Genomic DNA, 115,343 nt, shown 5'->3' on the forward strand with positions numbered 1-115,343 from the left:
TTAATAGTATCAAAAATATGTTTCGGATTTTCCTTTTCTATTTTTCTGATGACTTGTTCTCCTTCCTTTTCCAACCTACGTAAATTTCTTTTTGTTTTGGAGGTCCATGGGCTTAATGCGATATTAATTAAATGTCCAATCAGCCGACCACCAGCCATATTTGCAATTTCACTTACACTTATTCCGATCATTGTTGCTAAGCCACTGGAACCGACACTAACACCTTCACCTGACAAAATATCTGTTCCAAATTGTTGAATCGTTAATTTCCGCTGTTCCTTTTTTATCCTTTCCTTGATATCACGGGATACGATTCGTGGGAGTTCTTTATCGTATTGATCAATAAAATCAAAAAGAAGATCTTTTAATTTTTCTTCATGATCATTACCGTTTCTTAAATGTTTTTTCAGTTTTTTATGCTCCTTCAGTGAACGCAAATGATGAACTTGTTCAAAATCAAGGGATGCTAATATGTATTCGTTAAAAAAGGATGAAAATAAATGTTGTTCATCTGCAATGGCTTCCATGTGTTTTTTTGATTGACGAATATTTAAAAAAATTTGTTCCGGTGTGATTGAGTCGACATTTTTAAGCAAATCGACCGGATAAGCTGCCGATAATTGTAAATAATGGGGAATATTGAAATTGTATGTAAGATCGATATATCGGATAATTTTCTCTTTCGATGAATGACTGTTAAATTCAATCGATTTCGTTAATGAATACAATCCCTTTCTTGTTAAATGGCTCTCTCCATAGCGTTCCATCATTAGTTGTAGCCACAACTGTTTATCATTCGGATGAATATGTAGTTTCTCCAAATTCCCCTGAATGTTTTCGGTGAAATGGTGGGCAATTTCCGTCCTATTCCATCGAATCGAATTTTCAAGATTCACCCGTTCGATTACATTCAACAAGTCTTTTTCCGAAACCCACTTTTCCTTCAATGTATTAGATTGTTTAAAATAAAAGTAAATATCAAATAAGCTGTTAATTTCTTCTCTCACAGATGGCACAATGATTCCTTTATTGACATAAGCTATTCCAGACGGCTCAGAAAGGAATTTCAAAAGGTGACGATTATTTATAAAAAAAGAATCAGGTATAACGATCCGATCATAAAGCAAAGCATAAAAATTAATTAATGCTTTGAATGTTTGTAAAGTGATTTTTTGTTCATAAACATCATCTGCAAAAATAAAGTACACGTCCGCCAAACTGCCCTGTGAAAATCTCCTCAATAAAGCACACCGTCCTTTTATAACTTGCTATCGGTATACCAAAAAGCAGAAAATTAAACGGTGGTGAAAAGCATTAATCAATTAAACTATTCGACACGATTTTCCAAAAATCCTGTTTATTTTTATTATTAGTAGAATGTAAATAAGTTTGGAGAAACCTGAACAATCCGCATTACCTCGGTCATTTTTTTATTGGTAGAATGTAAATGCTTGGAGATTAACAGCGTTCTTCTTCCCTCAGTTTTTTGAGCTTGTCGATGAGTTGGTTGAGGAGGTCTTGTACTGTGAGATTTTGGTTCGTGTATGCTTCGCGGTAGGAAGATAACAATACTTCTTTGAAACAATCGGTTTTATTTTGTTTTGACATTTTCTCCAACCCCTTCCCCTTAAAAGGTATTCCCAATCAATGAAAACATCTATTTTCGAAAATTTTGAAAAATGGTTTCACAAAATCATATGTATTTCCAGTGGATTTGGAGCCATACAAATGTATTTTTATGAAAAATGGGAGTGAACATAGAACGTACTTGTTCAAAAAGACTACTCGGTGCAGAAAACGCTTGAAAGGAGTACAGATGAGCCGAGCATTTTATGAATGATATGATTGATTCAAAATTACAAATCAACATAGGTGAGGTAAGAGCGTGTATGAAATGATTGTTGAAAAAACAGGTCCATGCAATACTTAGTATCGGCAAAACGAGTTTGCCGAGTTGGAAAATGTGGCGGAGCATAGTGTCCGTGCAATACTTGGTACCGGCAAAACTTAAAAAACGCGTAAAAAAAAAGCGCACGCATGCCTTAGTAAAAAAATCTGTGCGGATCAACGTAAAAAAGGATAGGTCTACAGAAACAACAAAAGGGGGCCAGTCAATGTAAAACTGACCAACACTTATAAATAATCTTATTTTGAAAACTCCTTAGCTGGATAAACCCATGGGAAACATTGTGTAAAATGTGGGCCAAGTTCAAAAACGTGCAAGTTACGCAGAACGAAAAACCTATGGATCCTTCATATAAGAGGAAAATCGATTTGAACCATTTATGGGGATTCCCACAAAAGGAAAATCCCCATACTTTTTACATTTCTCAAGGAAATCTAGTTATATCCAATTCTTGCGTGTTTTTTGCCGTTTCTTCGGCACGAATCTAGTTATACCCGTTCGGATTATTGACTTGCCATCTCCATGTATCAAGGCACATTTCTTCCAATCCTTTTTCCGCCTTCCAACCGAGTTGTTCCCTCGCCTTCGTCGGATCAGCATATACGATTGCCACATCCCCTGGCCGCCGATCGACAATTCGGTACGGTACTTTTTTCCCGGAAGCTTTTTCAAACGCAGCAACCATTTCTAAAACACTATACCCTTTTCCGGTTCCAAGGTTAAAGGCATCGATGCCGGTTGTTTTCATTACTTGATCGAGGGCTTTTATATGACCCTTCGCTAAATCTACCACATGAATATAGTCCCTAACACCCGTTCCGTCTGGAGTCGGATAGTCATTTCCGAATACGCGGAGTTCCTTCAATTTACCAACCGCTACTTGGCTAATATACGGCATGAGATTGTTCGGAATCCCATTTGGATCTTCCCCAATTAGTCCACTCGAATGGGCACCGATCGGATTAAAATAACGTAATAGTGCAATACTCCAACGGGCATCTGAAACATATAAATCTCGTAAAATTTGTTCGATCATCAATTTCGTTTGACCATAAGGGTTCGTCGCACTCAATGGAAAATCTTCAGAAATTGGTACCTTCTCCGGCATTCCGTAAACGGTGGCAGAAGAGCTGAACACCATTCGTTTAACATCATATGTTTTCATAACTTCACAAAGAACAAGGGTTCCGGTAATATTGTTCTCATAATATTGTAATGGCATTTCCACCGATTCCCCAACAGCCTTTAATCCTGCGAAATGAATAACCGCATCAATGGGATGGGTGGAAAAGATCTGTTCTAGACTGTTACGATTACGAATATCTACTTGATAAAAGGGGAAATCTCTCCCCGTAATTTTCTTTACCCGTTTAATCGCTTCTTCTTTACTGTTCCCGAGGTTATCGACGACGACAATATCGAAGCCAGCGTTGAGTAATTCTACTGCTGTATGACTGCCAATATAACCTGCACCGCCGGTTACTAAAATAGCCAATTTTCAATCATCCTTTACTTGTGAAATTTCCATCACTTTTTTTCAAATTTGTATAATGTCTTTGAAAAAAGTCATTTAATTCTCCTTTTAACAAAGGGCTCCACCATATTTTATTTTCGCGATACCATGCAATCGTTTGTTTGATTCCTTGTTCAAAACTCGTGTTCGGTCTCCATCCTAAGGATTTGATTTTTGACGAATCCATCACATATTTTCGGTCATGGCCGGGACGATCCTTAACGTATTCAATGGAGCTTTCCGTTTTTCCGAGTTCCTGCAATATGGTTCGGACAACATCGATATTTCTTTTCTCGTTATTTGCGGAAACGTTATAAATTTCACCGGGTATTCCTTTATGTAAAACGATGACAACAGCTCTCGACGCGTCCTTTACATATAACCAATCGCGAATGTTTTTCCCATCACCATAAATCGGCACTTTTTCATCATTTAATAAACGAATAATTGTTAAAGGAATCAGTTTTTCTGGAAATTGGTAAGGACCATAATTATTAGAAAACCGGACGATGTTCATCGGAAGTCCATACGTTTTATAGTAAGCTTGAACAATTAGATCAGCGGAGGCTTTACTAGCACTGTATGTATTATTCGGTTGAACTGGCGATATTTCGGAAAATTTCTCCGTCGAATCATATGCCAAATCCCCATATACTTCATCGGTGGAAATATGGACGAATTTTTTTACTCCAATTTCCTTCGATGCCTCTAACAAATTTTGCGTTCCTAACACATTAGTTTTGATGAATGTTTCCGAATTGATAATCGCTCGGTCCACATGGGTCTCCGCTGCAAAATGGATTACGTAGTCGAATTTCTCCCTTTGAAAAAGTTCAGTGATTGCGTCAAAATTTGTAATGTCCATTTGTATGAAAGTATAGTTCCGATCGTTTTCTAGATGCCGGTGCTTCTGTAATTCACCTGCATATGTTAGCAAATCTAAATTAAAGATATGGTAGTCCGGATTCGTGCGGATGAAATTATGAATAAAGTTACCGCCAATAAAACCTGCACCACCAGTAACTAAAATTTTTTCCTGTTTCAATCTTTTCACCGTTTTCATTTCCTTTTCTATTTTACTATCTCTTACAAAATAAAAAAGGAGAACAGGTAGGTCTCCTAGTTTATTTACTTTAACAATTTCAATTTCTCTTTTATCCTTTTTAATACAAAATTGTTAATAATGTTATATAAATATTGGAATTCCTTTGTTTTATAAAACAAGCCAAGAAAGATCAAATTTGGCACGATAAGACAAATAAACAATTGAATAAGGAAATTTACCAAGTTAACTTCCCTAAATGGAATTGTTATAATAAAAGTTATAAAAAGAGTCATAATAGTCACGAATGTATAAAACAGATACTTTCCAAAGTAGGATCTAACAGATGATTTTAACCCATATTTATACAAAACATAGGGTTCAATCCAAAAGACAGTTGTTAATGAGCTAATCGTCGTTCCGAGAAAAACTCCCACCATTCCAAATTTCTGTACTAATAACAAGGAAGCGGTAAGATTAATAATTGATTCGAAAATCGGTTTATGTCGGTCATACCAAAATACTCCTAACGCATCCCTAAAAGTAAGAACCCCTTTTCTCATACCAGTTAAATAAAAATTTAGAATAATGATCAATACTATATAAGTATTTAATACATATTCTTGTCCGACCCATAATTCAATAAATGGATTAATTAAAATAACTAAACAAATTGTAATAAAAGAAAAAACCCAGAAATTAAGTAACAAGGTTACCTGGAAGATAAATTTCTTCTTTTCATTAGTTTCTGTAACTCCCAAATTCCCAACACTTGCAATAATGGATGAAAATATTTGTGATGTTATAATGTTCAGTGCATTTAAAATCAATTGGTAATTCGAATATAAACCAACTTGTATGAGCCCAACAAATTTAGAAATAATGAGGTTGTCAGTTGTGGTTACAACCACTCCTCCAAGTTTGTGGGCAATCATTGCACGTACATTTTTTTTAATTTCTGTTAGGGTATTTTTATCGATCTTTTGTACATGTTTATCTTTTAAATACGGATATAATTCGTCAGCTTTTTTGGAAACTAAAATATTTTCCACAAACGTTGCAACAATTTGTGATATGAGAAATAAAATAAAATTATGTGTTAAATACAGAACAATGATTTGAACAATATTTAAAATAATAAAGAAAGAATACCGATAAATCGTTGCTATATAACGCTTTTGATCTGAAATGATTAATGTGCGTTTATATGAATAAAAATAGGAAATAGCTGTATTCACAACAAAAAGTAAAAAAAGAAAATGGATATGTGGAATATCCGGAATCGATTTAATAAAAAATCCTAAAAAAGGGGTTAAACCAATCCCTAAAAATAATATAATGATTCCAATACTTATATATGCCTTTTGGAAAAGCTTCATTAAGGCTTTTATTTTTTTTTCGTCCTTTTCTGCCAGAGGTTTATATAAACTATAAGCAATTGCAGGGCCAATTCCCAGTTCTACTAAAGACAATATACTTAATATATTGGTAAAAAGACCGTTAAGTCCTAAATATTCAGTACCTAGTATTTCAATAAAAACCATTCTAGCAAAAAAGCTGACCAGCAACCCAATAATTTGCCCTGATAAAGCAAAAAAAAGATTAATAATTGAACTTCTTGTACGCATGATAAGGTTCCTTTAATATATATTGGAATATTAATTAGATTTAATCAAAATATCATTTTTAAATGTGAATAAACTTACAATTATTCTACAAAGAAAAGGAAAGAGTTAATTAGATTATGACATTTTTAATTTATTTAACTTATAAATCAATAATACTTTATTGTAATTTAATTTCCAGCTACGTAAACCGTTGTTAAAATTAAATTTTAATATATGATTTTTATACTTTCCATAATAATTAATTATCTCCTTTCTATTATATCCTTTATTAATAGCCAGTAATAATCTATATGTAACAAGAGCAGATAAACGATAGTTAATTAAAGCTTTCTTTAATTTGCGATTTTTATCAGCTTCAAGTTTTTGACACATTCTTTTTACTGACTCAAAGTCTTTATCTAATTTATCCAATGAAAATGATGATAAATTTGACTCATTATCCTCTTGGACATAGTTTGTTAGATGTTCGTTAACAAAACAAACCTTATTGGTTTTTGATAAAACTTCACTAAAGAATTCTATATCTTCTCCCCATGATATATTCATCGGAAAACGTAAATTATTCAAAATAATAAAATCCCTGTTAATTAGCCAACTAGTTGTATGAATTTTAATCTTTCCTAAAACATATTCGATTAAAATATCACCTTCTTTAAAAATTGTTTTAGTTGGAAATTTACCTTTAGGTGTTACATTTAAATAACTACAATAACATACGTCAGCTTTTTTTTCTTTAATTTTCAAATACATTTTTTCCAAAAAAGTAGCTTCATAGAAATCATCTGAATCTAAAAAACTAACATAATCTCCCTTAGCTTCTTTTATTCCTCTATTTCTAGCACTAGAAACTCCTTTATTCTCCTGAAAAATATACTTAAACCTTGCATCAATTCTTGTGTATTTTTGAATTACGTCTGCAGTTCGATCAACACTACCATCATCGACAATAATTACCTCAAAATTACGAAAAGTTTGATTCAACAAAGAATTTAGTGCAATATGGATTTTATTTTCACGATTATACGCTGGAATAATTACTGAAATTACTGGTTTCATTATTCATCTCCAATAATGTTTTTTTTAATCCCTAAATAAATTGTATAAATATATTAATTCAGTGGATCTACGTCAAGTTTCTGGACACAAAAAGATTAAGTTTTTTACACAACAACCATTCATGGATTGTTCCACGCCCAAGTAGGTTGTCAAAGTGAAAAGAGTCTTTGACATCCTACTTGGACATGGAGAAATAAACCCATGGATGTTGTGCCAAAAAATGTGAAGGGGGAAATGTTCTGTACCCCCAAGTTTTACGCTGCTATTCGGAACATTTTTTCATATTCATCAGGTGTCAAATAACCGATGCTTCCATGAATTCGTTTGCGATTATACCAACCTTCGATAAATTGAAATAACGCAATTCTCGCTGCCTCAAAGCTTTCGTATTTGGTTAGATAAACTTCTTCTTTTTTCAATATGGCGTGAAATGATTCAATACAAGCATTGTCATATGGACATCCTTTTCGACTAAACGACGAAATCATTTCATGTTTTTTTAGAAGTTCTTGAAACGCTTCACTTGTATATTGTGTTCCTAAATCGGTATGCACGATGAGCCCCGCATCCGGTTTTTGATCTTGAATGGCATTCTGAAGTGCTTCCAGCACAATTTCTGTTGTCATTTTGCGAGAGAATTTATATCCGACTACTTTTTTGGTATGTAAATCAAGAACGGACGCTAGATAACACCAGCCATCACGAAGGGTGTGAATATACGTAATATCAGCTACCCATTTTTCATTAATCGTTGTGGTAGTGAAATTTTGATTTAATACATTTTCTCGTTCTTCTACTGGCTTTCGTGTTGGTGTTGGGCGAAACTTTTTTATAATACAAGATTTGATGCCTGCTCGTTTCATCAGACGTTGAACTCGATTGATACTGCCTGTATAGCCTTCTTTTTTAAGTATTTCAAAGATTTTAGGGGCTCCATAACGACCCTTACTTTCTTTATGGATTGCTCGAATTCGTTCAAGTAGTTGTTCGTTGGCGACATGATAGCGATTCGGCTTCTTATGAAACGATTGATAATACGTACTTTTAGGCATCTTTAAAACACGACACATCGTTTGGATTGGATGATGTTCGCTTTCTTCTATGATTAAGTCAATCAGTTCTTGCTCATCTATTTTCTCGCGAATATGGTCATAGCCTTTTTTAGAATTTCGATCTCCTGTTTTAGTCGAAGATTTTCCCTTTGAATGGCTTCTACATCAGCCAAAGTTAACTCTTGTTCGCCTTCTATTGGAGAGAGTTGCTTAATCCATTTATAAATCGTTACTTCAGAAACACCATATTCGCTAGAGAGTTGACTGACCGGAGTGCCTGAGCGATAAAGCTCAACCACTGTTTGTTTAAATTCTTGATTATAACGTTTTTGACTCATAATTCGGACACGACCTTTCGTTAGTTCAATTTTAATGACTTAACCAAGTTGTGTCCATATATCTATACTACATCCAGGAAAAGAAAAACTGTTATTAAATATGAAAATTCCATTAGATTATTTTTGAATTTCTAAATTAAATTCTGATTTTTTTCTATAACTTCCTTTAAATATAACGGCTAAATCAACCTTTTTATCTGATATATTTTTTATTATCATTAAAGCTAACATGAGAGGTATCCAAAAACCATATGACCTTCCTGATTCAATCATGGAATTTATAAAAGCTATTGTTATAAAAGAAACTGCTATGGGATTTTTTTTTGATTTCAAGATAATAGTAATAAATATTAATAACATTAGCACAGCACCAATTATTCCTGACGATACAAGTAAATCAATGTATAAATTATGGGCACCATAATTATTACCAGTCTTCTCCCAATAGTATGTATATCCATTTCCAAAAAAAATGTTATTCCTTGACATCAAAATAGCTTGTTCCCATAAAAAATCACGATGATTTAAATCATAGGAAGAAAAATTAAATAATCTAGCTTTAATTTTTTGAGGCAAAATGTGATATATCATTAATACTATAGTACAAATTAATAATATTAATGTTATAATTTTAATCATATTATTTTTTTTCAAATAAAGCTTAATATAATATAAAATAATAAATAACATCCCCAAAAAGAGTGCTAAAAATCCACCTCTTGACATACTGTAAAAAATTGGATACATCGAAATAAAGACATACATTATATGTTTAATTTTATTTATATTCTTACTTAAGATTATCTTATTTATTCCTATTAGTACAGCAGGGATCACAAAATATGGTATTCCATTGGCATTAATGATTGAATTTAAATATTTAATCTCGGTTCTATAAATAGCGCTCATCTGAGTAAGATTTGGATTTGAAACCAGAATGAAAATGGAAAACACTATGCCCCCTAAATATATAGAATTAATAATCACTCTTAAATCTTTTATTGATAATTTAATGGTCGATAAAATTAAAGCTATAATTAAAGGTAATGTTATCGAAGCATATGATGTGAAGCTCATAAATGACATATTATTTAACAAAACGAGTGAATAATATGTGATAGAAATGATTATAATTACTGAAATTACATTAATTTCTAACCTTTCATCAAATAATAATATAGAAAAAAATAATAGTATTATTAATAAGGGCTTATACATATTTGTTAAAACATCGGGAAACACATATACACTGGTAAGAGATAGAAAAAAAAACAAACCTATTAACTTTGCTTTAAAGGAGGATCTTTTTGTTATTTCAAATTTTTCAATACAATTATTTTTCATTTTATCCATTCCTCTTATATATAATATACCATCGTTTAGGAAATAAAAGATAAGATTTTATCTGCTTTTAGTTCTTTAATTAATAAAATATGGTTTATCTTAAAATACTCTTTATTCTGATACAGTAAATCTTTTTGATGTAATAAATTTTATGTGATACTCAAAATTAGTACTCTTATAATTACATCCCATATTTCTCTCTACAGTAGAAAAGTATACTCTCCTTCGTGTATAGTACAGATAATAAGGCAAAACAACCAATATTCTAAATGAACATATATTTCGAATTAATATCAATAATTCTGTATACATTCATTATGAAAGATTCAATCCCACTAATATGGGATGAAATTCCATAATGAAGTACTCTAATTGTTTTTTCCATTTTTCTTTCTACTACAAAGTCTCGATTATTGGAAGTTAATATTCTTAGCATAGAAATCTTCCAACCACTTAGCCGTTTCATTAACATCATACCCACCGGTTTTTATTTCTTCAAACGTATTTTTTCGTTCATAAACGTTCATATATTTTAAAACTTTTTCAGCCCATTCTTTAGCTGAAAGATTTAGTGGTAGTTTCTCTACTAAATTAGTTATTTTCACTTCATCTGTAATAGTATCTGATATTATACAAGGAAGTCCTGCTGCTTGGGCTTCAACTAGTGTAACTGGTAATCCTTCATATAAAGAAGGAAATACAAATACATCCGTTGCTTGCAAAAGTTCTGGAATATCTGATCTAACGCCAGTAAAAATCACGTAATCTGATAATCCTAATTCATTAACCTTTTTTTCAATTATTGGACGTAATTCACCATCACCTACTAACATTAAAACAGTATTTTGATTTTTATCATGCACTTTTTTAAATATATCAATTAAAAGAGAATGATTTTTAGGAATATTAAATCTTCCAACATGGCCAATGACAAACTTATTTTCTATTTTAAACTCTTTTCTTTTTATGTTTCTAATACTTTCATTAAAAACATATTGTTTTGTGTCAATTGCATTTTTTAATATGTAAAAATTATTTTTCTTGCAAGCTCTTTTACCATATAACCATTCACCTGCATCTTTCGAACAAGCAAACAAATAATCTGCAATATATCGAATTGGATATTGCAAGATATTTTTTACAATTGCTGAAAGTCCAGATCCTGAAGATGTACTATGACTGTGTGCAATCGTTATTACCCCATATTTCTTTGCAATTTTTAAGTAAATTGATGCTGTACTTCTAACATGGCCATGAATGATTTTGTATTCTGGATGCATTTTAAAAAATTGGTTCCAGCTTTTCTTATAGTTCAAATGATTTTTCCCTGTATATCTAGGAACTCGAAAAATCCTACCCCCAAGTTCATAAATCTCTTTATCATATGCACAATGTTCCTCTGTATGAACGACAAAATCAAATTGGATTTTTGAACGATCAATGTGTCTGTACATATTCATTATCATTGTCTCTGCTCCTCCCCTATTCATTTGAGCAAAGACATGCAAGATTCTTATGGGTTCCTTCATTACAAATTCCCCTTATACCATTCTATCGCAGCTTCAATCCCTCTTTCAAAATCCCACTCAGGTTCATACCCTAACATTTCTCTCGCTTTACTAATGTCAGCATTGCTATGTTTTATATCCCCTTTTCGAGGCGGTCCAAAAATCGGCTCTATATTTTTTCCTAAAGCCTTTACTAAATGATTATATATATCAATCAAAAATTCACGACCACCATATGCAATATTATATACTTGTCCCGCTGCTTCACTACTTGCCTGACAAGCTTTTAGATTGGCTTCAATCACATTTTCTATATATGTAAAGTCACGGCTTTGTTTCCCGTCTCCATGAATTGTGGGTTGCTCATCTTTGAGAAGTTGTTTAATAAATTTCGGAATGACAGCCGCATAAGCACCATTCGGATCTTGTCTTCTGCCAAAAACATTAAAATAACGCAACCCATATGTTTCAAGACCGTAAAGCTTATAATATAATTTGCCGTATTCTTCATTCACTTTTTTTGTTAAGGCATAAGGCGACAACACATTTCCTTCCCTTCCTTCCTTTTTCGGAAGAGTTGGCTCGTCTCCATATACAGATGAACTAGAAGCATAAACAAATTTCTTTACACCATTTTGTCTGGCGGCTTCCATCATGTTCAAGGTTCCTTTGATATTGATTTCTTCATATAATAACGGCATTTCAATACTTCTCGGAACACTCCCCCAAGCTGCCTCGTGCAGTACAAAATCCACTCCTACAGTTACTTTCTTACAAGTTTCTAAATCTCGGATATCTCCTTCAATAAATTCATAGTTCGGATGATTTATAAACTCCTCGACATTTTCCCTTTTTCCTGTTGAGAAATTATCGAGACCTCGAACTTTATATCCTAAATTAAGAATCGCTTCCACCAAATTGGATCCAATAAACCCGGCAGATCCTGTTACCAAAAATGTTGTCTCTTTTGGAAACTCAATGTTGTCATAACCCATAACTTATAACCTCCAATATAGAAAACCAGCATTCATCGCTTCTTGCCGATTAAATATGCCTTTGACATCAATTAAAACATCCTTATTCATATCTACAACCATTTCGTTTTCTATTGTAGCTGCTACTTCTTTTGCAATTTCTGAATCGGTCAGTTGCTTTTTAAACATGTCTTTTATTTCTTTAAAAGTAATAGTTTTAAATTCTTCATGGGAGACAGCAAAAATTACAGCATCCACTTCTTTCACTTCTTCTCTTTCAGAAAGATGGATTCGATATTCTTTCCATAAATCTTCTTTATCAGCTACTGGATCTACAACTTTCACTTCAATACCGTATTCCTCTAATTCACGAATGATATCAACGACTTTCGTATTTCGAACATCAGGACAATTTTCTTTGAAAGTAATCCCGAAAATTGCGATTTTGGCACCATTGATTTGTTTATTTGCCTTAATCATTTGCTTTACAGTATTTTCTGCAACATATTTACCCATATCATCATTAATTTTTCTGCCTGCCAAAATGATTTGCGAATGGTAACCCATTTGTTCGGCTTTATAGGTAAGGTAATAAGGATCTACACCGATACAATGCCCACCTACAAGACCAGGGGTGAATTTTAGAAAGTTCCATTTTGTCCCTGCAGCCTCAAGCACTGCTTTTGTATCAATTCCCATTTGATTAAAAATAATCGATAATTCATTCATAAAAGCAATATTAATATCCCTTTGTGAATTTTCAATGACTTTTGCTGCTTCTGCCACTTTGATACTTTCAGCTCGATGCACACCTGCTTCAACGACAAGTTCATATACTTTCGCAACAATATCTAATGTTTCTTCATCCATACCTGATACAACTTTGACGATTGTTTCTAATCGATGTACTTTATCACCAGGATTTATTCGTTCAGGAGAATATCCTACTTTAAAATCAATGCCACATTTCAACCCAGATTCTTTTTCTAGAATGGGAATACAAATTTCCTCAGTAACACCAGGATAAACCGTCGATTCATATACAACAATGGAACCTTTCGTTAAATTTCTTCCAACTGTACGGGAAGCCGCTTCTACGGGACTTAAATCAGGAGTATGATCAGATTTTACTGGAGTCGGAACAGCAACGATATGAAATTTTGCTTCACGAAGTCGTGTTTCATCTGAAGTGAAATCTACCGTTGTTTCTTGAATTGCCTTATCTCCTACTTCGTTCGTCGGATCGATGCCCTTTTTATAAAGCGCAATTTTTTGTTCATTCACGTCAAAACCAATGACATCTACCTTTTTTGCAAATGCTACAGCAATTGGCATGCCTACATAACCTAATCCAACCAAAGAGAGTTTTTCTTGTCTTTTTAATAGTTTTTCATATAAATTCATTTTCATTTTCTCCTTCCTGGTGTGTGTCGAGTTTATTTATTTGATTTAAATAAGCTTGAATAACAAAATTCCTATCAAATTCTTTTTCAACTTTTTTCCTCGAGTATTTCCCCATTCTCTCTTTTTCATCTATATGCAGTTTCATAAACTTTTCAATTTGATTGATTAAGCTATTAGAATTTTTCACTGTGAATGTAAAACCATTTTTATTAATATCAATAACCTCTTTACAACCAGGGATATCAGAAGCAATTAATGGTCTACCCATTGCTGCACCTTCTAAAAGAACATTCGATAATCCCTCATTGAAAGACGGCTGAATAACACAGTGTGCTTCTTCAATAAATGGTTTTACATCTTCTTGATATCCTAAATAATTTACATATCCTTTTTCCTGATATTCTTGAATCAATTTATTATAGTGAGGCTGAGTTTTTTCAACAAATCCAATAATATTAAACCTAGTATTCGGATATTTTTTACGAATAGTTTTCGCCGCTTCTAAATATTGATCGATTCCTTTATCCTTCATAATCCGCCCAATAAAAAGAAATGTTATTGGTTCCTTTTTTGGGTATTCCTTATATTGAAATTCTTCTAAATTCACACCCGAACCAGGTATCAATTCATAATTGTTTTTTACAATCTTTTTATCTACTAGAAATTTCATGTCTTCCTTATTTTGGAAGAAAACACATGATGATTTTTTCAAACTTATTCTATATAAAAATAAAAGGAGTCTTTTTAATAGTTTTCCTTTATTAAATCCACTTCCTAAACCTGTAATATTATTAATATAAGGAATATTTAACATTCTACATGCGAGTCCACCATAAATATTTGGTTTTATTGTATAAGCTAAAACCGCATTTGGTCGTAATTTCTTAAGAATTTTAAAGTATCCTAAAAACAATCTACTATCTTTTAATGGATTTACACCTCGTCTATCCAATTCCAAATGAATAAACTCGCATCCCATTTTTTTTAGCTCTTCTACCTTTTTACCATAAGGTAAAACTAAATAAACTTTATATTTCTTTTCAATTAATCTTTGAATTATTTCTTTTCGAAAATTATAAGTATAGGCGTGATCATTTGAAAGTACCACTAGTTTCTTCAATTTTATTCCTCCGCGTTAGCCCTATATATTCATGAGTATAATTCTACTAACTTACAAGATTATCCATTTTAACTATTGAAAACTGTATTATCTGTGTTACAGTTCTTTGTAATTTTCATATCTCAGTGTTTGTTTTATATGTTTGGCTTTTCACAGAATATTAAGTATCTCATTAATAAATGTTGGCGTTATTATCGATACTAGTTCTTCCATCATAATAATTTTTATCCTTTCACAATCATTTTGTTATCTTGCACCATTTCCTGTAAAAACAATCTTTATCGTTTTTAGAATGATTTTTAAATCTAGTAATATATTCATGTTACGTATGTATTGTAAATCTAATTCCAACTTTTCCTTTGGTGTAATGTCATAACCACCATTTACTTGAGCCCAACCGGTAACTCCCGGTTTGACCTGCAATCGATTGATAAATCCCGGAATTTCTTTATTAAACTGGGCCGTAAACATCGGTCTTTCAGGTCTTGGACCGATTAAGCTCATCTCTCCAATTAATACATTCCAAAGTTGAGGAATTTCATCAATCCTTGTTTTTCTAATAAATTTCCCTATTTTTGTAACCCTTGGGTCATCTTTATCTGCCCATTTAGCCCCATTTTTTTCTGCGTCTACCACCATCGATCTTAATTTTATAACTTGAAAAGACCTTCCACGTAATCCTAATCTTTCTTGTTTATAAAACACTGGGCCGGGAGATTCGAATTTAATTAAAATCGCTACTATTAATAATATAGGAGATGATAATATTAATCCAATAATTGCAAAAATGATATCAAACAATCTTTTTATATGTAAGTAGATTCTTTTCTCCTTTACCCGATTATCTTCAATTGGAATGTCATTAAAGAACATTGTATCGGTATATTGATCGATATACACTTCTTCTTTTATACCATTCCCCAATTTTCTCACCTCATATTGTTAAAAATAAAATTGTATGAAAAAGTGTAGGTGAAAATTAAAAACCTACTTAAAATCATTCATCTTAACTAGAATAATAAAATTAAAATTTTAAACGTTATACATTGCCTAATTTGATCTTTTCATTTAATGATTTTCATCTACTCATCTTATTATTTCGATTTTTGGATGTACGAAAGTAATAAAATACTCTTTTCACAGCAATAGATCATGTTACACGAAAAAAAGACGCCTACTTTTTTTAACAAAAAATAGGCATCCTAATCAATCACTAGATATTGACCCATATGTTTTGTCAAGCAAAACGAAACTTGTTAAATTTGAATTTTCTCCTCTTCCACCAATTTTTTGAGAAAGTCAAGGACCTGCGGTTTTAGCTCTTCGTCTTTCAGTGCGAATTCGATCGTCGTTTTGACGAAGCCGATTTTTTCACCGACATCGTAGCGATCCCCTTCGAACTCATAGGCGAACACCCGTTGGATTTGATTCAATTTTTGAATCGCGTCGGTCAGTTGAATTTCTCCACCTGCTCCAATTTCTTGTTGATCTAAGAAATGGAAGATTTCCGGTGTTAAAATATAGCGACCGATAATCGCTAAATTGGAAGGTGCCGTACCCGGTGCCGGTTTTTCCACGAAGTTTTTCACTTGATACCGTCGGCCTTCTTGCGTTAACGGATCGATAATTCCGTACCGATGGGTTTCCTTTTCCGGCACACGTTGTACACCGATGATCGATGAAAAGGTTTCTTCGTATTGATTGATTAACTGTCTCAAACACGGTGTATCACTTTGGACGATATCATCCCCGAGTAAAACCGCAAAAGGTTCATCCCCGATAAAATTCCGTGCACACCATACAGCATGACCGAGTCCTTTCGGTTCCTTTTGCCGGATGTAATGGATGTTGGCAAGGTTTGATGAATACCGAACCTTTTCTAATAATTCCATTTTTCCCTTTTCAGCCAAGTTTTGTTCCAGTTCTGGAGCATTATCAAAATGATCTTCAATCGCCCGTTTCCCTTTCCCGGTGACGATGATGATGTCTTCGATCCCCGATGCAACCGCTTCTTCCACAATATATTGAATCGTCGGCTTGTCCACGATCGGAAGCATTTCTTTCGGCATCGCCTTTGTCGCTGGGAGAAACCGGGTACCGAGCCCTGCTGCCGGGATAATCGCTTTTCTTACTTTTTTCATATCCTCAATCCTCCATATTGATTTTAAAGAAATCATTCATTCAGCTTTTACATTTCTTTCGTTTCCCCGTTGAAAGCGTTCGTCTTACAGTAATAAAATCATAAACCATTTTTGCAACGGTTCACATTCCCCAATATCATTTTAACCTTAGGCATGGGTGGAAAATCAATATATAACGAATACTTGAACGGGTTGCTCAAAACAAGTAAATAGGAAAATAGTCCCATTTCTATAGGCATATAGACCTATTGATTTTTAAAAAAAATTTCCAATGAAAAAACACGTCTTACATGCTCTTTCATTAGAAATCTTTCTATTGATTTTTGAAACAATTAAAATGAAACTTCTCTGTGTATCCATATAATGTAAATAAGGGTAGAAAAAACCCACATGCTAAACATTTTTTGGGCATCTAACCCACCCTCACACCACCCCATCGACAATACATGTCTAAGGCTAGGGGTTGCCCCGCCCACAGGATGGCCGAGTGCCTCCTTTGATAACGGTGAGGAGACATTACCGTTTTCAATATCGTATCGAAGAATTTTTCCTCTCCAGCTATAGCTTTATCCACAACAGGACGTTAGTCGGAAAATTTTGAAATCTAGGAATCTTGGTAACCGGTCGATCAAAAGATTCCGAGGATTCGTCTCCGTTGTACCTGCTTCGGTCGTTTCCGATAAACCGCTTGTCCATTCACGATGAATTCTGCATTTTCTTGAAAGAGATAGACTGTATCGAGACCATAATTTTTTTCAACGAAATCGAAGGCCTCATCCATTTTAAACGACCGGGTCGATGTGTTATGGGCATCGCTTGCGATCACATGAACGAGATTCGCTTCGATCAATTGTTGGGAAAATTTTTGAATTTTTTTTCCAAAGGCTCCGGTTATACTGGCTGCCGTTAATTGGGCGAGTACCCCTTTTTCAACAAATTGAAATAATTTTTCCGGTTGTTCGATCATTTGACGGTTCCGCTCCGGATGGGCGATGATTGGAATAAAGCCATTTATTTGCATATCATAAAACAATCGTTCCGCATATACAGGTACATGGTTGCTTGGAAATTCGATTAAAGCATATTGGGAATCATTGATCGTTGCAATCGTTCCTTTCTCGTATTCTTCTAACCATTCACCAAAAATTCGTACTTCTTGACCTAAAAGCACTTCAAGTGGAATTCTTTCCAAATGAAGTGCTTCATTAAGTTCGGATAGTTTCGAAATGATTTCCTTTTTCGGATTTTCATAAGCCGATGTCAAATGATGTGGGGTAGCGACTATTTTTTTTATCCCCATTTGAACAGCTTCCTTCGCCATTTCCAAACTATTTACAATCGTTTGCGCACCGTCATCTACACCAGGTAAAATATGACAATGAAGATCAATCATGTCGCCACCTCCTATTTTAAAACAAAATATAACAGACAATTACAAATATAATCAATTATTTTGCAAAACTCAAGCAATAATCTACAATATTTTCATATATTTTTAATGACTATAATAATAATAATGACTTTTTTTGCTCTCCGGCTTATTATTCAAAATTACCCCGAGCAGTTTCCCTTTCACCGATGATAACAATTCCTTCGCTTTAATCGCTTCTTCCCGGTCTGTTTTTCCACTTGATACGACTAAAATGACCCCTTCAGTTAAATTTGCGACCACTTGTCCATCCGTTACAGCAAGCACCGGCGGGGTATCGAATAAAATCAAATCATACATGTCATATGCTTCCTTTAATAAGTATTCCATCGACACAGATGCTAATAATTCCGCCGGATTTGGGGGAATCGGACCACTTGTCAATACGAAAAGATCGTTAACGTCTGTCTGTCGAACCGCATCTTGAAGATCCACTTGTTTCGTTAACACATTCGTTAATCCGATTGTGTTCGGAAGTTGGAAAAAATAATGGGTCGTCGGTCTCCGCATATCCGCATCAATTAACAATACCTTTTTCCCTTGCTGGGCAAAGGTAACAGCTAAATTCGCAATCGTCGTCGATTTTCCTTCCATCGGTCCCGTTGAGGTAACCGCAATGGTACGAATTTCCGAATCGACAGAAGAAAATTGAATATTCGTCCGAATCGTCCGGAATTGTTCAGAAATCGGGGATTTCGGCGAAATTTTAGTAATTAATTTCCGGTCTTCATGGGTTCGTATTTTTTTCGCCATTATTTTTGTCCCCTCCTCTTCGCCCGGGAAACGGTTGATGTATTTATGTAATCTTCCGGGTTAAAATGTGACACGACTCCTAATACTGGTAAGTCTAAATAACGTTCAATATCTTGTTCCGTTTTGATCGTATTATCCAAATATTCCAATAGGAAAGCTAGACCTACGCCAATCATCAACCCAATCACAATGGCGATGGCAATATTTAAAACCGGCTTCGGCTTGACCGGGGTTAATAGATCAGTCACTTCCGCTTGGGACAGAATACTTACATTATCAACCTTCATAATTTTGGCTATTTCATTTTGGAACACTTCTGCAATTTTATTAGCAATCAAAGCTGCCTTGTTCGGATCTGGATCTTCTATGGATAAATTGATAATTTGCGAGTTTTGTTCACTTTCAACTGAAATTTTTTCCTTTAGTTCGTTTGTCGTCATTTCCAGATCCAGTTCATCCGCTACAATATCTAAAATCCGTGGACTCGTAATAATCACATTATACGTATTAATTAATTGTAAATTCGTTTGGATCTCGCTCGTATTATACGTCTCCGTCTCCGTCCGGTTGACGAGCAACTGGGTGGATACTTGATAAACGGGCGTAATGATAAAGTAGCTCACGACTGCGCTCACGGTTGCTGCTGCAAAGGTTAAAATGAAAATGAGGTGCATCCGTTTCCGAACCGTTTCATATAACTCTTTCAAACTAATTGTCTCTTCCATAAAATCCTCCTACAAATCTTTCCAAAATCCGCTATATAATGCGAATTTTTCTGACAAATTTTATACATTTCAACTATGAACATACATAGTATATCATAAATCACGTCATTGGAAGATTCATATTTTCATTTTATTCGCGAATTTTGTTTGTTTTTGAAAATGGTGGTAAAATTGTCTTAAGATGATTTGACAATCACTAATCAACATAACGTGATTTTTTCCATTCAAATTCCATTATAGAAAAAATCACCAATTTTTCAACATGAAATTTTGACAATGTTCATTATGGTGTAAATTCTAGAAAATTTTATTTAAATACCAGGACTAATCTTTTTCCATAATTTAACGATTATTTTTTATTTTTTTATTGCTATTTCATCCACATTCTTTTAATAATAGAATATAGAAGTTTTATCCATTTGAAAAAAATAATGGTAATGGAGGAACAATATGATTCAGCGGATACTCACGCTTTTTTCTATCCTATTATTTGTGATTATTTTAATAATTGGTGGACTGCATTGGAAGGCGAAATTAAATGATGCGGTGAGCAAGCCGGGAGAACATATTGTACTGGACGATCAACAAGATTCGAACACTTCCAATGAGCCTGACAGTGATGAAGAACAATCGGATGATTCAGAGAAACAAACTGGTCTAACTTTGGAACAATTAAAAAATTATACAGCAAAGCTTCCGGAAGATCTCGCCAATATTTTCAAACAAGCATTTTACGATGAACGGGTTATCCAGATGGTAATCGCCGGTTCTCCCTCTTTAGGTGCGGAAGAAGATGGATGGAGTGTACAGGTAAAAGAGCATATGGAACAAACATATGGAAATGACCTCGTTCATGTTAACATCGTTGAATTTGACGGAACATCGACGGAGTTTATAAATAGTGAAGAAGCAAATGAAATTATCAATGCGGAGCCTGATCTCCTTTTATTTGAAGGTTTTACGTTAGAAGATAATTCCGGAGTGGTTCCAGTGGAAGTGTCTCAGGTAAATTTACGGGCGTTCTTAGGAAGTTTGATCGAGGCGAATCCGAGTATCGGCATCATCATTCAGCCGCCAAATCCGATTTATGCGGCGATCAACTACCCGGTTCAAGTGGCGGAATTGAAAAACTTTGCTGAGCAAGAAGGATTGCACTATTTCGACCACTGGGCGTATTGGCCGGATGGGGATGACCCGGGGGTTTTAGATTATTTAAATGAAGAAGGACTTCCAAATGAAAAGGGACATAAACTTTGGGCGGAGGCAATCCTCAACTATTTAATAAACAAATAAAATGAGTGGATTGTTCCATCGAACATCATAATCGTTCTCTGCTTTTATAACTGTGAGTGTGTCTTTCTACGTCTGATTTAATGGGATTAATTTCAAGAAATGTATGTTTTTACACTGCTAAAATTGCTAAACTATTCTTAAAATGTCGTGTTCATCCTTGAGGGATTCCATAAACTGAGATCTATAGTATAAAACATTTGCACGCTTTTCTACGTTTTCCTTAATTTGCTAAAATGGAGAAGACGTGCATTTTTTACTTAAAAATTGCCAACGAGCGTCCCGGCGTCCTAGTAGCCGAATATGTCGAATTTCTTGAACAATTCTAATTTCTTAATCGATCCGATTTGGTAATTTACACGTAATAGACACTGTTCGAATTTGTCAACAAACCGGAGCATTTTTGTAATAAGCTTAAAAAAAGGGGCTCTGCAATTTTTGGTGTTGGTGAATAAACCAGCACCAATTTTTTTGCACAAAAAAAGTGAGACACATGACAAAATCCTGGTAAAATGTAATCGCCAAACCACATTTAAAGGAGTAATGTCACATGTCTCATAATTATTTTATACGCAATTTGTTAAATATAAAAGATAAAAATATTATTTTTGAAGAGAATTTTTGTGTGGAGGAGAAGATAAATGGAGTTAAATCCAAAGTTTTCCATGGCATATTAACTTATCAGCCAAAGGCTTGTTATGTTTGTGGACATGTCTTTGATCATCAAATTATAAAACATGGTTTTAAAACCTCTATTATTAAAATGCCCAGTGTATCTGGGTTTAACGCATATTTGAAGCTCAAAAAACAGCGATACTATTGTAAACATTGTGAGTCCACTTTTACTTTAACAACTGACGTTGTAGCTAAAAACTGCTTTATCTCCAATAATACGAAGGCTGCGATTGCCCTTCATGCGAGAGAAAAAATCTCTGAGAAAGATATTGCCCAAACTCATAATGTATCTCACTCTACGGTCAATCGAATCATTAATAGCTTTTATAACTACTTTAAGCCCAATTTTTACTATCTCCCAAAACACTTGTGTTTTGATGAGTTTAAATCGGTGAAATCTGCTGCGGGGGCGATGTCTTTTATATTCTGTGATTCGAAAACGGGAAAAATTGTGGATATCGTTGAAGATCGACGATTACATGTTTTAAGAGAGTACTTTCTCCAGTATTCAAAAAAAGCTAGAGATTCAGTTAAAACCGTTGTCATTGATATATATAGTCCTTATATATCATTGATTAAAGATGTGTTTCCGAATGCTCGAATTATTATCGATAAATTCCACATTCATCAGTTGTTTAGCAGGGCTCTAAACAAAACTCGTATCAAAGTCATGAATCGACATAAAAAGAATTACAACCAATTGAAAAAATACTGGAGGCTCATCCTAAAAGATGAATCTAAAGTTGATTATATTCACTTCCGTTATCATCGTTCCTTTAAGAAACAAATTCGTGAAAAGGATATCATCCACTATCTGATTGATCTAGATCTTTATTGCAAAATAAAAGTGCAGAGCTTTGCAAAGAAAAAATGCAGAGAACTGCACTTTATTAATAAATAAAAAAAGACTTGCCAGCCACCCCAAGTCCCTCTACTGTAATTGGTGTCGAATCAATTCATAGTGGAGGTTTAGAAAGGATGCTAGCAATGTCTGAAATTAATTGTATCAAATTCTTAAGAAACAACAAAGGTCTTTCTATTTCTGAAATACAGCGTACACTAAAAATTAATTGGAGAACTGCTAAAAAATATGCAGACGAGGATCAAATACCTGAACAAAAAAGCCCACAGAAAAAAGGTATGATGTATGAAGAAAAATGGGGTGAAATCGTTTCAGCTTGGCTATTTGAAGACTCTAAGTTAAAAAAGAAATCGAGAAGGACAAAAAAGAAAATTTTTCATGACTTAGTAGAATTGGGCTTCAAGGGGTCCTATCGAACCGTTTGTTACTTTATTTCAGAGTAGGAAAACTCACATGTGGAAGGGAAAGATAAGGGTTTCGAAAGGCTTGAGCACCCACCAAGTGACGCACAAGTAGACTTTGGTGTAATGGAAGCCGTACAGGATGGGGAACTAGTAGATGTTCATACTTTAGTAATGTCTTTTCCTTATAGTAATGCTGGATTTGCCGTTCCTTTACCTTCCCAAAATCAAGAGTGTTTTTTATATGGTCTAAAACAATTATTTCATCAAATAGGTGGAGTACCTAGACGAATTAGAATTGATAACTTAACGCCAGCTGTTAAAAAGACCAGATCCATTGATGAAGAAGCAGAACTTACAGAAGAATTCCTACGTTTTCAAAGTTACTATGGATTCGATGTTCAAGTATGTAATCCACATAGTGGTCACGAAAAAGGAAATGTGAAGAACAAAGTGGGATATATTCGTTACAACTTTTTTAATAAAGCGCCGGTTATGAATAGTTATGAGGATTTAACAAATCAACTCTTTCAAGAATTAAATAAAGATAGGGACAGGTTGCATTATGAAAAACAGGTACGAATAGAAGACTTGTGGTTAGACGAAAAGAACCATTTGCTTGCTTTACCAGAAAAGGATTATCCAGTGTGGAAAACGGAGCTCGTAAGAGTGAATAAGTATAATGAAGTGAAAATTGATAATATGTTTGTACATGTGCCTAGAGCATGTAACTATAGCCAATTGTATGCAATATTAACGTGGAACCAGTTAAAAATCACCTCTCCAGACGGTGATTACTCGATGATTTTCGTCCTTATATGAAAAAACGGAAAGCCCTCCCTTGGCTCTCTATTATTAAGACATGGATTAAAAAGCCAAGAGTTATCGAATACTCTCGTTATAAAGACTATTTACCGGGGAGGATTAAAGATTTTTTATTCGTGGATAACTTATTGGTTCGTAGAAAACGTTTAGAGGGATTAGCGACATTGTTAGTAACTCATGACATGAAAAAAATTAATGAAGAGTTCTACGAACTAATATCTCAAGAAAAGCTTCCAGCGGAAAATAATCCCTATGAAGTCGATTGGAGTCAATATGATTCGTTAACTCCTGATAAGGAGGTTACATCATGAGAACTGACTTAAAAGAGTTGTGTAAATCTTTAAGAATAGCTTATGTAGCAAATGTATACGAACAAATTGACTTTACGAATCCTGAACAGTATCTACAAGATTTATTCTGTGAGGAAATACGTCTTAGAGAGCAGGCAAAATCCATGCGTTTGATAAAAAAGGCAAGATTCCTAGATAAAAAGAGCTTACATGACTATGAATGGACAGAACAAATACGATTTCCTGTTCAACTAACTAGAGAAGATTTATGTAGTTTACAATTCATAGAAAAAAAGCAGAACGTAGTTCTGGTTGGTTCACCTGGTACAGGAAAAACCCATTTAGCAACAGGATTAGGAAGAAAAGCTTGTGAGGAGGGCTATGAAGTACGCTTCTATCGGGTAGCTCATCTTGTAGAGGAGCTAGAAAGTGCTTTAAGGATAAATCGTTTATCAGCATTTAGAAAACGACTGGAGAAAGTGGATCTGGTTATTTTAGATGAAATAGGTTATTTACCTTTTAGTAAAGAAGGAGCAGAGCTCCTCTTTCAACTCATTTCAGAGTTTTACGAACAGAAGAGTTTAATTATCACTTCCAATTTAGAATTTAGCCAATGGAATAGAATCTTTACAGATTCGAGACTAACAGCAGCATTAGTTGACCGTTTAATCCATCACGCTCATATACTTTCATTTCACGGAGAAAGTTACAGGTTGGCTAACGCTCTTTCTAAGCGAAAGTAACCTATAAGGGTGGCAACACTCTGCATATTTGATTGCATTTTTCTGCACTTTTCTATTGCAAAATACACTAGATCCTGAACAAAAAGCATCTTACGAGTTATATCAATATGTATAACTATGTTTAAGAACTAAGAACTTTAAGCTCTTAAAGAAGGTATTATCAAAGAAACAAAACCAGGTCTCCAAATATATGAAAACCGCCATCAGCACAATGAAGAAATACATATCTTATATAGAAAACACGTTTAAATATAAATACAACAACGAGGTTTTGGAAGGGATTAATAATAAGATTAAGACGATTAAACGGATTGCTTTTGGATATCGGTGCTTTTATCATTTTAAAAACCGAATTCTTATTACCCATAATTTAGTAACCATAAAAAAAGGTGTCCACTGAGTCCAAAATTGAAAATGATTGAAGTTCCATTGGTGGCGACTCCTCCGGGTAAAGCACGAGCTTCGAGACCCCGCGGAAACGTTGTGACGAGGAGGCGGGGCCGTGCCAATGGATGCGCATCCGCCAATGGAACAAATAACTTCAAAACCTATTTTGGAAGAATGGACTACCCCTTTGCGATTACATTTTACTATGAAAAGTCACTAAATTATCCACCAACACCATTTGACAAAGAACCAAAAAAGGCAGATCCTCGTTTTTACCGGGATGCTGCCTCAGTGACTTTTTTCTTCTTTTTTGGTTTTTTGCTAATCATTTTAATAAAAGCGTCATATTCATCCAACACGTCTTCCGTCGGACCGAACGCTTTCACTTCCCCCTTTTGAAGCCACAGGACTTTATCGCAAAAATTTTTAATCTGTTTAGTAGAGTGGCTGACGAAAAAGATCGTTTTCCCCCGTTCTTTAAAATCGTTCATCCGTTCCATCGATTTTTTCGCAAAAGCTTTATCTCCCACCGCAAGTGCTTCATCAATAATTAAAATGTCCGGATCAATATTGACGGAAATGGAAAAACCGAGTCGCGACTTCATACCGCTCGAGTACGATTTCACCGGTTGATCGATAAACGGGCCGATATCGGCAAATTCAATAATATCCGGTTCCATCCTTTTGATTTGTTCCTTCGAAAAACCGAGCATTAAACATTTCAATTCGATATTCTCCCGTCCGGTCAGTTCGTTTTTTAAACCGGCATTGACCGCGATATATGCCGATTCTCCGTTGACTTCCACCACACCGTCCGTTGGAGGAATAATCCCTGCGATAATATTTAATAAAGTTGATTTTCCCGATCCGTTCGTTCCGACAAAGCCAATCGTTTCCCCTTTTTTCGCTTCAAAACTAACATTTTTTAGGGCATAGAAATCCTGGCCAAAACTTTTCGGAAGAATTAGATCCATCACCTTTTCCCGGTTTTTCCGGTATAATTTATATTTTTTCGTTACATTTTTTATGACCACCGATGTTTCCATGTCTTCACTTCCTAAGCCAAGGCGTACGGTTGACACATTTTCCCGCACAAATCTGTCCATCCGTATCCCTTATGCGTAATATTTTTCTATCCCCGTTTTTCCGATTCATACTGGACGGATTAACCAACTTTCAAGACGGTTTAAATCAATTCGACAAAATGACTCCGGAATTTTAAATGGAGTTTCGACCCAATCCATAGGAGAATAAAAACGAGTGCCCAAAAATATAAAGTGTACTCCCAATGTTCAAATAAATACCACGATTGACCGAAAAAGGCTGCCCGGTATCCTTCAACTAAATAATACAATGGATTCGCCTTCATGACCATTTGAACAAAATCCGGCAAACTTCTCGTTACCCAAAGGATTGGGGTTAAGTAAATGAGCATGCGCATAAAAGCTGCGATTAAATTTTGAATATCCCGGATAATCGTCGTCAATGTGGATGTAATTAACGTGATCGAAAATAATAAAATCACGGTTGAAAACAAAAAATATGGGATTTGCAAATAATAGATCGTAATCGGATAACCCGAAAATTGAAAGGTAACAATTGCGATAGCTAACAGACCGAGATGTGGGTAAAGTTTTGAGAAAATAACAAAACTCGGAATGACGCTCATCGGAAAATTCATTTTAGAAATTATCGTTTTCCGCTTGTAAATCGCCTTTGACCCTTCTAAAATGGACGGGTTTGCGAAAAACCAGACGATGATCCCTGCCAACATCCATTGGAAAAAGGGAATGCCACCCACATCCTGTCCACCGCGAATTCCGTAACCAAAGACAAACCAATAAATGCCTACTTGTATTAACGGGTTGATGATTTCCCATGAAACCCCTAAGTAATTGCTGTTGTTTTTACTTTTTATTTCAAACAAGGATAGTCTGCGTATTAAATGGAAATATAGTATTTGTTCTTTCAGTATTTGCCCGATTGAATGCATAACCTTCGTCCTTTAGTCGGAGGAACTCACCCTCAGCGCATTAACACTTTACTGCGTTGAGGAGCTGATCCCCCCAATATTTTTTCTGCTACTCGCTTCGAAGCTTCCCCGTCTTCCCAAGCACAGAACCGTTCATAAAATTCATCAAAATTCGGTGGTAAGGCGGATCCGTTCTGTTCCAACTTACGAATTTCGCCGATCACCTCTTCCGTCGTTTTGACTAACGGACCGGGAGCTTTCTTTTCAAAATCGAAATAAAAACCCCGGAGCCGGTCCCGATAATCTTCAATATCATAGACGAAAAAGATCATCGGTCGTTTCAAATTGGCGTAGTCGAAAAATACGGAAGAATAGTCGGTAATGAGTAAATCAGAAATGACATACAATTCTCGTATATCTTCGTGATTGGAAAAATCGTACACAAATCCTTCATAGCCTGAAAGATCCAAGTTTTCCGCAACGAGGTAATGTAATCTCAGCAGGATAATGTATTCTTTTCCCAGCTCTTCCCGCATTCGGTTTAAATCGAGTTGTAATTCAAATTTGTATTTTCCCCGGCTATAAAATTGATCGTCCCTCCACGTCGGTGCATACAGAATAACTTTCCGATCGAGGGGAATTTGAAAGCGGGTTTTCAAATCTTTAATTGTTTGTTCATGATTCCCCTTATATAAAAAATCATTCCGTGGATAACCGGATTCGATCATTTCTTTTTCAAACCGGAACGCACGCCGGAAAATTTCACTGGAATAAGCATTCGGAGAAATTAAATAATCCCAGTTCCTCGACTCTTTATAAAAATTTTTCTTATATTTTTCCGTATTCGTCCCCGGCATATGCACTTCTTCCATATCCATCGCAAGCCGTTTCAACGGGGTTCCGTGCCACGTTTGCAAATAAATGGTATGCTTCGGTTTTGGAATCCAAAGGGGTAAGCGACTGTTGGAAATCCAATATTTCGCCGTAGCCATCAAAAATAACCATTTTACGGAAAACCGTTTAGCAATCTTTAACTCTTTTCCTTCAAAATTGCCGATATAGCGTTTGTCCACACTCCAGTACAATTGATAACTGGGATAATGGGTTTTAATATATTCATAAATCGCCCGCGGATTACAACTATACTGTTTTCCTAAAAAGCTTTCAAACATTATGAGCTTTTTATTGGCAGGAAACAGACCGACCAATTGGAATACGAACTTATACATTTTTTTCGTAAAGGATAAATTCCGAAAACGGATCCACTGCCTTCTTACAAAGATCCGAAAGCTCACTTCTTCCAATTTCAAAGTAACATACCTATTCTTTTTCGATAAGTAAATCGATAATTTTCTCTTTTCATGATTGTTTTTCGTTTTTTTACATAACCGAAACGACGGGTGTCCGTATACCATTTTTAATGATCCGCTTTCCAATATGGAGTCCGGATTTTTGTAAGTTTTCAAGCTTTCAGGGTATTGAATTTGGAGCAAAAATGTGTACCGCCCGATATCTAATTGTCCCATGTCCCGGGTGGGGTCAATGACGATTTGAAACCGGTACACGTCCCCATCTTTTTCTATCATCGGTCGAGCCGTCCAAACGATATCACCGGTCTTGCTTCGTTTTAACCGGATATGGACTGAATCCGGATTTTGTATCGGTTCGTCTGCCTTTCTTACACATGTAGGATCCAATTTCGGTTTGGGAACGACGAATATCCCATGTAAATGGATGGAGCCATTCCCAACAGGTTGTATATGTGTAAACTGGGCAAATACGGTTATATCCGTCCGTTTAATCGAAACATTGCCCTTTTTCGTCGTAAATGGAACGATCAGCGTCTCGCTAATCCAGCCGTATTTTTTTTGTAAAAACGGTTCTTCGGAACGAATGCGGACGGTTTGATCTTCTTCCTTTACGTATAGGTCGATCGTTCGATCGACCTCCAGCAGATCATCGACAGATGACATCGGGATTTTTGCTACAAATTCACCGTCTTGTTCGGCCAACGGAAACGTATCTTCCCGTTTCGTTTTTCGCTGTATCCATAATAATCCACACGGACGAGTCGCCTCTTCAACGGACAAATGGATGTATAAATAATGTTCATCAACATAGATGTTAGTTAGAGTCGCGTTCAAAGGGACTGTCCCCCCTCATTAAATATTGTACCAATTTTTCCGATGATTCTCCGGTTGTATATGTATTCCACTTCTGGTGAAATGCGATATAGTTTTCTTCGTTAAATGTATGGTTTAAAATTACGTCGAGAATTTCCGATGTATTGTGAGCGACCGCTCCTGGTACCATTTCCTCATACGGTTCCCAAATTCCCGGATTCCGCTTATAACTTTCCAAATCGTACGGGTAAAATATCATCGGCTTTTTTAACAGGACGTATTCAAATGGGATTGACGAATAATCAGTAATCAATAGATCTGAAACTACCATAAGTTCATTGATACTGGCTTTTTTTGAAAAATCAACGACAAAGTCTTCAAATCCAGAAAACATCTGTTCCGGCATGGAAACAGACGGGTGCATACGAATAAAAAGGACGTATTCCCCGTGTAGTTTTTCATATAACAAGGGGATGTCCAAATTCAATTCATTATCCTTTGGATTCGGTCGGAAAGTCGGTGCATATAAGATGATTTTTTTTCCTTTATACGCAGGATATTTTCTAAAAAAAATGTTTTTCTTTTCTCTTATTTTTGATTCATTGAAAAAAAAGTCCGTACGGGGAAATCCAAACCGAAGAAATTGGTTTTCACTTAAAAGAAAAGCTGCTTCAAATTGTTTGGCAAAGGCATCCGAATTGACAACGACTTTATCAAATTTAGAATAAACTTTTAAAAACCGTTTTTTCGCCCGGTTGCTTCTCTTTTTTGTTGCATGGTCCATCAATCCAAATTTTTTGATCGCACCTGCTGCGTGCCAAATTTGGATGCATTCGGTTTCTTCTTTGATCGGAGCAACAGCAAAGACCCCGAAATAATTATCGGTGATAATTTTTTTCGCCGTCATCAAATGATAAGCTGCCTTGATTTCGTCCGTGATTTTTCCAGATTCGATTTTATAAACCGGGACAGAGGAAGCCTTTTGTATGCTGTTATAACAATGTTTTTTACATAAAAAAACAATCTCCCCGTCATATTTTCTCCGTTTCAATTCCCGATAAATATATAGATTATTCTCTTTAAAACTGGCAACGAATACGATCTTATTTTTAACAGGGAGTTTTTTTAAAAAAAAGAATAGAATTTTGTGAAAAACTAAGTAGACTTCAATGAACCATTCCCGGACAAATGATTGTTTATACATTTTTTACCGATATCAAATCCTTTTTTATTTTTGTTGTTGAGATACCAATCGTTCGTGGTAAATAAATGACTTCGCACAATTCTTTTAACTCGTCAAATTTTCCTGTCCAATCATCGCCCATCACAAATATATCCACGTTATGTTTAATGATATCATTCTTCTTTTGTTCCCAATTTTTCTCCGGAATAACTTCATCCACATAACGGATCGCTTCTAAAATCATTTTCCGGTGCTCATAACTATGGTAAGCTTTCTTGTTTTTCAACGCATTAAATTCATCCGTTGATAAACCGACGATTAAATAGTCTCCTAATGCTTTTGCCCTGCGCAATAAGTTGATATGCCCATAATGGAGCAAATCATACGTACCGTACGTAATCACCTTTTTCATCTTATCACCCCTTCACACTCTTGTTCAATAGAATAATATGGTTGGCACATCCAACAACTTCCTGTCCATATATATCTTAGCTGTTGTAATAACATTCGACTTTACCTGTCATTATTTTAAGTTCTTGTGAATATAGTAAAGATACTATTACATAATGTTAATTTTATATTTAATTCTTTTCCTTTACAATACATTATTTAGGATATGTTCTTCAAGTGTTAATTTTATGAAATCGAGTATGAGTAAAATTATTGTAGATAAAATTGACTTAATATAGATGCGGTGATGGCGAAAATTTCTTTTCTTGTTAACTGTTCATCTCTGGAAATATGTTTTGAAATTGGTTCAGTGATAATCTTTTCCTCGAGAAGTACGCTCCAGTGGGCGAAAGTCGCTTCCATTTTTTCCTTTCCAAATAGAACTTCTACTAATAATGTTGCCAGTTGATCTCTCGTTATAGGATGATCTTCTTCTACTAATATTTCATTCCTTTTCTCTACAAATCTGTTATATAAATCTTTCGGAATGGACGTTTGCATACGTAAAAATCCATTATGTAATAAATTAATAAAGCTATGAAAAGTCGCCGTTTCATCTACCCGTAGATCATTATCATAGCCACCATAGACTAAACCGTAATCGATTAAAAACTGTACCTGTTCATCAAACCATTCCCCTTCATATGGATAAGATGTGTCTGTCGGTTTTCGATAGGCGTTTTGTTCTTCCAAAGTTTTTTGTAGCAATTGCACGAGGTCTTTATCTTGACTCATTTGACGGAAAGTGACCCCTTTTTTCACTGCAATGGCTGCAGCTGCTCCTGCCGCTTCTCCCGTAGTCATCCCCGTTGGAACGATCCGTGCACTTCCTGCAGCCAGTGAGGAATAGCCGGAAGATCGGCCGACAACTAGTAACCCGTCAATTTGTTTCGGGATTAGACTACGGAAAGGGATAGCATACTGCTTTGGATTCGCCATAACATATCCATAATCTTGAGGCGTTTGGGCTTGAATATCGACGGGATAAGCTCCGTAGGCAATTGCATCCCAATGATCAAGGTTCGTCCAAACATCAGACATTGGAAGTTGGTATTCAGAGCGAATATGTCTCGTTTCCCTTATATACAGCTCGGTTGGGAAACTCGCAATTTCGGCTTGTTCAAATCCTGGAAATTCTTTTTTTAAAAAGGTTAAAATATGTTCGGTTTCCCGCTTTCCTTTTTCAATTGCATCCTTTTTCGAATTTTCATCTAACCCATCAACTCCAAAAATTTGCAAAGCATTAATAAAGTATTCATCACCGACTTTTGCCAAATTTAACCCACGTAATCTCGTGTTTTCCTCCACCGGTTGATAGGCGGTAAGTAATTTCGAAAATCCCCAAGCCGCATCCTCTTTCATCGCAGCGTAACCGAACTTTTCTGATTTAACTGCTTCCCGAATTCCTTCCCAATTTACATTTTTTAAGTGAATGATCAAGGTTACGGACATTTTTTTATCCTTCTGACCGATATCCTCACCACCGATAAAATATGGTACTCCCGTCATGACGGCAAAATCCGCATCTTGGGTCGCATCGATAAATGTCTCTCCAAAAGTGTGAAATGTACCGTTTTCATTTTGAATTGTAACCCCTTCGATTTTGTTATTGTTCATATGGGCATTTATAACTTCAGTCTCCGTCGTCAACGTCAAATTGTTCTCTTGGTCGACGAGTTTTTTAAATGCGGCTTTTGCCTCCAAAATCCCAAAGGCACTACCGGCTCCGACCATGTGATGCCACTCTTCAAAAATTCCCCGACTGACCGATTTTCCATCGGCACCTTGTGGGATATCAAGAAAGTTCAACATCCCGTATGTAAATAGACCACCTAGTTCTTTCCGGTTTTCGATGAGCAAAGTTTTCGCCCCATTTCTCGCGGCTGATACGGCTGCAGCCACTCCCTCTGGTTCCCCGCCTATTACAATCACATCATAATGTTCATCGAATTGTTTTAATGGTCCAGGAGATTCATATTGTTCGGTAGTTAAATCTTCTGTTATTGTAGTTGCAGTTTGAGATAATTTATTATTTAGAAGAAAGTAGATTGTGCCTACCCCGAAGACTATTATGATCATTATGGTAACAAGTGTATCTCGCCTTTTCATATGAAATAACCCTCCTTTGCAAAATAAATGGGAAGATTCATAAAAACTATTTCCATCTCCAATTCATCTCCTTTCCTAACTACAACTAATAAACTTTCAAGAGTACAAGCTAACTTACGAACCAAAAAAATCATTGGGAAATCATAGGAAGCGCTCACATATAAATATTTTACACGATATATTGTTAGAATCACGCTTATCCATCATTGACGAAAGTAACCATTTAAAATTCCCTAAACAAATCCTTTCCTATGCTATAAAAAAAGATTGATCATAAATTGCTATGTATCTTTTCATTATAATATCTGATTAAGGAACAGTAAAAAGATTGTAGGAATTAATATTGGGTCTCCCTCAAACGTTTGGTTGATAGAGAAATCAGGTCTCCTCCATCCTACATGTAGACCCATTCCTTTATACTAGTCTCAATGCTCGAAATCTCTTAAAAGTTTTTATATCCATCGCCGTAACCACAGTCAAGACAAGGGTGCGACTTCCGCCCCATTTCTACATACAGGAGAATTTCCCCTTTACGTTCTTCTACTTTTATCACCTGACAATCTTTTAATCCTGGATATTTATGATAAAATTCATAGTACACGCAACTCCATTCTTTTTCTTGTTTCTAGACAATTTAAGTATAAAAGAATGACGGTGTTGCATGTGTTTTTTTCACTAAAATTGTATGAAAACCCCAACATTTATTATAGAGCCAAAAAAGGCATCCGTTCACTCCTTTTTAGTTAGTATGGAGTGGACAGATGCCTTTTATTTTTATCATGTTTAGGTGTTATTCATTTTACCGATTAAGTATACGGCTAAACACCTTTCTACGAAAATCCGATGCTGAGATTATAATTCATCCAAAACATCCAACATCCGGTAAACCATCGTTGCCGCTTCAGCTCTAGTCGCAGTTTCTTTTGGAGCGAATTTATTTTCTCCCCGTCCATTAATGAGTCCAAGGGATAAAGCTTGTTTTATATTTTCGAGGGCATAAGAGCTGATTTGTTCTTCATCTGCAAATGATGAGCCCGTTTCTAAATCTTCCAAAAGTTCTGCATTCGCATATTCAATAGCACGAATGATCATCACAACCATTTGTTCACGGGTAATTTCAGCATTTGGTGCAAATTCTTCTTCAGAAACACCTTTCACAATTCCTGCTCTATATGCTGCCTCAATTCCCGGATAAGCCCAATCGAAATCTTCCGATACGTCAGTAAATATTCCTTCATAAGATTCAGTCGGTAATTTTAATGCTCGTGCAAGAAGGACAGCAAATTCAGCACGGGTGACTTTTCCTTCTGGATTAAATTTCGTTTCCGATTGTCCATTCGTAATCATCCGAGAGGCCAGTACCTCAACCACATCTTTCGCCCAATGATCCTTCACATCATCGAAGCTTTGATCCCGTTCAATGATTACGAATTTAGAGAAGTGGTTAGTACTGAATTTAAATGTTCCTTCATCGTATTTTCCACCTGCATATTGTAAACCGTCCTCACTCACATAATATGCGGAAGCTTTACGTGAATCAGTTAATTCTGCAGTTATTGGAACGGTGACTTTAACAGGTTCTTCAAACTCATTTACCTCAGTTTGAACATCATCGGTTTCTGATACAACAGAAAATTCATATACATCAGAAACAACCGATCCATCTGTTTCAACATCAGTATCTGTTGCTAAAGCAAGGGAGAATGTTACGATTTCTGATGTTTGCAATCCCGAAATGACCGAATTTCCAAATTCTGTTTCTAACTCACCGGATTTAACGACAAGTGTTTTTCCTGAATCGGACACTGCTTTTAATGCGCGTTGAGAGACTATAACATTCATTTCACTTACTTGTTCTGTCAGTTCTGGGACTACCACAACCACTTGATCTACGTCTTGATCTTCTGATTGTTCAATGATTGATACTTCATCTGCTACGACGGCATTTTCAGCAGTTTCCAGTTTTTCAATTTCAATAACTTGCTCAGTTTGATTTCCGACGACGTCGCTTACTTCCAACGTTAATGTATTTGTTCCATCCACTAAATCAAGTTCAAGATCAATCGTTTCGTTAAACGCAACCATATCAAGAGGCACACTGAGCTCATGAACATATTTTTCATCGCCATTTACATACAAGCGAATTTCATCGAAATTATCTTGTACTGTAACAGGTACGGTAATTTTGTCTTTATCCGTTAATGTTGGGAATAAACCAACTTCGATGCTCGGATCTTTTGTATCAACGAGAACTGTCCGGACAATTTGGCTTTCATTTCCGTGTTCATCTACGGCTTTAACCACAACATCTTGTACGCCGTCTTCAAGGGTTAACACGTGGTCGAAATATTCTCCATCAAAATAATCCGGTTCTTCCCCATTAATTGTTAAGGAAGCAATATTGGAATCATCTTCTACCGATCCATATACATATACTTCCGAATCAGAAAATCCATCATAATGGTTCGGTGAGTTTACATAAATGACTGGGCTATCTGCTTCATCTTCACCAGGTATTGTGAAGTTATACTCAGAATGATTTAATGCAGTATCCCAAACAACGACTGTAATTTGGTCTTTTCCTTCAATACCTTCTAATTGAACCTCTGTTTCAGTCATTGGGTAGTAGTCATAGTAGTATCCATTTACATATACTTCCCAATAGTCTGCACCACTCACTTCATCGACAACATCGGAAATTGATACGGTGTTTGTATCAAAATCATATTCAACCGTGGCCTCAGGTGCAGTGTAATCGACTTTTACAGGGAATTGGATGCTTTGCCATTCAGCACCTTCAAAGTCAATGACACCACTTACTTCAAGAATATAATCGCCTTCAGGAGCTAATTCTCCATCGATATATCCATCCCATCCAAAGTCATTGTCATACACATATGGACTAGAAGTGATATTGGAATAGGTTTTTCTATAGTTTTTCTCCGTTCGAATGGTCCGTAAGGTATTTCCTTCTTCGTCTAGTACAGATACTTTCAATTCTTTAACATTTCTGAATAAAGAGAATATTGGTACTGCCATATCAAACTCGCCATCATCATTCGGAGAGAAGGCAAAGCGTTCTGGATTAAAATCTTCTTCAAAAACGCCACCATTGATAATATAACCCAAATCATCTACTAAGAAGGTTATTCCCCAATACGTCATCGGATCCCATGCATAATAGTCAAAGATTGGCGCTGCATCCCAATCACCTTTAAATCCAACGAACGGAACAGTTAATTCCGGATTCGTATCGGTCGGATCCGTCAACGTGACAAAACCATCTAACCAGTAGCCGTTTTCGAAATAGTCTATTAAGCCGTCATTCCAATCCGTTACATCGATCGTGACATCAAATGTTGTTGAACCGTTAGCAGGCACTTCAATAGTTGTTGTCGCTTCACCATTGACCGTAACGGTATCGGAAAGTTCCAAAGCTCCAAATAAATTCGGTGCAGAAATGTAAACCCCAGCATTCACCGGTGTATCCGTTTGTGCAGTTCCAGTTACTTCATAGGTGAGGTCTTCATCGGATAAGTTATCGACCTTGAGTTGGAATGTAACTACGTTATCGGTGATTTCTTTTAACGCAACATTAGCTTCACCAGTTTCCACATCCGTTACGATGGCTGGTGTGGAGAGTGCAGCATGAAGTTGCATAAGCCCTGCACCTTGCCGACGGGGTGAAACGTGAGCACCATCGAATTCCACCGGTTTTGCTGTGTTCATCAATAGTTGCTTTGTCATCTCAACTAATGCGGAACCGGTTAGTCCGAAATCTTCCTTTACCTTTTCCATTACGAGTGCAGATCCGCCGGACACATGTGGAGCGGCCATCGACGTACCACTCATCATTCCATACTGGTCGTCATTTAATGTTGAATAAATATTCCCTCCAGGAGCGGTAATTTCCGGTTTAAATTCAAGGTTAGGTGTTAGTCCCCATGATGTGAAATCGCTCATTAAACCAGCAGTGTCGCTCGGAACCATCATCGTTTCATCGGTAAATGTAACCGTAACGGTTTTTCCTTCTTGCAATGCGGCTGCTAGTTTATCCCCGTCACTCTTTAGCATAAACAGTTGGGGAATAACGATTGATGCATCCGTCGCCATATTTACGATGCCATCCGTATTGTTATAAATAATGGCACCAGATGCGCCTGCTGCTTGGGCGTTTAACGTCTTATCGACAAAGGCAAGTTCTCCGCGCTGAATGAGTGCAAACTTTCCTTCAAAGTCCTTCCCTTCAAAATCCTCAGGTTTACCGAGACCCGCATATACGAGTTCAATACTTTCACCTACGGTTAATTCCTTATCATTTGCATTTAAAAATGGTGCACTGCCGGATTCTTCATCGGCAATGGCATATTCGAGTTTATTTGTTGTAATCATGTCATTTTCGAAAGATGCGACAGAAAGGGATTCATTTGCCACACTCGGTGAACCGACTAATCCGTAATCCGGGTTGGATGCATACGGATAAAAATAGCCGTCACCATACATATTTTCATTTCCAGCTGAGATCGAAACGAGAATTCCGTTTTCCGTAGCATTTTTTATCGCTTGTTGAGATGGTGAATTCTCATCGACAAAACCTGCTGGTGATCCTAAAGAAAGATTTAAAACATCAGCGTTAAGCTTAATCGCATCGTCAATCGCTTTGACATAAATATCATCATAAGTGGAACCGAATAAAGGATCGTTCCCGAACACTTTTAAAGCTAACAATTGTGCTTCCGGAGCTACCCCTTTAATGCCACCATTTTCCTCGTCACCATTGGCTCCAACAGTACCTGCAACGTGCATTCCGTGCATGGAGGCATTTGGACCTAAATCCCGGATTTCATTATTTTTATCCATATAGTTATAACCGAATGGAACTTTGCTTGTAAAATATTTTCCTGCCCCAATCGTTCCGTCACTTAACAATCCATTAACATCGTCTTCTGTTAAACTAGCATTCTCAGGATTTGTTAAAACCATATCTTTATGGGTATAATCGATCCCGGTATCTATGATTCCGACAATCATTCCTTCCCCATCATATCCGTAATCTTCCCATACTTGTCGTGCTTCAATAAGATCTTTGGAAGTAACCATCGTCGGTGTTTCTTCGGGTTGTTCATATTCGACCGATTCATAGACAGCCTTTACACCAGAAACTTCTTCTATTTTTTCAACGTCCTTTACTTTCACTTCCATCGAAATACCGTTGAAAACCGTTGTAAATTGTTCTAGTATTTGTGCGTCTGGAACAACCGATCGAATGGATTTTGTTACAGTTGTTTGTTCCTTTTCAACGGCAGATTCAAGATTTTCCCTAACTGATTTGGAAAGTTCCTTGTACAACACTCCTTTCTTCGTCGCTTCTTTAATCGCAGGCTCTGTTTCCAGCTCTACGATGATCCGGATTTTCTCCTCTGGATCCTTCGTTTCTTCAAGTTTTTCTGATAGTTTAATCTCTGGTTTTTCGACCGCTATCTTTGGAACGGAAATTCTCCCTTGAGATGAAGTGCTTGATTGTGTTGCCATTCCCATTCCGAATGCGACCGATTGGAATGTTAGTGCGAAAATGACCACTAACAAGAAAATCCGTTTTACTTTCCTCAATCTCTTCACCTCTCTTTATATTTTTCGAACCTTTTCGGTCCTTATAGAATAATCTAACATATTATAGAAAATTTTTCTATATTTCTCTTTTTTTATATCATTATTATTTTTCTCTATCCAACTATTATTATTTATTATCTAAAAATATAATCGTTTACTTAATTGTGAATTTTTTATTTTTTCTTGTTCTATCAGCAGTATTGCATTAATAAAAAATAAGCGTTCCACCTTCTACTTTCACACCATTATTCACTAATGAACCTTTCTTCTATTGCTATAGCAAGTTTTACTAGAACTTCAACATCCTTGGTAATTTTCTATTAAATGTTAAACGAATAATATTACTATTTATTTAACAGAGAGTTCAATTGGATTCGTTGCTGCTTAATCCTAATCGTGAGTTAAAGTAATAAGATCCGCTTCAAAAGTATTATTTAAGAAAAATCTGTAGTAAATCCTCTTGGCAAACAAATCTCTCTTTTACATCATTCATTCTTAAAAACCCAACTATCAGTTGATTTTCTTATTCCTGATGTTATAACATCTGCAGTGTGGCTTGTTACATCAACAGTTACCTATTCGGATGAAATCATGTTTTTTGTATAATTTTCCAACAAACGATTGTTACCTCTCAATCTTTTTATTTTCCAGTGGTGATCTAGTTTTTAAATTCTGATATAGAGTCCTCAACATTTAAATAAACATTTCTAAAGCCTGCTATAGATCCAGGGAAAGAGATTTTCTGATGTAAGTTACCGTAACTACTGATGGGCGAGTAACACCGTGCCTTGAAAGAAAACAGAATAAGAATTAATTTCGTTACCGTAAATATCTTCATTACTTACAGCTATGACAGCTTTTTCACATCAAAACTGGTCGACTCCGTTAAAGTTGATGTCATCCATTTCACCTTTGAAGACTCCTCAATCTATTGCATAGCCTGAGCGTATACTCATCAATTTGAGTTTATCTATGAAAAATACCCAATTGTGATAAAAAATAAGTAAAAAGGTAGAAATAGCGGTGATTTTTAATATGTTTGTTAAAAAAAAGAAAACGACACCGAATAGTTTATTTTCAAAGCCTAGTACACACTCGTAGTATCCGTCGTTTTTAGATCCCTCACTTAAACCTGTTCTTCGGACTGATTGGTATAAATTTCATTTCATGAAACTTCTATTTTAAATCAATCAACTAATGAAAAATCTATCATTTTCGACAAATTTTTGGTAAATTTGAAGTATAGTAGAACGGAGGTGATAAAAGACGAACATGAAGAAAATTTTCCTCGCCCTTTTCACTTCGATGGTCGTTATGCCTTTTTTCGCAAATAATATTTATGCGGAAAGTGATATCGAGGGGCATTATTTCGAAGAGGAAATGCGGCTACTCATTGAAATGAACATATTGAAAGGTTATGGAGATGGCACATACAAACCGGATGAACCAATTACTCGTGCACAGTTTACTGCCCTGGTTGTTCGGTTGCTCGAATTACCCGAAACTGATGAGTTTCCTAGCTTTACGGACATCAAGAAGGATGATTGGTTCCGTGTTGAAGTGGCAACTGCGGAAAAGTACGGTCTTGTCAAGGGCTATGAAAATGGTCAATTTCATCCCGATTATAAAATAAGCCGTCAACAGATGGCCGTTATTATGGATCGGGTAATTCAGTACAAAGAAGCTTCACCCGGAAATATCGAACTTACCTTTGCCGATGAAAAAGAAATTGCTGATTGGGCAAAATCAGCAGTCCAAACAGTTGTCAATTTCGGTTTAATGAATGGAAAACTAATTAACGATGAGCTCTTTTTCGCACCGAACGACCCTGCCACTCGCGGAGAAGTAGCAGCTGTCCTTACTCGCTTTTTACGTGCAATAGGTGAAGTGGATGACTCACCGAAAAGAGTGGTGAATGTAACCCAATACCCGTATGATTTCCAAACGGTTTTGTCCATGCAAGCGGACAATAACCCGAAAGTGGACGGGACAGGACTATTTACAGCAACGGAGGAACTCGTCGCATATTACTTAAATCCGGAAAATTTTTCTGAAGATGATCCGGAGTTTTTCCAATTTTTAAAACTTTCTTATACGGACGGGTTCGATGGGGACATGATTAATGCGGATATTTTACCCCAATCGGAAGGAAATCCGTTGAAAGGGACGGCGGAATATTTCCTCGAAGCAGCTGAGCGTTTCCAAGTAAACCCGATTTACTTAATCGTCCATGCATTGCATGAAACAGGAAAAGGAACATCCGATTTAGCGAAAGGCGTTCCTGTAAATGACGAAGGTGAGATCGTCGAAGAAGAGGAAGCAACACACATCGTATATAATATGTATGGATACGGTGCGGTCGATAGCGATCCTTTACAAGGTGGAGCGAAGTACGCCTTCGAACAAAAATGGTTTAGCCCGCGGGAAGCGATCATCGGGGGAGCAGAAATAATTGCCAATAGCTACATTACGAAATACGGGCAAGATACGTTGTATAAAATGCGTTGGAATCCGGAAAATCCAACTGTGCATCAATATGCGACCCATGTCGAGTGGGCAACTAGTCAAGCACGGGAGTTGTATGAACTGTTTTCTACATACGACTTAGTCGATAAAGCTATACTATATTTCGATGTTCCTAAATATATCAATCAACCGGCATCGTCGCCACTCCCAGCTCCTGAAGACCGATATGCTGTATTTGAAGTCCCCGACGGGTTGATCGGTGAAACGAAAGTGAATTTGAAATTCCGTACGTATCCGTGGGGAACTGTGATGGAGACGTTGAAAAAGGGAACGACCGTTTCTATTCTCGGGGAAAATGGTGGTTGGTATAAAGTTTCCGTAGATGGAAAAGTTGGTTGGGTGTCCGGGGACAGGGAATATTTTAACATCAAAAATGCATTACAAATTCAATTGGATAGCGGTTATTTAAACGTACGAAAGGATCCGACTACGAATGCGACAATCGTAGGGAGATTGAAAAATAACGATATCGTCTACGGTGTCATCGATGAAAACGGCAAATTTGTGATGGATGGTACGAAAAAATGGTATAAAATTCATTACAAAATTAATGAAAAATGGGATTATGCTTGGATATATGGGGAATTTGTAAAATAAAGGGGGACTGTCCCCCTTTTTTAAAGGAGTTTGATACATACATGAAATGCGTAAATATAATGGGCATTCCCTTCTTTTATACCGATCAGTCCTCCTTTATCCAATTGTTAGATGAGCGAATTCAACAAAAAAAGAGGACCTTTGTTGTCACAGCCAATCCTGAAATCGTCATGAAGGCGAAGGAAGATGCGGATTTTAAAAACACCATTTTACAGGCCACGTATATTACCGCTGATGGAATTGGCATTGTGAAAGCAGCAAAATTATTGAAAGATCCGCTCCCTGGTCGGGTAACCGGTTTTGATACGATGATGGGACTTTTACAAGTTGCCAACGAAAAACGATATAAAATCTTTTTGTTAGGAGCAAAACAAGAAACGTTGGATAAGGTTGTAGAAAAAATTAAAACGAATTATCCCGGTATCCAAATTGTTGGTGCCCGTAACGGATATTTTGATTGGAAACAAAACGATATCATCGACCAAGTGATCGACGCGAAGCCGGATATTACATTCGTGGCATTAGGTGTGCCAAAACAAGAACAATGGATCGCGGAAAATATCCACCGGGTGGAAAGCGGTGTAATGATGGGCGTTGGCGGTAGTTTCGATGCGATTGCCGGTACGGTAAAACGAGCACCGGAGATTTGGCAAAAATTGAATTTGGAATGGTTATATCGTTTGATTCAACAGCCGAGCCGGTGGAGACGGATGTTAGCATTACCCCGTTTCGCCTTGGAAGTTATCGTTGAGAAAATGAAAGGATCCCGCCATGAATAAATCCACGTTTTTAAAAGGAACGATTATTTTAACCATCGCTACATTAACATCGAAAGTGCTCGGTTCGATTTTCCGTATTCCTCTTCAAAATATCGCCGGGGATGAAGTACTCGGCATTTTCAGTTTAGTGTATCCTGTATATATGGTCGCACTCATTTTATCCGTCGCAGGAATTCCTACCGCCATTTCTAAACTTATTTCGGAAGCCCGAGTAAAAAATGCAGAACATATTTATCCCATTTATCGAACGGCAGGAATCCTTGCTCTTCTTTTTGGTGTAACGAGTTTTACACTCATTTTTCTTTTCTCAAATTCAATTGCAGATGCTTTAGGGGGACAGGATACGCGACTTTCCCTTCTGATCGTCGCATCCACCTTGCTCGTTGCCCCGTATATGGCTGTGTACAGAGGATATTTCCAAGGCTTTGAAGATATGCGACCAACAGGGATTTCCCAAGTCATTGAACAGTTCATTCGGGTTTGTCTAATTTTAATCTTTGCTTACCTTTTAGTGGAGATGGGTCAGGAAAGTTCGATTGTAGCAGGGGGCGTGATGGTCGGTTCCATATTCGGTGCATTAGCCTCCCTTTTCTATTTGAAAGTCAAATATTGGCGTTCACCTGTAAAGGCGAAAAAAAACGAATACTCCTTTTCCATTTTTAAACGTTGGAGTAAGATTATTTTATCCGTTTCTTTTCCCATTGCCATTGGGTCTTTAACGATGGCGTTATTAAATTTCGTCGATTCTTTTACGATTCCATACGGTTTAAAACAGGCAGGTGTCACCTCCGGGGAGATTCATTCCTTGTATGGAATTTACAGTCGCGGTGTCACACTCGTCCAAATTGCAACGGTGTTTTCCTCTTCAATGGTTTTATCATTGATTCCACTGATTACAAAGCAAATGGCCGAAAATAATTTGGATGGGACGAAAAGAGCGATTGAAAAAACCCATTTCGTTGCCCATTTGATTTCGTGGCCTGCAGCGATAGGATTGTTCGCGTTAAGCGTACCGCTCAATCTCGGGTTATTTACCGATCTACAAGGAACTACGATGCTGTCTATTATTCATTTCAGTTCTGTCTTTACGTCTTTGACTTTGTTAGGAACGGGCATTTTACAAGGAATCAATCGGGCAAATGTTGCGGCGATTGTGATTTTAATCGGTGTTGGGTTGAAAACCGTATTGAATATTTTGTTCGTCCAATGGTTCGGTTTAAATGGTGCAGCCTTATCGACTTTATTCGTCTATCTTTTCTTGTATATCATAAACACTGTACTTATTTACAAATACATTCCTTTTACTGTCTTGAATAAACAAGTGATTAAAATGGTCTTTGCCTCCGTTGTAATGGGCGTATTCATTGGCGGTCCGACATTGCTTTTTTCGATCGAAAACTGGTCGAGAATTGAAGCACTTGGATATGCGTTATTGGCCATCGGGTTCGGTGCCTCGATTTATTTCCTTCAATTGTTTTTCTATCGAGTACTGAATCGGACAGATGTATCCGAACTTCCGATCGCAAATCGATTGTTCAATCGACTGCAAAGGGGAAAAGGGAGAAAACCGTAAATTAAAAAGAGACCATCCAAAAATTCCATTTCAAAGTATAATTAGGTTGAACGACTCATTCGTTTGTCATGTATTTGTCATTTAACGGATGCGTAACCATTTAAACATACATAAAAAATGCAAAAGAAAGGGAGAAATACGGTGAAGAAAAAAACGTTAATGTGGATGACCATCTTAGTATTCTTAGCCATTTCCTTTGGAGGCTTGATCAACCGTTGGAAAGCGGAAGCGAATAATTCCGTCTTTGAAATGGTTGTTCCCTTTGAAGAACTATTTGAATTAACCGATGAAACGACGCTAACTTTAGACGGAATCCTGCCTACTTTAAAGGATGCCGGTTTGACGACGGTAAGTTTTAATCCTGTGACATTGTCGGAATTAGAAAAACAGAAGGTTATACAAATTTTTGATGAAGTGGAATTGAAAGAAGCCCTTTTATTTACCGATTACCGAACGAACCTCCCGTTAATGGAAAAAGGATTGTACGTAACGATTCCTGAATCACCCGTTCATCAATCAATGATTGAACATACCTTCAATCCAGAGACGGTAACGATCGGAGATATACCTTTCTATTTTTTACCGAAAAATGATGATCTCGTACCGTTAACATTAATTCTCGGGTATAACGAGGAAGCGATTGAAAAAGTAAAATCCTACGGTCTTCACATTATTTTACGTGGGAAAAATGAAAATCCGACTAATAATGGGCAAATGTTAGAAAAAATGCTCGAATTAAAAGATGATAAAACGAACGGTATATTGTTTTCAGGCATGGAAGCTCTCGGATATCCTATAACAGAAGAAATGGTCTCTTACGGCATCCAGTTACAAGAAGCAGGATATCATTTGTACTCGATTGAATTTAACAACTTAAAAGGGTTGCTGACGATGGCGAGAACAACCGGTTACGATACCGTTCGATTGCATAGTTTAGATTTAGCCGGGAGTAAAACGATCGAGGAATTGATTGATCAGGCGGTTCGAGCAATAAAGGAGCGAAATATCCGATCGATCTTTTTCCATGTTGATACGAATGATCCAGAAAAAGGGCTAGCGGGTGCCATCGAGTTTCTTCAAGGGGTTCGAGACCAAGCACCAGAAAACTTAACGCTCGGAATTCCTGCACCCTTTGAAAAGATTCCTGTGACCAGTTGGAATGTCCTTTTCGTTTTTGCTGCGGGAATATTGTTTACGTACTTAGCGTCCAGTCTCGTTCGTATTCCGTACGTTCCCCTTGTCGCAGTAGCCGGAATGTCCTTATTGGCATTCATGTTCTTCCTACTCGATCGACTTTTATTTATTCAATTATTTGCCTTAGCGATTGCAATCATAACTCCTACTTTTGCGGTCGTTTCTGTCTTAGAAGAGGAGAAATGGAATCAACTGAATTTAACAGGAAAATATCTTCAAGCCTTGGGAATTAGTGTAATAGGCATTATCATCATCGTCGGGTTGTTAAACGGAAACGGATTCGTCTCAGGTTTTGAACTGTTCCGTGGAGTGAAACTAGTGTATATCGGTCCAATCGCCCTTGTAGCACTCCATGTCTTTTGGAACGATTTTGTCCAGCTTTGGAAAAAACATGGAATTCAAATTTTACAATTAGAAGTTCGATTTTGGCATTTGCTGTTAATCGCATTAATTGTCGGTGGAGGAACATATTATCTGCTCCGTTCTGGAAATAGTGGGACGGTTAGCGAATGGGAATTACTTTTCCGAAATACGCTAGAAGATATGCTGTACGTAAGACCGCGAACGAAGGAGTTTTTAATCGGGTTCCCATTGTTTGTTTTTGCTTTACACATTTTTAAACGGAACATCCTGTGGGGAAAAATCCTCATAATCTTTGGAACGATTGGGTTTTTATCCATCGTCAATACTTTTACCCATTTGCATATTCCTTTATGGGTTTCAATGTTACGTACATTGTATAGTGCGTTAATCGGCTTTGGAATCGGACTTTTGCTTATTTTCTTTTACGAAATCGTGACTAAATGGGTGAAAAGGTCTTTCCATAAAGCGAACGTTTCATAATATAATGGCTGTGTTTTTCCCTTTTATCTTGTTTTTACGAGGGTTGGCTCAAAGCTCAAATGGGCCTGCCCTTTTTTGTTGCTAATCATTATAAAAAAGGGAGTCGATTTCTTCGTAAAGATGGATGATCAATTTATCATTGGTGATGTTAGCACCTTTTTCCTCTCATATTGCTAAAGAGGTTCCATCGGTCGGACCCGGATTCTGTTCTTCCTTTATGAACCGTGAAAAGTTGTTATAGGGGCCAATTTTTAATAGGATTCAATTGACTTTCGGATTTTCTACTGTAACGATTCGTCCAATACGGATTCTATTTTCCATTATTTGAAGCTGCATTGAAAAGTATGGTCCCTAGTCGGTTATGTGAGCTGCATTGTTTTTCTTTTATCTTCGTTTTTTTAAAAAAATATGCCGACTTTTTCGATTCTATCGGGAAATCCAATTGCTGTTCATCTTTTACCAAAATCATGATAAAATGAATGAAGTGACCCTTTCGCCCTTGATTACGATAATAAGTATCATTTTGTTTGATGATCTGAGTCTACCACTAGCGCGTCCCTTTGCCAAAGTAGAATTATCCGAATATTTATATAAGCGGACTACTTTGTATATCTATTTTTGTGATAGTATACACGAGTAATGGTTTTTATTCCTTTTCAGGTAACTATATTTGGACTTAAATCGGCCGTACAATCGGTTTATACAAAATGGAAAGGGATGAGAAGTCTGAACCCTTTCTGGAAGTTTTCAAAGTTGGGCAGACCTATTTTCATAGGGGATGTTTCCATGCCTTTGAAAAAATGGAAAAGTAACTACTAGGTTTTATAAATTTGTTGATAATAGAATTAACATTCATTTGATAAAGGCATTTGCAAATGAATCAACCATTCGTTTACGATAGAGATACGTAGTTTTAAAAAATATTAGGTATGTAGTCCTTAAAAAAGTTTTTAGATTCACAGATTCAGAATGATAGGATGTGTACTTACATGCACTTTGTAATATCAGGATATTATGGATTTAACAACGTTGGAGATGAAGCCATTTTATTTTCCATTATATCGACGTTACGAAAAAGGGACCCTCACATCGAGCTTACGGTCCTTTCCAACGATCCGGAAGCGACGAAAAAAGCATATAATGTTAATGCTGTTAATCGTTGGAAACTGAAGGAGATTCGTCGAGCGATTCGGCAATCTGACGGTTTAATTAGTGGTGGGGGGAGTTTGTTGCAAGATAAGACCGGTTTTCGTTCGATTCCGTATTATACAGGAATCATGCGTATTGCCATGTTTTATAAAAAACCGGTATATATTTATGCCCAAGGGATTGGACCGATTTCAAGGAAGTTTAACAAATGGCTCGTCCGTACGACTCTTCAACGTACGACAAAAATTACGGTGCGGGATGAACCTTCACATCAATTATTAAAAGATCTTGGTGTTAATCGGGATATAACAGTCGTTCCTGATCCGGTATTAGGATTGGATGCAGAAGATTTTACCTGTAGCTGGTTGGAGAACAATCCGATCTCGACTCCCTTTGTCACGGTAGCCATTCGCGATTGGCCATCCAAATTCGACTTTAAAAGGGAAATTGCTGCTTGTTTGGACCGGTTAGTGAAAAGGGGATATTCGATTGTTTTTGTACCGATGCATCAAAATGTGGATGAGAGTGCTTCTCGAGATGTGGCCCAATTCATGGAGGAAAAGAGTACGATCGCACCGGGAAATCTTACCATTGAGGAAAAAATCGCTTTGATTGGTGCTTCGGATTTATTGATTGGGGCAAGGTTGCATTCGTTAATTTTTGCGGCGATTACCTATACTCCGTTTCTTGCCTTATCCTATGACCCAAAAATCGACGCTTTTGCTTCGAGTGCGGAACAACCGGTCATCGGGCACGTGGAACAGGGGGACTGGAACCGGGATTCATTATTGAAAGCTTCCATTCATGCGTTAACTAATAAAGCATTTATCGAAGATCAGTTGAAAAATAAGGTGAAAAAATGGAGGGGACTGTCCCTCACTACGTGGTGAGGGACTGACCCCCTTTTTATCTTTCAGGTAAGTTTTTCATATATTCATCGGAAATTGCTTCTAACTTCAACACCCGATCGTAGTCCTCTTTATATTTTTCAAAATCCTCAATGACTTCTTCTGTATGAATATCATAGGCTGTTCCATCTTCAAAACCTTTTTCAGGAATAAACAAAATTTCATCGTTAAAAAATGACCCAATAGGTAAATAATAACGAACACCAAGAAGATTTTGATCCGAGTTTAATAAGTCTTGTCCGAAAATAATTTGATCATCCAATGTAATTCCTAATAAGTTGGCAACAGTCGGCATCATATCCATTTGTCCGCTAACTTTATCAAACGTTTGACCAGGTTCCGTTACCCCCGGAACGTGGAGAATAAATGGTATATTTAGCCGATCAATCGTTTTGTATTCGTGACCGAGTAAATCACTAACTAAATTCGTATCTTCTTCACTAATGGCACTTTGCTGTAGACCGAAATGATCCCCGTATATGACAATCACGCTTTCTTCATACATACCTTCTTCCTTCAATCGATCGATCAGTTCTCCGATTGCCCGGTCAACATAATTCATTGAAATCAGGTAATTTCCTGTAAGTGTATTTTGAAATTTTTCAGGCAAATCTAACGTAATTCGATCGCTCGGAATGGTAAATGGATGGTGCGTCGTCAATGTAACTAAATGGGCATAAAATTTTTGATCTGTTACGTGATGGGCCTTTAACACCTCGAACGCTTTGTTAAACAAATATTCATCCGAAGAACCCATTCCGATAATATCTTTTTTTCCGAAAAATGTTTCATCGTAATACGTATCAAACCCAAGGGCTGGATACAATTCAATTCGATTCCAAAATTCAATTTCATCCGCATGGAACGTCATCGATGCATAACCCTTTTCCTTCAACAACCTTGGCAAACTAGGGAAAATTTTATTTCCGTATGTTTGGGAAGTTGGATTAAAAGGAGTAGGGAACAGAGATGTATTCATTAAAAATTCAGCATCAGAAGTATTTCCCGGACCTGTCTGTTGAAATAGTCTCGAAAAATAGAAACTCTTTTCTATTATACGATTCATGTTCGGCGTTACTTCTTGACCGCCTACTTTTAAACCGATCGGAAAGTTTTGCATCGATTCCACTTGAATGACGATCAAATTCCTTCCTTCCGCTGCACCGAAGTAGTTCCGTTCTTCCGGTGGAATATATTCTAATCCTTTTAATTCCATAATTTCTTTTTTCAGTTCTTCGACATTTTCATTGGAAATGTGATCGAGATCCGATGCTAATGCCGTATCCGGTCCTCGGTAAATTTCAATCAATTCGTAATTTAAAACCCCTTTATCCTTTGCTTCCACCACATTGTTGGAATAAAATTCGTCTTTGTTCATGTAAAAATTCAGAAAGGATACTACAAAGGCAAGGGCAAATACCGGGATGATTACTTTTTTTGAGACCGAAACGGAACGAACCGGGAATTTTCTTAAGATCATAAATAGAATGATGATGAAAACATCAATAAAAAAGAGTAAATAGACCGGTTTGATTAATGCAAAAATACTATCGCTTATAGCACCTACTTGTCCAAATTGGAAGAGGGCAAAGTAAGTGACAATTCTCCCAAAATAAGAATGGTACATCGCTACGGCTAAAAAGAGCGTGGAAAAAATAATATTAATCAAAAGGTAGCCGATCGTTTTACTAATAGATGGTAACATTTCAATTAATGTCATAAAAACTAAGATAATCCCGAGTTCAAATATAATTGTATTTAAAATATTCATTTCACCAAATAAAAGGTAGCGAAGAACGATGATTTTGAAAACAATTAAAACGGTGAAAATAAAAAAAGAACTTTTGAAAAAGTCAATCAGTCTCTCTCTATTTTGCATAATTGGGACAGACCCCCTTTATTTCCTTCTGATGAAATTTAATAGTGGTCGATAATTTTCGCTGATTAATCCCGTTACCTCTACAATTAATTCGATAAGGACTAGAAGTGTGACGAGAACGAGTATTGAGCCTAAAACCGTTGAATTCGTAAATAGAACGGCAGCTAGGCTAAATAGACCGCTCATCATATAAATAATGAGAACCGTTTGACGATGCGTATATCCTAATTTCATTAAACTATGGTGAATATGATTTTTATCGGGTGCGGATAACGGTTTATTATGAACGATTCGACGAACAATCGCAAATAACGTATCGATAATCGGAATCGCTAGGATAATAATCGGAATAATTAAGGAAAAGAAAGTGACACTTTTTGTAAATCCTAAAATAGATAGTACACTAATCATATACCCGAGGAACAAGGAACCTGTATCCCCCATAAAAATTTTCGCAGGGTGAAAATTATATATAAGAAAGCCTAACGTTCCACCTAATAATATAATACTAATCAAGGCGACAAAATAATTGCCCATTGAAATTGACAGACCGAAAATCGTTAATAACGCAATGGATGAAACCCCTGCTGCTAAACCGTCTAATCCGTCAATTAAATTGATTGCATTCGTAATGCCGACGATCCAAAAAATAGTCAATGGAATGGTGAAAAATCCAAATTCCAAAATTTCACCGGAAAACAAAGTAATATATTCCATTTGGATTCCACCGAAAATCGTTAAAACAGCCGCTCCGATTTGACCCAAAAACTTTACTTTTGCGGATAGTTGATATTTATCATCCAATATTCCTAATAGAACAATTAACGAAGAACCAATCACAATTGGAAAAATTTTTTCGGCTTCATGTATAAACAAGGTTATGCCAATCATAAAACTAATATATATAGCCAGACCACCTAAACGGGGCATTATTTTTTTATGTACCTTTCTTTCATTCGGGCAATCGACGGCTCCGATTTTAATAGCTAATTGTTTTACTAGAGGAACAAGAAGAACTGATAGAATAAAACTGATTAATAGGGCATTTATATATTGCATATGATTTCATTCCTCCCTAATTATTGCCAACACTAATCGTCCTCCAATTTATATAGACGACGATTGAAAAAAATAGTTACATATTTTGTAAATTTAATTGAAAATTTTTATAGAATGATGAAATATATATAAAGAGAGTCCGCTCGACTATTGACAATGGAAAAAACTACATGTATTTCTAATCTATATAATTATATATCTTTTATATAAAAAATCAAGATGAGGTTTTTCTCTTAGGAGGTAATCGAATGATAAAAAATGTGTATAAACAACAGTGGGAGTTATTTAAAAACGATTATTGGAAGGCGTTTGTTACATTTTTGCTCGTTTTTATTTTCAGTGGTGTTTCCTCGTATTTTCTCCTTCTCAATGAACGGTCAGTAATCGAAGAGTTAATGGGGAAAGTTGTCGACATTTTTGAAGAGAAAAATATGTTAGAACCGGATATTACGAGTGGGGAAATTGCACTCAAATTGTTTGTAAATAATTTTCTTGCCAGCTTGTTTGTGTTTTTGTCCGGTTTTATTCCAATTTTTATTCCTGCCTTTCTGATCATCTTTTTGAACGGTGCGTTGATAGGCGTGTTGTTCGCCTATTTGAAAATCAACGGGATTGCGCTGGAACCGATGTTATTTGCAGGAATATTACCCCATGGTATATTTGAAATCCCTGCCTTAGTGTTGGCCGGAGCATTAGCATTTTCTATTTCAAAGGGAATGTATAAAAAATTAACCAACTCCGAATTTCGTTTGCGACTTCTTTTGAAAAACACGTTTATTACGTTTTTATCCGTCTGTGTCTTGTTACTTGTAATCGCCGCGTTGATTGAGGCATTTCTCACACCGATTTTGATTGAACAGTTTATGTAATCGGTTTTTCTTCTTTGACGTTTGAATATATGGTTTAAATCCTAGGAATATAGTTTTGTATTCCTAGGATTTTTCTTTGAATTTCGGGGGATTTTGGTTTGAATTCTTAGATGAGTTTGTGCGAATTCGAATTTTTATTTGAATCCTGATTTTTTCAAGATTAATTTACCCGGATTATGAAAGTTTTTACTTGAATACGAGTTTAATTTACCCGATTTTCGGGGGGATTTACCTGAATTCGAGATTAATTTACCTGAATTCTGTTCCTTTTTCCCCGAATTCACGTTCAATTTGCACGAATTCCTGGAGATTTTACCCGAATTCGAGATCAGTTTACCGGATCCCAATCCCTTTCCCCGAATTCACGTTCGATTTACCCGAATTCTAGAAGTTTTTACCTGAATTCGAGACCTGTTTACCCGAATCCCGATCCTTTTCCCCGAATTCACGTTCAATTTGCACGAATTCCAGGAGTTTTTACCCGAATACGAGATCAGTTTACCCGAATTCCGATCCTTTTCCCCGAATTCACGTTCGATTTGCACGAATTCAGGCGATTTTTACACGAATTCGAGACCTGTTTACCCGAATCCCGATCCTTTTCCCCGAATTCACGCTCAATTTACCCGAATTCAGACGATTTTTACACGAATTCGAAACCAATTTCCCAGAATTCCGATCCCTTTCCCCCAATTCACGTTCAATTTACCCGAATTCCAAAAGATTTTACATGAATTCGAAACCAATTTCCCAGAATCCCGATCCCTTTCCCCGAATTAACGCTCGTTTTGCCCGAATTCCAGAAGTTTTTACCTGAATTCGAGATCATTTTACCCGAATTCCGATTCCTTTCCCCGAATTCACGCTCAATTTACCCGAATTCAAACGATTTTTACACGAATTCGAGACCTGTTTACCCGAATCCCGATCCTTTTCCCCGAATTCACGCTCAATTTACCCGAATTCAGACGATTTTTACACGAATTCGAAACCAATTTCCCAGAATTCCGATCCCTTTCCCCCAATTCACGTTCAATTTACCCGAATTCCAAAAGATTTTACATGAATTCGAAACCAATTTCCCAGAATCCCGATCCCTTTCCCCGAATTAACGCTCGTTTTGCCCGAATTCCAGAAGTTTTTACCTGAATTCGAGATCATTTTACCCGAATTCCGATTCCTTTCCCCGAATTCACGCTCGTTTTGCACGAATTCCAGGAGGTTTTACCCGAATTCACGTTCGATTTGCCCGAATTCCAGGAAGTTTTACCCGAATACGAGATCAGTTTACCCGAATTCTGATTCTTTTTATCCTGAATCCGAGACCCATTTACCGAATTTCCAGAGATTTTTACCTGAATCCAAAACCAGTTTCCCTGAATTCCGACAGTTTTTACTTGAATTCGAAAAAGATTAGTCCAAATTGGTCTTTGTATGAATGAAAAAAACAGGAACTTCCGACTTAGGAAACTCGAATTATTTTTCAAAAATTGAGCAATCTGGTTAATCTGTGAATTGACGTTTCCAACATTTCCAAGTACAGTTTAGGAGAGAAGTGAAATTGACGACTGGAGGAAGTCATAATTGATGGAATGGAAAAATATATATCGGGGATTTTTAATGGGAACGAGTGATTTAATCCCTGGAGTAAGCGGTGGAACAGTTGCGGTTATGCTCGGTATTTACGATCAGTTTCTCGGAGCAATTAGCGGGTTTTTTAGTAAAGATTGGAAGCGTCACTTAAACTTCCTTATTCCCCTTGCAACGGGAATGTTATTGGCGATCTTTTCATTGAGTCGCTTGATCGACTGGTTATTGGCACACCATTACGAAGAAACGATGTTTTTCTTTCTCGGATTGATTTTCGGAATTATTCCGTATTTAGTAAAAGAAGTCGATGCGTTTCATAATTTTTCTGTAAAACATTACGTCGTTTTTCTTATCGGTGCAATCTTCGTCGGCTCCCTTTCGTTTTTTCTACCAGACAAAGCGGGAGATCCGATGACAAACATCACCCCCCTCGTACTTTTCGGCCTATTTTTTTCCGGTTGGCTTGCCAGCATGGCGATGTTACTCCCCGGAATTAGCGGATCAATGGTATTATTAATCGTCGGTGCATATCCTACGGTGATCAATGCCCTGTCGAATTTGGATGTGCCGCTTATCATCGTAACCGGTTCAGGTATCGTTGTCGGTTTCGTTGTAAGCAGTAAAGCCATTCGTTATTTTCTAACTCGATATCCCTTTATGATGTATGCCCTGATCATCGGGCTAATTGTCGGATCTATATTTGTCGTTTTCCCCGGTATTCCAAACGGGGGAATGGAACGATTATTAAGTGGGGGAACGCTTATCATCGGTTTCGTTATTTCCATCTTGCTTCAATCAGCAGAGAAAAAATAAACAAATATTCACGGTTCATGAATCGATAAAAGGAAGATTTAAAACTACCATCAATTTCCAGTAGTTTCGCAACGCGTACCCTATAATAATGTGAATATTTCAACAATAACCAAGGGATCAAAAGCAGTCCAAAAATAACTTTTTTGATACCCGGAACAGCGGTTTAACCGTTGATACATCAACATTTATAGAGGGAGGTTATTTAAGGGTAAGTATGAAACAAACGATGATCACGAGTGTCCTATTTGTTCTACTTTTTCTCGGCATGGCCATTGGCATTCAGTTTGCAACTGTTCAACAATTCGATTCGAACATGATGAATACCATTACTGATTGGCGGGAAGATCAATGGACGACCTTTTTCCAAGTGATCACCAAAGCCGGTTCAACCGTAATCTTTGCCGTAATTGCCCTATTGTTTTCGATTTATTTCGCGTTCAAACGAAATTGGATGGATTTATTCCTGATTTTCATCAGTGTCCTAGGTGCATGGGGAATTAATAGCTTGTTAAAAGTACTGTTTACAAGAACGCGGCCGGATGTCGTTCATTTAGTAGAAGCGGATGGTTATTCCTTTCCGAGTAGTACGACAACGATTTCCTTAGCTTTTTACGGATTTCTCGTATACTTACTCCTCTTAACTGTACAAAAGGGTAGTTGGAAAACGGTGATCCTCATACTAACTGGAATTTTCCTCGTCTTCGTTGGATTTAGTCGTGTGTACTTAGGTGTCCATTTCCCAACGGATATTCTCGCCGGATACTTTGTTGGTGGGTTTTGGCTTAGTGTGTGTGTCATGATTCGAAAAAGGATGATCGGATCCTTCGATTGATTCACGAAATCCCGTTTACTTGAGGGATTGAATATTCCTTCACATAACTATGCAACGATTGGTAGTTCCGCCAAATAGGATGATTTTTTGTAAATAAAAAAGGTCGGAAACGTATGTTTTTCGGCCTTTTCTTTTTTGTTATTTTTTCCATCAACGAACGGTGATAAAAATCCGTTCCTAATTTGATATAATAAAAAGATGGGTACATTTCGGTACAATCCCTAACCTTTCAAATATCACTGACATTCGTAACAAAGTTGGATGGGGATGACGAAATGAAAACCTGAAACGATTTCCAACTATTCTTTATATGGACATCATTATTCGATTCAATGATACATACCTTTAGATCGATCCACAAATTCAATTCCATTATAGATTCGTGAAATTTCGTAAATGAACCATCTGGAATTCATATCTTTGTTCAATACGATCGCTCGATACCTATCAATTTTACACCCTTGTCATGATCTGTTTCCTTTTCAGTGGGTGTTTTTCATAAGGAGGTTCCAAATGCTCGTCCAACACCTCGTTAAAAAAATGGATGCCGAAATGTCCCGATGGCTTCATCCCCATCACCCGAAACATATGGACATTATCGAAAAAGGGCACTTAATATACATGCAAGGAATGGTCCGTTCGATACGTAGGAGTGGTAACGGACTTTTGGCAGATGTACAAGATGTCGTTCCCGTTCAAGTACGGGTGAATCTCCAGTCCATTTATGACAGCGAATGTACTTGTCCTGCCCCCTTTCCTTGTAAACATCAAATAGCGGTATTTTTTCAACTGTACGGAAAAAATCAATCTGTTCACCAATGGATTAATCGTTGGAAAAGGACATTTCCTTTGGACGGTAAGGAGGATCAAGAAATGAACAAAGGGATGCTCAACATGCTAGAAGAGAAAAATCAGTTAACTGCGGAACAAGAAAAAGTTCTTTCCGTCTATCAACATGGAGTGGATCTTGTGGAGCAAACCTTCCACCATGCGGTAAAAAACCGTCCCGATTCATTCAATTTGTTTTATCTCTATTCGAAAATAACGAACTCACTCAATGATAAAGGATATTATCAATGGGAATTAACGCCCCTTTATCATTTAGTTGTCAATATCCATGTTCTTTATCGGTTGGTCGAATTCAACCAGCGCCAACAGCGAATATGGGAATCGAAACAATTGGTTCATACGATTCTTGCACAAATGGATCAAGCCATTAATGAGTTACCGAAACCTGCCCCCTTTTCCTTCGATTTCATTTATGAAAAATTAGTTGAGGACTTGCGGGAGCTTCTATTTTTAGAAGAACCTTTTTCCAATGAAATGTTAACCGCTTATTGGAAGATTTGGAACTTTGTATTTACGAGAAAGACACTAAGAAAACGGGAACTGGCCTTTGCCGAAGAAACGGTCAAAAAAAGTAACCCGGATTCCCTTTGGCATGTGGCTTACTCGTTTCAATCGTTTTTCCAAGGGGATATGAAAAAGGCGCTAGATGCGCTAGAATCTTGTGCCGTCGAACAATTTCCTGTCGTATTCCTATATTTGGAGCATTTCCAACAACAGAAAAATTGGGCGGGATTCGATGTGATCGCACCTTTTTTCATCACCCATTTCAAAGGCTATTTCGAATCCCTCGGCTTTTTTGAAAAACAAAATGTTGTCGATCAAATATTTATTTATTTTTCCGATTATGTGGAAAAGACGAACCAATCTCACCTGATGGAAACGATTTTGATTCAATCGCTTCCCTTTAGTGCAAAACCTTTGTCTTCCTTTTTACTCAGTCGGAATGAATATAGGAAACTCGTTGAACTGTTTTTATATGCTAATATTACAATCGACGCAATCGGTCGAGAAGTATTGAAGGATATTCAGCGGCAAGACCCGGAAAGTGCTCTTCCCCTTTATCACCGGGCTGTTGCTATAGCGATTTCGGAAAAAAATCGAACCAGTTATAAAAAGGCGGTCCGGTATTTAAAGAAACTTCGAACGATCTATCGAAAATTAAAAGAAGAAGAACGTTGGAACTATTATTTCTCAACGATTTTGGAAGAGACAAAACGGCTTCGTGCCTTTCAGGAAGAATGTCGGAGGGGAAAGTTAATCGATGAATAAATTAAAACAATTGGAAATCCACTGTTCAGTCCTTCCAAATGGAGACTTTTTCTTATATGCGACAAAAGACGGGTACGCTGTTTCCAACGATGAATGGGTACCTCTCTTTTTCCAATGGCATAAGGAAAGTTATTTTGGAAATATGGTGGAAAAGGCAGATACAAAATCTTTGAAGCAAACGGGAAAAATGATCTTTGATGGGGTAATTCTCGATTGTTTTCAAGGACTATCACTTTTTGCAACCGAACCGTTCAACAGCTTTGTCCAATGGGAATTTGACGAGTGCTCCCAAACGATGTTAAGCATTGCTCCGTTGATTTATGAAAAAATAATTCAAAAACAATGGAATATTGAATTTGCTTCCCACGAAGAAGGGCTTTCGGTCACTTTTAAAATCCCAGATGATGTTTGGGATGAGTTCGTTCCTTCCTTTTGGGACGAGGATATTTCCGACTTTTGGCTATCCTCTCATGGGAACGAAAACGTGCCAAAAAGGATGAGAACATTTGTTACCTTCCTTTTTCAACATGGGATCGATCGTTATTTAAAAGGACACGGAAAAAAATACGAAATGGCTCTTCAAAGGAAGCAGTTGTTGAATCATCCATCTTTTGCCCAATTGCCCCTACAAACCTTTTTCGACGGGAAACGGTTTCTTCAATGGATTGGCTTAACCGAAGACGAGAAACCCTTTTCCATCGGTCTTCGATTGGAAGAGCCCCATGAAGAAGGCGAATGGTGGAAACTAGAAGTCGTCTTAACCGACAAGAAAAATCGGGATCGTATGCTTTCATATTCCCATCCGTTGAAAGGGAGACGCATATCAAAAACATGGAAGGCATTTTTTCAAGAGGTGGACGAGGAAATCTCACGGATCGGCGAGCTATTTCCTTGGTTAAAAAAGGAACAAAACGATGAAATTTCCGACAAAAAACCGGTATTAAAAGCGGAATTAACCGAAGATGAAGCGTGGGAGTTTTTAACGAACACGAGTGAAATCTTGCTCCAACTCGATATCGATATTTTTCTTCCCGCTTGGTGGGAAGCATTAAAAAAGGCGACTCCTTCTTTAAAAGCACGGGTCAAATCTTCCGTAAAGGGCCCTGCATTGATCGGAATGGATACGTTGATGAATTTCGAATGGCGCTTAGCGATGAACGGTGTCGACCTTTCTGAAGAACAATTCCGTCGTCTCGTGAATGAAAAGCGGAAACTTATCCAAATGAATGGACGATGGATGAAATTGGATCCTGCCTTTATTAAAAAAGTGCAAAAAATGATGGATCAAGCGGAACGAACCGGTATACGCCTTCAAGATTTAATCCAACAGGAGCTACTTTATGGAGAAGGAGAAAAGGAGGAATCGGTTGGCGAAACATCCATGGAAGAGGATGTAATGAAAATTCAATTTGAACTCCAGCCAAAATTACGTACATTTATTCAAAACATATCGTCGATGACCGAAATCCCAAGCTATCCTGTGCCGAAAGATTTTTGCGGAATCCTTCGACCGTATCAAGAAAAGGGAATGAGTTGGTTATATTTTTTACGCCAACATCGATTTGGAGCCTGTCTTGCCGATGATATGGGACTTGGAAAAACGATTCAGTTTATTGCATATCTTTTGCTCGTCAAAGAACGGGAACCGGAGACAAAACCGACGCTCATTATTTGTCCGACCTCCGTATTAGGGAATTGGCAGCGGGAATTGGAACGATTCGCTCCAAAGTTAAAGATTTATCTCCACTACGGACCAAATCGGTTGAAAGGAAAAGCATTCAAACAACAGCTTTCAAGCGCGTTCAATGGGAAAGAATCTCTCGACGAACGAAATCCCGTCCATGTTTTCGATGATTCGACATTCGTCAAGAAGGGAGAAATAGATAGGAATCATTTGAAGGATCACGAGCAAAATCCATTGATTGGTACCGAGCTAATGGTTGAAGACACCGAAACCTCTCATCTGTCCGTGGACAAATCTTTCCAATCAAACGTCGATGTTGTTTTAACGACTTACGGATTAGCCCATCTTGATTTTGAGGAACTGACGGATATCCACTGGGGTACGATCGTCTTAGATGAGGCACAAAATATTAAAAATGCAGAAACAAAACAGTCCCGAGCTATTCGAAAATTACAAGGCGACCATCATATTGCTTTAACTGGCACACCGATGGAAAACCGATTGTCGGAACTTTGGTCGATTTTTGATTTTATCAATAAAGGATACTTAGGAAGCTTATCCCAATTTCAAAAACAATATATTTTACCAATCGAGCGGGATCATGATCAACGGAAAATTGAAGAACTGAGAAGATTAATCCGTCCATTTCTCTTGAGACGAACGAAGCGAGATCAAGAAGTCGAATTAAATTTACCGGATAAATTGGAACAAAAGGAATATTGCCCGTTAACGGTCGAACAGGCTGCCCTATATGAACAGCTCGTAAAGGATACCTTCGAACAGTTGAATCAACTAACTGAATTCGAACGAAAAGGGCTCGTTTTACGCCTCCTTGGAAAATTGAAACAGTTATGTAATCACCCGGCTCTATATTTAAAACAAACGGAAGACTTGAAACTGGAAGAGATTATCCATCGCTCAACGAAGCTGGAAAAACTAGTCGAGCTTGCAGATACGATTCTAGACCAAGGGGAACGGGGATTGATCTTTACCCAATATATCGGTATGGGACAGATGATTCAAAGGATCCTTGAACAAAAATACAAAATCGCCGTTCCCTTTTTAAACGGTAGTATGCCAAAACAGAAGCGGGATGAACTCATTAGCGCTTTTCAAAAGGGAGAGTATCCCTTTCTCCTGCTATCTTTAAAAGCCGGGGGAACGGGGTTAAATTTAACAGCTGCCAATCATGTGATCCATTATGATCGGTGGTGGAATCCAGCTGTGGAAAATCAAGCGACAGATCGGGCCTATCGAATTGGACAGAAAAAATTTGTCCACGTTCATAAAATGATTACGACAGGCACCTTAGAAGAAAAAATTGATCAAATGCTGGAGAAAAAACAAGCGTTAAACGATGAAATCATTCAAAGCGACAAGTGGATCACGGATATGAAAAATGACGAATTATACGATTTATTACGGTTGGAAAAATAAAAAAACCGACTCGGTCCGTCGGCTAAAAGAAAGTAGAGGAATCGGTTGGAGACTTTTCTGATCTATTTTGGGAACCGTCCCCATAACGGGGACGTCCTCAACTCATTCCTTGCGCTTCTTTTAAATCCCCTTCCCAAGGTTTTACCATTCCGTTTTGTTCAATCCCTTTTCCATTGTGCTATGTTTTACTTCCCAAATGGTTGCTTTCTATCCCCATAAATCGGCTTCGTCTAAAGTTGGTTGATCACCCCCTTTACTAGTTAAATTTTTCGTATCTTTTAATCGAATGTTGATCAATGTCATATCCCCTGTTTTTTTCGTAAGTTTCCTTAAACACGGTCTTTTTCCTTCACCCATCCGGTTTCCAAAACTTACTATCATTGAACAGTGCCTTTTTGCTCCCTTTGCCTAATCATTCCATTTTTTCAATAAATTATGAGCTAATTCGTTTGACGACGCATCCATTCCTTTTCTAATTTTTTTACTTTCACCTCCAAATTTGCCATTTTTTCGTTTGTTTTACCGACGATTTTAATTAACATACGAAGTAATTCATCTCTTTTTACAGCTTGTTCATCGATCTTTTCCACTCATTCACCTCCTTCAAAGCAGGAACGAACAAATGGATTGAAAACGGGATTGTTCAACCCGGTTCTCTTTATGTGGCGATTTCCCTCTCTTCTACCGGTTTGCTATCGAGGAAGCGAACCGAATCGGCAATCACTTCCGTCACATAAACTTTCCGCCCTTCACTATTCGTATAATTTCTCGTTTGAATTCTACCAACGATCCCAATGACGCTTCCCTTCCGACAATATTGGACGGTGTTTTCCGCCGCCCTTTTCCAAAGGGTACATTGGATGAAATCGGTGTCGATCATTCCTTGGCTATTTTTATAATTCCGATTGACAGCTAGCGTCACATTCGTCACCGCTGTTCCCTCTTGGGTAATTTTTAATTCTGGATCACGGACAAGCCTTCCTACTAATGTAACTTGATTAATCACTCCCTTCCCTCCTTTCTGAAGATGGTATTATTATCATAAAATAAAAGGTATTGATCCGTAAAATCAGCATTTTTTGATTTTTCCGGTTATTTATTGCTCCTTTTTATCTAAATTTGTTCAAATTGGGGGAAAAACGATTTTTCACACGAACAAAGATGAAATTTAGCATAACATTCATTTTTTTTTATAACTTAGAGAAGAAAAATGAAAGGATATTTTGCTTGATTTGGAGAATATGTAAATGGAAGAGAAGATGGGGAGAGAAGGACATGAAAACATTTAAACTAATCGAGTTTCAAATGGAAAATAAGGAAAAAAAAGTCGTACATATCCCTTTGACTGATGGATTAATAATTAATAAAGAAAATGAAAAAAACACATGGTTAATCGAACTGTTTATTGAGGAAAAATATGCAAATCGTTTCGATGAATTTACGATGGACGATGAAATCCCCGTACAAGTGATCATTACGAAACAGGAGAACAATCCAGCCTTTTTTACGATGAAACTCGTTTCGCAAAAAAAGATCGACTCCTTTTATAGCATTTTGCTCGAAGGTCAATTAAGTAAACCACCCTTCAGTTTCGCTGAACAGCTCTTGGAATCGTTAATTGAAAAGGGATTAACTGGTCCAACTTTGCTCAGTAGTTTTCAGGAAAAAATTCGAAATCAAAGGAAAGCGGGCCATACTAAACAGCTCGACCAAAAAAAGCATTAATAAAAATGGGACAGAGGCGATTTATTCCCCTGTCCCAAATCTGTCATTGTTGTATTTAATTCATATCTCTCGGAACATTTTGATTCATTGTCCCACCATTGTTATTCCGATTCGTTCCGTCACCGGGATCGCCATTATTTCTCATTCTGTAATTTTTATTCGTTCGATTGTTCATATTGTTAAGGTCGTCATTTAAATTGCTCGGGGTGAATCTGTCATTATCTTCGTTATTTATATCGTAATTCATGTTATCCCCAGGGACGTCTAATTCTGTATCTTCTGGTGGTGGGTCTTGGTCATTCGTCGCACATCCAGCGAGTAATACGGTAACTAACAATATGCCACCAAACAGTTTCACGATCCGATTCATCCAACATGATGCTCCTTTCATCGTTGCAATATTGACCTACTTTCGGCCTTTTGTTATCTTGCCCAAAATTTTGGGAAATTTGCATTTGAAACCAATTTTTTTGAAAGTAGGTATACTTTCCAGCCAAAACATCCCCCTTCCTAAAATTCACCGAACGGGAAACTGCACACATAACTTGTATCATTCAAACAATAACTGAAAAAATTTCCTTCTTCCGCTATCCTTTCCATTCATACCGTGTGCATCGATGGATGTATACAGTACGCCTAGTTTCTAGCAAATGGAACGGATGATAAGTAAATGTGTATATTTAGCTTCTAAAGGGATCAACATTTGAAATGATTTCCGAAAAGGGACATTTGTCAAAAAACGGAATATTCCTGTAAAATAAATTTTAACGGATTAATTTTTTTTAATACTCTGCGTAACGGTATTTTTATGCTCATTCATTTTATAGAAGGAAAACAGAGGGGGATTTTAATGAAAAAAAATGGGCTTTTCTTATTTCTTTTTCTATTCTTTATAATCAGCATCCCTTCTAGTTCGGTAAGTGGTGCACAACGTGATTTGCTGACAGCGGATGATGTTTACAAAAGAGTGGTGGAATTGCACTTGATGGAACTCGATGAGAATGGACAAGTCAACGTCTTATGTAATTATAAACAATTAGGTGTCCGCGAAAGTTTGTTTAATAAGTTTTCGGAAAAAATAGAGGCCATCAATTTTCTAGTGGAATTAGGTATTGCAACAGTTGACGAACAATTCGAAGTAACGATAGCATCGCAAGAAGAAATTATAAATATCATTTACAATAATGATCAAAAGGAAAGGGAAGGGAGGAAATAAAATTTTCTACTTTTACGACAAAATCAAATCAATCGTGACTCGTGTATATTAGAAATGAAAAAATCACATTCATTTACCATTATCCATTTTCCCATCGACTAAAAATAGGTCTTCCACTTACTCATTTGATCGGAATCTGATCCTTTCAATCTGTAAAAAGGAAAGGGACTGTCCAAAAGTACAATCCCTTCCATTCATTTCGGTGGCGATGCTTTCCTTTCGACTCGCATCGTTCGTGTGTTCCCGCTGGGGATGCGGCCACCTTCCCTTTCATTAATTTAGGGACTGATCAGACAGTCCCTAAACCGAAACCTCACTTAAAATGAGCAGTTATTGAATTGCAAACATGATTTCTGTCTCACATGCTACTTCCCCGTCTACAGTAGCAATTCCTTTCCCTTTTCCGATCGGTCCTCTTTGGCGGATAATTTCTACCTCTAAACGTAGTTGATCTCCAGGCTTTACTTGTCGTTTAAAACGGCAATTGTCAATCCCAGCAAATAAAGCCAATTTCCCTTTATTTTCCTCTTTTTTTAACATGGCAACTGCCCCTACTTGAGCTAACGCTTCGACGATTAACACGCCGGGCATGACCGGATAATCGGGAAAATGACCTTGAAAAAACGGTTCATTTGCCGTTACATTTTTCAATCCAACTGCTCGTTTGCCTTCTTCCATTTCCGTAATCCGATCGATCAATAAAAAGGGATACCGATGGGGAATGATTTTTTTAATTTCATTTATATCGAGCAAAAAAACACCTCCAAAGATTAAGACGAATCATTAAGTTCCCTTGTTTACGATATCAAATATGTGGGTCCATGTTGATGTTTTGAACACATCCAAGGGCTTACCATCACCGATAATACCATATCCGATCATCGCACCGATAAAAAAGAATACGATGAGTAGCACGAGGACAATGATGATGCGAAGCCAAATAGGGATGAGACGAATTCGCATTTTTTTCGGTTTCTTTTGTTCGCTTTCTTCTCGGACGTCTTTTTCCACCCGCTTCCCTTTTTCACCTGCTGTTTTCAATTGCTTACGTCCGATACGTGTTCGTGCCTCTATTTTCGTTGATGACTCCATATCTTCACTCTTTTCGTTTGCATGTCGTTTCCCTTCGATTGTATGTTTCATCGATCCATCCATTTGCGCCCTTTCCCTTTGAAACATTCGATCCCGTCTACCATTGACTTCACGACGACTTTTTTCCTTCTCATTTCTGTCGGAATTGCTCACGTTGTCCTAACCCCTTTTCATCCTATTTAACGGATACCATTAATCAACCCTTGCATTTGATCGGCTAAAGTGACGGCTCTCGCTTGAAATTGGTAAGCGCGTTGGGTTTGGATCATATTCGTCATTTCTTCTGTCAAATCGACATTGGATTGTTCTAGGGCACCTTGTCGAATACCAATTTGCTGGCGGTTTTCGCCCGTTAAATGAATGAGGACATCCCCTTCCTCTAAATGATCCGGAAGGCTGAGGAGATTATCCCCATTTTGGAGAAAAATTTGTGGATTTTCAGCCAACACAATCCCGAGTGGAACGTTCGTCTCTTCGCCCACATCATTCGTATAATGGATGATTCCATCTTCAGACATGCCAATCTCTTTCATATCCCCTTGGAAAACAATCGGGTTATCATTTTCGTCCAGGACAGGATAACCTTGTGATGTGACTAACATGTTTTGTCCATCGTTCATTGGAGATAAATAAAAGGCACCATCTCGAGTATATTTCACCGTTAATTCCCCATCTTGTGGAACGAGAACTTTAAAATACTGGTTTTCCTTTGTTAAAGCAAAGTCGAGCAATCGATCCGTTTGTACGATGTTACCGACCGATGAATCCGTCTGAATTTGTGAAATCTTTGCTCCGACTCCTTGTCGAACACCGTGGGGAGTTAAACGACCGATTTCTTTACTTTCATCCCGTTGGTTATTAAATTGTTGATACATCATTTCTGAAAAACGTACTTGCTCTCGTTTATATCCGTTCGTTTGGATATTAGCAATATTATGGCTGATCACATCGAGTTGCTTTTGTAACTGGCCCATCGTGTTCGATGCTGTAATCATGATTCGGTTCATAAGTCCATCACCCCTTTTTTACCATCGATGGAATGGATTGGATTGTTTATTTTCATTTATTTTATCCGGAACATAGAAAACAAGTCGATGAGGCATTTGGAAATGTATTCCTATCGACGTTTGTTATTTGTCTAGAAAATCGCCAAGTCAAGTTATTTCACCCGGCTTGACTACACTTTTCCTATTTCATTAACCGCCTTATCCATACTTCGGTCATATGCTTGAATAACCTTTTGATTTGCTTCAAAGGTTCGATAAGAGCTCAACAATTGGGTCATCGTTTCGGTCGCATCCACATTCGATTGTTCAAGTGCCCTTTGTTCAAGTGAAAAATATACATTTTCCATTTCATATGCGGAAGGGAGCCCTTGACCATCTTCTGTTTCAAAATAACCTTCTCCAACTTTCCGTAAGTTCAAAGGATTTTCCGAAAAACCGATACCGAGTCGAGTTACAGGTATGCCATTTTGCTCAAGCCAGCCGTCCTCCCTTAACGTGAAGGAGTCGTTTCCTAATTGAATCCGATTCCCATCTTCATCGAGTACATACCATCCGGATCCGTTCGTTAAATAACCGGCTTCATCCAATGTAAAATTCCCATTTCGCGTGTAACGAACGCCCCCGTCTGGATTTTCTAACGTGAAGAAGACTGTGCTAGACACTCCCTCTTCCGTCAGCGGCATGGTGAGATCTTTCAAAGCAAAATCGGTGGCAATCCCCGTTTCACGTACATCCCCTTGACGAAAATTCGGAGTAACGTCTTGAATATAGGTCCCGGTATTCAGTGGTCCGACGTTTGATAAATATGGAAGGGAAATGGTTTTCGTTGGTGTAATCGGCTGTTTGTTCATATGCTGGATCAACATTTCTGGAAAAGCCCGAATAGAAGACTGGTCCGCTTTAAAACCCGGAGTCGTCATATTTGATAAATTATTCGTCAAAATCTCCGCTTTCCGCTGTTGGGTAATCATCCCAGAAGCAGCGGTATAAAACCCTCTAAACACGAAAAAGCACTCTCCCTTCTCTTGTTTCGTTCCCATTGATATTGGAACATTCATTGAAAAACTGCATATTAAATTGATCGATTTTAACCGCTTTCGAACATCTAAGTAAAGAATGATTGTTATGCATATATTGTAAAAACGATTATTTATCCATTCTTTTTTTCTATTATATATGATATTTCGTCATTCCACATCGATTTTTAAGTATTTTTGAAAAATCCCTTTCATAATAAAAACAAGTTTTCCTTTCGCAAAGGGGAGCGAAACGTTGATCGGTGATCGTTAAACAATGATGTTGGAAAGTATGTCAATTACATAAGAAGCGTTCAAATCTATACGAGTAGAAAGGGTAATCTTTATCTAATTTATGAGAAAGGTTTTTGTTCCAGTTTGTTTATGATTTTTTGCAGCGATTGGAAGTTTTTATTTTGAAGAATAAATTCTAGTAAATTAGCCTAGTTTTCGCTTTGGAATTTTGTCCATATTATCAAGCATAATTCCCGTTCCAACGGCCACACAACTCATCGGATTTTCAGCAATTAACACAGGGACCTTCAATTCTTCGGATAATAACATATCAATCCCGTGTAACAATGCGCCCCCTCCGGTTAAAATAATTCCTCGGTCAATAATGTCTGCTGATAATTCCGGTGGTGTACGTTCGAGAACACTTTTGGCAGCGTTAACTACGACTTCGATCGATTCCCGAAGTGCCTCTTCAATTTCATCGGATGTTACGGTGATCGTTCGAGGAAGGCCTGTGACCATATCGCGACCACGAATATCCATTTTTTCATTCCTCAAACCTTTAAAGACGGTACCGATATTAATTTTAATATCCTCAGCAGTTCGTTCACCGATTAGTAGTTTATATTTTCGTTTTATATAGTGTAAAATCTCCAAATCAAATTTATCTCCAGCCATTTTGATCGACGAGGATGTAACGATATCCCCCATGGATAGAACGGCGATATCCGTCGTACCTCCACCGATATCGATGACCATATTTCCACTCGGCTGGAAAATGTCCATCCCAGCTCCGATTGCAGCGACTTTCGGTTCTTCTTCAATATATACTTTTTTCCCACCGCTTTTTTCCGCTGCTTCTCGGATAGCCTTTTTCTCAACACTCGTTATATTCGTTGGACAACATATTAAAATTCTCGGTTTTGATAAAAATCCCTTCACGTTTAATTTGTTAATAAAATATTTCAACATTGCCTCCGTAATCGCAAAATCGGCAATGACACCATCTTTTAGCGGCCGAATAGCGACGATATTTCCCGGAGTTCGACCGACCATTTTTCTTGCAGCTTCACCGACTGCCAGCATACGATTCGTGTTTTTATCGATAGCGACGACGGCCGGCTCGTTTAAGACGATTCCTCTTCCCTTTACATGAATAAGCACATTCGCAGTTCCTAAATCGATCCCAATATCTTTGGCAAACATGAATATTGTCCTCCTTACCTTCATCTTCCGTTCGAAACTATCCTAGTTGATAATTTTATCATAGAAAATGAAAGTTATGGACAATTTTTGTCAAATTTCTTATAATTTTATTTAAATATGTCAAAATAACGAAAAATGATTCCTTTGTAAATAATAAAAGGGCCGTCTGATTTCTTTAGACATGCCCTTTTATTCATGCATCCGTTTTCAATTGTCCAAGGAATCGGTGGAATCCTTCTCCGCACCTATCGCTAAGAAAAAGGGGCCTTATTTTTTCATTACCGTCTCTTTCCTTTTTCCCTTTTTATATTTCATTTTCGTCGCTTCTCCCCCTCGTAAATGGCGAATCGACTTATGGTAATCCAAAATGCGTTTTACCTCTTGAGCCAATTCCGGATTAATTTCCGGTAATCGCTCCGTCAGATCTTTGTGGACCGTACTTTTGGATACGCCAAACTCCTTCGCAATCACGCGAACCGTTTTTCTCGTCTCCACGATATACTCTCCAATCTTGATGGTCCTCTCTTTGATGTAATCGTGCACACCACTCGCCTCCTATAATTTGGATGTGAGAAGTGTGAAATGAGACTCGTATTCGCTTTGACGAACTACTATTTCTTCCGCATAAAGAACGGTTCTGTTGAAGTACGGGAATCCTAATATATCCCTTAATTTCGATGATCAATATGTATTTTGTCAAAAAACTTTATGCGGCAGAAAGTATACCACTTTCTGTTTTTCTGTTTTTTCACAATATCCCCGACATCATCTAAGCTGCTACCCTACGATTCCTCACCTCAAACACTCTCTTCTTATTTAACAAAGGATGAAAAATGGAGAAATGGAAAGGTTCCATTTTAAACAGACTTACGTAAATCGAAGGAAAATCAACAGTGGTTATCGATTTGTTACAGTTTATTAGTGTAAGGACGGGAATATGCACAAATTGGGGAATAAGGACAGGTACTTTCCATTTTTTCACTATGGTTCGTTCACATGCAGGAAATACGCTTTTTTTCGTCTTTTTCTCCTGTGACGGTTTCAACGATTTCTAGACAAAATCCCGTTTATTTCCCGAGAAATATACAACATTATTTTTCGAATGAAAATTGGTGTCACATTTTGTTCTTTTCCAATCCCGAAAAAAAGCAATCTGCCAATTGAAGATCGACAGATTGCTTCCCAAATCATCTCTTAATTATCTACAACATTGTTCGGATTATTATTGTCTATATTTTCCTGTTCTTCCGCTTCGTCGGCTTCTTCATTCCCATTGTCGCTGGATGTATCTAATTGATCTTTTTCCAACGTCTCTAGCGATTTTTCAAAATAATTCAATGGATTTACCGGGATATTATTTTTACGAATTTCAAAGTGAGTATGAACGCCTGCCTCTTCATTTAACAAACTTCTTCCAGCCTTTGCGAGCATTTGACCTTGACTAACTTTATCACCGACGGATACTTGGATGTCCTTTACAGATTGGTAACGGGTTTCAATCCCGTTTCCGTGATCGATGACGATGACATTGCCTAAGAAGGAATCCTCTTCCACTCGATTAACTGTACCACTCATACTCGCAACAACATCGAAGGTTTCACCGTTTTTCGCTACAATATCAATGCCGGTATTCGGTTGAAAACTATTTCCGTAATCGATGATAGCTGCTTCCTGTTCTTCCTTCGTTGCGGTTGAATCATAAAATGGTGTTTTCACTTCCACCGCATCGACGTCAGTTACCGGCCATTTGAATTGTTCAACGGATTTCGAAACTTCCAGAGCATCGTTTTCACTCATTTGTCGATCCGGATTTGGTTCGTATCCGAATTCTTCAGGTGTTTGCGCGCGGTTTTGTGACCATAAGAAAACCGTTAGTAAAATTGCCGCTGCAGCAATATATACAGCCGGAAAAATCCACTTTTTTTTGAAAAATCGCTTCATGTTCAATTTGCGGGAAGATGGTTTCTTTTCTTCCTCTCTCATTTTCATCACCTCATGATTCATTTTGAACAGAAAGAAAGAATAATATACTTCAAAAACAACTTTTTTCGATATTTTTTGTTTATTTTGCGGTTTTTATTCATGTTTTTTATAATGAGGAAAGAATTTTGTTACATTGAGACTCGGAAGGTTTCGGAAAAAAAGGAGGATTTTGTTTTGAAAGGACTACTTCGCTGGATTATCATCATTGCCCCGATAGCTTATGGTGGACTCATTTGGTATTTATCAGGAAGGCCGAGCGATGCGGTGATTCGATTCCGTTTTGCAGATGCTTTTATCAAAGAATCTCTACATTTAATCGAATTTGCGATTCTTTATGTTTTGATCGTTCTATCACTTTTAGCTAACGGACATTTAACGAGGAAAACCAACGTCTTCGCTGCGTTGATTTCGATATTGTACGGTTTGATCGATGAGATTCATCAATCCTTCGTACCCTTTCGCTCTGCAACGGTTATTGATTTTGTAAAAGATACGCTAGGCGTTATGATCGCTTATATGCTCATCGATCGTGGATACTTTCTAAAGAAAAATCTCATTGGAAAAGGCCTCGATCGTTTCCAAAGGCTTTTTTATTAAACGTTTTAAACGGCTTGATTACAACGATTTTTTATCCTACTTTTTTTACAAATTCATTTTTTAAAAATTTATTACATTCACTTTAATCGGGTAGAATTCCCTTTTATTTCATGATATTTTTTATTTGAATAGTAATAAATGAAAAGGAGGCTGAAATTATGGGAAGAATATTAATTTCTCCCGGAAAATATATTCAAGGTAAAGGTGAGCTTCAGCGAATACAGGAACACATTGGTCAGTTAGGATCATCCTTTTTATTTATTGCAGATTCTTTTGTACAAAGTATTACAAGAGAGATAATCGAAACGAGTTTTGCTAACTTTCAAGGAACCATTTATTTTGAAACCTTTCAAGGGGAATGTTCGAAAACGGAAATTAATCGACTTTCGGAAATCGTTAAAGAGAAAAAAATTGACGTCGTCGTTGGCGTCGGTGGCGGAAAAACATTGGATACAGTAAAGGCTGTAAGCTACTATAATCATTTGCCTGTTGTCATTGTTCCGACCATTGCTTCGACGGATGCACCTTGTAGCGCCCTTTCTGTCATCTATACAGATGATGGCGTATTTGAAGAATATTTACTTTTGCCAAAAAATCCAGATATCGTTCTCGTTGATACACAAATCGTTGCAAATGCTCCAGCCCGTTTATTAGCTGCGGGAATCGGCGATGCACTTGCAACGTATGTGGAAGCACGAGCCTGTTATGAAGGAAATGGCACTCCGATGGCAGGTGGTTCCATTACAAAGGCTGCCCTTGCTTTAGCGGAAACTTGTCAAAACACGTTATTTGAAGATGGCGTGAAGGCCTATTTGGCTGTCGAAAGAAATGTCGTTACGGAAGCTGTGGAAAATATCGTTGAAGCCAATACGTATTTAAGTGGCATCGGCTTTGAAAGTGGGGGATTGGCAGCTGCCCATTCCGTTCATAACGGATTAACTGCGATTAAAGAAACCCACGATCTTTATCATGGTGAAAAGGTTGCTTTCGGTATCCTTACCCAATTGGTGCTTGAAAATAGAGATATGGAAGAAATTGAAAAAGTCGCTAAGTTCTGTAAGGATATTCATCTGCCGATTACCCTCGAACAATTACATATTACGGAACAGGTGGAAGAAAAAATACGGAAAGTCGCGGAAGTAACTTGTGCTGAAGGGGAAACGATCCATAATATGGCGATGGATGTTACACCGGATGATGTATATGCAGCTATCCTTGCTGCTGATGAAATTGGAAAACGAATATTACATTCGAATTAAACAATAAAACGTCCCAAGGAGAATCGGTTTCGTTAATCTCCTCGGGACGTTTTTTTAAGGTGATTATGATTGTTATAAAAAATGTATGTGATGGAATCGAATGGCAAATCAAGAAGACACCTATTCCTTCGCCTTCTTCAATCCAATGGAAAAATTAGCTTATGAAGATCAGAGAACTTAAAATCGTAGAACAAGTTTTTTATCTATGATCCGGTTTCAAAGGATAAGGATGTTGATTATGAAAAATTGATTCCCCATTTATTTTTTTACAACGGCTTTTTCAATAAATGGATGGACATCGGTGATCTCTACCCCTTCGTAATAATATTTCAGAATTTCCGTATATGTTTTTCCTTCCTTTGCCATTCCGTTCGCCCCATATTGGCTCATCCCGACCCCATGTCCGTAACCTTTCGTTTGAATAACGATTTCGTCTCCCTTCCTTTCCCAAGTAAAATCCGTGGAATTAAGTCCTAATTTTTCCCGAATCTCCCTTCCTGTAAATTCTTTCTTCCCGATTTTCACCTTTGCCACCCGTTTTCCTTCCGTTAAAGCGATAATTTCCCCAATTTGTTCATCGGTGATTTGAATGTTTAATTTTTTTTCAAATTCAGATACTTGAATCACTTTCGTATCATTAAATTTTGGAGATTGGATATCCCACGGGCTTTCGACACTTTTCAAATACGGAAAAGCCGTTTTCCAATAATCTTCGGCATTTTCCGTAAAGCCGTTACTTGTGGAAAAATAGGAAACATGAATCGGTGCATTGTCATAGACGATGATTTCGTCTTTCGTTTCATAAACGGCCTGCCTAATCTTTTCAATGTTTGTAAAATAATCCGTTCCCCATTGTTTCTTTAACTCTTCTATACTTTTATACACTTGATGTGCTTGGGTATCATCTACATCTGCTCCCTTTAATAAAGCAACTTTATGATCGTTAACAAGCTGTTTGATAATATACGTTCTTGCAGCTAAACTTTGTGCCTTCAATGCTTCTTCTTCAAAATTTGCGGGCATTTCAGATGCGACGACTCCGACGACGTATTGTTCAATGGGCAACTGCTCCACCTTGTCCAAACGAGAACGATATACGGATACTTCCACTGCTGATGCTTCAGATAAACGAGTATCCCAGTCCTGTTCAGATACTTCCATCAACCGACCGCTCACTTTATCGGTTGAAAAGGGAAGAACGAGAATACTAGGAATGAATATCGTGGCAATTACGAAAACTACTCCAGCTAGGATGAACAGTTTCAACCTTTTCAAATATTTTTCGCCTCCCTATAAAAATTGGACTTCTGTTTTTCATTTTATGGTCCTTTGGGCAAATTTATGACGGAGGCGTCTTACCAAATACGTCACTATCCTGTTTGAAACATAAAAAACATCCATTGTCGATGGATGTCTAATCTGTAGAAAAGGCTTGTCCGATTGAATAATTTCAAATCGATTTTCATATATTAAAAGAAAAGGAAGCGAGTAGAATGATTTCGAAGGGGAAGGGTGGGTCGAAGTTTTTACCTCCCCCGACCCTTAACTCATTTTCGCTGTAACTGTTTCAAAAATGGGAACATCTTCTTCCTTAATTCGCTCGATATCCGCACCAAGGGAAGCTAATTTCCCATGAAAATTCACGTAACCCCGATCAATATGATGGAGTTCGGTTATTTTCGTAATCCCTTCCGCTGCTAGCCCGGCGATTACTAAGGCAGCTCCGGCACGTAAATCCGTTGCGCTCACTTCAGCACCTTGTAAATTGCAAGGACCATTCATAATCACCGATCGTCCTTCGATTTTAATGTTTGCATTCATGCGGCGGAATTCTTCCACATGCATAAACCGATTTTCAAACACGGTTTCAGTAATCATACTCGTTCCATGGGCTCGTAACAATACGGCCATCATTTGTGCTTGCATGTCTGTCGGAAATCCAGGATGGGGCATTGTTTTAATATCGACGGCTTTCAATTTTTCTGGGGCAATGACGCGAAGGCCGTCTTTTTCTTCAATAAAATTCACACCCATTTCTTCTAGTTTGGCGATTAACGATGAAATATGTTCCGGAACAGCACCCTTTACATACACATTACCACCTGTAATTGCAGCCGCGGTGATGAACGTACCCGCTTCGATTCGATCGGGGATAATGGTATGTTCCACTCCGTAAAGGCGATCCACACCTTCGATACGAATCACTTCGGTTCCTGCTCCCTTTACGATTGCTCCCATTTTCGTTAAATAATTAGCTAGATCGACAATTTCAGGCTCTTTCGCACAGTTTTCGATAATAGTCGTTCCTTCTGCTAAAGCAGCAGCCATCATAATATTTTCCGTTGCACCGACACTTGGAATGTCTAAATAAATTTTCGCACCCTTCAGTCTTCCATCCACTCGGGCATCGATAAAACCATTTCCAACTTTTACAGTGGCGCCCATCGCTTCGAAACCTTTTAAATGTTGGTCAATCGGTCTCGAACCGATCGCACATCCACCTGGCAAGGCGACCCTTGCACGACCGAGCCTGGCTAAGAGGGAACCCATCACTAAGACAGAAGCCCTCATTTTTCTTACGTATTCAAAGGGTGCTTCATATGAAAGTTCATTTGTTGCGTCGATTGTAACCGTATCCTTTTCAAAGGTGACATCGGCTTGTAAATTTTTTAGCACTTCATTAATTGTATAAACATCGGCTAATGCCGGCACATCTCGTATAACACTTTTTCCATCACTTGCTAATAACGATGCGGCGATTACAGGTAAAACGGCATTTTTCGCTCCTTCGATTTTCACTGTGCCGTTTAATTTATTTCCGCCACGGACGATGATTTTTTCCAAGCGTATTCCCCTCCGCGTCCAGTTTCTGTTATATTAATATTCAATTGTCAAGATAGGTGTGCCAATGGCGAACACCGCATCTCCACGATCGTTTTTCCGTACAGATATTTGTACGTTAAATGTTTTTTCGTTTGCAGTCAGTTCATTTGAAAAATACGGACTTCTTGAAGTTAATGATACAAAGTGTTTTTCTTCCAATTTTTCTACAATTTCACCTTGAAGTAATTCGTTAATGTTTAATGCTTTTTCCATTGCAGCAATATCCATCATATCATTGAAAACTCCAGTCATACAAGCAAATAGAGATGGGGTTTTTCGGAAAAGTTGTGGAAAAAAATGGTTGACTTTTTTCTCCGTTGTTAGTCGAATATGTTCCGTCCATTTCGTCCCTTTTAATTCATAAAGGATGAAACCTTCATACATCGAATTTAGGCGTGTCGTAACGATTTGGATTGTTTCTTTATACAAATCATCAGGGGCTATATATTCGCCTAAAATGACCCACTCTCCCTTTTCCTCCCTTTCTTTCCACGTAAATTCAGGATATTGCCGTTCCCATTTTTCCTTTTGTCCCAATCGTTGTTCGATTGAAATTGCTATTGGTTCCCTTGCAATTAGTTGCCATTCGGTTACTTTTCCTTCATTTTCATCGATTACATCCATTATTTTATTCAAATCGGAATCATTTGCTACTAATGCCCGATCCTTCGTAAACAGAATAAAAATGAAAATGAATACAAATACTGTCAAAAAAATCGATTTCTTTTTCATCGTTCCTCTCCCCTTTATTCCCATTGTTGGTTACGGGAAGAGGAAACATACATGGAAAAAGTCGTCACTGTCAGACAGAAAATGTGGAAATTCAACATTTGAAAAGGCAAAAAAAGAAAGAATTCACATTTTTAACGATATAAAAATTCATGGATTTATGCGTTCATTATTGAAAAATGTACGTAATTTGGTTCGACCAAATGAAATAATCGAGGAAAAAATTACTAACCGTCGAACCGATGGCTATCGCTAGCAAGATATATAACAATCGGGCTTGGGCGACTCGATTTTTACGTAAAAATTTTTCGAATTGTAAAGATTGCAGGGCCCACCAAGCGAGGCCGATAAACAGCAAATGGGAAACAATACTTAACAGACTGCTGAATCCAATATTTTCTAACACGAAAATAAGCCTCCTTTACCTGCAATCTTTCGTCCAATTTTTACGGACATTACAATTTTCACATACTAACGACTTTATTGTAACATAAATTTTATATTAAAAATTTTACTTTTCTTTTTCAATTCCGTTTTTTGTTGATTTTCATTGGAAAAAGGGGAAAAAGCCGGCTCGTTTCACCTCACCTTTAAATCCATGTAGGTGTACCGAAATTCGGCAACAATCCAATAAGGAACGTAACGGCGATACAAAGGAATAGGAGAATAACTAAAGGAAGACGGACAGAAAATTTTTCTTCCTTATTCGGATATTGGAAATACATTGATGCCATGATTCGAAAATAATAAGCGTACGAGACAATCGTCATCCCGATCATGCCGATCGCTGTCACATAATGAATGGGACTTCCTCCGTCTATGATGCTGATTAACAGCTTCCATTTGCCGATAAAACCCGCTGTTGGTGGAAGACCGGCCAAAGAAATGAAAAAAATCGTTAAACTAATCGCCAGAAGGGGGGTTGTTTTAAATAGGCCGGTAAAGGTTTGCTCATCGGCCTCGTTTCCATCTGTAATATACGAGACAATGGTAAAGGCACCGATCGTTATTAAAGAATAGACGAGAAAATAATACGTAACAGCTTCCATCGAATGGGCGGAAAAGGAGGCGATTCCCGCTAACATATATCCTCCGTGGGCAATACTGGAGTAGGCAAGTAATCGTTTCACATTCCTTTGTCCAATGGCCATCATATTCCCAAATGTCATCGATAAAAGGGCGAGGATTAATAAACTGTTTTGGAAAATTGAAAACATCACATGTTGGTCTAAAACTGTTTCGGAAAAAACCGTAAATATCAATCGGAAAAACATGATCAGCCCGATGATTTTTGAAAAAGCACTGAGAAAAGCAGTAACGATCGTCTGTGCGCCTTCGTAAACATCTGGTGCCCATAAGGAAAACGGCATCGTCGTCCATTTAAAGGATAAACCGATGAACAGAAAACAAAACCCAATGATGTACAAATATCGGGTGGCAGGGTTAGAAACTTCAGAAAAATGTTGAAGGAACGTTTGCAATTGGGTCGTTCCGGCTATACCGTATAAATAGCTCATTCCAAAAAGTGTAATCGCTGTAGCCAGACTTCCGTTCATGAGAAACGTTAAAGCAGCCCGATTGGTCTTTTTCGACCACTTGTTCATTCCAACCAACACGTAGGAACTGACCGACACCAATTCTAGGCCGATAAATAAAGTAATCAGATCGTTACTCGATGTAATCATCATTCCACCGAATAAGGCCGTAAGCAATAGAACATAAAATTCCATTTCGTATTTTTCCATCCCCTGCTCCTTTTTACTTCCGACGGCTAAAAGGAGAAGGAGGGTGCCACCGAACAGGAGAATGAATTTAAATCCTTTGGCAAAGGAATCAAAAATAAATGTATCGAATAGGATCGATGTCCGATCAAGGGGAAGAAGGGTAAGGAAAAGTCCAAATGAAAGGAACGTACCCCCAACGGCTAACCAACCGAACCATTTTCGATCGATTTTCTTCGGTAATAATACATCGAGAATCCCAATCAATATAATCGTCATAAGAATACTGAATTCCGGTGTCATCACATGCCATTCGTACGAAAAATCCATATTCAACACCTTCCTGCAAAAAAGTCATTTACGCCCCAACGAAAAATTCTATCAACCATTGGGGATAGATGCCTAAGCCGATGAGAAAAAGGACGAAAACGATTGCGGGCAACCACTCGTATACTTCATATGTAACCCTCGGGTCCCGTTTCTTCTCCATATTCCACTTCCAATTATTTCCTTTATTTTCATCGCTGAAATCGGAATAAAAATCCTTTGTCGTCCCTTTTTCCCCTTCCATCGAAGGAAGAGGTCCATAACTAATCGATAAAATCGCTCGTAAAATATAACCGGTAGCCAATACAATTCCAACCGACGCTAATGTACCGACCATCGGATGATGTTCAAACGCTGCTAGTATGACTAGAAATTCACCGATAAAACCGGATGTGGCAGGCAGCCCTAAAGATGCCATTCCTCCGACAAAAAGAAGAAAGACTGCAAAGGGACTTCCTTGCCGTAAACCGGATAACTTCCCAATATCCGTCGTTTTAAACCGGGTTAAAATCAGCGCAACAATCAGAAATAGAAGGCCAGATATTAGTCCGTGGGAAATACTTTGGAAAAGGGCACCTCGAATCCCCGTTTCACTTCCAAGGGCCAAGCCGAGGAGAACAAAACCCATATGGGCGACAGAACCATACGCCCACACCCTTCGCAAATCCATCTGTCTCAACGCGAAAAGGGAACCGTAAAAAATGTTTACGAGTGCAAAGAAAAGAAGAAGCCCACTAATTTTCTCCCATTCATTCGGGAAAAGACCGATTCCGAAGCGGAACAATCCGTACGTTGCGATTTTTAACAAAACACCCGAATGGAGAATGACGATTGCCGGATGAACGTGTGAGTGCATAAGGACCATCCATTGGTGAAAGGGAAAGACCGGCATTTTTATCCCAAAAGCGATTAAAATCGAAAGAACGATACTCCATTTTGTTAATTCATTCAACTGTACGGATCCGGTGTGCAAAAGATGTTGAAGTTGTTCGATATGTACCGTCCCCGTTTGTAAGAAAAGAAGAACGATTGCAAATAACAAAAAGGCTGAACCCGCTCCGTTATATAGTAAAAGGTGAAAAGCAGCCTTCTCCTTTCCCTTTTCACCGTATTTACCAGAGAGGAAAAACAAACAGACGACGGTCATTTCAAAAAAGATAAAAAACAAAAACAAGTTTGCCGCGACAAATAAACCGAGCATCCCGATTTCCAACAAGAGCAATAAAAGAAAATACAAATTTCGATGTTTTTCGATGTTCCAAGAAAGAATCGCTGCGAGAAATGTAAGGAGAACGGTTAGCAAAATAAACGCTAAGGAAATGCCGTCTAATTGAAGCTCATAATCGATGGTAAGGAAAGACGGATCCTTCAACGAATCGAAACCTTTGGGATGAAAGGAAATCCAAGGCCATTTTTCCGAAATGGACTGGATTCCCTTTTTAAAATATTGATGGAAAAAGAACGAACCGACAATGACTGGGAAAAAGGTAGCCAAAATCCCAATCCAATTTCCTTTTTTTCTCACAACGAGTAGAAGTATTCCGAACACGAGAGGCGAAAATACGAGTAAGGACAAGTTACCAGCCATATACCTTTCCCCTTTATCATCAAATATTTCACATTCCGATCAATTTCGATGATCGAAAAGTTCCTTGAAACGAGAGGAATCCCTCATTCATCCTACTGACCAAATCGATATGGTTAATATAAGGAGAAGACCGATTACAGCAACCAAACCGTATCGTTGGGGATTTTTCCATCGTAGTTTTACCTCTTGTTTTGCAATTCCATTAATGGTTTTTGGAAGGAAAGAAATTATCTTTTGTACGAATCGGTCAACAAATCCGATCCCCTTTGCAAACTGGATCGTTCCCTTAATAAACACCCGGTCATAAACCACATCCACATAATAACCTTCTAATACCGTTCTATATAAACGGGACATCCTGTAGGATCGCATTTTGGGAGCGAGCCATTCCCTTCGAAATAAAAGATAGGAAATGACAAGACCGGTCAAAGATATAAGAATAGTAAGAAGGGATAGAAAACTAGTCGGTGCGGAAACCGGCTCAATTGAAAAAGGCATATTCTTTGTCAACCAGTCTGAAAAAAACGTGCCGAAAAAATGGGTATTCAAATAGCCGATGAAAATGGATCCTGCTGCTAAAATCCCCATTGGAAACACCATCCATAAGGGGGACAGTCCCCCCGTTTTCGCTCCGCCGAAAAATAGGAGAAAGTACAATCGGAACATATATATAGCTGTTAAAAGGGAAGTGAGCACCGCCAGCCAAAATAAGAAAGGAGGGCCGTTGAAAAATACAGCCGACAATATTTCTTCCTTACTGAAATAACCGGAAAGAAAGGGAATACCACTCATCGACATAGCACCGATTAAAAAGAACAAATGAATTACCGGCATACGTTTTCCAATTTCACGTAAATGTTCGATCGATTGGCTCCCTGAATATTTAATTAAACGTCCGACGCTTAAAAAAAGCAGTGCTTTAAAAAAGGCATGGGTCATTAAATGGAAGATAGCGCCCACAAACCCGATTGTCCCGAGGGAAAGGAGCATCAAACCAAGTTGGCTTATGGTAGAATAGGCTAAAACCCGCTTGACATCCTTTTCAACGAGGGCGATCGTTGCTGCGAAAAACCCAGTACATCCTCCGATCAAAGCCATGGTGAAAAGTAAGGTTGAACTGGCTAGAAAAATCGGATAAATATTGGCAATGAAATAAATCCCAGCTGCGACCATCGTAGCCGCATGTAGAAGGGCGGAAACCGGGGTCGGTCCCTCCATCGCATCAGGTAACCAAGTATGAAGGGGAAATTGAGCTGATTTTCCGATTACCCCGATGAATAGACAAAAACCGACTGTCGTTAAAATCCCTTCAGAAAGGTTACCAGATTGGACAACATGGAATATTTCATGTAATTCAAAGGTACCTGTCCCCCAAAAAAGGAGGATTAAGCCGACCAAAAAGGCGACATCTCCAATTCTTGTCATTAAAAAGGCTTTGTTTGCCGCCCTTTTCGCCCTTTCCCGATTGTAGTGGCCGATGAGCAAGAACGATCCTAACCCGACCAGTTCCCAAAACACGTATATTTGTAGTAGATTTGGAGAAATAACGAGGGCGAGCATACTGAAGGTGAATAGATTTAGTTTTCCATAATAAGCCTTAATCCGTTCATCATCTTTCATATATTCTTTAGAATACAGTTGTATCATTAAATTCATAAAAGAAACGAGCATAAGCATAAGAACGTTCAGTGAATGAATTTCATAACCGATCGTAAATTGGATATCGCCTACTGAAAACCAAGGAATCGATTGTCCAAAGGAACCGACCGTTAGTTGTTTAATAAAAACGATAATGGAAAATAGAAACGAAAGAAAACTAACGAAAATACTTACCATTAGGGACTGACCCCCTTAATAAATTTCGTCTAAGTCGATCGTTTTTTTATTCCGGTAAAGGGTAAGTAATATTGCAAGACCGATCGCCACCTCTAGTGCGGCAACGGTCATCACAAATAAGGCAATTACTTGTCCACTGATATTGGGAAAAAAACCATATTTGGTAAAGGCAATGAAATTCAAATTCACCGCATTAAGCATCAATTCAATACTTAAAAAAACGATTAACGTATTTTTATGTGAAAGGGCTCCGAATAACCCGATACAAAATACGATTAGTGCTACCGTTAAATAGGCGGATAATGAAACCAATTGATCACTTCCCTTGTCGATTCATCTTTAAATAAAGATTCCGAAAAACGTATCGATCCGTAGGACGATTCCTTGCCTTCTTTATGTGTTTTCCTTTTTCGCTAAAATAATGGCTCCGATCAGTGCTGCAAGAAGCAAGACAGAAATCATTTCAAAGGGAATCATATATTGGGTGAAAATCAACTCACCGATTTGTTCGGTATTGTTTTTCCCGTAGGAGACAGGCTTCCGTGGAGGGGTTACTTTATGAATTCCGTAAAAAATAATAATCATAAGAAGAACAATCGGGATGATTACAGGCCACTGGAACCGTATCATTCTTTTTCTTGTCGTTCCTGTTTTTTGTTTCGTTAACATAATGGCAAATAACATTAAAATCGTAATCGCACCGGAATAAATTAATAGTTGGACACCGGCGACGAATTCCGCCGTCAATAAAATATACAAACCACTCATACTAACGAAGGTAAGAACTGCACTTAAAAGGGCATATACAGCTTTCCGAAAAACAAGGACGAAAACAGCCCCGATGATCGCACCGAGTGAAAAAAGGACGAAAAAGATAACCTCTCCGTTCAAGCCTTATTCTCCTCCCGCAAATTCGTTACATGATTGTTTAAGTCGTCCAAGTTTTTGTACAACTTACTACGACTATATTCAGCTAGTTCAAAATTATTCGTCATAATAATTGCTTCCGTTGGACAAACTTCCGTGCACAAATCGCATAATATACAAATTTCAAAATTAATATCGTACGTTTCGATGATTTTCCCCCGTTTTTTCGGATCGGGATGTTTTTTCCCTGTCAGTTGAATACAATCTGTCGGGCAAATATTCACACATTGATTACAAACGATACATTTTTCAGGATAAAATTTTTGAATCCCTCGAAAACGATCGGGTAAAGGAATCGGTTCTTCCGGATATTGATAGGTTATTTTTTCCTTTGTCCCCTGGTTCAGGGTATATTTCATCCCTTTGAGCCATCCGATCATCCGAGCACCCCCCTTAAGATTTTAAATCATTCACGGGAACCTTTTTTCCTAGCAAATTATGAAAGGATTTCATATATGATGGCCGTTAGGAAAATATTGATAATCGAAATTGGAATCAACCCTTTCCAAGCAAAGGTCATCAATTGGTCACCTCGAATTCGTGGAAACGTAAAACGAATCCACATAAGGGAAAAGAAGATGAGGGAAAATTTTATTGCAAACCAAATTGCTCCCGGAATCATCTCAAAATACGGGATCGGATGCCATCCACCTAAAAATAACACGGTTGTCATCGCAGCCATGGCAAACATATACACATATTCTGCCAACATAAAGATGGCAAAACGAAAACCGGAATATTCCACTAAGTAACCGGCCACTAACTCGGATTCAGCTTCCGGTAAATCGAAGGGAACCCGATTTAATTCCGCGACGGAAGCGATATAAAAGATGATAAATCCGACGGGCTGATAAAGGATAAACCAAACCGATTGTTGGGCGCCTACAATCGTATTTAGATTCAAACTTCCTGCCAAAAAAATGACGCCAACGATGGAGAGAACGAGTGGAATTTCATAGGAAATCATTTGTGCAGCGGCCCTCATTCCCCCAATTAACGAATACTTGTTGTTAGAGGCCCATCCACCGGTAACGATTCCAATTACCGACAAACTTGAAATCGCAACATAATACAAAAGCCCGATTCCAATATCTGCGAATTGGAAATGCTTTGTAAAGGGAATCACTGCAAGTACCATAAAAGCGGGAACGAAGGCAAGAATAGGGGACCATTTAAAAAGCGTTCGGTCCGCATCCTTTGGAATCGTATCTTCCTTCAATAATAGTTTGAAAACATCAGCAACCGTCTGAAGTAAACCGAACCGCCCCCCTGTACGATTCGGTCCAGATCTAAGTTGCATCGTACCCATTACCTTTCGTTCGGCTAAAATGGCAAAGGTAACGAAACTTAAAACAAAAATTAAAAAGGGGACAACATAGATGAAAAAGGATAAAAATCCTTCCATCGACGGAGGCTGTTCTAAATTCATCGGCGAATCCCTCCCCTTTCCTCAACTGTTTATTTGATGGAAATCGTTATTTTTCATCCACCTTTTTACCCATAAAACCCTCTTCCCCTTATCCGTCCACTTCCCCTAACACGATGTCAACTGCACCGAGGATGGCGATCACGTTGGCGATATTTTCCCCTTTCAACAATTTCGGTAAAATTTGTAAATTGTAAAAGGACGGTCGGCGAAACTTGATTCGATACGGTTCTTTACTACCATCGCTAGCAATATAACAACCGATTTCCCCCCGGGGTGATTCGATTCGGACGAATGTCTCTCCCTTTGGCGGTCGAATCATTCTCGGCACTTTCCCTAAAACGGGGCCCTTCGAAGGAATTTGTTCACACGCTTGTTCGATGATCTTTAATGATTGGTCGATTTCTGCCATTCGACATTCATACCTCGCTAAAGCATCTCCCTCTTGTCGTACGGGTACATCAAAGTCAAATCGGTCGTAAAGGGAATAGGGATCATTTTTCCTTACATCCCAACTCACCCCTGTGGAACGTAAATTTGCACCGCTTAGTGAATAGGCGATTGCATCGTTTTTCGTATATTTCCCAACCCCCTTCACCCGACTAATAAAGATTTCATTCCCACTTACCAATTCGTGGTATCCGGCTAGTTGGCGACGCATATATGGTACGAATTCCTGAACCTTTTTAATCCAACCGTCTGGGGCATCCCATTTTACTCCACCGATTCTCATATAATTAAACGTTAGCCTGGCACCACTTAATTCCGTCAACAAATTAATAATCATTTCCCGGTCTCGGAAGGCGTATAAAAAGGGGCTTTGGGAACCGAGATCTAATAAATAGGTTCCCCACCAAACGAGATGACTGGCTACTCGCCCCAATTCCATCGCAATGACCCGTAAATATTCCGCCCGCTCTGGAATCTCAATTCCCATCATCGTTTCCACCGCATGACAAATTACATAATTATTCGTCATAGCCGATAAATAGTCCATCCGATCTGTGTAAGGAATAATTTGTGTATACTGGAGATCTTCCGCGATTTTTTCCGTTCCACGATGCAAATAACCGATAACGGGAGTCGCCTCATGAATGATTTCTCCATCGATTTTCAAAATAAGCCGAAAAACACCGTGGGTACTCGGGTGTTGGGGGCCGACGTTTAAAATCATTTCCTCCGTGCGTAGCAACCTTTCCACACTCCTCTAAAAGTTATCCACAATATTAACAGTTTTTTTTATCGAACTGTTAACAACTTTGTTGATCTACCGGAATTTTGAATACGTACACGTAAAATTAACAACTTATAAACAGAGTTATCCACAATAATTGGATAAATACCCACAGGTCTCTCGACAGTTATTCACAGTCTGTTGTTGAAATCGTGGATGAAAAATAAGGAAATGTTCGTAATCATAAACGCTTTTTTTACCAAATATTCTCAGTTTCAGTCATTTGTCACTTTAGTGGGTTTTCATCCTTATAATCCTTTCGAAGGGGATAGCCTTTCCAATCTTCCCCTAAAAAAATCCGGTGGAGATTCGGGTGTCCTTCAAACCGAATTCCGAGCAAATCGTATGCCTCACATTCGGGCCACATGGCACCTTCCCAAATGGATGTAACAGATGCGACAATTGGTTGGTCCCGATCCGTCTTCGTTTTTAATATGAGCGATCGTTTCCTAGAAATGGATTGTAAGTAAAGGAATACTTCCATATGGGTTTGAAAATCTGTTCCATGTAATTCTGTTAAATATTCGAATTGCATATCAGGATGGGATTTTACGATTTTCGCTACCTTTTGATATACTTCTTGTTTGACCACGATGGTTGGTGTATGTTTCGCTAATTCATTTATATAATAATCTTCCAAACCGTTTTCTCCGATTTGATTTTTTAATATATTCACATAGTGAATAAGTTCCTGATTTCGTTCATCTATTCCTTTTTCCATACACACCCCTTCTTTCGATTACTTCACCCTTTTTCCCCGTTTCCCATCCTCGCGTATTTTTTCTTGAAGCATTCGAATTCCATGAATTAATGCTGCCGGATTCGGTGGACAACCGGGTATATAGACGTCGACGGGAACGACTTGATCGACTCCTTGTACGACGGAATAGGAATATACGTAAGGTCCGCCTGCTGTTGCACAAGATCCCATAGCAATCACCCATTTCGGTTCTGGCATTTGTTCATATAACCGTTTGATTACTGGAGCCATTTTTTTCGTTACCGTTCCTGATACGATCATGACATCACTTTGTCGAGGAGAGGCACGAAAAAAGGAGCCGAATCGATCTAAATCGTAATGGGCACCCCCTGTTCCCATCATTTCAATTGCACAACAGGCAAGTCCAAAGGTCATTGGCCAAAGGGAACGACTTCTCGACCATGCCTTTAGTTGTTCGATCGTCGTAAAAAACACATTTCTTTGTACGCCGGAGTCCTCTAACAATTTTCCCTTTACATCCATTCCAACACCTTCTTTTTCCACGCATATATTAAGCCAAAGCATAACATGAAGGTAAAAATAAGCATTTCAATAAGCGCAAACATACCTAGTTTCCCATAGGCAACCGCCCAAGGAAAAAGAAATATAACTTCGATGTCAAAAATGACAAATAGCAGTGCGAACAAATAATATTGGGGAGAAAACTGAATTCGTGAATCGTGGAACGGTTCGATTCCACTTTCATAACTTACTCCCCTTCCCCCTTCCTTCGATGGTGGTCTCAACCATTTACCGATGGAAAGAGAAAGGATTGGAAGGGATAGGGCGATGATAAAAAAGGTGATGATCAGTAAATAACTGTTATAAAAACTATTCACTGAAAAATCCTTCCTCCCTTTCGTTAAAAGATTTCGACTCGTCTTTACTACCTAATATATGATGGTACTTAAAAAGTAGTCTTTTTTTTTCTTGTAAACGGATTGAAAAGGGGAGTGATTCAATAACAATAATAGGGGAGTGAAAAAAGGATAAATTTAAGATACCTCTATTGATGAAAAGATCGTTTTTGGATTTTCATGTAAACGTGTTTTCTACATAATGTATTTCATCATTGGGTTGATGGTCGCTTTCATCTATTTGGAGACGTGTTTTTTCTTTGACAAAACTTTCTTTAAGATCTTAACGCTCTTCGTTCTTAAACATAAAAGATATTTAACAAAATGCGTATACAATAAAGATGAGACATGTGACATTACTCCTTTAAATGGGGTTTGGCGATTACATTTTACTAAAGGAGTGTCACTTGTCTCTATTTTTTGAACAAAAAAAGGTGCTAGGTTTAGTCACCAACACTAAAAATTATAGAGCCGAAAGAAAATAGAAAAGAGCCACTCCCTATTTGGAGTGGCTCCTAGTCTACATTTCTTATTTATTTTGTTGGGCGACAGAAATCCGATTCAACGCACGTCTCAGAGCTAATTCAGCCCGTTTAAAGTCGATATTTGATTGAGCTTGTTGACGCAAACGTTCTTCCGCACGCTTTTTCGCACGAATCGCACGTTCGATATCGATGTCATCCGCCCGCTCAGCTGATTGGGCAAGGATGGTTACCTTATCCGGTTTGACTTCCAGAAATCCTCCGCTTACCGCCACAAGTTCTACTTCTTTTCCTTTTTTTAGCCGTACCGAACCGATGGCAAGCGGAGCAACCATTGGAACGTGACCAGGTAAAATGCCTAGGTCACCGGTCAACGACTTCGTACTTACCATTTCCACTTCTGATTCGTACACGGGACCATCAGGAGTTACGATACTTACCGCGACAGTTTTCATTATTTCTCGCCTCCTTCAGTCCCAATTATACTTCAACGCCCATTTTTTTCGCCTTTTCCACTGCATCTTCAATCGTACCGACTAAGCGGAATGCTTCTTCAGGGAGATGGTCCCATTTACCATCTAAAATTTCTTTGAATCCACGAACCGTTTCTTTCACAGGTACGTAAGATCCCGGTTGTCCTGTGAATTGTTCTGCTACGTGGAAGTTTTGGGATAGGAAGAATTGAATCCGACGGGCGCGATGAACGACAAGTTTATCTTCATCAGACAATTCGTCCATACCTAAAATGGCGATAATATCTTGTAATTCTTTATACCGTTGTAAGATTTGTTGTACGCGTCGTGCAACTTGGTAATGTTCTTCTCCAACAACTTCCGGTGTCAACGCCCGAGATGTGGATGCAAGTGGGTCAACGGCAGGATAAATACCCATTTCAGACAGTTTCCGTTCAAGGTTCGTCGTCGCATCCAAGTGGGCGAAGGTTGTAGCCGGAGCTGGGTCCGTATAGTCATCCGCAGGAACGTAAATCGCTTGAATGGACGTTACGGAACCGACATTGGTGGAAGTAATCCGTTCTTGTAATTGACCCATTTCGGTCGCTAATGTTGGTTGATAACCTACGGCAGAAGGCATACGACCGAGCAAGGCGGAAACTTCCGAACCAGCTTGGGTAAACCGGAAAATATTATCGATAAAGAAGAGCACGTCTTGACCTTGTTCATCACGGAAATATTCCGCCATCGTCAAACCGGTTAGTGCAACACGCATTCTCGCTCCCGGTGGCTCGTTCATTTGACCGAATACCATCGCTGTTTTGTTAATAACACCCGAATCTTTCATTTCGTAGTACAAGTCATTTCCTTCCCGAGTCCTTTCCCCGACTCCGGCAAATACGGAAATACCACCGTGTTCTTGTGCGATATTATGAATCAGCTCTTGGATCAAAACGGTTTTTCCAACACCTGCACCACCAAAGAGACCGATTTTTCCACCTTTAATATACGGGGCAAGCAAATCAACGACTTTAATACCCGTTTCCAAAATTTCAACTTCTGTCGATAATTGTTCGAAATTCGGGGCTGGTTTGTGGATCGGATCCCTTCTAAGTCCTTCGTCTAATTTTCCGTCTAAATCGATCGGATCGCCTAAAACATTAAATACCCGACCTAAAGTCGCATCACCGACAGGTACGGAAATAGGACGACCAGTATCTACTACTTCCATTCCTCTCATTAAACCATCAGTTGAAGCCATGGCGATCGTCCGGACCGTATCATCCCCTAAATGCAAGGCGACTTCAAGAGTTAAATCGATATCTACTTCTGCTTTCGATTGGGCCTTGTAGGTAACTTTCAAAGCATTATATATTTTTGGCAACTGGCCATTTTCAAACTTAACGTCGACTACCGGGCCCATTACTTGCAGGATGTATCCTTTATTCATTAGTTTCCCTCCTGACTTCCATTCGTTGGGCTAAAATGTTTTTCTTCCTATTCGTCCTCCAAATCCATCTACTTCCCATCGTTTCCATTCGAGGAAATAATGGGAAAGGTAACCACCGAAAATGATCGTATGGATCTTTTATTCTAAAGCTTGTGCACCACTGACAATTTCGGTGATTTCTTGGGTGATCGACGCCTGTCTTGCACGGTTATAACTCAATGTCAGCGTATTGATTAATTCCGTCGCATTATCCGTTGCATTTTTCATCGCCGTCATCCGTGCAGCATGTTCGCTCGCTTTGCTTTCTAAAATCGCACCGAATATGAGACTTTCCGCATATTGGGGGAGAAGAATCTCCAAAATCTCATGTGCGCTCGGTTCAAATTCGTAGGATAAATGTTTTTCATCCGTTGTTATATCCGAAAGAGGTAAAAGTTTTCGTTCGACAACTTTATGATTGATTGCAGAAATATATTGGGTGTAATATAAATACAATTCATCGAAAGTGCCGTCGATAAACATGCCGACCGTTTGCTGCGTCAAACTTTTGATTTCCATAAATGTCGGGTGATCATGCAATCCAACGATATCTAACAAGATGTTAGCACCGCGTTTTTCAAAAAAATCTTTTGCAACCCGACCGATGGCGATGACGTAATATTCGTCTTCCGATTGATGTCGGCTTTGGATGTCTTGGTATACTTTACGCAATACGTTACTGTTGTAAGCCCCCGCGAGTCCGCGGTCGCTCGTAATGACCAAATAGGCTGTTTTTCTAATTGGCCGATGGACGAGCATCGGATGGGAAGTTGTGTCAACTCCGTGGGCAATACTGCTTACAACTTCTTGAATTTTATCCATATATGGTTCAAAGGCTCTGGCAGAAGCTTCCGCCCGATTTAATTTTGATGCGGACACCATTTGCATCGCCTTTGTAATTTGGCTCGTTTTTTTCGTCGATTGAATTCGGCTTTTAATTTCTCTCAAAGATGCCAACGCTTGTCACCACCCTCCGATTGGATTTCGGTTGGATTTCCCTTCCTATTGGAAAGGTCACGCCATACTACCCGCGTTATTTATTTTCTTCCGTTTCGGTGGACACGAACATTTTCTTGAATTCGTTAATCGTTTCTGCCATTTCTTCATCCGATGGAAGATCACCCGTCGTTTTTATTTGTTTTAATACGTCAGGCTCCGTTTGGTCTAACCAAGTATAAAACTCGTTTTCAAAGCGACGGATATCCCCAACTGGAATATCATCTAAAAATCCACGGGTCAACGCATATAAAATCATCACTTGTTTTTCTACTGGAATCGGTTTATGCAAATCTTGTTTTAATACTTCAACGGTACGGGCACCACGGGCTAATTTCGCTTGGGTTGCTTGGTCCAAGTCGGATCCGAATTGGGCGAATGCTTCCAATTCCCGATAAGAAGCCAAATCCAATCGCAATGTACCCGCAACTTTTTTCATCGCTTTAATTTGTGCAGCACCACCTACACGGGATACGGACAAACCAGGATTAATCGCTGGTCGAACACCGGAGAAAAATAGATCCGATTGCAAGAAAATTTGTCCGTCTGTAATGGAAATAACGTTCGTTGGAATGTAGGCAGAAATGTCACCCGCTTGCGTTTCAACGAAAGGTAAAGCGGTTAAGGAACCTGCACCTTTTGCATCACTTAACTTAGCTGCCCGTTCTAACAATCTGGAGTGGAGATAGAAAACATCCCCCGGATATGCTTCCCGACCTGGTGGGCGGCGTAATAATAGGGACAATTCCCGATAAGCAACGGCTTGTTTGGATAAATCATCATATACGACGAGCACGTGTTTCCCGTTGTACATGAATTCTTCACCCATCGTAACGCCGGCATACGGTGCTAAATATTGTAATGGTGCCGGTTGGGATGCGGATGCCGTAACAACGATCGTATAATCGAGTGCTCCATGTCTTCTCAAAACTTCAACGGACGTACGAACCGTCGATTCCTTTTGTCCGATGGCGACGTAAATACAAATCATATTTTCATCTTTTTGATTCAAAATGGTATCGATTGCAACACTCGTTTTCCCTGTTTGCCGGTCACCGATGATTAATTCCCGTTGTCCACGACCGATTGGAACGAGGGCATCGATCGCTTTAATACCGGTTTGTAACGGTTCATGGACGGATTTCCGATCCATAACGCCTGGTGCAGGACTTTCGATCGGACGGGTTTTCGACGTTTTAATTGGTCCAAGTCCATCCACTGGCTGACCTAATGGATTCACAACGCGACCGATCAATTCTTCACCTACGGGGACTTCCATAATTCTTCCGGTACGACGGACTTCATCCCCTTCATGGATACCGGTGAACGGACCTAATATGATAATCCCAACATTGTTTTGTTCTAAGTTTTGGGCTAGTCCCATCACACCATTGGAAAATTCAACGAGCTCACCGCTCATAACATTATCAAGACCATGAACACGGGCAATCCCGTCTCCGATCTCAATGACCGTACCTACGTCGGAAACGTCCATTTCGGCCTGATAATTTTCGATTTGCTTTTTTATCAGCGCACTGATTTCTTCAGCTTTAATGCTCATTCTTTTCACCCCTTATGACGATTGATTCAGGATCAGTTTACGTTTGAGGCGATCTAATTTTCCACGTAAACTGCCATCGAATATTCGGTTGCCGATTTGTATTTTCACACCACCGAGCAGATCGGTGTTAACGATATTGTTAATTTCCAAGGAACGTTTATTTACTTTTTTCGCAAAGACTTTTGAAATTTCTACCTTTTCCATATCGGTAAGGGGACGGACGGTTTCAACGGTTGCCACCGCCAATCCTTTTTTCTCATAGGATAATTGGAAAAATTGTTCAATCATCGGAATCATGTGCTCAATACGATGCCGCTCGATCATGAGTAGCAATGTATTGATAATGTATGGTGAAAAATCCGCAAATACGTTCAAGAGCGTCTCCTGTTTTTGTTGAAAGGAAACCTTCGGAGAGCGCAAAAAGGTGAGGAAATTTTTTTCCGATTCGAAAACATATTTAACGATACGGAGTTCGTTTTCGATTCGATCCGTTTCATTTTTTTCCACTGCAAGCTGAAAAAGAGCAGTTCCATACTTGTTTCCTATTTCCGTCTGTATCATCGCTCTTCTCCTGCTTTCTGGATAAATTCTTGAATTAAGGCTTCTTGATCTTTTTCATTCAGCTCTTTTTCAATTACTTTCGATGCAATTAAAACGGATAAGGAAGAAACTTGTTCTCTCAAGGCAGATACGGCCTTTTCTTTTTCTTGTTGAATTTCAATACGAGCAGACTCTTTCATTTTTTCTGCTTCCATACGGGCCGTTTGAATGATTTCTTCCCGTTGAGCTTCTCCTTGCTTTTTCGCATTTTCAATAAATGTTTGTGCTTCTTCTCGAGCATTTTTCACCATTTGTCTATGTTGCTCTAAAATTTCTTGGGATTCCTTTTTCGCTTTTTCAGCCGCTTCGATTTCTCCGGCTACATATTCTTCCCGATCTTTCATCGTTTTTTGGAGCGGCTCCCATGCGTACCTTTTTAATAAATACATAAGAATTAAAAAGGCGAACAGTTGATATAACGAATCTAACGGCGCAAAGCCGGATGCTCCCAGTGCCAATTGATCAATCACGCAATTTCACTCCTTTCAGAGGTTCGCATCTTTCACTAAACATATATCTTTCATTGGAATTATGCATAAAGGAATGGCGAAGGTTGTGCAATCATCTTCGCCACTAAAAAAATGTGTTCCATGTATTATAGGAAAATTGCGATGAAAGCAATTACGACACCCATGATCGGAATCGCTTCTACGAAAGCTATCCCAATGAACATGGTCGTACGTAACAGGCCGCTCGCTTCCGGTTGACGAGCCATTCCTTCTACCGTTTTGGATACGATCAAACCATTCCCTAAACCTGCGCCTAAAGCGGCTAAACCTACTGCGATTGCTGCTGCTAATGCACCCATTACTTAATTTCCTCCTTTAAATTTATCAAAAATGAATTTTTTCGATTGAATTGTTCATATTTTTATGAACATGTATATTAATGGTCATCGCTCACTTTGTGAGACATGTAGACCATCGTTAACAATGTAAAGATAAATGCTTGGATTGCTCCAATAAATATACTAAACGCTTGCCATACAATCATTAGAGGTATACCTGCTATTCCGCCAATAATTGAACTCGTTCCTAACGCGACGAGTAAACCTAACAAAACTTCTCCAGCGTAGATGTTCCCATAAAGACGAAGACCTAATGTTAACGAATTGGAGAATTCTTCAACGATTTTCAATGGAAACATGAATTTCATCGGTTGGAAAAAGCCTTTGACATATCCTTTTGTCCCTTTAAGCTTTACCCCGTAATAATGGGAAAGGACGATAACCATAACAGCTAATGTCATCGTAATCAATGGATCTGCTGTTGGGGACTTCCACCATAGTTCGTGATCGACGACGATGGCAAAGGGTAACCCTAACATGTTCGACACAAAGATGTATAGAAGCAAAGTAAATGCTAAAAGATGGAATCGTCCACCGGTTTTCCAATCCATCGAATTGTTAATAATCCCACGGACAAAATCGACGACCCACTCCATTAAATTTTGTGCCCCTGTAGGCTTCCTTTGCAGTCTCCTTGTGCTAAAGAAAGCGATAAGGAATACGATGACCGATGAAACGGTAATCATGAGAATATTTGATGCGTTATAAGCCAGTCCGAAAATTTCACGAATTGGAGCTCCATGTTGCACAACTATTCACCTCTCTTCCTGACGAAATTGCTTTTTAAAAAATAAAACTATCAAGTCAATGAATATGACAATATAGGATACGGTAAATCCTATAATTGTAGCAATTAAATGAAAAACATCTGGATACTTTAAAGCAACCAATACGGCTAAAGCGACGTAAGCCAGTCTTGAAAATGTTCCGATGGAGTAAACGGTTTTATTCTTCTGTACCGCTTTACTGAGGCGTAATGTCCGCTGTTTCAATAGCCATAAATTCAAAAAACTGACGGAAATTCCGAGAAACAGACCTGCGAAAAAGGTTTTAAAGACAGTAAAACCCCATCCTAAAGCAACGATGGCAAGAATAAAATACATATACTTTTTATATCGGTTGTATAATAGCTCCAAATCTGGCATCTTGTTACTTATCCCCTAAAATATTGATCTTTCTAATATACAATAGCATTTTTTTATTTTTTTGAAAAGAGAGCGGGAAACTAGATAAATACTGTCGATAGAGGGATTGTTAGAAGTCTTTTTCGACAATTTTAATCAGTAAATACCGAACGATATGTATTCGAGTCTTTTTCTGTATTTCCACTATGCTCACAGGGGAAATTTGAGAAACCTATTCTTTCGGTAATGAAAACCTTATCAATCCACACTTATTGAGAATACAATAGTACATGTTTTCTGTCAATTTATTAGCTGTAAAAAAATAATTATTTTTATTAAATGGGTGTTCACGACTTTGCAAAACATCTGTTAAAAACCCTTCATAATGAAACCCATTTCAATATAAATGAGAAATTTTTTTAACTTCCGTACAACATAAAATCGAACGTAATTCGGAGAAATCCCTTTAAAAACGTTGGTTAAAAAGCAAAAAGGAGGAAGAAAAATAGTTTGCCTTCCCCTCCCCTCCGCTATTGAACGGTATTGTTTTCGTTTCCTTCAATTTCCAGCCATTGTTGCAAATAATCTTCCTTTCCCGCTTTTTTCGCATAGGCGATGGCCAAATAACTCCCAGATGAAATGTCGTTTTTAAATTCCACTTCTCCTTCCGATAATCCTTTTTTCATCCCCCTTTTCGCTTTGAATAAATGAGTGATTTCACTTGTAAATGGATTGAGAAGGAAAATACCAAATTCCTCGGCACCCCCTGGCAAATACACTTCATATCGAATCCATCCTTTCTTTTTTCCATTTTCTATCGCAAAAAACATCAGACGGGGATAGTTTGGTTCTTTGATCAAATATAAATATGGGATTTGAAAAAGTTGATGGGCCGCATACATTTGTATGTATCCTTCGTGAATTTCATCCGATTGTTGTTCGTCCTTTAATTGAATTGATAAGTCGATCTTTCGTTTTTCCCCTGGTTTTAAATAAAAGGAGAGTGGTACATCCCATACGACCATATCTTCTTGCTTTGGCGGTTGGAAAGTATAACGAATCGTCTCCTTACTTACATTTTCAACGGTGATTGTACGGTTTTTCACTTCCGTCGGCTTTCCTGTCGTTTTTCCGAAAAGAATTGCCCCCGGTTCAACAATGGTCGTTGTGTGAAGGGCTTCATCTACTTGAATTCGACCTGCCCCTTGTTCAAATGTGCGATAATACGTTTTATTTTTCGTAAGGGGTTTACTCGTATTCATTAATGCTGCCTTAATTTGTTCCGGTGTCCAGTTTGGATGGGCTTGTTTGATTAAAGCACATGCGCCGGTAACATGGGGTGCAGCCATACTCGTTCCGTGAAGCGTAAGATATCCACCGGGGACTGTACTTGTAATTGATACACCTGGGGCAAGGAGATCCGGTTTTATATTCCAAGTGGAGGGAACCGGGCCTCGGGAGCTAAAATTTGCCAAAACATCTTCTTCCCTTTTCCAAACTAGTCGTGCAATCGATTCTCGTTTGAGCATATTTTTCAATGTTTTACCATCTTCCTTCGCTAGGACGTATATCGGAAGGGGAATTTCCCAACCGACTTCTTCACCGTATGTGAACAATTCTTCTTCTGAAAATCCGGTTAAAATAGCCCCCCTCACTTTTTCCTTGGCTAATGCCTCAATTTTTTCGGAAAGGGAGTACCTTCCCTTTTCTAACAAAACGAGGGAATTGACAAGCGACCGATTCTGTTCATTTCCCTTTCCGTTTCCATAAAAAATTTGATAGGAACGTTGGAAATCCCATTTTTCTAACTTTTTTAACGGGGTTAATCGAAAAAGACGTTGTCGATATTGTAAATAGGGAATCATTAATGGCGGAGTAGATGCTCCTACAGATATCGCTTTATGGGACGTACCGGGAGAACCGACCGTCCAAAGTTCAGGTCCAGAGTTTCCACTGGAGACGACAGCGACAATTCCCCGTTTAACCGCCGCATCGAGGGCAAGGCTCGTCGGTAAGTCCGGACCGTTGATTTGAATCCCTAAAGAAAGGTTTAAAATGTCCACCTGATCTTTTATGGCTTGTTCAATGGCAGCTAAAACTTGCTCCGTCGTCCCCCTTCCCCCTGGACCTAGAGCTCTGTAAACAAATAGGCGGGCATCGGGGGCTATACCAATCATTTTCCCATTGGCTGCAATAACGCCTGCAACATGTGTCCCGTGGATCGTTCCTGCGTCCTTTTCTTGCGGGTCGTTGTCGTTATCGACAAAGTCGTATCCTTTTTCATAATTAGAAAACAAGTCCGGGTGGGTATAATCGATTCCCGTATCGATCATGCCGATTTTTATACCTTTTCCGGTTAACCTTTGGCCATGTTCGTCAGTCATCTTTCGGATTTTATCCATCCCAATCCATTGGAAATGATTTGGAATTTGATCCGGTTCGTAAGGGAAATCATTTTCCAATCGTTTTTCCCCCATGGAGAAATTCTTATATCGGTTCGTTAGTGGATTCCCATCGTTCTTTTCTTTCAACCCCTCTTGATTCGATTTCAACGAATATTTGATCGAAAAACCTAGATCAACATCCGTCTGTTCATTGGCGATCACGTACTGCAATTGATAAACGGTTGAAGGGAAGATCTGTAACACCCGGTCATCCTTTTCCAATTGCCCGATTGCCAGTTTTGATCCCTTTACAGAAATGGCGGGAAAAATCGTATCAAAACGATATTCCAGTTGAAGCTGTGGTGCGTTTTTTAACAACTGTTCCATTTCATGTTCGGATAAAGGATGTTTTAACAGGATAATGGCAGATGAAAAATTAGATTGTTTTTCCGCTTTCGCTTCCCAATTCGGTTGTCCAATTTGAACAATTAGTTGGAGGAAAATGAGGATGAAAATGATTTTTTTCAATGGAAACCTCCTTTTTCTTGTCAAGGAAAGTATATCTTTCCATGTATTATTTGGAAAAAAGTTTCAAATATAATATCCATATGTTGGTAATCCCTCCTTTTTCTTCTTTCTTCATCCACTTTTTTCAATTTGACTTTTTATGCATACAAAAAAGCCCACCGTTATTCCAGTGGGCTTTCGATCCATTCCAATCGACAATTTCAAGTTCGGTCTATGGACGAAAAGGTTTCGGCCTTTCTTTCGTTTTTTGAAAATAATATAAAATCGCATCCCCAATTCGTTCCGAGGCATGACCGTCTCCATACGGATTCGCAGCCTTTGCCATGTCTTCATAGGCACGAGAATTCGTCAACAATTCCTTTGTTAATTGATAAATCGGTTCTTCTTCAATGCCAGCCAATTTCAACGTCCCTGCTTCAATTCCCTCCGGCCGTTCCGTCGTATCCCGTAAAACGAGTACGGGCTTTCCTAACGACGGAGCCTCCTCCTGAATACCACCAGAGTCGGTTAAAATGAGATGGGCTCTCGCGGCAAAATTGTGAAAATCGATGACATCAAGCGGTTCAATGAGATGAATACGGGAATCATTCCCTAGTATTTCCGTTGCTACTTCTCGAACTGCCGGATTTAAATGGACGGGATAGACGACTTGCACATCCGGTGTTTCTTGTACAATTCGTTTAATGGCACGAAACATATTTCGCATCGGTTCTCCTAGGTTTTCCCGGCGATGGGCGGTCAATAAAATCATTCGGTCCGTTCCAATTTGCTCCAAAACGGGATGACTATATTCATTTTTAACCGTCGTTTTTAACGCATCGATCGCCGTGTTTCCAGTAACAAAGATCGTTTCGTCCCTTTTATTTTCACTTCGTAAATTGGATGCGGCTCTCATCGTCGGAGCGAAATGAAGATCCGCTAACACTCCGGTTAATTGCCTATTCATTTCCTCCGGATAAGGGGAGTATTTATTCCACGTTCGAAGCCCAGCTTCCACATGGCCGACGGTAATTTTGTTATAAAAAGCTGCTAAGCTAGCGATAAAGGTCGTCGTTGTATCTCCATGAACTAACACGAGATCGGGGCAAACTTTTTTCATAACATCATCTAATCCTTCGAGCCCCTTCGTCGTCACATCGATTAACGTTTGCCGATTCTTCATAATATTCAAATCGAAATCCGGTTCGATTCCAAAAATATGTAAAACTTGATCCAACATTTGTCGATGCTGGGCAGTAACTGTAACGATCGTTTCAAATTGTTCTTTTCGTTTTTGAAGTTCGAGAACGAGCGGAGCCATTTTAATCGCTTCCGGCCTTGTTCCAAAGATTAACATCACTTTGATTCGATTATCCAACGGTTTCACATCCTTTAAAACTCAATTTAAAAGGTGCTCACTTCGGAGAGGGAAGGGGGAAAGATTTCTACGGATGAAAAAAGAGGCGAAAATAACGGGAAACGTCCCCGTTATTTCCGACGTAAAGGAAGTTTATTTCGTTCCGAAAAGACGGTCGCCCGCATCTCCGAGTCCTGGAACGATGTATCCTTTTTCATTCAACTTTTCATCCAATGCGGCGATATAAATATCTACATCCGGATGGGCCTCTTCCAACGCCTTTACACCTTCTGGAGCAGCGATTAAACACATGAATATAATATGTTTCGCCCCGCGTTTTTTCAAAGCATGAATCGCTTCGACCGCCGATCCACCGGTAGCTAGCATCGGGTCTACAACGATAAAATCCCGCTCCTCTATGTCTGTAGGTAATTTCACATAATATTCCACCGGTTTTAATGTTTCTGGGTCACGATACAATCCGATATGACCAACTCGTGCATTTGGAATGAGTTTTAATACTCCATCAACCATACCCATTCCTGCCCGTAAAATCGGAACAACACCGAGTTTCTTTCCAGTTAAAACCTTTGCCTTCGTTTTACAGATCGGCGTTTCGATCTCAATTTCGGTCAACGGCAAGTCACGAGTTACTTCAAAGGCCATTAAAGTTGCAATTTCATCAACAAGTTCTCGAAATTCTTTCGTCCCGGTATCCTTTTGTCGTATGTACGTCAATTTGTGTTGAATCAATGGATGATCAAAAACAAATACTTTCCCCATGTTTTTCACTCCCTTTTTTCATTGAAATTTTGGAGATGCTTTCGTAACCAAGGGCGACAACAAACATACACTTCGATTCATTTTACATAAAAATACGATATTTCGCAATAGCCGTTACCGTTGTTAACATTTATTTCGAAAATTGCAACGGTATGTTGGACGAGTCATTTTGCATGCACCTTTAATTCTAATCGAATTGTTTTTCTATAGAAGGTGTGACCGGTTACGAAAAGAATTCCGTAGATTGTAAAGATTGTTCGAATCAGTCGTATTTTTAAACAAAAAGCCACCGGTAGTCGGTGACTTATTCATATAACGGATATTTTTTTGTTAATTCCTTTACACGTCCTTTTGCTTCCTGTTTCGTTTTTTCATCATCCATGTTTTTTAATGTGAGTGCTATGATTTTCCCTACTTCAACCATATCTTCTTTCGTAAATCCTCTCGTCGTCACAGCTGGGGTTCCGATCCGGATACCGCTTGTGACAAAAGGGCTTTCAGGGTCAAAGGGAATGGTATTTTTATTGACGGTAATCCCAACTTCATCGAGGGCTTTTTCCGCCGCTTTTCCAGTAATCCCAAATTTCCGTAAATCTACGAGTAACAGGTGGTTGTCCGTTCCTCCCGATACGAGATCAAAACCTTCTTCTTTCAACGTTTCTCCAAGCACTTTCGCATTGTCAATGACGTTTTGTATATACTGTTTAAAATGGTCTTGTAACACTTCCCCTAGGGCGACCGCCTTCGCTGCGATGACATGCATAAGGGGGCCACCTTGAATACCAGGGAAAATAGATTTATCAATTTTTTTCGCATACTGTTCTTTACATAAAATCATTCCACCCCGAGGACCGCGCAATGTTTTATGCGTCGTTGTTGTCACAAAATCGGCATAGGGGACCGGATTCGGATGAAGTCCAGCAGCAACAAGCCCTGCAATATGGGCCATATCTACCATTAAATACGCACCGACTTCATCGGCGATTTCTCGGAATTTTTTGAAATCGATTGTTCGTGGATAGGCACTTGCTCCAGCTACAATTAATTTCGGCTTATGTTCCTTCGCTTTCTTTCGCACGTCTTCATAATCGATCATCTCTGTTTCGGGGTCCACACCGTAATCGACAAAATTGTATTGAATCCCACTAAAATTAACGGGACTTCCGTGGGTCAAATGTCCGCCGTGGGATAAATTCATACCTAAAACCGTATCCCCCGTTTGTAGGACGGTAAAATAAACGGCCATATTCGCTTGTGCCCCTGAGTGGGGTTGAACATTTGCGTAATCAGCTCCAAAAATCTTTTTCGCCCGTTCTCTAGCTATATTTTCAGCAATATCGACGAATTCACATCCCCCGTAATAACGTCTACCTGGATACCCTTCCGCATATTTATTCGTCAATACGGAGCCTTGTGCTTCCATAACGGCCTTTGATACAAAATTTTCCGAAGCGATTAATTCGATATGATCCCGTTGTCGATTTAACTCTCCTCGGATGGCTTCGTAAACTTCCATGTCTTGATTTTTTATATGATCCAAGTTTTCCCTTCCCCTTTCTCCTACGACTATTCCTTTATATTTTATCACGGGTTATTTCTTCGTGGCGGAAAAAATGATTCCGTTTTCCTAAAAAATCAGGTGATTCATTCGAAGGCGTTCATTTTAAAGAATAGACCGCCCTTTGTCCCCCGATTAATTTCGGACGGGTTTTGGCCAAGGTGACATGGGCTTTTCCAACCGTCGGATTCGTTACCCGAACGGGAACAACAACGGGTTTTAAATGCATACCGATCAGCGTATCACCGATGTCTATCCCATAATCGGCTTTAATCGATTCAACGACAACGGGAGATTCCATATTTCGGTAAGCGACCGTCGCCATCGATCCCCCGGCTTCTGGAACGGGGATAACAGTTACTTCCTCTAATTGTTTTTCCTCTTGGACAACTCTTTCTACAACGAGGGCACGATTTAAATGTTCACAACATTGGAAGGCAAGTTGTAATCCGTATTGATCGGCAAAGGCTTTTAATTCAGTGTACAAAAACTCCGCTACTTCCAATGAGCTTCCCGTTCCAATTTTTTTGCCAATCACTTCCGAAGTGGAGCATCCGACGACTAATATTTGACGGGGTTTGGGTTCTATTTGTTGGCCGAATTCTTTTAAAATTTCTCGAATTTCCCTTTGTAATTCCATCCAAATCACCTACCTATAAATGATTGAATGATCGATTTCACTTTCTATCCCTCTCATGTTTTAAAAGGGGCTGCACAAAAATACAGCCCCTTTCTTCGTAAATGAAATTCGATTGGTTACATTTCGGTGGTGGCGCTTTCCTCGGGCATGGCCAAGCCTTTTCCACTCGCATCGTTCGTGGGGTCTTCGGCTCGTGTTGTTCCTCTTGGAGTCGACGTCACCTTCCCTTTCATCAACTAATGGACTGATCGAACAGTCCCTTTTGCACATAACTTTCAATGGAGATTCATTTAGCAAAGCAATTATGCCTTTTTTTCATAGTCCATGATTTTACCGATTCTTCTTTCATGTCTGTCACCGGTAAAATCGGTTGTTAACCAAGTTTTGGCAATATCCCTCGCCAATCCTGGCCCAATAACCCGTTCTCCCATTGCTAAAACGTTCGCATCATTATGTTCCCTCGTAAGCCTTGCACTGTATACATCATGGCAAAGGGAGCAACGAATGCCTTTGACTTTATTCGCAGCAATGCTCATACCAATACCTGTTCCACAAATTAAAATCGCCCGATCAAATTCTCCATTGGCAACCTTTTCTGCAACTGGTAGAGCGTAGTCCGGATAATCCACTGACGTTTCACAATCGCATCCAAAATCCTCGTATTCGATTCCCATTTCTTCTAGTAGTTTAACAATTTCCGCACGGATGTGAATCCCACCGTGATCACTCGCTACAGCTACTTTCATGATCTTCACCTCAAGTTTGCTTTATGTCAATTCTATTTTGACATACTTTTAGAAAAATAAAAAGGATCTTGAACAACGGGTTTGAAATATTTCCGTGACTTTCCATTTCGTACAGTTTCCATCGTGAAAAGGCATCTTTTAACGCTCCTTTGAAAAATTGATTCATAACGTGCCAATGGTAAAAACGAGCAAAAATCAACGTTTTCACGACTGGATCAGCAAATGGTAAAGTATGGAACGTTATCGCTAAAAGGAACTCGATTTTTATACCTTAAATTGGGTAATTGTTTTCCGTAATTTTTCCGCATTATCCTTTAATTCAATCCCTATCTTTTGAATATTTTCCATAACATACGTTTGTTCTTGCGTCGCTGCCGCCACTTGTTGAGCACCGGCAGATGTCTGTTCGGCAATGGCAGAAACGTCCTGCGAATCTTCCGCAGTTTTTTGAATACTTTCCATCTGTTGATCAATTAAGCGGGAGATTTCTTGAACCTCATCTGCTACTTGATAAGTCGTTTTTGCCATCGTTTCCATCATCGAATTGGCCGAACCTGCTTTTTCCACCTCTCGATTCACCGACTGCACTTGATCGGTTATACGATTGACGACCGATTTAACTTCCGCTTGAATATTCGTTATTCGTTCTGTGATGCCACTGACAGCCTTTGCACTTTCATCGGCTAGTTTTCTTACCTCTTCTGCGACAACGGCAAAACCTTGTCCATGTTCTCCAGCTCGGGCTGCTTCAATGGATGCATTGAGGGCAAGAAGATTCGTCTGATCAGCGATATCGCCAACGAGTTGAATAATCTGTTCAATTTTCGCCGCTTGATCAGCCAGTCGCTCTACCGATTGTAGCGTTTCCTTACTCCCTTCAGAAGTATGCGTAATTCCTTCGATTAAAGAGAGGATCACCTTTTGACTTTCCGCTAATACATCGAGCATTTCTTTTACTGTCGTCTCCGAATGTTTCGCTTTTTTTTGCACATCTTTCGCCAATGAGGCTACTTCATCGATTGCCTCCGCTGTATTCGTAATCGACTGTGCTGAGTTTTCCGCTCCCTGCGATATTTCATCGACGGTTTGGGCGATGTTCTCCGACTGTTCTGTCGCTTTATTCGTTTCCTCGTTGATGAGAAGTACTTTTTCATTCGTTGCTGAGAAATTATGCTCAATCAACTTAACCATTTGCCGCAAATTTTTTAACATATGGTTAAAAGCAATCCCTAAGGATCGGACCTCATCATCCGTTTTCGCAATTACCACATCCACCGAAATATTCCCAGCGGACGCTTCTTCTGCTGCCCGTTCCAATCGCTTTATTGGCTTCACAAAATAGTAGCCTACGATATACGATAAAATCCCCGACCAAATGATTCCGAGGGAAAGGGTAATCAAAGTAAAGACGACTTGATTCATCGATTCTTTAAAGTATAACGGATATAATACATAAATAAAAAAAGCGCTTGTTGAGTAAGTAATAATGGCCAAAATCGTCGTCATAATGACGAGCTTTATGCGGATACTGAAGCGGTACTTCCTCTTTTCTCCCATCCTTATGCCTCCAATTCTTTTTTATTCCGCTAGTTTTTCCACCACTTTGTCCACAAGGTTCGATAGTTCTCGAAACGTTTCCCTATATGTATGAATATTGCCTCCAAAGGGATCGACTACATCCTTTTCACCTTCACCTATAAATTCGTTCAACGTAAAGGTGTTCCCTTTTGCCCGTTCAAAATGTTGGACAATAAAATCTTTATGAGATTTGGTCATCGTCAAAATGATATCCGCCCATTCCACTTCCTTTTCTGTAAGCAGCCTAGAAGAATGATTGTATGTGATATCGTTTTCATTTAATACTTGTTTTGCTAATGGAGATGCATCTAAGCCTTCCATAGCAAAAATACCAGCCGATTGAACCTCCACATCTTCTATCTGTTTGTTGTGCAAAAGGGCAGCCGCCATCGGACTTCGGCAAGTATTCCCAGTACAAACGAATAAAACTTTTATCATTCTTTGTCCTCCTACGTTAATTATAATAAACATGGATAAATATACCAAGCAATATAATGGTAAAGGCCGATTATTTCAATATGTACCAATATTCGTTCAATCCGGTTTCTTTCTCCTTCAAAAGCGATTAGAGGGGAAATAAAAATTTAAGCCCGAAGAAAAAAAGGATCGAACCGCCGAACGCCTCACTATATTTTCCAAACATTCCCCCTACCTTTTTTCCGAAAAACAGACCTGTCCAAGTTAAGCATGCGGAAAAAAAGCCAAATAAAAGGATTGCGGTAACCGCCCGGGCACCGAAGATCCCTAAAGATAAACCGATGGAAAAACTGTCTATACTTACAGAAAGGGCAAATAAAATCAATCCGAACCCAACCGGTTTAAACCGAGCCGTATCATCATTTTTAAAGCTTGAAAAACACATTTGAAGCCCGATGAAAATAAGAATGATTCCTCCAGTATAGTTCGCAACTGTACCGAACGTCTCAGACAACAATTTTCCCATTAAAATTCCGAAAAAGGGCATGCAAATATGAAAAAAACCAACTGTTAATCCAATGAAAAACATTTGTTTTCGTCGTAATGGAATCATTCCCATACCAAGACCTACGGAAAAGGCATCCATACCAACGGCAAAAGCCATGATCGATAACGTAATAAGTTCATTGATAAAGGGTATCATCGTCTTCCCCCTAAAACATTGGGACATGCTTAAATAAACATATGCTTGTTTTAGGAGGAATAGACATATTACGAAAATGATAACTGTTTTTCGTATTTCTTTTTCGAAAAAATTGATCGTTTTTTAAATCCGTTGAAATCAGTCAGCCTGTGATTCCTTAAGGATGTGATAACCAGCAGACTTTTTTAGACGATTCATAATCGCTTCCCCAATTCCTCGGGTCGGAAAGGTCTCACTTAAAATAATGTCCACCTCGGTATCGTCGAATGCTCGCAAACTTTCATATAGATGGTTCGCTACCGTAGATAAGTCGGTACGTTTCCCACATGTAATTAATACATCCGCATGGAACAGATCGGAATGTTCTTCCGTTGTTAAAACGCCTACTTTTTTCCCTTCAGAATGATAACGATCGATCATTTGTTGCATAAAACTTATCGACCCGTCAACCAATATGACCGGTGCCTTCGGAGCATAATGGGTATATTTCATACCGGGGGATTTCGGTCTTTCATCCTTTGAATGAAGGGCGGGATCAGTGGATACGGTGCCGATTACCTTCTCGATCTCTTCCTTCGTAATTCCACCGGGTCGTAAAATCATCGGCGTTGAACCTGTACAATCGATTACGGTCGATTCCACCCCGACCCCTGTATTGCCACCGTCGATGATACCAGCTATTTTTCCGTTCATATCATTCAATACGTGTTGAAATTTGGTAGGAGATGGTTTCCCAGATATATTTGCACTTGGGGCTGCTAACGGAAGCCCAGAAGCTCGGATTAGCGCTAAGGCGATCGGGTGATCCGGCATACGCATGGCAACTGTCGATAAACCAGCTGTCGCCCGGTCAGACAAAATTCCCTCTTTCTTACGTAATATAATTGTCAGCGGACCCGGCCAAAAGGAATGCATTAACTTCGTGGCAACTTCCGGAATTTCTTCGACATATTGTTCCACTTCCCTTTGATCACTAATATGAATAATGAGTGGATTATCACTCGGTCTTCCCTTTGCTTCGAATATTTTTGTTACCGCCTCATCGCTTTTGGCATTCGCCCCCAGCCCGTAAACCGTTTCTGTCGGAAAGGCGACGACCTCATTTTTTTGTAACCATCTGGCTGCTTCCATGATTTGTGGAAATGTGGGTAAATTATCCACAGATTTATCCACTTCCCATATTTTCGTTTCCATAAATGACTCCTTCTTTGTGTAAAAATAAAATGCCTATTGTATCAATCATTATACCGCAATTTGTAAAAGAAAATAAATCATTGAAAAGGAAATTCGGAAGGTTATCCACAATTTGTGAATAATCCCTAGTAATATGTGAATAACTTTGTGCTTAAATCGATCGTTTTTATAACTTTATCCACAATTCTTACGATCTGTCTTCCTCCGATTTTTTCTATTCCCCTTTCTTAACCTACAAAAGGGACGATTCCAATCGATTGGAAAAAGGAGATAAATAGAAAAAAATGCTTCATCGAGTATAAGTTTCATAGAATTGGTCAACAATGATGTACTGAAGGGAGAGAGAGCCATGAAAAAAAATCATAGTTTTGTAGCCGCCTTCTTTTTTATCGTTGTTACCATTGCGACAACCTTCAGTTTATATATTCCGAAAAGTTTCGCTACTAGTGAAGATATAGTTACTATTCCCAATGAAGCAATTCGCTTACGAATTTTAGCCAATAGCAATTCCGAACGGGATCAACGAATTAAACGGGAAATTCGGGATGTCGTAAATGAACAAATTTCCGAATGGGTTCAGGATCTTACCTCTTTTGAACAAGCACGGTCGGTGATTATCGATCATTTAGATGAAATCGAGGCTTTATCTTTATCGGTTTTAGAAAAGGAAAATGTTCATCAACCTTTAGAAGTAGACTTTGGACCGGTCCAGTTTCCAACAAAATTATACGGGCAATTTCTTTATCCGGCCGGTACATATGAGGCTGTACGAATAACGATTGGTGAAGGAAAGGGTGCCAATTGGTGGTGCGTCCTTTTTCCGCCCCTTTGTTTCCTCGACTTTTCCACAGGCACAGCAGTACAGGATGATTCGGATGGAAGTCAATCAACGACCCTTGAAGGGGAAAGGAAAAAAGATCAATCGAAAAAGGACACGAAAGAAGGGAATAATCACTTCGTAGAAGATACTGAAAAGGAACCGAAAGTAAAGTTTTTTATCATCGAGATTTTCGAAAAAATTATCTCGTTTTTTACCTAACAACTTCCAAAAGCAAATGGATGGTTTGAGAAAGAGCCACACTTAGAAAAAAGTAGTACGAAAACCGATATTTCGGAATTTGTACCACTTTTTTATCGTCCTATTAACATTTTCATATTGTTACCTACGGATGCACGCAAAGACCATCCGTTGTTTTCCATTTATATCCTTTATGATTTCTACTTCTGCATTCGAAAATCGATTCAAAATCAATTCCTTAACAGCTTTTCCTTGGGTGTGACCGATTTCAAATCCGATGAGGGTTGACTTTTTCATTACATCGGGTAACTGGTCGATAATCCTTCGGTAGAAGGTTAAACCGTCCGAACCGGCAAATAAAGCTTGTTTCGGTTCATAATTTTTTACGGTAATCGGCAAATTATCCATTTCTCCAATTGGAATGTACGGAGGATTGGAGATGATACAGTCGAACTGCTTCTTTCCAATCAGAGGAGCAAGGAGATCCCCTTCAACAAACTCGATATTTGCTCCGTATTGACGTGCGTTTTTTTTGGCGATTTTTAACGATTTCGGTGATATATCCGTCGCGGTTACATGGAGTTCGGGCATCTCCAATTTTAATGTAATCGCAATCGCGCCGCTTCCCGTACCGATGTCTACTACTTCCAACGATTGATCGGAAAAACACGTTTTCATTCGTTCGATCGCACCGAGGACAAGTTCTTCCGTCTCTGGACGGGGAATGAGACAATGTTCGCTAACATACAATTTTCGTCCGAAAAATTCCTCATAACCGGTTACGTATTGAATAGGAACCCCTTCTCCGTGCTGAACGATCATCTCTTTAAACGTCCGATATTCCGATTCGCTTAACGGACGGTGTAAATTCGCAAGGAGTTCAGCCCGTTCCATTTGGAGACAAAAACCCATGGCGATATACCCGGCATTTTCTTCCCGGTCCCTTTCCCGCAAATAGTCACGAGCCCAATTCAACGCTTCAAAAACTTTCGGTTCATTCCTTTTCATTTTCCAATATCGTCGCCTGTTCGTTTAAAATAAGGGCTTCGATTATTTCTTCCAATTTCCCTTCCAACACTTGGTCAAGTTTTTGAATCGTTAAACCAATGCGATGATCGGTTACTCGATTTTGCGGGAAATTATACGTTCGGATCCGTTCGGAGCGGTCACCTGTTCCAACCGCTGATTTTCGTGTTGCATCATATTCAGCTTGAGCCTCTTGCTGAAATTTATCATAAATGCGTGCCCGTAAAACTTTCATCGCTTTTTCTTTATTTTTAATTTGGGATTTTTCATCTTGGCAAGATACAACGATCCCCGTCGGAATATGGGTTAAACGCACGGCAGACATGGTCGTATTTACGCTTTGTCCCCCCGGTCCACTGGATGCGAACGTATCTACTCGAATATCTTTTTCGTAAATTTCCACTTCCACTTCTTCAGCTTCCGGTAAGCATGCGACGGTGGCCGTAGACGTATGAATGCGTCCACCCGATTCCGTTTCCGGTACCCGTTGGACACGGTGTGCACCGTTTTCAAATTTTAATTTAGAATAGGCACCTTTTCCGTTAATCATAAAAATAATTTCCTTGTATCCACCGAGTCCAGTCGGATGAGCTTCGATCACATCGATTTTCCACCCTTGTGACTCGGCGTATTTACTATACATGCGGAATAAATCTCCAGCAAAAAGAGCCGCCTCGTCTCCTCCCGCTGCTCCCCGAATTTCCATAATGACGTTTTTATCGTCGTTCGGATCTTTCGGTATCAATAAGATTTTTAATGTTTCTTCCAACTGTTCGATTCGCTTTTCTAATTCCTCTACTTCTTCTTTAACCATTTCCCGCATATCCGGTTCCAATTTTTCTTCTAACAGTTGTTTAGCTTCTTGCCATTCCTTTTTAACTGTTTTATATTCCCGATATACTTGGACGGTTTCTTCTATATCCGATTGTTCCTTTGAATATTCCCTCAATTTCTTCGGATCGCTAACGACGTCCGGATCACTGAGTAATTCATTTAATTTTTCGTAACGATCTTCAACTGCCTGTAATCGATCAAACATGATGTTCACCTCATCTCCCATTTACTATTAACCGATGGAAAATCCATTGACTTTCCACTAAAGATGTATAGAAAATGCGTTACTGAAAAGGAGCTAGGAATTTTGAATTTATGGACTATTCCCGAGGCTCATTTACAAGTTTCGTTTGATTTTTCAAATTATATTCTTCCTTTGGCGAATCCGGGACCTCATGGTGATGGCGACATCTCGGTTCATAACTCTCGCTAGCCCCCACCAATATGACTGGATCATAATAGGACGCAGGTTTCCCTTCGATTAAACGCTGTGTTCTACTAGCAGGGGCCCCACAAATTGAACATACGGCTTGGAGTTTCGTCAACTGTTCAGCTATACTTAATAATTTTGGCATCGGTCCGAACGGCTCTCCACGAAAATCTTGATCCAAGCCGGCTAAAATGACACGATATCCTTCATCTGCCAAATGTTGGGCCACGTCAACAATGGTATCATCGAAAAATTGAACTTCGTCTACAGCAATACAATCGATTTCCGTTGTGATGTAATTATAAATTTCCTCCGCATTTCGAATCGGCCTTGCCCGTACAGCTTCTCCATTATGGGAGACGACTTCCTCCTTACTATATCGATCATCGATTTTCGGTTTAAAAACAGCTACTTTCTGCTTTGCAAAATGGCATCTACGAACTCTACGAATTAATTCCTCCGATTTTCCTGAAAACATGCTACCACAAATCACTTCAATCCAGCCGGCTTGTTTCATCACGTACATGAAAAATTGCTCTCCTCCCGTCAACTATATCCTATATATCATATCACTTACAATATCGACCGTTTCCCTAGAATATCATTACCCTTTTATAATAAGACAAAACTCGCTCATTTTGCACTTCTTTTTTCAAATGGAAAAATCCCATAAAAAAACAGGCAAGGAAAAGTTTGTGCTTGCCTGTTTTCTTTAAATCATTATATTGACAAAAAACAATCTTACTTAACCGATTATTTAAGACCATACTTTTTATTGAACCGTTCAACACGTCCGTCCGCTGCTGCGAATCGTTGACGGCCGGTATAGAAAGGATGGCATTCTGAACAAACTTCCACACGAAGATTATTTTTTACCGAGCCGGTTTCGAATTCATTCCCACAAGCACATTTGACGGTTACGCGTTTGTATTCCGGATGGATTCCTGCTTTCATCCTATTTCAACTCCTTCTGCCCTGCATCTTTCTGATACAGAGTTAATCTCGTGTAAGTCCTTCAATAAAACACACTGGTAACATTATAACAACGTGAAGTTAGAAATGCAATAATCATTTTTTGGAATTTTTACCACGGATTCTTTATGCTGAATTGCCCCGCCGATTTACACCATTGGCTTTTAATTCGTCAATCAGATATTCGATGAATTCCTCGTTCGATTTCGTTTGTTGCAACTTTCGTAAAAATTTTTCAGCAAAATCCGGCGTATCCGACATCGATTTTCGCACAGCCCACAACACTTCCAAGTGGGATTTGGGCAGTAGCAATTCTTCCTTTCGGGTACCAGATCTTCGAATATCAATGGCAGGGAAAATTCGTCGTTCAGCTAGGGAACGATCTAAATGCAATTCCATATTGCCTGTCCCTTTAAATTCTTCATATATAACGTCATCCATACGGGAACCCGTATCGATTAATGCCGTAGCTAAAATCGTTAAACTTCCACCCTCTTCAATATTTCTAGCAGCCCCGAAGAAACGTTTAGGACGGTGAAAAGCAGCCGGATCGATTCCACCAGATAAAGTCCTTCCACTAGGTGGGATGACGAGGTTATAGGCACGGGCAAGTCTTGTAATACTATCCATCAAAATAATGACATCCCGCTTATGCTCTACAAGACGCATCGCTCGATCGAGAACGAGCTCGGCCACTTTTATATGATTTTCCGGTACTTCATCAAAAGTGGAACTGACGACTTCCGCATCCACAGACCGTTCGATATCCGTTACTTCCTCTGGACGTTCATCGATTAATAAGACGATCAATTCCGCTTCCGGATGGTTTTTTGTAATGCTATTGGCAATTTGTTTTAATAACATCGTTTTTCCGGCTTTCGGTGGGGCCACGATTAATCCCCTCTGTCCAAAACCGACCGGGGTCATTAAATCCATAATTCTTGTCGATAAAATATGGGGCTCGGTTTCCAATTTAATTTGTCGGTCCGGATAAAGGGGCGTTAATGCAGGAAAATGGACCCGTTCCTTCGCTACTTCCGGATCTTCACCGTTAACCGCTTCTACATGAAGGAGACCGAAATATCGTTCATTTTCCTTCGGCGGACGTACTTTCCCAGATACTTTATCTCCGTTTCGTAAATCAAATCGCCGAATTTGGGACGCAGAAATATAAATATCCTCCGAACTCGGTGAATAGTTGATTGGACGTAAAAATCCGAACCCTTCAGATTGGATGATGTCGAGCACACCTTCCATGAAAAAATATCCTTCCCGCTCGGCACGGGCCTTTAAAATGGAAAAAATTAATTCCTTTTTCGTCAACTTGCTGTAATAAGAAACTTGAAACTTCCGCGCAAGTTCATATAACTCTTTTAACTTCATATTTTCTAACTGGGAAAGATTCACATTCGTTTCTTCCAATACTGTACACCACGCTTTTTTTTTAAAATATATGATTATGAAAAATTGTCTATCGGATTGTTTGGATTTGAAAAAGGAAGGCAGAATTGATAAGGCAAGCATGGGGCGCTTTACGATTATCTAAATGATGAAAAACGTGCAATTACATTTATCCATATTACTTTAATATTATATAGAGAAAAATCACCATTGTAAATAAAAAGATTATTTCCCAATCATCTCAAAGGAGGATTAATCCGAACGTTCGCATTTTACGGAAGCAACCGTCAAAACAGATGCTTCCGTAAAAGTTCACGTTTTTTATGGTCGATTGAATTATTTCATCACGAGATTTGGCTTTTTTTTCAAACTATGTCTTCCTTCAATAAATCTGACCGTCCCAGATTTTGCCCGCATGACGACGGAGTGGGTAAGTCCGTAAGATCCTTTAAATTGTACCCCCCTTAACAATTCTCCGTCTGTTACACCCGTTGCGGCAAAAATGGCATCATCCCCGCGGACTAAATCTTCCATCCGTAATGTTTTTTGAACATCGATACCCATTTTTTTACATCTTTCTATTTCTTGTTCGTTTTGGGGAAGCAATCTTCCTTGAATTTCTCCACCTAAACATTTTAATGCAACGGCAGCTAACACCCCTTCAGGAGCGCCTCCACTACCGAATAAAATATCGACACCGGTGTGATCAAATGCGGTATTAATCGCTGCTGCAACATCACCGTCGTTAATTAATTTGATCCTTGCTCCGGCCTCTCGCAATTCGGCGATAATTTTTTCGTGTCTTGGGCGATTTAATACGGTGGCTACAACATCTTCAACATCTTTATTTTTCGCCTTAGCTACCGCTTTTAAATTATCAGTGACCGATGCATTAATATCGATTTTCCCCACCGCTTCGGGTCCTACTGCAATTTTATCCATATACATATCCGGTGCGTGAAGAAGGTTTCCATGATCGGCTACAGCGATGACGGAGAGGGCATTCCACCCACCGCTTGCGACAATGTTTGTTCCTTCCAACGGATCGACTGCTACATCGACTCGGGGACCGTAACCTGTACCGAGTTTTTCCCCGATATATAACATCGGTGCTTCATCCATTTCTCCTTCTCCGATCACGACCGTCCCCTTCATCGGTATCGTGTCAAACACATCCCGCATAGCTGAGGTAGCTGCATTATCTGCTTCATTTTTTAATCCCCTTCCCATCCATCTCGCCGAGGAAAGGGCAGCCGCTTCTGTAACACGCACTAATTCCATCGATAAACTTCTTTCCATAATAATCCCCCTGATTTATGTTTATAAATAGTATAACATATTTTCGTTATATAGTATCATAATAATATATTTATGAAACATTTAATCGTCAGGGGATGTATAGTATGTCACAATATTTAGGTTAAGAATTTTTGATTTGATTCATTTCTGCTTCCGTCATTTTTTCACGCCAAATGTTTGCACCTAATCCTTGCAGTTTTTCCACTACATGGCTGTAGCCCCGATCGATATGTTCAACTCCGCTAATTTCGGTAAGCCCCTTAGCCATCAACCCGGCAATCAACAAAGATGCGCCAGCGCGTAAGTCCGTTGCCTTCACCTTCGCCCCTTGGAGGGTTACTGGTCCAGTGATAATGGCCGATGCGCCTTCCACTTTAATATTTGCATTCATTCGTCTTAGTTCGTCGATATGTTTAAATCGAGCGGAATAAATCGTATCCGTTACAACACTAGTTCCTGATGCCAAAGTTAATAAGGCTGTCATCGGTTGCTGTAAATCCGTTGGGAATCCGGGATAAACGAGGGTTTTAATATCGACCGCTTTCATCTTTTCTGCACGGGATACGAATATTTGGTCGTCTCCTGTCTCCACATGCACTCCCATTTCCCTTAGTTTCGCCGTCAATGACTCCAAGTGTAGTGGAATAACATTATCGATGACGACCCCCTCACCCATTCCAGCGGATAGGATCATATACGTTCCAGCCTCAATCCGATCCGGGATAATCGTATGGCGACATCCGTGTAACCGTTCCACCCCATCGATCCGAATGACATCGGTTCCTGCCCCTTTAATTTTTGCACCCATATTTGTCAGAAGGGTAGCCACATCGATAATCTCCGGTTCTTTCGCAGCATTTTCAATAATCGTCCGTCCCTTTGCTAAAACAGCTGCAAGCATAATATTAATCGTTGCACCGACGCTGACTACATCCAAATATATTCGGGCACCGCGCAGTTCATCTGCACGCAAATAGATGGCCCCTTGTTCATTTGTCACCTTCGCACCGAGCGCTTCAAATCCTTTAATATGCTGGTCGATCGGTCGTGGTCCTAGATGGCATCCTCCTGGCAAGCCGATAACTGCCCTTTTAAATCGGCCAAGCATCGCCCCCATTAAATAGTAGGACGCCCGGAGTTTTTTCACTTTGCCGTTTGGAAGCGGCATGGAAATCATATATCTTGGATCGATTGTCATCACTTGTTCTGTCATATGAACCGATCCACCAATCTCTTCTAACAATTCCTTCAAAATGGCTACATCTGAAATATCGGGGAGTCCTTCGATCGTTACCGGTGAATCAGCCAAAATACTTGCAGGAATTAAAGCGACCGCACTATTTTTAGCCCCGCTTATTCTTACGGAACCTGTCAACGGTTTTCCGCCGATGATTTTCAATTTTTCCATAGTTATCTCCCTTCCAACGACATTTACCTGACGTAATTTTTTCCACGTTATCACCCATTATAGCCGAAAATAGGAAAATCCAAAATGAAAGAAGGTATAAACTTTTCGTGGTGAAATTTACCGGATGGGGTCCGTCCCTAAAGGGGATTTTAACATATCAATTAGCTTTTATTTCTAGAATTCCAATCGGCTAAAAATTTTTCAATACCTTGATCTGTTAGAGGGTGCTTGAATAACTGCATTATTACTTTATAAGGAACGGTGGCAATATGAGCGCCTCTTAATGCGGCTTCTGTAACATGTTGAGGATGACGGATGGATGCCGCAATAATTTCGGTATCGATCTTGTGGAGTGTAAAAATTTCCGCAATGTCGGAAATTAAGTCCAATCCATTATGACCGATATCATCAAGGCGACCTAAAAACGGGGAAACATACGTAGCGCCGGCCCTTGCAGCTAACAAGGCTTGGTTGGCACTGAAAATTAATGTGACGTTCGTTTTAATGCCCTCTTTCTTAAAAACATGAACCGCCTTTAATCCCTCCGGCGTCATTGGCACTTTAATCGTAATATTTTCAGCGATCGAGGCTAATTTTCTTCCTTCTTCAATCATCCCTTCCGCATCTAAAGAAATCACCTCTGCACTTACCGAACCAGATACAATTTCTGTAATTTCTTTCAAACGATCTTCAAAAGAAACATTTTCTTTTGCAACGAGGGAAGGATTTGTCGTTACACCTGATAAAATGCCGTACGAATAGGCTTCTTTAATTTCTTCAATATTGGCCGTATCGATAAAAAATTTCACGATTTCCAACTCCTTTTGTCCGTTATTTTAAACCTTTAAAAATCATTTCATTCCCACTTAGAATATGCCCTTTTTCCTTTCTAGCAATTCAGTAAAACATCGTTTAAACCCTTCAAAAACAAGTATAGTGAATGAAAGCCGCCTAAACAAGTAGGCGGCTTTCAATTTCAGTAAAATGGAATTTATGCTTTTTGGGAGGAACCGAATTCCCGCATTTTTTCAATGACCGTTTGTTTAATCGTTTCGCGAGCTGGCCCTAAATATTTTCTCGGATCGTATAAATCCGGTTTTTCAGCAAGTACTTGACGAACAGTTTTTGCGGATGCAATTTGGTTTTCCGTATTGACATTAATTTTAGCCGTACCTAAAGAGATGGCCTTTTGAATATCTTTTGTCGGAATG

At 38.5% G+C, this 115,343-nt stretch carries 102 protein-coding genes (2 of these 102 only partly in view); 22 read left to right on the plus strand and 80 right to left on the minus strand.

Going from position 1 to position 115,343, the window contains the following annotated elements:
• From OE105_RS11080 to OE105_RS11160, 17 genes are all read right to left on the minus strand, one after another.
• On the minus strand, window positions 1–1,241 hold the 5' portion of the coding sequence (locus tag OE105_RS11080) for a hypothetical protein (protein WP_275420240.1). 28 nt of this gene lie to the left of the window's left edge; 1,241 of the gene's 1,269 nt are visible here — the first part of the coding sequence; the start codon lies at window positions 1,239–1,241; its stop codon lies off the left edge, out of view.
• 217 nt (window positions 1,242–1,458) lie between these two features.
• Entirely contained in the window at window positions 1,459–1,608 is a 150-nt protein-coding gene (locus OE105_RS11085) for a hypothetical protein (protein ID WP_275420241.1), read from the minus strand.
• Window positions 1,609–2,390: 782 nt separating this feature from the next.
• On the minus strand, window positions 2,391–3,401 hold the full coding sequence (galE, locus tag OE105_RS11090; protein ID WP_275420242.1) for a UDP-glucose 4-epimerase GalE: 1,011 nt from the start codon (window positions 3,399–3,401) through the stop codon (window positions 2,391–2,393).
• A gap of 7 nt (window positions 3,402–3,408) precedes the next feature.
• Complete coding sequence (gene rfbB, locus OE105_RS11095) at window positions 3,409–4,464, minus strand: dTDP-glucose 4,6-dehydratase (RefSeq protein WP_275422171.1); 1,056 nt, start codon at window positions 4,462–4,464, stop codon at window positions 3,409–3,411.
• Between the two features lie 83 nt (window positions 4,465–4,547).
• A complete protein-coding gene (locus OE105_RS11100) occupies window positions 4,548–6,089 on the minus strand; it encodes a lipopolysaccharide biosynthesis protein (RefSeq protein WP_275420243.1) in 1,542 nt (513 codons plus the stop codon).
• Window positions 6,090–6,203: 114 nt separating this feature from the next.
• Window positions 6,204–7,145, minus strand: a complete 942-nt coding sequence (locus OE105_RS11105) for a glycosyltransferase family 2 protein (RefSeq protein ID WP_275420244.1) — start codon at window positions 7,143–7,145, stop codon at window positions 6,204–6,206.
• A 254-nt stretch (window positions 7,146–7,399) separates the two neighbouring features.
• A protein-coding gene (locus OE105_RS11110; RefSeq protein ID WP_420842529.1) for an IS3 family transposase occupies window positions 7,400–8,535 on the minus strand; the annotation gives its coding sequence in 2 pieces (ribosomal slippage) (window positions 7,400–8,301 and window positions 8,301–8,535; 1,137 coding nt in all).
• 117 nt (window positions 8,536–8,652) lie between these two features.
• Complete coding sequence (locus OE105_RS11115; RefSeq protein ID WP_275420246.1) at window positions 8,653–9,888, minus strand: O-antigen ligase family protein; 1,236 nt, start codon at window positions 9,886–9,888, stop codon at window positions 8,653–8,655.
• A gap of 401 nt (window positions 9,889–10,289) precedes the next feature.
• Window positions 10,290–11,408: a glycosyltransferase family 1 protein gene (locus OE105_RS11120; RefSeq protein WP_275420247.1), complete on the minus strand. Its 1,119-nt coding sequence runs from the start codon at window positions 11,406–11,408 to the stop codon at window positions 10,290–10,292.
• Window positions 11,408–12,382, minus strand: coding sequence for an SDR family oxidoreductase (locus OE105_RS11125; protein ID WP_275420248.1), 975 nt, complete (start codon window positions 12,380–12,382; stop codon window positions 11,408–11,410). The genes OE105_RS11120 and OE105_RS11125 overlap by 1 nt, the downstream gene beginning before the upstream one ends.
• A 3-nt stretch (window positions 12,383–12,385) precedes the next feature.
• Window positions 12,386–13,765, minus strand: a complete 1,380-nt coding sequence (locus tag OE105_RS11130; protein ID WP_275420249.1) for a nucleotide sugar dehydrogenase — start codon at window positions 13,763–13,765, stop codon at window positions 12,386–12,388.
• The gene (locus OE105_RS11135) at window positions 13,752–14,885 is read right to left on the minus strand and encodes a glycosyltransferase family 4 protein (RefSeq protein ID WP_275420250.1); all 1,134 of its coding nucleotides are present in this window, start codon (window positions 14,883–14,885) and stop codon (window positions 13,752–13,754) included. The genes OE105_RS11130 and OE105_RS11135 overlap by 14 nt, the downstream gene beginning before the upstream one ends.
• Before the next feature lie 246 nt (window positions 14,886–15,131).
• Window positions 15,132–15,758 carry a sugar transferase gene (locus tag OE105_RS11140; RefSeq protein WP_275422172.1) on the minus strand — a complete coding sequence of 209 codons (627 nt, stop codon included), beginning with the start codon at window positions 15,756–15,758 and terminating at the stop codon, window positions 15,132–15,134.
• A 383-nt stretch (window positions 15,759–16,141) separates the two neighbouring features.
• Complete coding sequence (galU, locus tag OE105_RS11145) at window positions 16,142–17,026, minus strand: UTP--glucose-1-phosphate uridylyltransferase GalU (RefSeq protein WP_275420251.1); 885 nt, start codon at window positions 17,024–17,026, stop codon at window positions 16,142–16,144.
• 628 nt (window positions 17,027–17,654) lie between these two features.
• Complete coding sequence (locus OE105_RS11150) at window positions 17,655–18,419, minus strand: tyrosine-protein phosphatase (RefSeq protein WP_275420252.1); 765 nt, start codon at window positions 18,417–18,419, stop codon at window positions 17,655–17,657.
• Window positions 18,420–18,521: 102 nt separating this feature from the next.
• Window positions 18,522–19,208 carry a CpsD/CapB family tyrosine-protein kinase gene (locus OE105_RS11155; RefSeq protein ID WP_275420253.1) on the minus strand — a complete coding sequence of 229 codons (687 nt, stop codon included), beginning with the start codon at window positions 19,206–19,208 and terminating at the stop codon, window positions 18,522–18,524.
• A complete protein-coding gene (locus OE105_RS11160) occupies window positions 19,208–19,933 on the minus strand; it encodes a YveK family protein (protein ID WP_275420254.1) in 726 nt (241 codons plus the stop codon). Before OE105_RS11160 ends, OE105_RS11155 begins: the two co-directional genes overlap by 1 nt.
• A gap of 450 nt (window positions 19,934–20,383) precedes the next feature.
• Here OE105_RS11160 and OE105_RS11165 point away from each other — a divergent pair, with 450 nt between their 5' ends.
• The 7 genes from OE105_RS11165 (at window position 20,384) to OE105_RS11185 (ending at window position 25,419) form a co-directional block, all read left to right on the plus strand.
• Entirely contained in the window at window positions 20,384–21,226 is an 843-nt protein-coding gene (locus OE105_RS11165; protein ID WP_275420255.1) for an SGNH/GDSL hydrolase family protein, read from the plus strand.
• 547 nt (window positions 21,227–21,773) lie between these two features.
• Window positions 21,774–22,799 (plus strand): ISL3 family transposase, encoded by a 1,026-nt coding sequence (locus OE105_RS11170; protein WP_275420256.1) that lies wholly within the window; start codon window positions 21,774–21,776, stop codon window positions 22,797–22,799.
• Between the two features lie 77 nt (window positions 22,800–22,876).
• Entirely contained in the window at window positions 22,877–23,203 is a 327-nt protein-coding gene (locus tag OE105_RS13875) for a hypothetical protein (protein ID WP_338030905.1), read from the plus strand.
• Window positions 23,204–23,215: 12 nt separating this feature from the next.
• Complete coding sequence (locus OE105_RS13880; protein ID WP_338030906.1) at window positions 23,216–23,983, plus strand: hypothetical protein; 768 nt, start codon at window positions 23,216–23,218, stop codon at window positions 23,981–23,983.
• Entirely contained in the window at window positions 23,980–24,297 is a 318-nt protein-coding gene (locus OE105_RS13885; RefSeq protein WP_338030907.1) for a hypothetical protein, read from the plus strand. Before OE105_RS13880 ends, OE105_RS13885 begins: the two co-directional genes overlap by 4 nt.
• Window positions 24,294–25,019, plus strand: a complete 726-nt coding sequence (gene istB, locus OE105_RS11180; RefSeq protein ID WP_275420257.1) for an IS21-like element helper ATPase IstB — start codon at window positions 24,294–24,296, stop codon at window positions 25,017–25,019. Before OE105_RS13885 ends, istB begins: the two co-directional genes overlap by 4 nt.
• 190 nt (window positions 25,020–25,209) lie before the next feature.
• Window positions 25,210–25,419: a transposase gene (locus OE105_RS11185; protein ID WP_275420258.1), complete on the plus strand. Its 210-nt coding sequence runs from the start codon at window positions 25,210–25,212 to the stop codon at window positions 25,417–25,419.
• Between the two features lie 259 nt (window positions 25,420–25,678).
• Here OE105_RS11185 and tagH read toward each other — a convergent pair whose 3' ends face one another.
• From tagH to OE105_RS11220, 7 genes are all read right to left on the minus strand, one after another.
• Window positions 25,679–26,452 carry a teichoic acids export ABC transporter ATP-binding subunit TagH gene (gene tagH, locus OE105_RS11190; RefSeq protein ID WP_275422173.1) on the minus strand — a complete coding sequence of 258 codons (774 nt, stop codon included), beginning with the start codon at window positions 26,450–26,452 and terminating at the stop codon, window positions 25,679–25,681.
• A gap of 140 nt (window positions 26,453–26,592) precedes the next feature.
• The gene (locus OE105_RS11195) at window positions 26,593–27,399 is read right to left on the minus strand and encodes an ABC transporter permease (protein WP_275420259.1); all 807 of its coding nucleotides are present in this window, start codon (window positions 27,397–27,399) and stop codon (window positions 26,593–26,595) included.
• Between the two features lie 32 nt (window positions 27,400–27,431).
• A complete protein-coding gene (locus tag OE105_RS11200; RefSeq protein WP_275420260.1) occupies window positions 27,432–29,522 on the minus strand; it encodes a CDP-glycerol glycerophosphotransferase family protein in 2,091 nt (696 codons plus the stop codon).
• On the minus strand, window positions 29,503–30,705 hold the full coding sequence (locus tag OE105_RS11205; protein ID WP_275420261.1) for a CDP-glycerol glycerophosphotransferase family protein: 1,203 nt from the start codon (window positions 30,703–30,705) through the stop codon (window positions 29,503–29,505). The genes OE105_RS11200 and OE105_RS11205 overlap by 20 nt, the downstream gene beginning before the upstream one ends.
• Window positions 30,698–31,096, minus strand: coding sequence for a glycerol-3-phosphate cytidylyltransferase (tagD, locus tag OE105_RS11210; RefSeq protein WP_275420262.1), 399 nt, complete (start codon window positions 31,094–31,096; stop codon window positions 30,698–30,700). Before tagD ends, OE105_RS11205 begins: the two co-directional genes overlap by 8 nt.
• Before the next feature lie 248 nt (window positions 31,097–31,344).
• The gene (locus OE105_RS11215; protein WP_275420263.1) at window positions 31,345–33,243 is read right to left on the minus strand and encodes an FAD-dependent oxidoreductase; all 1,899 of its coding nucleotides are present in this window, start codon (window positions 33,241–33,243) and stop codon (window positions 31,345–31,347) included.
• An 852-nt stretch (window positions 33,244–34,095) separates the two neighbouring features.
• The gene (locus OE105_RS11220) at window positions 34,096–38,853 is read right to left on the minus strand and encodes a S8 family serine peptidase (RefSeq protein WP_275420264.1); all 4,758 of its coding nucleotides are present in this window, start codon (window positions 38,851–38,853) and stop codon (window positions 34,096–34,098) included.
• A gap of 1,272 nt (window positions 38,854–40,125) precedes the next feature.
• Here OE105_RS11220 and OE105_RS11225 point away from each other — a divergent pair.
• The 5 genes from OE105_RS11225 (at window position 40,126) to csaB (ending at window position 48,404) form a co-directional block, all read left to right on the plus strand.
• Entirely contained in the window at window positions 40,126–41,976 is a 1,851-nt protein-coding gene (locus OE105_RS11225; RefSeq protein WP_275420265.1) for an S-layer homology domain-containing protein, read from the plus strand.
• A gap of 41 nt (window positions 41,977–42,017) precedes the next feature.
• A complete protein-coding gene (locus tag OE105_RS11230) occupies window positions 42,018–42,755 on the plus strand; it encodes a WecB/TagA/CpsF family glycosyltransferase (protein WP_275420266.1) in 738 nt (245 codons plus the stop codon).
• The gene (locus tag OE105_RS11235; RefSeq protein WP_275420268.1) at window positions 42,748–44,328 is read left to right on the plus strand and encodes a putative polysaccharide biosynthesis protein; all 1,581 of its coding nucleotides are present in this window, start codon (window positions 42,748–42,750) and stop codon (window positions 44,326–44,328) included. The genes OE105_RS11230 and OE105_RS11235 overlap by 8 nt, the downstream gene beginning before the upstream one ends.
• Before the next feature lie 141 nt (window positions 44,329–44,469).
• Complete coding sequence (locus tag OE105_RS11240) at window positions 44,470–46,365, plus strand: DUF5693 family protein (protein ID WP_275420269.1); 1,896 nt, start codon at window positions 44,470–44,472, stop codon at window positions 46,363–46,365.
• 989 nt (window positions 46,366–47,354) lie between these two features.
• A complete protein-coding gene (gene csaB / locus OE105_RS11245; RefSeq protein ID WP_275420270.1) occupies window positions 47,355–48,404 on the plus strand; it encodes a polysaccharide pyruvyl transferase CsaB in 1,050 nt (349 codons plus the stop codon).
• Between the two features lie 16 nt (window positions 48,405–48,420).
• Here the strand turns inward: csaB and OE105_RS11250 are convergent, their stop codons facing one another.
• Together OE105_RS11250 and OE105_RS11255 are read right to left on the minus strand one after the other, a co-directional pair.
• The gene (locus OE105_RS11250; RefSeq protein WP_275420271.1) at window positions 48,421–50,301 is read right to left on the minus strand and encodes an LTA synthase family protein; all 1,881 of its coding nucleotides are present in this window, start codon (window positions 50,299–50,301) and stop codon (window positions 48,421–48,423) included.
• Window positions 50,302–50,319: 18 nt separating this feature from the next.
• Window positions 50,320–51,360 (minus strand): glycosyltransferase family 4 protein, encoded by a 1,041-nt coding sequence (locus tag OE105_RS11255; protein ID WP_275420272.1) that lies wholly within the window; start codon window positions 51,358–51,360, stop codon window positions 50,320–50,322.
• A 248-nt stretch (window positions 51,361–51,608) separates the two neighbouring features.
• On the opposite strand from OE105_RS11255, the gene OE105_RS11260 reads away from it, so the two are divergent.
• The 5 genes from OE105_RS11260 (at window position 51,609) to OE105_RS11280 (ending at window position 60,703) form a co-directional block, all read left to right on the plus strand.
• Window positions 51,609–52,229: a stage II sporulation protein M gene (locus OE105_RS11260; protein WP_275420273.1), complete on the plus strand. Its 621-nt coding sequence runs from the start codon at window positions 51,609–51,611 to the stop codon at window positions 52,227–52,229.
• 1,587 nt (window positions 52,230–53,816) lie between these two features.
• Complete coding sequence (locus OE105_RS11265; protein ID WP_275422174.1) at window positions 53,817–54,632, plus strand: DUF368 domain-containing protein; 816 nt, start codon at window positions 53,817–53,819, stop codon at window positions 54,630–54,632.
• Between the two features lie 214 nt (window positions 54,633–54,846).
• Window positions 54,847–55,464, plus strand: a complete 618-nt coding sequence (locus OE105_RS11270) for a phosphatase PAP2 family protein (protein ID WP_275420274.1) — start codon at window positions 54,847–54,849, stop codon at window positions 55,462–55,464.
• Between the two features lie 513 nt (window positions 55,465–55,977).
• Window positions 55,978–57,582, plus strand: coding sequence for an SWIM zinc finger family protein (locus OE105_RS11275; protein WP_275420275.1), 1,605 nt, complete (start codon window positions 55,978–55,980; stop codon window positions 57,580–57,582).
• Window positions 57,575–60,703, plus strand: coding sequence for a DEAD/DEAH box helicase (locus OE105_RS11280; protein ID WP_275420276.1), 3,129 nt, complete (start codon window positions 57,575–57,577; stop codon window positions 60,701–60,703). Before OE105_RS11275 ends, OE105_RS11280 begins: the two co-directional genes overlap by 8 nt.
• A gap of 207 nt (window positions 60,704–60,910) precedes the next feature.
• Here OE105_RS11280 and OE105_RS11285 read toward each other — a convergent pair whose 3' ends face one another.
• The 3 genes from OE105_RS11285 to OE105_RS11295 form a co-directional block, all read right to left on the minus strand.
• Window positions 60,911–61,084: a hypothetical protein gene (locus OE105_RS11285; RefSeq protein ID WP_275420277.1), complete on the minus strand. Its 174-nt coding sequence runs from the start codon at window positions 61,082–61,084 to the stop codon at window positions 60,911–60,913.
• Between the two features lie 59 nt (window positions 61,085–61,143).
• The gene (locus tag OE105_RS11290; protein WP_275420278.1) at window positions 61,144–61,293 is read right to left on the minus strand and encodes a hypothetical protein; all 150 of its coding nucleotides are present in this window, start codon (window positions 61,291–61,293) and stop codon (window positions 61,144–61,146) included.
• 68 nt (window positions 61,294–61,361) lie between these two features.
• Entirely contained in the window at window positions 61,362–61,709 is a 348-nt protein-coding gene (locus tag OE105_RS11295) for a single-stranded DNA-binding protein (RefSeq protein ID WP_275420279.1), read from the minus strand.
• A 269-nt stretch (window positions 61,710–61,978) separates the two neighbouring features.
• Between OE105_RS11295 and OE105_RS11300 the strand changes: the two genes are divergently transcribed.
• Window positions 61,979–62,428, plus strand: a complete 450-nt coding sequence (locus tag OE105_RS11300) for a YwpF family protein (protein ID WP_275420280.1) — start codon at window positions 61,979–61,981, stop codon at window positions 62,426–62,428.
• Between the two features lie 55 nt (window positions 62,429–62,483).
• Here the strand turns inward: OE105_RS11300 and OE105_RS11305 are convergent, their stop codons facing one another.
• Complete coding sequence (locus OE105_RS11305) at window positions 62,484–62,798, minus strand: hypothetical protein (protein WP_275420281.1); 315 nt, start codon at window positions 62,796–62,798, stop codon at window positions 62,484–62,486.
• A 480-nt stretch (window positions 62,799–63,278) separates the two neighbouring features.
• Between OE105_RS11305 and OE105_RS11310 the strand changes: the two genes are divergently transcribed.
• Entirely contained in the window at window positions 63,279–63,644 is a 366-nt protein-coding gene (locus OE105_RS11310; RefSeq protein ID WP_275420282.1) for a hypothetical protein, read from the plus strand.
• Between the two features lie 330 nt (window positions 63,645–63,974).
• Here the strand turns inward: OE105_RS11310 and fabZ are convergent, their stop codons facing one another.
• The 7 genes from fabZ to OE105_RS11345 form a co-directional block, all read right to left on the minus strand.
• Window positions 63,975–64,397, minus strand: a complete 423-nt coding sequence (fabZ, locus tag OE105_RS11315; protein WP_275420283.1) for a 3-hydroxyacyl-ACP dehydratase FabZ — start codon at window positions 64,395–64,397, stop codon at window positions 63,975–63,977.
• A 30-nt stretch (window positions 64,398–64,427) separates the two neighbouring features.
• The gene (locus OE105_RS11320) at window positions 64,428–64,889 is read right to left on the minus strand and encodes a DNA-directed RNA polymerase subunit beta (RefSeq protein WP_275420284.1); all 462 of its coding nucleotides are present in this window, start codon (window positions 64,887–64,889) and stop codon (window positions 64,428–64,430) included.
• Between the two features lie 26 nt (window positions 64,890–64,915).
• On the minus strand, window positions 64,916–65,743 hold the full coding sequence (locus OE105_RS11325) for a flagellar hook-basal body protein (protein WP_275420285.1): 828 nt from the start codon (window positions 65,741–65,743) through the stop codon (window positions 64,916–64,918).
• A gap of 170 nt (window positions 65,744–65,913) precedes the next feature.
• A complete protein-coding gene (locus OE105_RS11330) occupies window positions 65,914–66,747 on the minus strand; it encodes a flagellar hook-basal body protein (protein ID WP_275420286.1) in 834 nt (277 codons plus the stop codon).
• Window positions 66,748–67,197: 450 nt separating this feature from the next.
• Entirely contained in the window at window positions 67,198–68,199 is a 1,002-nt protein-coding gene (gene mreB, locus OE105_RS11335) for a rod shape-determining protein (protein ID WP_275420287.1), read from the minus strand.
• A 267-nt stretch (window positions 68,200–68,466) separates the two neighbouring features.
• Window positions 68,467–68,742 carry a sporulation transcriptional regulator SpoIIID gene (gene spoIIID / locus OE105_RS11340; RefSeq protein ID WP_275420288.1) on the minus strand — a complete coding sequence of 92 codons (276 nt, stop codon included), beginning with the start codon at window positions 68,740–68,742 and terminating at the stop codon, window positions 68,467–68,469.
• A gap of 651 nt (window positions 68,743–69,393) precedes the next feature.
• Window positions 69,394–70,182 carry a stage II sporulation protein SpoIIQ gene (locus tag OE105_RS11345; RefSeq protein ID WP_275420289.1) on the minus strand — a complete coding sequence of 263 codons (789 nt, stop codon included), beginning with the start codon at window positions 70,180–70,182 and terminating at the stop codon, window positions 69,394–69,396.
• Between the two features lie 174 nt (window positions 70,183–70,356).
• Here OE105_RS11345 and OE105_RS11350 point away from each other — a divergent pair, with 174 nt between their 5' ends.
• Both OE105_RS11350 and OE105_RS11355 read left to right on the plus strand, forming a co-directional pair.
• Window positions 70,357–70,779 (plus strand): VanZ family protein, encoded by a 423-nt coding sequence (locus OE105_RS11350; RefSeq protein ID WP_476729660.1) that lies wholly within the window; start codon window positions 70,357–70,359, stop codon window positions 70,777–70,779.
• Window positions 70,780–70,937: 158 nt separating this feature from the next.
• The gene (locus OE105_RS11355; RefSeq protein ID WP_275420290.1) at window positions 70,938–72,038 is read left to right on the plus strand and encodes a glycerol dehydrogenase; all 1,101 of its coding nucleotides are present in this window, start codon (window positions 70,938–70,940) and stop codon (window positions 72,036–72,038) included.
• Window positions 72,039–72,296: 258 nt separating this feature from the next.
• Here the strand turns inward: OE105_RS11355 and spoIID are convergent, their stop codons facing one another.
• The 34 genes from spoIID to OE105_RS11525 all read right to left on the minus strand — a co-directional run bounded on the left by spoIID (window position 72,297) and on the right by OE105_RS11525 (window position 105,744).
• Window positions 72,297–73,313, minus strand: coding sequence for a stage II sporulation protein D (gene spoIID / locus OE105_RS11360; protein WP_275420291.1), 1,017 nt, complete (start codon window positions 73,311–73,313; stop codon window positions 72,297–72,299).
• Window positions 73,314–73,580: 267 nt separating this feature from the next.
• Window positions 73,581–74,882, minus strand: a complete 1,302-nt coding sequence (gene murA, locus OE105_RS11365; RefSeq protein WP_275420292.1) for a UDP-N-acetylglucosamine 1-carboxyvinyltransferase — start codon at window positions 74,880–74,882, stop codon at window positions 73,581–73,583.
• A gap of 33 nt (window positions 74,883–74,915) precedes the next feature.
• The gene (locus OE105_RS11370) at window positions 74,916–75,653 is read right to left on the minus strand and encodes a YwmB family TATA-box binding protein (RefSeq protein WP_275420293.1); all 738 of its coding nucleotides are present in this window, start codon (window positions 75,651–75,653) and stop codon (window positions 74,916–74,918) included.
• 166 nt (window positions 75,654–75,819) lie between these two features.
• On the minus strand, window positions 75,820–76,056 hold the full coding sequence (locus tag OE105_RS11375; protein WP_275420294.1) for a DUF1146 family protein: 237 nt from the start codon (window positions 76,054–76,056) through the stop codon (window positions 75,820–75,822).
• Window positions 76,057–76,240: 184 nt separating this feature from the next.
• Window positions 76,241–77,701 (minus strand): NADH-quinone oxidoreductase subunit N, encoded by a 1,461-nt coding sequence (locus OE105_RS11380; protein WP_275420295.1) that lies wholly within the window; start codon window positions 77,699–77,701, stop codon window positions 76,241–76,243.
• 28 nt (window positions 77,702–77,729) lie between these two features.
• On the minus strand, window positions 77,730–79,286 hold the full coding sequence (locus OE105_RS11385; protein WP_275420296.1) for a complex I subunit 4 family protein: 1,557 nt from the start codon (window positions 79,284–79,286) through the stop codon (window positions 77,730–77,732).
• Between the two features lie 87 nt (window positions 79,287–79,373).
• Entirely contained in the window at window positions 79,374–81,122 is a 1,749-nt protein-coding gene (locus OE105_RS11390) for an NADH-quinone oxidoreductase subunit 5 family protein (RefSeq protein WP_275420297.1), read from the minus strand.
• Window positions 81,123–81,137: 15 nt separating this feature from the next.
• Window positions 81,138–81,434, minus strand: a complete 297-nt coding sequence (gene nuoK / locus OE105_RS11395) for an NADH-quinone oxidoreductase subunit NuoK (protein ID WP_275420298.1) — start codon at window positions 81,432–81,434, stop codon at window positions 81,138–81,140.
• An 81-nt stretch (window positions 81,435–81,515) separates the two neighbouring features.
• The gene (locus OE105_RS11400) at window positions 81,516–82,013 is read right to left on the minus strand and encodes an NADH-quinone oxidoreductase subunit J (RefSeq protein WP_275420299.1); all 498 of its coding nucleotides are present in this window, start codon (window positions 82,011–82,013) and stop codon (window positions 81,516–81,518) included.
• The gene (nuoI, locus tag OE105_RS11405; RefSeq protein WP_275420300.1) at window positions 82,010–82,429 is read right to left on the minus strand and encodes an NADH-quinone oxidoreductase subunit NuoI; all 420 of its coding nucleotides are present in this window, start codon (window positions 82,427–82,429) and stop codon (window positions 82,010–82,012) included. Before nuoI ends, OE105_RS11400 begins: the two co-directional genes overlap by 4 nt.
• A 56-nt stretch (window positions 82,430–82,485) precedes the next feature.
• On the minus strand, window positions 82,486–83,478 hold the full coding sequence (nuoH, locus tag OE105_RS11410; RefSeq protein WP_420842533.1) for an NADH-quinone oxidoreductase subunit NuoH: 993 nt from the start codon (window positions 83,476–83,478) through the stop codon (window positions 82,486–82,488).
• 88 nt (window positions 83,479–83,566) lie between these two features.
• Window positions 83,567–84,667 carry an NADH-quinone oxidoreductase subunit D gene (locus tag OE105_RS11415; RefSeq protein ID WP_275420301.1) on the minus strand — a complete coding sequence of 367 codons (1,101 nt, stop codon included), beginning with the start codon at window positions 84,665–84,667 and terminating at the stop codon, window positions 83,567–83,569.
• 268 nt (window positions 84,668–84,935) lie between these two features.
• Complete coding sequence (locus OE105_RS11420) at window positions 84,936–85,430, minus strand: NADH-quinone oxidoreductase subunit C (protein WP_275420302.1); 495 nt, start codon at window positions 85,428–85,430, stop codon at window positions 84,936–84,938.
• Window positions 85,431–85,448: 18 nt separating this feature from the next.
• Entirely contained in the window at window positions 85,449–85,952 is a 504-nt protein-coding gene (locus tag OE105_RS11425) for a NuoB/complex I 20 kDa subunit family protein (RefSeq protein ID WP_275420303.1), read from the minus strand.
• Window positions 85,943–86,308 (minus strand): NADH-quinone oxidoreductase subunit A, encoded by a 366-nt coding sequence (locus tag OE105_RS11430; protein ID WP_275420304.1) that lies wholly within the window; start codon window positions 86,306–86,308, stop codon window positions 85,943–85,945. The genes OE105_RS11425 and OE105_RS11430 overlap by 10 nt, the downstream gene beginning before the upstream one ends.
• Before the next feature lie 547 nt (window positions 86,309–86,855).
• Window positions 86,856–87,263: a F0F1 ATP synthase subunit epsilon gene (locus OE105_RS11435; RefSeq protein ID WP_275420305.1), complete on the minus strand. Its 408-nt coding sequence runs from the start codon at window positions 87,261–87,263 to the stop codon at window positions 86,856–86,858.
• Window positions 87,264–87,288: 25 nt separating this feature from the next.
• Window positions 87,289–88,710, minus strand: coding sequence for a F0F1 ATP synthase subunit beta (atpD, locus tag OE105_RS11440; protein ID WP_275420306.1), 1,422 nt, complete (start codon window positions 88,708–88,710; stop codon window positions 87,289–87,291).
• 138 nt (window positions 88,711–88,848) lie between these two features.
• On the minus strand, window positions 88,849–89,706 hold the full coding sequence (atpG, locus tag OE105_RS11445) for an ATP synthase F1 subunit gamma (RefSeq protein ID WP_275420307.1): 858 nt from the start codon (window positions 89,704–89,706) through the stop codon (window positions 88,849–88,851).
• A 76-nt stretch (window positions 89,707–89,782) separates the two neighbouring features.
• Window positions 89,783–91,306, minus strand: coding sequence for a F0F1 ATP synthase subunit alpha (gene atpA, locus OE105_RS11450; RefSeq protein ID WP_338030908.1), 1,524 nt, complete (start codon window positions 91,304–91,306; stop codon window positions 89,783–89,785).
• Between the two features lie 12 nt (window positions 91,307–91,318).
• Complete coding sequence (locus OE105_RS11455; RefSeq protein ID WP_275420309.1) at window positions 91,319–91,867, minus strand: F0F1 ATP synthase subunit delta; 549 nt, start codon at window positions 91,865–91,867, stop codon at window positions 91,319–91,321.
• A complete protein-coding gene (gene atpF, locus OE105_RS11460) occupies window positions 91,864–92,376 on the minus strand; it encodes a F0F1 ATP synthase subunit B (protein ID WP_275420310.1) in 513 nt (170 codons plus the stop codon). Before atpF ends, OE105_RS11455 begins: the two co-directional genes overlap by 4 nt.
• A gap of 125 nt (window positions 92,377–92,501) precedes the next feature.
• On the minus strand, window positions 92,502–92,714 hold the full coding sequence (atpE, locus tag OE105_RS11465; RefSeq protein ID WP_275420311.1) for a F0F1 ATP synthase subunit C: 213 nt from the start codon (window positions 92,712–92,714) through the stop codon (window positions 92,502–92,504).
• Between the two features lie 77 nt (window positions 92,715–92,791).
• Window positions 92,792–93,502, minus strand: a complete 711-nt coding sequence (gene atpB, locus OE105_RS11470; RefSeq protein ID WP_275420312.1) for a F0F1 ATP synthase subunit A — start codon at window positions 93,500–93,502, stop codon at window positions 92,792–92,794.
• A gap of 6 nt (window positions 93,503–93,508) precedes the next feature.
• A complete protein-coding gene (locus OE105_RS11475; protein ID WP_275420313.1) occupies window positions 93,509–93,898 on the minus strand; it encodes an ATP synthase subunit I in 390 nt (129 codons plus the stop codon).
• 509 nt (window positions 93,899–94,407) lie between these two features.
• Window positions 94,408–96,789, minus strand: a complete 2,382-nt coding sequence (locus OE105_RS11480; RefSeq protein WP_275420314.1) for a S8 family peptidase — start codon at window positions 96,787–96,789, stop codon at window positions 94,408–94,410.
• A gap of 211 nt (window positions 96,790–97,000) precedes the next feature.
• The gene (gene wecB / locus OE105_RS11485) at window positions 97,001–98,146 is read right to left on the minus strand and encodes a non-hydrolyzing UDP-N-acetylglucosamine 2-epimerase (protein WP_275420315.1); all 1,146 of its coding nucleotides are present in this window, start codon (window positions 98,144–98,146) and stop codon (window positions 97,001–97,003) included.
• 132 nt (window positions 98,147–98,278) lie between these two features.
• Window positions 98,279–98,908, minus strand: a complete 630-nt coding sequence (gene upp / locus OE105_RS11490) for a uracil phosphoribosyltransferase (RefSeq protein WP_275420316.1) — start codon at window positions 98,906–98,908, stop codon at window positions 98,279–98,281.
• Window positions 98,909–99,212: 304 nt separating this feature from the next.
• Window positions 99,213–100,448: a serine hydroxymethyltransferase gene (glyA, locus tag OE105_RS11495; RefSeq protein WP_275420317.1), complete on the minus strand. Its 1,236-nt coding sequence runs from the start codon at window positions 100,446–100,448 to the stop codon at window positions 99,213–99,215.
• 118 nt (window positions 100,449–100,566) lie between these two features.
• On the minus strand, window positions 100,567–101,106 hold the full coding sequence (locus OE105_RS11500; RefSeq protein WP_275420318.1) for a TIGR01440 family protein: 540 nt from the start codon (window positions 101,104–101,106) through the stop codon (window positions 100,567–100,569).
• A gap of 302 nt (window positions 101,107–101,408) precedes the next feature.
• Window positions 101,409–101,852, minus strand: coding sequence for a ribose 5-phosphate isomerase B (gene rpiB / locus OE105_RS11505; protein ID WP_275420319.1), 444 nt, complete (start codon window positions 101,850–101,852; stop codon window positions 101,409–101,411).
• A gap of 264 nt (window positions 101,853–102,116) precedes the next feature.
• Complete coding sequence (locus tag OE105_RS11510; RefSeq protein ID WP_275420320.1) at window positions 102,117–103,409, minus strand: methyl-accepting chemotaxis protein; 1,293 nt, start codon at window positions 103,407–103,409, stop codon at window positions 102,117–102,119.
• A 21-nt stretch (window positions 103,410–103,430) separates the two neighbouring features.
• The gene (locus OE105_RS11515) at window positions 103,431–103,868 is read right to left on the minus strand and encodes a low molecular weight protein arginine phosphatase (RefSeq protein ID WP_275420321.1); all 438 of its coding nucleotides are present in this window, start codon (window positions 103,866–103,868) and stop codon (window positions 103,431–103,433) included.
• A gap of 127 nt (window positions 103,869–103,995) precedes the next feature.
• Window positions 103,996–104,550, minus strand: a complete 555-nt coding sequence (locus OE105_RS11520) for a manganese efflux pump MntP (protein WP_275420322.1) — start codon at window positions 104,548–104,550, stop codon at window positions 103,996–103,998.
• Between the two features lie 138 nt (window positions 104,551–104,688).
• Window positions 104,689–105,744, minus strand: a complete 1,056-nt coding sequence (locus OE105_RS11525; RefSeq protein WP_275420323.1) for an L-threonylcarbamoyladenylate synthase — start codon at window positions 105,742–105,744, stop codon at window positions 104,689–104,691.
• A gap of 349 nt (window positions 105,745–106,093) precedes the next feature.
• Here OE105_RS11525 and spoIIR point away from each other — a divergent pair, with 349 nt between their 5' ends.
• The gene (spoIIR, locus tag OE105_RS11530; protein ID WP_275420324.1) at window positions 106,094–106,783 is read left to right on the plus strand and encodes a stage II sporulation protein R; all 690 of its coding nucleotides are present in this window, start codon (window positions 106,094–106,096) and stop codon (window positions 106,781–106,783) included.
• Window positions 106,784–106,903: 120 nt separating this feature from the next.
• Here the strand turns inward: spoIIR and prmC are convergent, their stop codons facing one another.
• From prmC to OE105_RS11575, 9 genes are all read right to left on the minus strand, one after another.
• The gene (gene prmC, locus OE105_RS11535; RefSeq protein WP_275420325.1) at window positions 106,904–107,770 is read right to left on the minus strand and encodes a peptide chain release factor N(5)-glutamine methyltransferase; all 867 of its coding nucleotides are present in this window, start codon (window positions 107,768–107,770) and stop codon (window positions 106,904–106,906) included.
• The gene (gene prfA, locus OE105_RS11540; protein ID WP_275420326.1) at window positions 107,757–108,827 is read right to left on the minus strand and encodes a peptide chain release factor 1; all 1,071 of its coding nucleotides are present in this window, start codon (window positions 108,825–108,827) and stop codon (window positions 107,757–107,759) included. Before prfA ends, prmC begins: the two co-directional genes overlap by 14 nt.
• A 115-nt stretch (window positions 108,828–108,942) precedes the next feature.
• Window positions 108,943–109,578: a thymidine kinase gene (locus OE105_RS11545; RefSeq protein ID WP_275420327.1), complete on the minus strand. Its 636-nt coding sequence runs from the start codon at window positions 109,576–109,578 to the stop codon at window positions 108,943–108,945.
• 227 nt (window positions 109,579–109,805) lie between these two features.
• Window positions 109,806–110,006, minus strand: coding sequence for a 50S ribosomal protein L31 (gene rpmE / locus OE105_RS11550; RefSeq protein ID WP_275420328.1), 201 nt, complete (start codon window positions 110,004–110,006; stop codon window positions 109,806–109,808).
• 144 nt (window positions 110,007–110,150) lie between these two features.
• A complete protein-coding gene (gene rho / locus OE105_RS11555) occupies window positions 110,151–111,407 on the minus strand; it encodes a transcription termination factor Rho (RefSeq protein WP_275422177.1) in 1,257 nt (418 codons plus the stop codon).
• A gap of 354 nt (window positions 111,408–111,761) precedes the next feature.
• Window positions 111,762–112,724 carry a class II fructose-bisphosphatase gene (gene glpX, locus OE105_RS11560; protein ID WP_275420329.1) on the minus strand — a complete coding sequence of 321 codons (963 nt, stop codon included), beginning with the start codon at window positions 112,722–112,724 and terminating at the stop codon, window positions 111,762–111,764.
• 121 nt (window positions 112,725–112,845) lie between these two features.
• Entirely contained in the window at window positions 112,846–114,132 is a 1,287-nt protein-coding gene (locus OE105_RS11565) for a UDP-N-acetylglucosamine 1-carboxyvinyltransferase (protein ID WP_275420330.1), read from the minus strand.
• 161 nt (window positions 114,133–114,293) lie between these two features.
• Complete coding sequence (gene fsa / locus OE105_RS11570; protein WP_275420331.1) at window positions 114,294–114,941, minus strand: fructose-6-phosphate aldolase; 648 nt, start codon at window positions 114,939–114,941, stop codon at window positions 114,294–114,296.
• A gap of 182 nt (window positions 114,942–115,123) precedes the next feature.
• Window positions 115,124–115,343 carry the end of a class II fructose-bisphosphate aldolase gene (locus OE105_RS11575; RefSeq protein WP_275420332.1) on the minus strand. The gene runs 638 nt beyond the window's last position, so only the last 220 of its 858 coding nucleotides appear in the window; its start codon lies off the right edge, out of view; the stop codon is at window positions 115,124–115,126.

It is taken from the genome of Fervidibacillus halotolerans, assembly GCF_026547205.1.
GTDB lineage: Bacteria > Bacillota > Bacilli > Bacillales > Caldibacillaceae > Fervidibacillus > Fervidibacillus halotolerans.

Bases quoted from the DNA above. Each gene is read 5' to 3' on its own strand.
- OE105_RS11085 (WP_275420241.1), bottom strand. From the start codon at position 1,608: ATGTCAAAACAAAATAAAACCGATTGTTTCAAAGAAGTATTGTTATCT.
- OE105_RS11100 (WP_275420243.1), bottom strand. From the start codon at position 6,089: ATGCGTACAAGAAGTTCAATTATTAATCTTTTTTTTGCTTTATCAGGG.
- OE105_RS11105 (WP_275420244.1), bottom strand. From the start codon at position 7,145: ATGAAACCAGTAATTTCAGTAATTATTCCAGCGTATAATCGTGAAAAT.
- OE105_RS11115 (WP_275420246.1), bottom strand. From the start codon at position 9,888: ATGGATAAAATGAAAAATAATTGTATTGAAAAATTTGAAATAACAAAA.
- OE105_RS11120 (WP_275420247.1), bottom strand. From the start codon at position 11,408: ATGAAGGAACCCATAAGAATCTTGCATGTCTTTGCTCAAATGAATAGG.
- OE105_RS11125 (WP_275420248.1), bottom strand. From the start codon at position 12,382: ATGGGTTATGACAACATTGAGTTTCCAAAAGAGACAACATTTTTGGTA.
- OE105_RS11130 (WP_275420249.1), bottom strand. From the start codon at position 13,765: ATGAATTTATATGAAAAACTATTAAAAAGACAAGAAAAACTCTCTTTG.
- OE105_RS11140 (WP_275422172.1), bottom strand. From the start codon at position 15,758: ATGTTCTTTAATGACATTCCAATTGAAGATAATCGGGTAAAGGAGAAA.
- galU (WP_275420251.1), bottom strand. From the start codon at position 17,026: ATGAAAAAAGTAAGAAAAGCGATTATCCCGGCAGCAGGGCTCGGTACC.
- OE105_RS11150 (WP_275420252.1), bottom strand. From the start codon at position 18,419: ATGATTGATCTTCATTGTCATATTTTACCTGGTGTAGATGACGGTGCG.
- OE105_RS11155 (WP_275420253.1), bottom strand. From the start codon at position 19,208: ATGGCGAAAAAAATACGAACCCATGAAGACCGGAAATTAATTACTAAA.
- OE105_RS11160 (WP_275420254.1), bottom strand. From the start codon at position 19,933: ATGGAAGAGACAATTAGTTTGAAAGAGTTATATGAAACGGTTCGGAAA.
- OE105_RS11165 (WP_275420255.1), top strand. From the start codon at position 20,384: ATGATTCAGCGGATACTCACGCTTTTTTCTATCCTATTATTTGTGATT.
- OE105_RS11170 (WP_275420256.1), top strand. From the start codon at position 21,774: ATGTCTCATAATTATTTTATACGCAATTTGTTAAATATAAAAGATAAA.
- OE105_RS13875 (WP_338030905.1), top strand. From the start codon at position 22,877: ATGCTAGCAATGTCTGAAATTAATTGTATCAAATTCTTAAGAAACAAC.
- OE105_RS13885 (WP_338030907.1), top strand. From the start codon at position 23,980: ATGAAAAAACGGAAAGCCCTCCCTTGGCTCTCTATTATTAAGACATGG.
- istB (WP_275420257.1), top strand. From the start codon at position 24,294: ATGAGAACTGACTTAAAAGAGTTGTGTAAATCTTTAAGAATAGCTTAT.
- OE105_RS11185 (WP_275420258.1), top strand. From the start codon at position 25,210: ATGAAAACCGCCATCAGCACAATGAAGAAATACATATCTTATATAGAA.
- tagH (WP_275422173.1), bottom strand. From the start codon at position 26,452: ATGGAAACATCGGTGGTCATAAAAAATGTAACGAAAAAATATAAATTA.
- OE105_RS11195 (WP_275420259.1), bottom strand. From the start codon at position 27,399: ATGCATTCAATCGGGCAAATACTGAAAGAACAAATACTATATTTCCAT.
- OE105_RS11205 (WP_275420261.1), bottom strand. From the start codon at position 30,705: ATGTATAAACAATCATTTGTCCGGGAATGGTTCATTGAAGTCTACTTA.
- tagD (WP_275420262.1), bottom strand. From the start codon at position 31,096: ATGAAAAAGGTGATTACGTACGGTACGTATGATTTGCTCCATTATGGG.
- OE105_RS11215 (WP_275420263.1), bottom strand. From the start codon at position 33,243: ATGAAAAGGCGAGATACACTTGTTACCATAATGATCATAATAGTCTTC.
- OE105_RS11225 (WP_275420265.1), top strand. From the start codon at position 40,126: ATGAAGAAAATTTTCCTCGCCCTTTTCACTTCGATGGTCGTTATGCCT.
- OE105_RS11230 (WP_275420266.1), top strand. From the start codon at position 42,018: ATGAAATGCGTAAATATAATGGGCATTCCCTTCTTTTATACCGATCAG.
- OE105_RS11235 (WP_275420268.1), top strand. From the start codon at position 42,748: ATGAATAAATCCACGTTTTTAAAAGGAACGATTATTTTAACCATCGCT.
- csaB (WP_275420270.1), top strand. From the start codon at position 47,355: ATGCACTTTGTAATATCAGGATATTATGGATTTAACAACGTTGGAGAT.
- OE105_RS11250 (WP_275420271.1), bottom strand. From the start codon at position 50,301: ATGCAAAATAGAGAGAGACTGATTGACTTTTTCAAAAGTTCTTTTTTT.
- OE105_RS11255 (WP_275420272.1), bottom strand. From the start codon at position 51,360: ATGCAATATATAAATGCCCTATTAATCAGTTTTATTCTATCAGTTCTT.
- OE105_RS11260 (WP_275420273.1), top strand. From the start codon at position 51,609: ATGATAAAAAATGTGTATAAACAACAGTGGGAGTTATTTAAAAACGAT.
- OE105_RS11265 (WP_275422174.1), top strand. From the start codon at position 53,817: ATGGAATGGAAAAATATATATCGGGGATTTTTAATGGGAACGAGTGAT.
- OE105_RS11270 (WP_275420274.1), top strand. From the start codon at position 54,847: ATGAAACAAACGATGATCACGAGTGTCCTATTTGTTCTACTTTTTCTC.
- OE105_RS11275 (WP_275420275.1), top strand. From the start codon at position 55,978: ATGCTCGTCCAACACCTCGTTAAAAAAATGGATGCCGAAATGTCCCGA.
- OE105_RS11280 (WP_275420276.1), top strand. From the start codon at position 57,575: ATGAATAAATTAAAACAATTGGAAATCCACTGTTCAGTCCTTCCAAAT.
- OE105_RS11285 (WP_275420277.1), bottom strand. From the start codon at position 61,084: ATGATAGTAAGTTTTGGAAACCGGATGGGTGAAGGAAAAAGACCGTGT.
- OE105_RS11300 (WP_275420280.1), top strand. From the start codon at position 61,979: ATGAAAACATTTAAACTAATCGAGTTTCAAATGGAAAATAAGGAAAAA.
- OE105_RS11305 (WP_275420281.1), bottom strand. From the start codon at position 62,798: ATGAATCGGATCGTGAAACTGTTTGGTGGCATATTGTTAGTTACCGTA.
- OE105_RS11310 (WP_275420282.1), top strand. From the start codon at position 63,279: ATGAAAAAAAATGGGCTTTTCTTATTTCTTTTTCTATTCTTTATAATC.
- OE105_RS11325 (WP_275420285.1), bottom strand. From the start codon at position 65,743: ATGAACCGAATCATGATTACAGCATCGAACACGATGGGCCAGTTACAA.
- mreB (WP_275420287.1), bottom strand. From the start codon at position 68,199: ATGTTTGCCAAAGATATTGGGATCGATTTAGGAACTGCGAATGTGCTT.
- OE105_RS11345 (WP_275420289.1), bottom strand. From the start codon at position 70,182: ATGAGAGAGGAAGAAAAGAAACCATCTTCCCGCAAATTGAACATGAAG.
- OE105_RS11355 (WP_275420290.1), top strand. From the start codon at position 70,938: ATGGGAAGAATATTAATTTCTCCCGGAAAATATATTCAAGGTAAAGGT.
- OE105_RS11370 (WP_275420293.1), bottom strand. From the start codon at position 75,653: ATGAAAAAGAAATCGATTTTTTTGACAGTATTTGTATTCATTTTCATT.
- OE105_RS11380 (WP_275420295.1), bottom strand. From the start codon at position 77,701: ATGGATTTTTCGTACGAATGGCATGTGATGACACCGGAATTCAGTATT.
- OE105_RS11385 (WP_275420296.1), bottom strand. From the start codon at position 79,286: ATGGCTGGTAACTTGTCCTTACTCGTATTTTCGCCTCTCGTGTTCGGA.
- OE105_RS11390 (WP_275420297.1), bottom strand. From the start codon at position 81,122: ATGGTAAGTATTTTCGTTAGTTTTCTTTCGTTTCTATTTTCCATTATC.
- nuoI (WP_275420300.1), bottom strand. From the start codon at position 82,429: ATGATCGGATGGCTCAAAGGGATGAAATATACCCTGAACCAGGGGACA.
- nuoH (WP_420842533.1), bottom strand. From the start codon at position 83,478: ATGAATTTAGAACAGCCTCCGTCGATGGAAGGATTTTTATCCTTTTTC.
- OE105_RS11420 (WP_275420302.1), bottom strand. From the start codon at position 85,430: ATGGAAAAAGGAATAGATGAACGAAATCAGGAACTTATTCACTATGTG.
- OE105_RS11425 (WP_275420303.1), bottom strand. From the start codon at position 85,952: ATGGATGTAAAGGGAAAATTGTTAGAGGACTCCGGCGTACAAAGAAAT.
- OE105_RS11435 (WP_275420305.1), bottom strand. From the start codon at position 87,263: ATGAAAACTGTCGCGGTAAGTATCGTAACTCCTGATGGTCCCGTGTAC.
- atpD (WP_275420306.1), bottom strand. From the start codon at position 88,710: ATGAATAAAGGATACATCCTGCAAGTAATGGGCCCGGTAGTCGACGTT.
- atpA (WP_338030908.1), bottom strand. From the start codon at position 91,306: ATGAGCATTAAAGCTGAAGAAATCAGTGCGCTGATAAAAAAGCAAATC.
- OE105_RS11455 (WP_275420309.1), bottom strand. From the start codon at position 91,867: ATGATACAGACGGAAATAGGAAACAAGTATGGAACTGCTCTTTTTCAG.
- atpE (WP_275420311.1), bottom strand. From the start codon at position 92,714: ATGGGTGCATTAGCAGCAGCAATCGCAGTAGGTTTAGCCGCTTTAGGC.
- OE105_RS11475 (WP_275420313.1), bottom strand. From the start codon at position 93,898: ATGCCAGATTTGGAGCTATTATACAACCGATATAAAAAGTATATGTAT.
- upp (WP_275420316.1), bottom strand. From the start codon at position 98,908: ATGGGGAAAGTATTTGTTTTTGATCATCCATTGATTCAACACAAATTG.
- OE105_RS11500 (WP_275420318.1), bottom strand. From the start codon at position 101,106: ATGGAATTACAAAGGGAAATTCGAGAAATTTTAAAAGAATTCGGCCAA.
- rpiB (WP_275420319.1), bottom strand. From the start codon at position 101,852: ATGAAAGTAGCTGTAGCGAGTGATCACGGTGGGATTCACATCCGTGCG.
- OE105_RS11510 (WP_275420320.1), bottom strand. From the start codon at position 103,409: ATGGGAGAAAAGAGGAAGTACCGCTTCAGTATCCGCATAAAGCTCGTC.
- OE105_RS11515 (WP_275420321.1), bottom strand. From the start codon at position 103,868: ATGATAAAAGTTTTATTCGTTTGTACTGGGAATACTTGCCGAAGTCCG.
- OE105_RS11520 (WP_275420322.1), bottom strand. From the start codon at position 104,550: ATGATACCCTTTATCAATGAACTTATTACGTTATCGATCATGGCTTTT.
- OE105_RS11525 (WP_275420323.1), bottom strand. From the start codon at position 105,744: ATGGAAACGAAAATATGGGAAGTGGATAAATCTGTGGATAATTTACCC.
- spoIIR (WP_275420324.1), top strand. From the start codon at position 106,094: ATGAAAAAAAATCATAGTTTTGTAGCCGCCTTCTTTTTTATCGTTGTT.
- prmC (WP_275420325.1), bottom strand. From the start codon at position 107,770: ATGAAAAGGAATGAACCGAAAGTTTTTGAAGCGTTGAATTGGGCTCGT.
- prfA (WP_275420326.1), bottom strand. From the start codon at position 108,827: ATGTTTGATCGATTACAGGCAGTTGAAGATCGTTACGAAAAATTAAAT.
- OE105_RS11545 (WP_275420327.1), bottom strand. From the start codon at position 109,578: ATGTACGTGATGAAACAAGCCGGCTGGATTGAAGTGATTTGTGGTAGC.
- rpmE (WP_275420328.1), bottom strand. From the start codon at position 110,006: ATGAAAGCAGGAATCCATCCGGAATACAAACGCGTAACCGTCAAATGT.
- rho (WP_275422177.1), bottom strand. From the start codon at position 111,407: ATGAAGTTAAAAGAGTTATATGAACTTGCGCGGAAGTTTCAAGTTTCT.
- glpX (WP_275420329.1), bottom strand. From the start codon at position 112,724: ATGGAAAGAAGTTTATCGATGGAATTAGTGCGTGTTACAGAAGCGGCT.
- OE105_RS11565 (WP_275420330.1), bottom strand. From the start codon at position 114,132: ATGGAAAAATTGAAAATCATCGGCGGAAAACCGTTGACAGGTTCCGTA.